The organism is Lacihabitans sp. CS3-21, assembly GCF_024343675.1.
Taxonomy (GTDB): domain Bacteria; phylum Bacteroidota; class Bacteroidia; order Cytophagales; family Spirosomataceae; genus Leadbetterella.
This window is the reverse complement of sequence record NZ_RJUD01000015.1, coordinates 1-101,383: the sequence shown is the minus strand read 5'-3', so window position 1 is coordinate 101,383 and position 101,383 is coordinate 1. Positions and strand designations below refer to the sequence as shown.

Here is a 101,383-nt window from a genome sequence, read left to right as displayed (position 1 = left end):
TAAGCTTAAATAAACTGAAAACTTGGAGGAATAATCCTTGCCTAAAAGACCGTTTCTTGTTTGTTTGTAAGTATGTATGAGTTCCTTATCCCAAATATATTCTTGAAGACGCTTTAAAGCTGCAGTTTCGCCGCCATCTAAACCCATAATATCTTTGGGATGTTTTTCAAAATGCTCATATCCCAAATCCAAGAGTTTTGGAATCAAGCTTTCCTCCAAATCATCTGGAGAATCAAGTTTTGTTATGGTTTCAAATGTTCTTCTTACTTTCCAAAAGTTTTCTACCTTTTTCCTGAAATCGGTAAAAATATCCGGAACAAAATGTATCTGAAAAGGAAGATCTCTAACATGAATGAGTGTGTTGCCCCAATACATCTCAATATCAATGTTTTTTGTCTTGAGTTTTTGAGAAAATGCTGCTTCTACACTGGTTTCTTCTTGGGTAACCTCTTTGGATGTAACCACAAACTCCACATTATACTTAACAGCGATTTCAAAAAGTTCATTTTCGGGAATCCCTACCTTCACAATAAGATCTGAGCCCAAAGATTGTAGTTGGGTTTTTAAATCTGCTAGAGACTCCAGTAAGAATTTCAAACGAAACTTGCCCGTTCGCTTAAAACCTAAAAAAGTATTTTTAAGTAATCGCGTGTCGATAACATAGACAGGAACTACTGCACCCATTTGAGCAGCTTTACAAAAAGCCTCATTGTCGTGTAGCCTCAAATCATTTCTGAACCAAAAAAGAACATTACTCATCTATGTATTTAAAAAGAAGCAAATTTCTTCAATAGGTTTGGTAAAAGAAACAAAATAGAGATTTATTTAAAAAGAACCGTTAAGCGACCAATCATAAGTGGCGTAAGAAATCTTGGCTTTTGAATCCAGTTTCGTTTTTGAATATTTGTTTAGGATATCTATAATGGAGGTAGGTTTAAAATCCATGCCGTACCAATCAAATATTTTTGAAATGCTTGCACTTGATTTTGAGATTTTATTTTTAGATGTATCGTTTATGAATTTTTCAGCTTGATTGTTCAATTGCTCGTTTAACCTCTCAGCCGTAAAAGCCTCGTTTCTTAGTGGCGGACATGATTTAGCGGCACAAACTAAAGCGAAATGAATACGAGGCTCTTTAAACTGCTTTCTTATGATACCATGCTCTATATTATTCAAATCCATTTTTTTGCCACCAATGTTTATAAACTTTACATCCCAAGGCGTATTCACAAATGGTATTTTAATTTTGTCTCCAATATCTTTTATGCTTTTGAGGTCATTCTCTGAGTTGTCAAGAATCAATTGAATCGTAAAAGCATTGTAGGCATTTATCCAATAAGCCAGCTTTTCATTTTCAGACCATGAACTGCCAGGAGCATTAGCAGATATCACATCTAAATACTTCTTTAATTCCTTTTGATCTTTCTTGAAACCACCATAATTAACCACACCTTTGTCGGATACATATTTCTTTAGCAAACTATTGAATAAATCGTGTGAAACGGGAGCGGCACTAGATGTAGGTGCTTCTACACCAAAGCAACTTTGAACAAATAGAAGAGCAAAGAATAAATTTAGAACGATTTTCATTTTCAAGAGTTATTAATTTGATAGAATTACGAAAAAAAAAGAGATTTAGTTTAAAAACCAATTAATATGTTTGTAACACTTACAGTGGCTCAGTATAAAGGCAGTAAAACGATTTTTGGTTTTTTGTCAATGGCCGTTTTTAGAATTATATTATTCCTAAATAACTACGGTATGTCATTTTATAAATTGATGGGAACTGGAAAAAATGGCACCTTCGATATAAAGCCAGATTTGAATCAGTGGGCTTATTTGTGGGTTTGGAACTCCGAAAGGGATTATCGAAAATTTTTAGAAGTTTCATATATATCAAAATATCTCAAAAAATTCGCAGATGAATTTTTCACCATCTACCTATCTCCAAAACAATCTCATGGGTTTTGGGATGGGAAACAACCTTTTGCAAGTAATACCCATACGTCTTTTGGAATTGAAGAACCTATAGTTGTACTTACAAGAGCCACCATAAAACTTAATAAAGCAAAAGATTTTTGGAAAAACGTACCTGAAATAGCTCAAAACTTCTCAAATAATGAAGGATTCATTTACTCTATTGGGATCGGAGAAGTTCCTTTTTTAAAACAAGCCACTATTTCCATCTGGAGAAACGAAGCCAGCATGAAAGCATTCGCGTACCATAAAAAGCAACATGCAGAGGTCATAAAAAAAACCAGACAAAACAAATGGTATTCCGAGGAGTTATTTGCCAGGTTTAGCTTATTGGGATATTCTGGTAAACTCCCAGATTCGTTTTCAAAATTACTTTGATGGCGATTCAAAAATTTCGAATTATTGTATTATTCAAATATTACCTAATCAAATCCACCCTTAACAATTTGATAATTTACCAATACCAATATTTTCATGTAATATTCTAAGTTTAAAGTTCTTATGAAATAGGTCATTTTTTTTCATTTGAAAAAACTATTACTTTTGCAGCGATGAATTTATTTGTACTTTTGAATCAAGAACTTTTTAAACAAATTAACCTCAAATTTTATTTTATGAATCAAAAAACTACTTTTTTAAAATTAGTTATTTGTGCATTCGCTTTGATGTTTTTCACGCTTCAATCAAATGCCCAAGTAACTACTGCCGCCATTTCCGGTGTTGTAATCGACAATGCTGGCGAAGGTCTTCCTGGTGCAACAGTTGTAGCATTACACGTTCCTTCGGGTTCAAAGTATGCGGCTGTTACCAACAATTCTGGTCGTTACACTTTGCCAGCTGTTAGGGTTGGAGGTCCATTTACAGTAACTGTTTCTTTTGTTGGTTACAAAGAAGAATCTAAAAGTGGTGTGATCACTAACTTAGGTACCTCTTCAAACGTAGACTTCAAAATGGTAGAAGAAGGTAAAATGCTAGAGGAAATCAGCGTGGTTTCATCGAGATCTGACATATTCTCTTCAGGAAGAACTGGTGCTGCGACAACTTTAGGTCGTGAGGCAGTAAATAACTTGCCTACTTTGAGCCGTACCATGAACAGCATAACTAAATACAATGCTTACAGCAACGGAAGCTCATTTGCTGGACAAGACAGCCGTTTTAACAACATTACAATTGACGGATCTGTTTTCAACAATGGATTTGGTTTAGGCAATGATGCTGCTGCTGGTGGTCGTACAGGTACTTCAGCTATTTCTTTAGATGCTATTGAGCAAATCCAAATCAACATTGCTCCTTTTGACATTCGTCAATCAGGATTTGCTGGTGCTGGTATCAACGCCGTTACAAGATCAGGAACAAACGATTTTTCAGGATCGGTTTATACTTTTATGCAAAGCGACGGATTAGTTGGAAAGAAAGCAAACGGAATTGCAATTCCCGCAGCTAACTTCAAAGAAAACTCTTTCGGTTTTAGAATTGGTGGCCCAATCTTGAAAAATAAATTATTTTTCTTTGCTAACGGTGAATTCTTGAATCGTGCTAAGCCTGCATTAGACTGGATAGCTAGCCGTCCAGGTGCAACGGGTAGTGTGTCTCGTACAACCGCTGCTGATATTGAAGACTTAGGTAAATTTATGCAAGAGAAATTTGATTACAACATCGGAGCTGTTGACCAGTTTAACAACGAAGTTAAATCAAATAAATTCTTGGCTCGTTTGGATTTCAACTTGAACGAGAAAAACAAATTCACCTTACGTTACTCTCACCATGATTCGAAATCAGATGCCTTAATATCAAACTCAAACAGTGGTAACACTGCAGGATTTGGTAACCGTAGCAACTTGGCTTTGGCTCTTTCACCTCAAAACACAGGTTACATCATCCAAGATAATACACGTTCGATAGTAGGTGAATGGAACTCTACATTTAGTGGAAAATTAGCCAATAATTTGATTGGTACATTTAACAAGCAAATTGAAGACAGAGAATATCGTACGCAATTGTTCCCTACTGTAGAGATCAGAAAAGACAATACTACTTATACTACTATTGGTTTTGATCCTTTTACCCCTGATAACAAGTTGGACTATTCAACATTCAACTTGACGGATAACCTTACTTATTTCGCTGGAAAACATACTTTGACTTTTGGTGGTGCATTTGAGTACTTCAAATCAAATAACTTGTTTTTCTATGCAAGTAATGGTGTATGGGCATTTAACTCAATAGAAGATTTCAAAACTGCAGCTAACGCGTATTTGGATAACAAAAACCTTACAACTTCGCCAGTACCAGTAGCCAAATTTGACTACAGATATTCTTTGGTAGAAGGCGGAGAGGCTCCTTGGCAGAGATTGAAAGTTTACACGACAAGTTTCTATGCTCAAGATGATTTCCAAGTAACTGAGAAATTCAAATTGGCTTATGGTCTTCGTGGAGATTATATTAGTGTAGCTCCTACTGCAGGAAACTATTACAACCCAGTAGTAGACGGCTTGACTTTCAAACTTCCTGACAATACAGATTATAAAGTCAATATGGCTAACCTTCCAAAAGGTCGTCTATACTGGTCTCCAAGAATCGGATTTAACTGGGATGTTAAAGGAAATAAAACTACTCAAATCAGAGGAGGATCTGGCTTGTTCTTATCTAGAATTCCATACGTGTTGATTTCGAACCAATTGGGTAACAATGGTGTGAATATTTCTGGTATTTCTAGAACAACAGCTAATGGAGCTAATAACTTCCCATTTACTTTGGACCCTTCGGTGTATAGACCAGCTACTACAGATATTACCAAAATCTCAGGTTACAATATCAATGCTTCAGATCCTAATTTGAAATTCCCTCAGATTTGGAAAACAAACTTTGCAGTTGACCAAAAACTTCCGTTTGGTTTAGTTGGTACAATTGAAGGTATTTTCAACAAGTATATTAATGCCTTGAAATATATCGATGCTAACTTGAAGCCAGCAGCGGCTATTTTTTCAGGATTGGACAACAGAGACAGATATCCTGCTTCTGCAGTTTCTGGAACTAGCAGATATATCAACTCTCAAATTAACGGAGCTTTGATGCTGACTAACTCTGACGAAGGATATTCTTACAGTTTGACAACCAAATTGGAGAAACCAATGGGAGCTAACGGAATTGGTGGAATGGTAGGTTATACTTACGCTAAAGCTAGAGACATTGCTACGGTATCCTCTACAGTAGACCTAAACACTCCTTCTGTTCAAGGCCTTAACTACCTTGATTTAGCTTATTCTGGCAACGACTTACGTCACAGATTTGTAGGATTTGTAAACAAGAGATTTGTTTATGGTGGTGAATTTGGTGGAGCAACTATGTTGACATTGGGTATGACTTCACAAAGTGGATTCAAAGTATCTTATGTTTCAGGTAATGATATCAATGGAGATGGTGTTACTTTGAATGACCTACTTTTTATACCTAATAATGGTAATCAAACTGCATTTTCTGCATTTACTAGTACCTATACTGATGCAGCTGGAGCAAGACAAACCATTAATTGGACACCAGCTCAACAACAGGAAGCTTGGGAGAAATTCATCGAGAACAATCCTTACTTGAAAACTAGAAGAGGTAAATATGCTGAAAGAAATGGTGGATTTTCTCCATGGTTGACAAGATTTGACTTTACTGCCGAGCAAGATGTTTATATCAACGTTGGTGGAAAGAAAAACACGCTTCGTTTCCGTGCTGATATATTGAATGTAGGTAACATGATCAATAACAAGTGGGGTGTGGGTAACCTAACCACTGGAAATGTTATGACATTGGGAAGCACTGTAAATGGTGTTCCGACTTACAGATTGGCCACACAAACTATCAATGGAGTTCCTTCTTTGATACAAGATTCGTTTGTAAAAGCAATCAATATTGACAACGTATTCCAAGTACAATTAGGTTTGAGATATATCTTTAACTAATTCTGGAAATATAATCTTTTAGAAAATCTCGCACTTAGGTGCGAGATTTTTTTTTGCTTAAATTGCAAGAAATAGACAAGTAGAGATGGACAAAGTCATAAACAAAGACTTAATACTGAGAGAAAAACTGGCATTACAAAGAACAGTATTAGCCAATCAGTCAACGCTATTGGCATTTTTAAGGACAGCTTTGTACTTTTCTATAGCTGCTTTGAGTCTGCATAATTTATTAAAAATAGAAAACTCATTATATTTGGAAATTACTCTTTATTCTTTTTCAATTTTGATTCTAATTTTCGGAGTTGCCAACTACTTTATCCATCGTAAAAAAATAATAAATAGTGAAAAACACATTGGAAATTATAAGGACGAATATATAAAATAATAAATATGGATTTAAGTTTAAAGAACAAGAACGCTTTTGTAGGTGGGAGCTCAAAAGGAATAGGCTTTGCATCTGCTGTTGAACTCGCTAACAATGAGGCTAGTGTAACGCTGGTTGGTAGAAATGAAGAATTACTCAAGCAAAAACTTTCTCAGCTGCCAGTTTTGTTAGAAACCCAAATGCACGACTATGTGGTGTTGGACTATTCAGATATTGAAAATTTAAAATCAGTAGTCAATCAATTGGCATTAAAGAAAAACTACCAAATTTTGGTCAACAACACTGGTGGTCCTGCGGGTGGTGATATCATTAACGAAAGCCAAGAAAAATTTGAGTCGGTTTTTCAACAACATTTAATAGCCAATCAAATTCTTGCTCAGGCTTTTATGCCCAGTATGAAAGAGGCAGGCTTTGGAAGAATTGTAAATGTGATTTCAGTTTCTGTAAAACAACCCTTGGTTGGCTTGGGCGTTTCTAATACTATCAGGTGGGCTGTTGCTGCTTGGGCAAAAACGCTTTCTAAAGAAATCGCTCAATTTGGAATAACCGTAAACAATGTGTTACCTGGATATACCTTAACAGGTCGCTTAGATGAGGTACTTTCACAAAAATCGGCCGCATCAAATATTGCAAGGTCTGAAATAGAAAATCAAATACTGACAAATATCCCTACAGGGAAGTTCGCAACTGCAGAAGAAGTGGCAGCGGCAGTGGCATTTTTATGTTCACCGATAGCAGCCTCAATAAACGGCATCAATCTACCAGTAGATGGCGGACTTTCAATGAGTCTCTGAAATATTGGTGTTTTTGAGAGTTCAGAAAACTAATTTGCAGTAAATTGCGTTGAATTTAAATAAACAAACCTTTAAAATTTTATGAGAAAACTTATTGTACTTGCTCTTTCGGTAATGTCATTAGGTGCATTTGCACAAGGAATTAAAACGCCAGCTCCTAGTCCAGGACAAACTATCAAACAAGATTTTGCACTTTCAAGCATTGAAGTAAACTACTCAAGACCAGCAGCCAAAGGCAGAAAAATATTTGGAGATTTAGTCCCATTTGGCAAAATGTGGAGAACTGGAGCCAACGGACAAACTTTGATTACTTTTGGTGAAGATGTAACTGTAGGTGGAAAAGCCGTAAAAGCTGGAAAATATTCATTATTGTCCGTACCAGGTAAAACTGAATGGGAAATCATTCTTGCAAAACCTGAAACAAGTGTATTCAATTACAAAGCAGAAAACGAAGTAACAAGATTTACCGCTAAAGCTTCTACTTTACCAATGAATGTTGAAAGTTTTATGATTTTGTTTGGAGCTCAAACTTCAAATAGTGTAAACATGAGCATAATCTGGGAAAATACTGAAGTTGAGTTTCCAATCGTTGCAGATATTGACACTAAAATCATGGCTGAAATAGACAAAGCCATGAATGTGGATAGCAAACCGTATTTCGCCGCTGCTTCTTACTATTTCGATAACGGCAAAGATCTAACAAAAGCATTGGCATGGGCTAACAGAGCTGTTGACGCTCAACCAGATGCTTATTGGATTGCTCATTTAAAGGCAAAAATTCAAGCGAAAGCTGGAGATAAAGCTGGTGCGATAGCTACCGCTAAAAAATCTTTAGAATTGGCTACGAAAGGAAATAATCCTGATTATGTAGCTTTGAATGAGAAATTAATAAAGTCTTTGAATTAATCTGATATAATTCAATCTGACAGAAAGGAGAAACTAAATGGTTTCTCCTTTTTTATTTTATGGGAATTACAATAATGGCCTTAGTTCCGAGAGGTTCATTATTCTTATCAAACATATCCTCAAACTCCATCACTATTTCTTTATTGATATTTTTGGCAAAATTATCAAGTCGTTCTTTGGTAAGTTTCAAACCTATTGATTTTTGTTTGGAAACCTTATTTTCTTTAATTTCTTGAGCTTTTTGGCGGCCAATTCCATTATCCACTATTTCAAAAGATATCGAACCTTTCACTTTGCTACTGATATAAATCTTCAAGAACTTATCCCCTACTTTATTGGACAAACCATGCCAAATGGCATTTTCAATAAAAGGCTGCAAAATCATAGATGGAATTTTAATTTGCTGTGTATTGATACTTTCTTCAATGATGACCTCATAATTTATTTTTTCTGAGAAACGAATACTTTCGATATTTATATAAAGTTCCATGGTTTCCAGCTCTTCCTTTAAGGTTATCTCTTTTTCTCTAGAGTTGGATAAGATAGTTCTTATGAGTTTAGAAAATTTATTCAGATAATAAACAGCATTTTCTTTTTCATTGTTGATGATATACAACTTTATTGAATTCAAAGAATTGAATAAAAAATGAGGGTTCATCTGTGACCTCATCATTTGTTGTTCCAACATCAATACCTTCTTTTCATTATTGAGTTGATACTTCCTGTACCATATTAATAATAAGCCTCCTAACAAAAGCAACAAAATACCTGCAAAAATCATTATTTTTTGGTTTTCCTGCAATTTGTATTTTACTATCTCATTCTCTTTTTCCAAAAGCGTAATTTGGCTCTCTTTTTTCTCATTATCGTATTTGACTATCAATTCAGCCGTATACCTTAGATTCTCTTCATTCAGAATTTTCTCACTAAACAATTGCTTCTTTTTTAAGTTTTCTAGAGCCTTGGGGAACTCACCTAAAGATTCATACAAAAATGCAAGATGAGAGTATGCCTCAGATGCAGATGAATTGAAATTATTAGCAACTGCCATCTGAAGCCCACTCAATAAATTTTCTTCAGCACTTGGATAGTCCTTCAAAATACTCAATGCCCACCCTGAATTGATTTTGGCCATTGTAATATAATATTTATCTCCTAGTTTTTCAGCTTCAGCTATGGTCGGAAGAATCCTTTTCAGTCCTTCTTTTGGTTTGTTTTGTTTTATGAGAATCTGACCAATCGAATTTTGACAGATAATTTTCCCAAGTTTTGAATCAATCTGATTGTTGTAATCCAAGGACAATCTATAGCTTACAAGTGCTTCATCAAGTTTATTCTGAGCTTCTTTGATAATACCCAGGTTTTGATAATTTATAGCCAGACCCAATTTATTCTCAAGTGTTTTCTCTATTTCTAAGGATTTTATAAACTGCTGCTCTGCCAGATCATATTGTTTAAGAGTCAAATAAATATTACCAATACTATTGAGTGACACAGCCGTGTTACGCAAAATACTTTCAGATTTAACTTTTACTTTTTCTGCGATACTCAAAGCCTGCTTATGAAAATCAAGTGCCAATCGAACCTCATCAAGCCTTCTGTAGGATACCCCAAGCATATTAAGACTATTGATGATAGATTCTTGGTTTTTAATTTCCTCCGATAGCCTAAGGGCTTGAAGATGAAGTCTAATAGATTCTTGGTATCTAGAGGTATTTCTTGCAAGAACGCCCAGGGCGTTTAAGCCAAAAATTCTTCCTATTGGAAAATCTTTTATCTCTGAAAGTATTTTCATGGACAAAGAATCCCTTTTGTAATCAACAAGGGCTTTATCTATCTGGATCAGATCCAAACTTTCATGCGATTTAAGTTTCGCTGCCACCTCCCGAATATTTTGCTGAGCAAAAGAGGAGATTGAAAATACAGAACTCAGGAGGCATAAAAAAAGTAAAAATTTCTTCATTTATTTATCAAGAAAAAGACCTTTTTTGGTTCGGGAAACTGGAATATGCTTACCATTGGTTAATACTAAATAGCCTTCATTTTTTTGATATTCCCTGACTTTATTGAGATTGACTACAAAAGAATTGTGAACTCTGTAAAAAATATTCTTGGGTAACTTTTCTTCAATAAGTTTTAGTATCTGAGTTAAAAAAAGTTTTTGACCATTTTCTAAAAACACATTGCAATAATTGCCATCACTTTCGCAAAAAAGTATCTCGTTGGGTTCTAAAAAGTAAATCTTCCCATCACAACTTATATTTATCTTTCGGGCATTAACAGACTGTAAAGTATTAATGTTGAGCAACATATCCTCAAGTATATCTTTGATATTTGTTGAGTTTTTATGAGCTCTAATTTTTTCAATTGATTTAATTAGATCATCTGAATCTATCGGTTTCAGTAAATAATCCAATGCTTGCATTTTCAATGCTTGGATTCCATACTGGTCATATGCTGTGGTGATAATTACTGAAAACTCACGCTGTGGGAAGAATTCAAGAAAACGAAATCCATCCATTTGTGGCATATCTATATCGAGAAAAATGCAATCGATTGAATTGTTTAGAATAAAATCTTTGGCTTCAAAAGGGTTTGTAAATGTAGCTAATACATCTACGCTAGGACAGAAACTTTTAAGCTCCCACTCCAAACTTTGGATTGCTTTTGACTCGTCGTCTAAAATTATTACTTTTAACATAATGGTGTAAATGTCCACATAAATATAATAAAATCTTATACGGAAGTATTCATTAATGTATAAACAGCGTTTATTTCGCAACAATCTGTTGGTGTATTTGTATAATTAGACAAATAGATTGTTATTTTTATGAAATTATCTGAAGGTTATGAAATATTTTGGAATAGTTGGTGGTGCATTTTTGGGAGCTTTGTTCTTGAATTTTGGATGTAATAACAACGAAGTGGATCTCGAAACCGCAAGTTCGTTTGATAACATTCAAAGTGAAATTTTAAATAAATCTTGTGCAGTTTCGGGTTGTCACTTAAGCGAGACAGATGGAACATTTCCTCAACATGGGTTAATTCTGACTGAAGGAAAGGCTTATGAAAATCTTGTAAATGCAATCACAAAAAACCCGACTGCCAAAGAGGAAAACCTAAAAAGGGTAATTCCATTTGATGCTGATAACAGTTTGCTTTATCAAAAACTACTTTTCGAAACATCTCACAAGAGCAATAAAAACTTTGGAAGCATTATGCCACTGGGCAAAGAAATGCTGTTCACAGGACAAATAGAATACATCAGAAGGTGGATAGAAGCAGGTGCTCCGAAAACAGGTAATGTTGCAGAAGTCAGCCTATTAAAAGATACTACACCAGTACTGAAAAAATTTGATGCTTTGGCAGCACCAACCGCTGGACAAGGTTTTCAAGTTAAATTGGACCCGTTTGAGATATATCCGTATTTTGAAAGAGAGATTTTTGTTCATAAACCGCTAAATAACTCTGAAAGTATCTTTGTCAATAAATTTCAGCTAAAAATGCACCCAGGAAGCCACCATTTTATTTTGTATGGCTTTAGAAATAAACAAAGTTTACCTGTCCTAAATGAAATTAGAGACTTGAGAAATAAAGACTTATCCTTTAATTACACCACTTTACAACAAATCGGCAACCATGTATTTTACTTCGGCGGAAGTGAAAGTAACTTGACATTTAATTTTCCGGAAGGAACTGCTGTGGAATTACCCGCCAACATGACTTTCGATGTTAATTCTCATTATTTCAACAAAGGTGCTAAGGCCTACAATGGCGAGGTGTATATGAATTTGTATACCGTTGCTAAAGAAAAAGTAAAAAAGACTTTGAAAGTGCTTGATTTGGGCAATTCGACTTTTGTTTTACCACCTAAAAAAACCACAGTGGCCACCAAAGATTTCAAATTTGACAAAAACGTAAGAATTGTAACCTTGTTTTCGCACACACATAAACTGGGTGAGAAATTTGAAATTCTTATAAAAGGTGGTACCCGAAATGGAGAAATAATTTACACTTCAACCAACTGGGAACACCCAGCCAAAATTGATTTTGCAAATCCAATTGCTCTCAAAGCGGGCGAAGGACTAACCTCCAGAATCACCTACAACAATTACACCGACCAAACGATTAGATTTGGATTTACTTCAGAAGATGAAATGGGGATTATTTTTGGATATTATTATGAAGAGTAGGGTTTTGGTTATTGGTTAATTGGAAATTGGTTGATTGGAAATTGGTGAATTAGTTATTTGTTAACTTGTAATTGGCACATTTAGCGAAGTCGAAGTTTAGGTTTTCGGACAATAACCGTAGCCGAAGTTTGAGTTTTCGGACACTGAGCTTTTCGGACACTGAACGTTGCCGAAGTTTGGGTTTTCGGACACTGAACGTTGCCGAAGTTTGGGTTTTCGGACACTGAACGTAGCCGAAGTTTGAGTTTTCAGACACTGAGCTTTTCGGAAACTGAGCGTAGCCGAAGTTTGGGTTTTCGAACACTGAGCGAAGTCGAAGTGTAAGGTTGACTGTGTTTTTCGGTTCAATTTTGGATAAAATAGGCATAAAAAAAGGAGCGAATCGCTCCTTTTTCTGTTTTTCTTATTTCTTCTTTCTGTGTACTTTGATCATATCGGCGTCGGCCAATATTCTTCCACAATGCTCACAAATGATGATTTTTTGCTTATCCATGATATCAGCTTGACGTTGTGGTGGTACCACGTTGAAACATCCGCCACAAGCACCTCTATCTACTGCCACTACTGCCAAACCATTCTTAGCACCGCCTCTTATTCTTATATAAGCTTTTAGAAGTCTATCTTCAACCTTTTTTGATTGCTTCTCAGATTGCTTAATCAATTTCTCCTCTTCGTCTTGGCTATCAGAAACCAATTTATCAAGCTCTTGACGCTTTTGCTCCAAAACCTCCGCTCTTTTATCTTTTGAGCCATTGGTATCCTCAATTTCTTTGTCTTTAACACTTATTTTGTATTCCGCCTCTTTGATTCTTTTCTCAGACAATTGAATTTCCAATTCCTGTAATTCCAACTCTTTAGAAATTGCATCAAACTCACGGTTGTTACGCACATTCATTTGCTGATCCTTATATTTGATTATAAGCTTCTCCGCATCTTTCTTATTTTGAACATGACGCTCGATTTCCTCTTTGAGTGCATTTATCTCCACCTGAAATTTACCAATTCTGGTTTCGATTCCAATTACCTCGTCCTCAAGGTCTTTAACCTCTTCAGGCAAATCGCCACGAAGTTTTCTCAATTGATCTAATCTTGAATCAATTTCCTGTAATTCCAAAAGTGTAACCAGCTTGTCTGCTATTGTAATCTCCATATACTTAAGAATGTAAAAAGAACACCTCTTTTAATGATAATATTTAATTGGATTCGTATCTATTTCCGATAAATAGGACGCAAAATTAGTGAATTTTTTTGAAATTATTTCTACAATTAAATCTTTTGTGTATACTTCGCTCTCAAAATGTCCAATATCTGCTATCATTATCTCATTTTCGGCATCAAAAAACTCATGATACTTATAATCTGCCGTTACAAAAGCATCAGCACCTTGTTTTTTGGCATCAGCTAAAAGAAAACTTCCAACTCCCCCACAAACTGCCACTTTCTTGATTTTTTCGGTTTTTGTTTCGGTAAAACGGATTACATTCAATTTCATACTCTTTTTCAGGTATGCTAAAAAATCAGATTTCGACATGGCCTCAGGTAAATTTCCGATGGCACCTGAACCCACACCTTGGTTATCGTTTTCTATTTTGTGTAAAAAATGAGCCACTTCTTCATAAACGTGATGGGCCCTCATGGTTTGTAAAATCTTATCTTTCAAATAAGCAGGAAAAACCACTTCCAATCGATTTTCTTCTACTTCTTCATATTGTCCCTTTTTCCCAACCACAGGATTGGCAAAAGCATTGGGTTTAAAACTCTGAATTCCATCCACTTTGAAACTACAATTGGAATAATTACCAATTTTCCCAGCTCCAGCAGCATAAAAAGCATCCTGTAGCCTAGGAGTATTTTCTTTTGGACAAAAAACAGTGAGTTTCATCAAAGTACCTGACTTCGGTTTCAGAATACTTATATTTTGAAGATTCAGTTTCTCGGCTATTTTGAAATTAACGCCATTCGTTACATTATCCAAATTGGTATGAATGGCATAAATAGCAATATCATTTTTAATAGCCTTAATTACAGACTTTTCAATATAGTTTTTGCCATTCAGTTTTTTCAAGCCTTTGAAAATCAATGGATGGTGGGCTATAATCAGATTGCATTTTTTAGCAATAGCCTCCTCGATAACTTCCAAAGTCACATCCAAGCTTACCAAAACATTGGTAATTTCTGCATTAGCTTCACCCACAATTAAACCACAATTGTCATAATCTTCCTGAAAACTCAGCGGAGCTATCTTTTCTAAATAATCTGTAAGTTCTTTTATTGTCATATTTGAAGGGTTGTAAAGAAAACAGGGCAACTCTAAGTTTTTCAACTTTTAGTTTCTTGCCCTAAATTTCTTATAATTCGACTCAAAATCCTAATTTATCTTGGTTTGACATGCCCTTTCGGAACATGTCGTAGAGCGGTTTTTCATAAAATCAATTATCGACACTTTCAGCAAAGTTACACACTATGTTAGGGTTTGTAGTTCAATATGTCTTTTTGTAATGGCATATAAAAAATCTTTTCTCTTTCTATCCATCATTGCAGTAATCTCATATTTAGGATAGAAGTTTGAATTACTTTTTGTTCTTAAGGCAGGAATACCAAAGTAAATATTCTTTTCATCTTCTAATTCTACTCGCCATTTTGCAGTAGGCACATTCTTTTCATAAACAAGCCCTACATATGCAGCAAAAGCATCCCATATTTGAATATCCACCATTAAAGTTTCATTTGTATAATTTTCAACTATATATTCTCCAATTGCTTTTAATGAATCAATTGAATAATCTAATTTTTGATATAAATCATTTGCAAGAATATTTTCTAAAACAATCAAATTATCTGGAATAGAAGTAATCCACCAATGATATTCATCTTCTAATTCTTTTTTACTTTTCATATCTCTGGGACTTATTCAATTAGCTTTAGTTTATTCTGGATTTTATTACAGCTTTTGAATAATCATAAGCCATAAGGAAACAAGTAAAGTTTATATATTCATTAGTGCATAGAGCCATTTCTTTTTCATCAGACAACCATTTATTAATTAAAATCAAATCTTGTTCAGTTAGTGTTTGGACAAAAACAAATAAATTTTCAGTGGTAGATTCTTCAATTTTTTCATCTCTATAACAATCATCATTTATTCCCCATTCTTTAACCAATTCATTTAAATGATGTAATTCTTTTGGTATATTTTGGCTTTTCATTATTTAACTGTAAATGATAGTTTATATCCAATTGTGCTTTATGTTCAGACTTAGAAAGCTTTTAGAACAATTTCTAGTTCTTTCCTTTTCTGATTAAAAGTCCTGGTCCAATATTGTTTACCAATCTCTTTTTTACAAGACATAATCTCTGTTAAAATTTCATCCATTAATTGAAGCATTGTAAAGAAATATTGTTCCGCTTTTAACGTAGATTCTTTGTTACCTTGCAAGCAAGAAATCAAAACTTTTTTTCTTGCAGCAATTTGTTTTTGATTCACGGAATGTACAATTTCTGAATCAAAATCAGATAAAATACAATCTAGACTTGAATAAAAATCCAAGTCTATTGAGTACAAATCAAAATAAAAAAAACCTTCAACTACTAATCCATAAATTTCAAAAATGTAGCATTTAGATTTCAAATATATTTTTTGATTATCGACCACCTTCAAGATTAAATTATACTTAATTACTAAGTGTTTAAATTCCACATTTTCAGATAGATAGTCCACCTCTCTTAATGTCATAGAAACCATATTATTTTAGTATCCTTAATGTGCGAAGGCTATTACCTTAGTAATTGTTTATTTCGGTCTTTGGCCGAAGTGAAACATTATGCATTTTACCATTCATTTATTTCAAATATATTTTCTGCGGATAAAAGCCGCATTTCGCACGTACGAAGTCAATAGCCTTCGTAGAGCTTTCATCACTTCAAAAGCCTATAAATCAACAAAGTACTACGCTTAATCAATTTTGGATATTCTTTGATATTCATGGTTTCGGTGGGTGTGTGTGCACCTGAGCCTGAGGCTCCTAAACCATCGAGACAGTCCAAATAATCTGCTACATAGCTAATATCTCCAGCACCTCTTGAGCCTGGGTCACCTTCTTTTACAGCTCCCATGCCAAGGTCAAGACTTACTTGGCTGAGTACTTTCATGATGTTTCTGTTGCCTTCGGTTGGAGGCATAGAGGGTATTCCGTCTTTAAATCTGATTTGAGCTGAAGTTTGCTTGAGATTTTTCTTTACAATTTCTTGCATTTTTTGTCTGGCTATTATCTTTTGGTTTTCTGTCAAAAACCTTAAATCTCCTGTCACAATCGTTCTTTTTGCTACAATATTGGTTTTGCCCAGAGAAATGCCTTTGGCTTCGGTTTCGTCATAATTTACAAACGAACCTCCTACGATCTGTCCAGGATTAAAGGTCAAATACTTTTCCTTGCTCAAAGTTTCTCTGAATTCGTTGAGAATTCTTGCGGTTTCATAAATGGAACCGTAACCCACATTATCGCTAAAAACGCCTGATGAATGGGCTTGTTTGCCGGTAACTATGAGCGTCCAACCGCTCGCTCCTCTCCTAGCCGTAGTGGCTATACCAAAACCAGCGGTAGTTTCATAGCCCAAAGCCACATCGCATGCTTTGGCTCTTTCTATAAAATCGGCTCTTGATACCGAAGTTGGTTTTCCTGACTCTTCTTCGTCACCTGTAAAATACACAGTTATCTGTCTGTCTTCTAACAAATTGAGTTTATGTAAAGCCTTCAAAGAAGCCAAAATCATCACATCTCCACCCTTCATGTCGTTTACGCCTTGTCCAGAAGCCGTGGAATCGTTCACAACTGTAAAAGGCGAAAACTCCATAGATTTCTCAAAAACCGTATCCAAATGGCCTATTAAGAATAGTTTTTTGCCTTTATTGCCTTTTCTGGTGGCCACAAAATGACCGGCTCTGTTCATGGAATCAGGCAAAGATATCCACTCAGTTTGAAAACCAATTTTGTCAAATTCTCTTTTAAAAATTTCTCCTACCTGCCTTACCCCTTCTTTGTTGAGCGTACCAGAATTGATATTGACAACTTCTTCTAATAATTTGAAGGTTTCGCTATAATTGGCTTCCACCAATTTTATTAATTCGGATTCGGTTTTATCTATTTTTTGAGAAAAACCAATATAACAGAAGTTTAAAAGAAGAAATAAGATTAAAAACCTTTTCATTTTTCAGCAGATGTTTGATTTAAAACTATAGAATCACTTTTGATTATAATCTTTTTGTCTTTGTAAAGCACACCGATGGCTTTTTTAAAGGCCTTTTTACTCATTTCCAAAACTTCTTGTATCTCAATGGGATCAGAATTGTCGCTCAAATTCAAGGTGCCGCCTGATTGTTGAAGTTTGTCTAATATTGCCTTTTGATTGGGTTCTAAGGTCTTTAAAAAGCCCAAAGGCTGTAAAGAAATGTCTATCTTACCTTCATCTCTGATTAATTTCACATAACCTTTGGTGGTATCGCCCCAGGCCAATCTGCGAAAGGTTTCGTTTTCATAAACCAAGCCTTTGTAGAGATTATTTACCACCACATTATGTCCCAATTCGGTCTTTTCAAAAACCAACAAATCTACTTCTTGGCCTTCATCCAAATCTACACCATCCAAATTTTTGAAATATTTATGCACTTTAGCAGAAGCCACCACGCGGTCGGTTTGTTCGTCGAGGTATAAATAAACTGGTACATACTGTCCCTTTTGTAGCTTATGATTTTGTTCTTTGAATGGCACAAAAAGGTCTTTCTCCAAGCCCCAGTCTAAGAAAGCACCAAACTGAGTAGCTGCTACCACTTCAAGAATAGCAAATTGATTGAGCAGAATTAATGGCTTCAAAGTTGTTGCAATAAGCCTATCTTCTGAGTCTCTATAAATAAAGACTTCGATGCTTTCGCCAATTTGGGCATTTTCAGGAATGTATTTGTGTGGCAAAAGCACATCGTTGCCTTCGTCGTCACCCAAATACATGCCCACGCTTGTACCCCTTAATATCTGTAATGTATTGTATTTTCCTACTTCCATATTATTTGTATTCGATGCTAAATTACAAAAAAAAGAGTTTGGAGCCTTAAATAAAGCTGATTTGAGGCTAAACTATTTAAATAATATCAGTAAAGCACCTAAAAATGTTATGGCCATGACAAGCTTTCTGAAATGTGCATCATTGACTTTGCCAACTAGTTTTAGGCCTATATAAAAGCCAATCATCAATGCTGGCAAAACGATAAGGTCTAGCAATAATGTTTGTGTGGTGATGTTGTTCCAAAAAATAATCTGAAAAGGCAATTTGAAAAAATTTATAACTAAAAATATCCAAGCGGCGGTTCCTATAAAAGTGTTTTTATCTAACTTTAAAGCCAAAAAATAAATGTTTGAAATAGCCCCTGCCAAATTGCCCATCATCGTTACAAAACCTGCAAGGAGGCCCATGCCTGTGCTAAACCATACTTTATTTGGGAAACTTGTATTCTTTGATCTCTCAGAATATACCATTATTACGACTGTCAGAACGATAATAACAGATATCACTCTTTTAAATAGTTGCTCGTCGATTCCTTTTCCAAACCAAACACCGCATAAAACACCGACAATCATAGCAGGTATGAGTTTCCAAAAATATTTCCATTCTACATGTCTTTTATAAATAATGACAGCCAAGATATCAGCAAAGCATAAAAGTGGCAAAATAACCCCTGTAGAAGCTTTGCCACCAAATACAACTGCCATCAGGAGTACATTGAGTACATCTAGACCTTTGATACCAGCTTTGGAGAAGCCAATAATAAAGGCCGCCAAGACCATAAAAACCCATTGTAAAATAGAGAAATCTAGATTCATAATTAAAGGTTAAAAAAATAGCCACTCAAAATTGAGTGGCTATTTGTCTTATTTTTTTCGAAAATTATTTTTTTCTAACTGAAACCGCAATTCTACGGTTTTTAGCTCTTCCTTCTTCTGTATCATTAGATGCTGCAGGATGTTGATCACCATATCCTTCAGATTCTAATCTTGTTGCATCAGTACCCAAGGCAACCAAAGCTGCTTTTACAGCTGCGGCCCTTTTAGATGATAACTCAAGGTTAGAAGCCGATGCTCCTACATTGTCTGTATATCCACCCAATTTTATGGCGACAGCTGGAAACGCTTTCAAAATTTCAGAAATATTATTTACTTCCGAAATAGAAGTGGAATCCAATTTATCGCTACCAGTTTCAAAATTCAAGTTCACAAAGTTGAACCAGTTTTCTTTACCCGCTACTGAGTCTGCGTTTTCAATAAACTTGATCAATTGGTCTTCAATACCACCTTGAGCGAAAGAAAGATTAACACCAGTTGAAAGTTCTTTTGATAAAGTTTCAGTTGCAACAACCTCAGTAGTTATCTCACTTGCAACAGCAGTGGTTTTGTGAACAGCTATGTAAGGAGCAATAACCAAAGAAACGATAGACATCAATTTGATCAAAATGTTCATAGAAGGACCAGAAGTATCTTTAAATGGATCACCTACTGTATCACCTGTAACGGCCGCCTTATGCGGCTCTGAACCTTTCTTGTAAGTTTTTCCGTCTATCAATACGCCTTTCTCAAAAGATTTTTTAGCATTGTCCCAAGCTCCACCTGCATTTGATTGGAAAATTCCCATCAAAACACCTGAAACCGTAACACCCGCCAACAAACCTCCAAGAATCTCCGCAGAACTTGTAGTTTCAAAAACTCCTTTAAAACCAAAACCAACCAAAACTGGCACCAAAAGAGCGATAGCTCCTGGTAGTATCATTTGTTTGATAGATGCTTTTGTAGAAATCTCCACACATTTTTCATATTCTGGCTGAGCTTTGTATTCCATAATTCCAGGAATTTCTCTAAACTGACGACGAACTTCGTTCACCATTTCCATGGCTGCTTTACCCACAGCAGAAATACACAATGCACTGAATATAAATGGAATCATACCACCCACAAATAAACCAGCCAAAACTGGAGCTTTGTAAATATCGATAGCAGAAATACCCGAAATACCCACAAAGGCAGCAAACAAGGCCAATGAAGTCAGAGCCGCCGAAGCAATAGCGAATCCTTTACCAGTTGCAGCTGTAGTGTTACCTACCGCATCCAAATTATCTGTTCTTTCACGAACTTCAGGTGGCAATTGAGACATTTCAGCAATACCGCCAGCGTTGTCAGCAATTGGACCAAAAGCATCAATAGCTAACTGCATAGCTGTTGTAGCCATCATACCTGCAGCTGCGATAGAAACACCATAAATACCTGCAAAAGCATAAGAGAAAATAATACCCGCAGCTAAAACCAAAATTGGCAAAACTGTTGATTCCATTCCCACTGCCAAACCACCAATGATGTTTGTAGCATGACCAGTTCCTGATTTTTGAACAATCGAATCAACTGGTCTTTTGCCCATTGCAGTATAATACTCCGTGATGATAGACATCAAAGTACCTACTATTAAACCTACAACAATGGCATAAAATACATCCATTGAAGTGAATTCAAATCCTCTCAAATTAAGCGTTTCTGGCAAAATTTCTTTAACTAAGAAATAAGAAGCTACCAATGTGATAACAATAGACAACCAGTTTCCTAGGTTCAAAGCATTCTGAACTGAATCTGTTTCGTTTTTAACTCTTACAAAAAAAGTACTTACCATTGAAGCCAACAAACCTACACCAGCAATAAGCATTGGAAGTAAAACTGGTGAAAAACCACCGTAATTATCAGTAACACTGATTTCTTGTCCCAAAACCATCGTAGCCAAAATAGTAGCCACATAAGAACCGAACAAGTCAGCTCCCATACCCGCAACGTCACCCACGTTATCCCCTACATTATCGGCAATTGTAGCTGGGTTTCTAACGTCGTCTTCAGGAATTCCTGCCTCCACTTTACCTACCAAGTCAGCACCTACGTCTGCAGCTTTTGTATAAATACCACCACCTACACGAGCAAACAAAGCGATAGACTCAGCTCCCAAAGAGAAGCCAGCCAAAACTTCGATGGCTTGTCTCATGCCTTCAGAAGTTAATCCTTGGCCTTGAGCGAAAATATTGTAAAATGCTATAAACAAACCTCCTAAACCTAAAATAGCCAAACCTGCAACACCCATACCCATAACAGCACCACCTGTGAATGACACATTAAGGGCTTTAGCCAATGAAGTACGAGCTGCGTGAGCCGTTCTAACGTTGGCTTTGGTAGCTACTTTCATACCTACATAACCTGCGAAGGCAGAAAAAATAGCTCCTATCAAAAATGCTACGGCAATTATTGGAGAAGAATGTATTGGATTTTCTGGAGTGCCTTCGTCCATACCCAACCAAGCCAAAACAATGGCAGTAGGAATAGCAAACATGGCTAATACTCTCCACTCAGCTTTTAAGAAAGCTATGGCACCATCTGCAATGTAACCAGACAATCTCTGCATGTTTTCGTCTCCAGCTTCTTGGCGAGATACCCAACTGAACTTCCAAGCTGTGTACAACAATCCAATGACCCCGAATAATGGAACCAAATAAACAATTGAATTCATATAATAACGGTTTAAATTAAGAATTTTAAATAAAAAAATTTGGCAAATTTAAGACGAGATAGATACACCAAACAAGTAAAACACAATTAAATCTAAAAAAATAAAAATTTAAGCCAATTATTTGAGGCACAGAATGCCCACAAAAGTAGAGATTAGAAGCAATTGCCAATCTGAGCCTGGAAAATATTACCTTTTTCGGCCACAAAACCTGGGCTTAAAAGGATACTTTCTGAAGCCCGATAAATCACACTGGAAACAGGCTGAATTTTCTGAACTGAAATTAAATCTTTGGCAAAAATATTTTGGTTGGAATTAGCCATAAGAACTCCATTCACAAATTTATCTTCTGTGGCCCTTATGAAGTTGAAATTTGTAGGTGAAGGTACTGGGCAATTCCAGTTTTGGTAGCAAACCGCCGTTATATTCAGGTTTGATTTCAAATTACGAATAATAATTCCAGCATTTATTTCACCTGTACTCCACAAAACCGGACCAGAGCAACCCGTGGCTATTAATACATAATCAACAGAATCACAAATACTCACAGGCGAAAGATGTGGAGCATTGGCCGAAATCTGATAAGAAAATGCTTGATTATTATCATTTTGACCGGTCACCGAAAATTGATTATGGGTGTTTTTCGAAAACTGAATGTTGGTGGAATTGGCAATTTCCGCTGATTGAGGAATGGTAATAGAAACATTCTCAAACGGAAATCCAAAAATCTCTGGTGTGCTTTTTACCAATATTTCCGCTTTTTGTCTCGGAGAAGGACATAAACCTGTACATTGAGATTGGGCATAATAATTATTTATTCCAAGCGGCAAATTACTTCTGACCAATTCTTCAGAATTTGAAAGCATATTTCCGCCTATGCTAGCGTCCCACCATGTGGTAGTTTGAACCGCCAAATGAGCATTTGTATAAACTTTAACACCAAAACCTGATACACACAAAGGGTCCAAAAGTGAATTATCTACCGGTAATAATTTCCATACACCGTTTGGAAATTCACCAGTCATGGAGGAGAACGAAGTTTGTGGAGAAAAACTTCCTGAAACTGGTGTTATGCCTACTCCAGGGGCATTGTTTTTAAAAACCATGGTAACTAAACCACTGCTGGTTAATCCTCTTGAATAAGTACCTTCTATTAATAAGTTGTACAATTGACCAGATGGAGACAGCAATTTAAAGCCTACTTCTTCATTAAAGGGTATGCCTCCACCATCGCCAGTTCCGCAAGTGGTAGCTCCTCCGCCATCCTTTTTATGCCAGGCTATGCTCACCTCCAAAGAATCTATAAGCCCGACAGCCTCGGTCATTGTTACTGAAATATCTGAACCCGACTGTTCAAATCCGTCAAAACCAACCGTTGGGCCAGTATAGGTTTTCTGATAAAAATGGGGAAAATTACATAAAGGAGAGGTTGCAACAAGCGTATTTAGTTTTCCAGAACAATAGCTATCCTCCAAATTATTGACCGAAGGACTCAGTGACTGAACAACATTATAAACCAAAGGCTTAGATTCTATGGTTTTTATGCAAAAACCTTTGCTTACGGTCAAAGTATAATTTCCATCTTGAAATGCCGTAAAACTATTGTCGGTATCGGGCAAAATGACGCCATTTCGTTTCCAAACATAATCTACCCCTGAAGCTAATGGTGTAGAGATAATGGCACTGTCACCCACACAAAAATATCTACTTGGAGAAATATTCAGGCTTATTTCCGCCAGATTTTCGTTTAAACATGAAACAGCATTCAAAAGATTTACCCTTCCAGCTCCAAGTTTACCCGAAAAACTAGGATTTGCCGTAGAAATATCATCTGCAGTAGATTTCAATACATTTTCCAACTGAGCCGTTGTAAGGCCAGGGAAACACGACCATATATAAGCCAAACAAGAAGAAATTAAAGGTGTAGCCATGGAGGTGCCATTATAGGAGGCATACAAACCAAAAGGAATGGTACTCAAAATACCTCTTCCGGGAGCCGAAATATCTACAGTACTTCCAAACGAACTAAACGAACTTCTTGCATCGCTAATATCTAAACTGGCCACCGAAATCACATGATTATAAGCCGCTGGATAGCTAAGTTCGTCGCTGTTGTCATTTCCAGCCGCGGCCACTACTATAACTCCGTTATTAAAAGCATAATCTATAACATCTTGTTCGGCTTGTGAAAAACCCGCTCCTCCCCAAGAAAGGCTTACTATTTTTGCACCATTGTCAACAGCCCAAATAATTCCTTCAAATCCATAATAAATGCTGTTTGGATCTCCTCCATCTGGAGTGGCTTTTATAGGCATTATTTTTACTTTATTGTTGCCAGCTGAAGCAATTCCAATTGAATTATTTGTAACAGCCGAAACAATCCCTGCCACGTGGGTTCCATGTGAGAAATTGGCGTTTGGCGGATTTGGATCGGTATCTAGCGTAGATGACATATCTTTTCCTGCCACCATATTGGCCGCCAAATCAGGATGATTGGTCTGAATAGCATTGTCCACAACCGCTACCACTACAGGGCTACCTCCAGGGTTTACATCCCAAGCTTGATTAGCTTTTATTTTTGTGAGTGACCATTGTGAACCAAAGTCGGTGTCGTTGGGTGTTGAAATTATTTTACGAACACCTACTCTCTCTACGTAAACATAATAACCGTCAAGTTTAAGTTGGTCGATTATATCGTCTATCTTATCAGAATCTTTCAGTTTTAGTCTAATGATATTGTTTAAATCCTTATTTTTGAAGTTTGAAAACGGTTTTTCTACTTTACTGATATTAGAAATAGCGATGGTGTTAGAAAGAAAAGGGACTTCAGTAGCTACATTTAATGTTTTGGTCGTAGATCTTATCTTTTTCCCAAATTCTGGCTTTACTTTAATATAAATTTCACCTTCGGAGAATTCAGTTATTCTCTTTTGTGAAAAACTATTAAAACAAACTAAAACTGAAAAAATTAACCCAAACAAATATTTCATTCTAACATAATTACTATTGCAAACTTATGAAAAAATTATGTCTCCTAGTTCTTCTTTTTTATTGTACGGAAATAATACAAGCACAACCCAAAGCCCTGTCGAGTAGCGAAATCTATCAACATATTCAAAAACTCAATACAGTTGGAAATGCCATGTATATCGCAGCTCACCCTGACGATGAAAATACGCTTTTGATTGCATGGCTTTCAAAAGAGAAGAAAGTTAGAACAGCCTACATGGCAATGACCAGAGGTGACGGCGGCCAAAATCTAATAGGCTCAGAACAAGGTGAATACGTAGGACTTCTGAGAACTCACGAATTATTGGAAGCCCGAAAAATAGATGGCGGAGAGCAATATTTCTCGAGAGCGGTTGATTTTGGTTTCTCGAAACAAACAGAAGAAGCCTTATCAACTTGGGGGAAAGATAAAATATTAGAGGACTTGGTGTATCAAATAAGGAAATTTCAGCCTGACGTCCTCATTAACCGTTTTCCGCCTGATGCGAGAGCTGGACATGGTCATCACTCGGCTTCAGCGGTTCTTGCAGCCGAGGCATTTGACGCTGCTGCAGACCCAACCAAGTTTCCAGAACAATTAAAAAACGTCAAAGTTTGGCAGGCGAAACGTTTGGTGTGGAACACTTTTAACAGGGGATTTACAAATGCAGAGCCTACGGATGGGCCTTTTATAAAACTTCCATTAGCCGATTACAGTCCACTTTTGGGAAAATCTTACTCAGAAATAGCCGCGGAAGCACGTAGTAAACACCGCAGCCAAGGTTTTGGCTCAGCTCCTACTAGAAACGAACGCTTTGACTTTGCCATAAATATCAAAGGAGAGCCAGCCAAAGAGGATTTATTTGATGGTATAGATTTGACTTGGAGGAGAATTCAAGGCGGAGAACCCATCGGAAAAGCACTTGATGATATTCTCTCGCAATTCGATTTTAAAAGCCCATCAAAAAGTGTTAAGAACCTGATAGAAGTTTATAAGGCAATAGAAAAAACACCTGAATCTATTTACAAAACCAATAAACTTTCGGAATGCCTAAATTTAATTTTGGCTTGCTCAGGAATTTATTGTGAAGCCAATGCGGCCACCAATATGATTTCTCCTGGACAAAGCTTAAAAGTATTTGCCACAGCCGTTAATCGCTCCAACTTGGACGTAAAAATTGAGAACTTCAAAATTTATGGAGCAGCTTCAAAAGATAGTGTTTTGGGCAAATCATTGACCTACAACAAAAGTATAGATTTTGCTGTTGACACAAAAATCCCTGCCACTGCTGGCATTACACAACCTTATTGGCTAAACGAAAAACCAGAAAAGGGTATATATAAAGTACTAGAAGACAAATTCAGAGGGCTACCCATGGCACCAGATGCACTTTGGGCTGAATTTACATTGAATATCTTGGGTGAATCCTTAAAATACACCCATCCCATCAAGTATAAATACACCGAACCGTCCATTGGTGAAATTTACAAGTATTTAGAAATCAGACCAGAAATTATGCTAAACCTTGATCAAAAGGTTTACATTTTTGCCGATAACAAACCAAAAAAAGTGGGAGTAATGGTCAAATCTAACATAGCAAACAATAGCACCAAAGTAAAGCTAAACCTAGCCGCAGGCTGGAACTATGAGCCGAAAGAAATAGAAGTGAATTTCACTGAAAAAAACCAAGAAAAGCCTGTCTTTTTTACGGTTACACCGCCCACAAGCAGTTCTGAAACTGAGATAAAGGCCTTGGCAACTACTGCAAATGGTACTTTTTCAAAATCTTTGAAAAATGTCAAGTATGAACATATTCCTGAACTCAATGTTTTCCCAGAAGCTACTGCAAAAGCCAATAGGATAAACCTCTTGAAAAAAGGTCAGAACATAGCCTACATAGCTGGGGCAGGAGATGAAGTACCTGAATCTCTTAAACAAATCGGATATGATTTGACCAACCTTAACGAAACCACCATCAAAGGAAATCTCGCAAAATATGATGCCATAATTGTAGGAGTAAGGGCTTATAATACCGAAGATTGGTTGGTAAATGCTCAAAATACGCTATTTGAATATGTAAAAAATGGAGGAAATCTCATCGTTCAATACCAAACGCAAGCGTTTTATGGAACCGTGAAAACCAAAGAATTGGGGCCATTCCCCATCTCAATAGGAAGGGGTAGAGTGACAGAAGAAAATGCAGAAATGAAAGTTTTGAGGGCCACAGACCCTATTTTAAATACACCGAACAAAATAGATTCAAAAGATTATGACGGCTGGATACAGGAAAGAGGGCTATATTTTGCAGAAAAATGGTCGGACAAATACACGAGCGTATATAGCATAAAAGACACAGGAGAAACCGAACAAGAAGGCTCATTGTTATATACCAAATATGGCAAAGGCACCTATATCTTTACTGGCCTCTCGTTTTTTCGACAACTTCCTGCTGGAGTACCGGGAGCTTTTAGATTGATGGCCAATTTGATATCATTCAACAAAAAATAGATGAATTGGAGTAGAGAATTCTCTCGAACTGAGGTATTTTTTCTGGTTAGCTTTATCCTGATTTATATAATTTATTTCGGAAGGGTTCTCTATATCTCCAAAAAACTTAAAACTTCGGCAGCTTCATCTTCGTTAAAATTCATTATTCGCAGCATCTATTTGGGACTCATGAGTTTAGCTTTATTGGGGCCCAATTTTGGTGTTACCGAGCTAGAGGCTCGTTCTTCTAGCAAAGATATTTATTTAGCTTTTGACCTTTCGTTGTCTATGAACGCCAACGACGTGGAGCCTTCAAGGTTAGACAAAATAAAAAGTGAAATAACCAACTTGATTGATCAGTTTAGTACCGATAAATTCGGAATAATGGTTTTTAACTCCGTAGCCCAAGTTTACACACCCTTAACTTTTGATCATGCCAATCTCAAAAACAATATTTCTTCATTAAAAACCACACTTTTGTCGAAAGGCTCAACAAGCTTTAATGCAATTTTCGATTTGATGATTGAAAAGTTCGGAATAAACGCTAAAAAAGAAACCCAATCAAAGGTTTGTATCATCATCACCGATGGAGAAAACTTCGGGAATATAGACAATCAGAATTTCGATTTGATAAGGAAAAACAATATCAATTTGTTTATTATTGGTGTTGGTTCGCAAATGGGTGGAAAAATACCTACACTCAATGGCTTTAAAAAAGACAAAAATGGACAAGATGTAGTAAGTGTTTTGGATATCAACCAAATTAACGAAATAGCCAAACAAACTGGAGGACAGTACTTTATTGTTAATAACCAAAGAAACCAAATCAATGATTTGATAGAAAAACTTAATCAGGTTAAAAACAGTACCGACACAATAAATCAACAGACGGTTACGTACAACAAATACATGTACTTCTTGCTTATTGCGTTGATTTTCATCATATTAGATTTTTTATTAACAGTAAATGTGCTGAAGCTATAAATGTATCAATTCATCTATCATATCATCTATTTCCTTATTAACCCTCAATTTTTTACCAATATTGAGCAAAAAAACACTTACAAAAGCGAGTTCAATCTGGCTTTCAGAAAAGGGAATTTTAAAAAATCCATTGCGGTTTTTGAGGAAATAGAAAAAGTAAACAGGCTTATAGAGCCAGAACTCCGATTGGATGCCGCACATGCTTATTTTGTTACGAATGATACATTGAACGCACGAATAAACTACGAGCATATGGAAGATTTGCCCAACGCACTTCAATCTTCACAATCTTGCAATCAATTAGGTGTTTTGGCGATCATCCGTGGTGACAGTTCCGCAGGACTTCGATATTTTAAAAAAGCGATTGAAAAAAACATTGATTTGGAGCAGGCCAGATATAATTATGAGCTGATTAGCAAACTGTACAAGCCGAAGGGTTCGCCACCACCTGAGCAACAAAAAAACAATAAAAATCAGGAAATTAAAGCCTCTGACAAGAAAGAACAAGAACTAGATCAATATACATCGAACAAAATATCCAAGGAAAAAGCACTTCAACTTCTGGAAGATTTAAAAAATTCAGAGGTTAAAATTCTTCTATCTCAAAAAAATAGTAAGCAAAATTTAGAAAAAGATTGGTAATAAAGCCGAAATTTGTAACACAATTTGTGCAAAAGACACAATACCAAGTATAACAAGGGAAATTTTAGACAAAAATGAACAGCATTAAGGAAACCAATTACAATTTTAAGAATCAAAAAGCTTTTTATCGTGGAAAGGTAAGAGACGTATACACCATTGGTAATCATATACTTATGATAGCCTCTGATAGAATATCTGCTTTCGATGTAGTTTTGCCAAGACCGATACCTTACAAAGGACAGGTTTTGAATCAAATAGCCGCCAAAAACCTCGAAGCCACTCGCGAAATTGTACCCAATTGGTTGATAGCAACTCCTGATCCGAATGCTTCATTTGGTCTTAAATGTACGACTTTCCCTGTTGAAATGGTTGTTCGAGGATATTTGGCTGGACATGCTTGGAGAGAATACAAATCAGGAAAGAGGTCTATTTGCGGGGTTACACTACCTGAAGGATTGAAAGAAAACGATAAACTACCAAACCCAATCATAACACCTACCACCAAGGCTCATGAAGGACACGATGAAGATATTTCAAGAGAAAATATTATAGCCCTCGGTCTAGTAGAAGAAGACAAATACATTGCTCTTGAAAAATATGCATTGGCTCTTTTTGCAAAAGGAACCGAAATGGCCCTCCAAAATGGATTAATTCTCGTTGATACCAAATATGAATTTGGAGAAAAAGACGGCACTATTTATTTGATAGATGAAATACATACGCCAGATTCTTCCAGATTTTTTTACAATGCCAATTATCAAGAAAATCAAGATAACAATTTACCTCAAAAGCAATTATCAAAAGAATTTGTAAGAGAATGGCTTATTGCGAATAATTTTCAAGGCAAAGAAGGACAAACTATTCCTGAAATGACCGACGAAAAAATAGAAGAAATCTCTAATCGTTACATAGAATTATATGAAAAAGTAACTGGCGAGAAATTTGTAAAGGATTTGACGGAAGATATCATTCAACGTGTGGAAAACAACGTTAGTAGTTTCTTAAAAAAGATATAATACTATGGCAAACGAGTATAAAAAAAGCGATAGGCTAAACAACCTTAGTTACGCTATCAGAGGGCCTGTTTTCGAAAAAGCTCAGCAGCTAGAGGCTATGGGTCAGAAAATAATCAATCTGAATATCGGCAATCCGGCTCCGTTTGGATTTGACGTGCCTGACGAAATTGTGCACGACATGATCCTGAACCTTCGAAATGCCCAAGGCTATTCGCATCATTTGGGTATATTCCCTGCTCGTAAGGCCATCATGCATTATACCCAACAGATTGGTATAAAAGACGTAAAGATGGAAGACATCTTTGTTGGGAACGGAGTCAGTGAGCTCATTGTGATGTGTATGCAAGCATTGCTCAACGATGGTGACGAAATTCTCATTCCTTCGCCCGACTATCCCCTTTGGACTACCGCTGTGGCACTCTCTGGTGGCAAACCAGTGCATTATATGTGCGATGAGGCTTCAGACTGGAATCCTGATGTGGAAGACATGGCTGCCAAAATAACCTCAAAAACCAAAGCCATCGTAATCATAAACCCCAACAATCCAACTGGGGCAGTATATGAAAAAGACGTCTTGAAAAAAATCGTTGCTTTGGCAGAGAAACATAATCTCATTATCTTCTCTGACGAAATATATGACAAGATTTTGTATGATGGAAATATACACATTCCAGCAGCCACGCTATCCGAAGATGTGTTTTTCATGACTTTCGGAGGACTTTCTAAAAACTACCGTGCTGCAGGATTTAGAGGTGGCTGGGTAATACCAAGTGGAGCAAAAAATAAAGCAAAATCGTTCTTAGAAGGCCTTACTTTATTGGCTTCTATGCGGCTTTGTGCCAATGTGCCTACCCAATACGCCATTCAGACAGCTCTAGGTGGGTATCAATCCATAAACGACTTGGTGGCTGAAGGGGGAAGATTAAAAAAACAAAGAGATTTAATTTATTATAAACTTACCGACATCCCAGGAATTACCTGTGTTAAGCCTAAAGGCTCTCTTTATGTTTTTCCGAAAATAGACATGAAGAAATTTGACATTCAAAACGACGAGCAGTTTGCTTTAGATCTATTGTCAGAGCAAAAAGTATTTGTGGTATCGGGCAAAGGATTCAACTACAACGATGGCCAACACTTTAGAGCAGTATTTTTGCCCGAAGTAGATACATTGGAACTCGCCACAGACAAAATTGCTGAATTTTTAGATAGCAGAAAAATAAAAACCAAAACACTTATAGAAGCCTAATGGATTACCTTTTGCTAATTTCCGGACTTGCCTGTCTTGTTATTGGTTTAGCAGGAGCCATACTTCCATTACCTGGTCCCCCATTAAGTTTTGGAGGACTATTATTGCTGCATTATTCCAAATTTGCAGAGTTTTCAGAAAATACGCTCATTGCTTTTGGTGTAATCACAGTGTTAATTACAGTCATGGATTATTACATTCCTATTTGGGGAACAAAGAAGTTTGGCGGTAGCAAATGGGGAACAATTGGTTCTGCCGTTGGTTTACTCGTCGGTATGTTCCTCGGACCATTTGGACTGTTTATCGGTGCATTTGTTGGTGCATTCATCGGAGAATATCTTTCAAACAAAAATCACAAAGTAGCATTCAAAGCAGCAGTAGGAAGTTTTCTAGGATTAATGGCTGGTATAGTCGCCAAAACCATTCTGTGTATAGTCATGTTGGTTTATTCAATAGTAGAAATTTACCAGTCATTCCAATAAAAAAAGGCCTCTTTCGAGGCCTTTTTCTTACCAAATATTATCAAAATCTTCTGGTTGATACTGATGGTCTCTCGTGTGAAAGACCGTCTTCTCTGAGTCTTTGAGCGAAAGATAATTCTTTCTAGAAAGCAATCTTTGCAAAAGTGCAAAAGGTGTTAGAAATATAAAAAACACCAAAGTCATTAGAATACGGGTATTTATAAAACCTAATACTTCGGCTATTTTCATCCAACCTTTCAGTATCAAATCAGCCACAGCATCAAACATCAGAGAGGAAACACCAATGCCAACTGCTGCATAAAGGAAATAATTCCTTTTAAACTCAAAGAAATACCAGTCATAGTTTCTTTGAAAAATAAAATAAAGAACAAGAAAACCAACAACTATAACTAAAAGTGATTGGAATCTATCTGCAATTTTCATCTATAAAAATATTTATCTCTGCGTGAGAATGAATTAAAACAAGGTGTAAATAAACGGAGCAATAGCAGAACCTCCACCAATAACTATTAGGATACCTACCAAAAGCAAAATAATAATCAAAGGAGCCAACCAAAATTTCTTTCTAGCTGCCATAAAACCCCATAAGTCTTTAATAAAGTCCATATTTTTAATCTTTTATATTAATCTAAAACAAATTCTTCTTTCCAATTGTCCGTGCCTTGCCATTCTGGTTGATCTTTCTTACTGAACAAGAAATTACCTACCACCAAATAGTCCATTTCCGTTCTCATAAAGCACCTGTAAGCATCGTTTGGCGTCATAACAATAGGTTCTCCCCTGACATTGAATGAGGTATTTACAACAACGCCCATTCCTGTTAGCTTCTTAAATTCCTCAATCATTTTGTAATATCGAGGATTGGTATCACTGTGAACAGTCTGAATTCTTGCAGAAAAGTCAATGTGGGTAATTGAAGGCAAATCTGACCTCAAATGATACAATTTATCTCTCAAGTTCATGTCGTCGTATCCTTCTGGCAAAGTTTTCTTGATGGCTTCAGCCACTGGATGTACCAATAACATATAGGGTGAAATACCATCATAATCAAAAAACTGGCTCACATCTTCCGCCAAAACCGAAGGTGCAAACGGCCTGAATGATTCTCTGTACTTGATTTTAAGGTTCAGTTTTTTCTGCATTTCAGCACTTCTTGGATCTCCCAAAATACTTCTTGCTCCCAAAGCTCTTGGACCAAACTCCATTTTGCCTTGTACCCAACCTATTACGTTTTCCTGTGAAATCAATTTAGCCGTTTCTGCTGCCAAATCATCAAAATTCTCAAAATATTGATAGTTGGCCTTGTATTTTTTAGACATCAACTCTACTTCCAAATCAGAAATGGTTGGTCCTAAATACGAACCTTTCATGGCATCCATCTTATAGTCTATCACACGTTCTTGCTTGAAATAGATATAATTCACGGCCAGTGCAGCACCCAAGGCACCGCCCGCATCTCCTGCTGCTGGCTGAATGAATACGTTTTTGAAAACACCTGATTTTTGAAGTTTACCGTTGGAAACACAATTTAGTGCAACCCCACCCGCCAAACATATATTTTCTGAACCCGTAAGTCTTTTTGCTTCTTGAGCCATCAAAACCACCACATCTTCGGTAATTTGCTGAATAGCAAGACCTAGATTACAGTGGTGTTGCTCCAGTTCATCTTCTGGTTTTCTTGTTTTAAATCCAAACAGAGCTTCCCATTTCGGCTCATTCACCATTTTTAAGCCCGTGGCGTAGTCGAAGAAATCTTGATTTAACCAAACAGAACCATCTTCTTTAATACTGATTAAATCCTTCTTGATGATATCGACATACTTTGCGATATCAGGTGAAAGCGGATTTCCATAAGGAGCCAAACCCATCAGTTTGTACTCACCAGAATTAACCCTAAAACCCAAAAAGTAGGTAAATGCCGAATATAATAGTCCTAAGGAATGCGGAAAACGCATCTCCTTTAATATCTTGATTTGGCCTTTTTGACCATGACAAATAGAAACCGTAGCCCACTCTCCTACTCCATCTACAGTAAGAATGGCTGATTCTTCATAAGGCGAAGGATAATAAGCACTCGCTGCATGTGAAAGGTGGTGCTCCGGAAAAAGAAGTTTTGTTTTCTTCTTGTCGTAAGTTCCTATCTGCTCCAATTCCTCATGAATGAGTCTTTTTAGAAACATTTTTTCTTTGATCCAAACCGGAATAGAAGTAATAAATGACCTCAAACCTTTTGGAGCAAAGGCATAGTAAGTTTCTAATAATCTTTCAAATTTCAACAAAGGCTTATCGTAGAAAACGATGGCGTCTAAGTCTTTTAACTCTAAACCACTGTATTCTAAACAAAATTTGATGGCGTTTGAAGGAAAACCAGGATCGTGTTTTTTTCTAGTAAACCTCTCCTCTTGTGCGGCGGCAATTATTTTACCATCTTGAGTTATAGTAGCTGCTGAGTCGTGGTAGAACGCCGAAATGCCAAGAATGTTCATCCTAAATTATGGTCTGTTATATAATGTTCTGCAAATTACGCCATTATTGACTAATAAAAAAAATTTGGGTGTGGTACAACCTAGATTTGATTTTACGGAAAATAGATTTCTGAATAAATTTCTATTAATTTGTCTTTTTGTTATATTTCAAATATCTCATCGTCAAAGATTATATGTCACTAAAATTCGCCTTTTCATTAAAAATTAAGGCTTTAGCCTTCATAGTTATTATTTTATTGATACTTACTCCTGGCATTTCAATTGGGCAAAATACAGAAAAATGGGTCACGAAATTGGATAAAAGTAAGCTTTTGGAAAAGCAAAAACAGACAGTAGTTTTTTCAAAAAACAACGAAAACTTACCGACCATTTTTGTAGACGATTCCAAAAGCTTTCAAACCATAGACGGTTTTGGATATACCTTAACCAGCGGAAGTGCCACTTTAATTAACCAACTTAAAGACAAAAATAAATTGCTTGACGAACTTTTCGGCAAGGCGGAAAACAGCATCGGGGTAAATTATCTTCGCGTAAGCGTGGGGGCATCTGACCTCAGTGACCATGCCTACAGTTATTCTGAAAGCAAAGATTTGAACTTAAAGAATTTTTCTCTGAAAGAAGACGAGAAGGATTTGATACCAGTTTTGAAAGAAATCATAAAAATAAACCCAAAAATTAAAATATTGGCCTCGCCATGGAGTCCGCCAACTTGGATGAAAAGCAATAATAATTCCATGGGTGGCAATCTTTTGCCTGAATTCTATCAGGTTTATGCCAACTATTTGGTGAAATACATCAAAGAAATGAAAAAGCATGGAATCGTGATAGATGCCCTAACCATTCAGAATGAGCCACTTCACCCTGGAAATAATCCGAGTCTTTTGATGTTGCCCTTCGAACAAGCGAATTTCATTAAGCATAATCTCGGGCCAACTTTCCTTAAAAATGACATTAAGACCAAAATCATCATATATGACCACAACGCCGACCGACCAGATTATCCCATTTCGATTTTGAATGACCCAGCCGCAAGAAAATTTATCGATGGCTCGGCTTTTCATTTGTATGGAGGCAATGTGGAGAGTATTGGCGAGGTTCACGAAGCTCATCCTGACAAAAACCTCTATTTCACCGAGCAGTGGATCGGTCACCCATCCAACTTTGGGGGAGATATGGCTTGGCATATAAAAAACTTGATTATTGGAGCCACTAGAAACTGGTGCAAAACGGTGTTGGAATGGAACTTGGCTATAGACCCACAGATGAACCCACATACCGAAGGTGGCTGCACAGCCTGTTTGGGAGCCATCACCATCGACAAAGACAAAATTGAACGAAACGCAGCCTATTACATCATAGGGCATGCCTCCAAGTTTGTACCCACCAACTCCAAAAGAATTGCCTCCAACACTGTTTTAAACCTCCAAAACGTAGCATTCAAAACACCCGAAGGCAAAACGGTTCTGATTGTCATCAATGATTCGGAAAAAAGCCTTGAGTTTTTGATTGGCTCAAAAGGAAAAGTAGCCAAAGAAACGATTGAGGATGGAAGTGTGGTTAGTTATGTTTGGTGAGGGGATGACTGTGTATATAAAAGAAATTAAAATATTTCAGATTCTCCCGCAAAGAAATTTTAGAAGAAATACATATTCCAATATTGGAATCCATTAAAACGTAGAGTTTCCAAATGGAGACACTGCCAGGACTAATCACGAAACCAAAATACCGTAATAATTCCTCTATTCACAGCATTTTTGCAGATACTAAGACTTGAATTCTAAAAATGAAAATTTCAATATTAAATAACTAAGCTCGATTCTAAAATTAAGCAAAAAAAAATTAGCCTCAATCAATGATCGAGGCTAATCCAGCTATCGAGTGAATCTATACTACTTATTACTTATCTTTGATAAGGTTGCCACAATGGGCTAACTCAATATTTTCTTACTATTATTTTATCTCCCACCTCTATGATATTGTTGTTGAGGTTATTGAGCTTATACAATTGATTTACAGACACTTTATAATTGACCGAAATCCGATATAAGGTTTCGCCCTTTTTTACTTCATGTACCAAATAACCCTTTTCATAATTCTTTGGAATGTCTATGGTTTCCATCAGCTCCTCTGAAAATGACTTCTCAGAGGTCACTTTTGTGGTTGGAACTTCCCTAACTACCGTCGTTTGTTCATCTGGAACCGTATTACTTTTTGGTACAATGGTAGTTTCTTCAAATGGCACAACCTGATTCTTAGTCAAAACCTCAGATTTAAATACCTCTTTCGGTTTAGTTTCTGCCAATACTTCAGCCTTTTTAGGTTCTTGAATGGGCTTTTGCTCTACCAATTCCTGTTCCTTTTTGGTTTCTACATACTGAGAAATCAACTCATCGTCAAACTTCAATCTCTCAGGTTTTTCATCCTTATTTTCCAAGGGAAACTCGATGTACTCAATCGGTTTACTTTTCGGACGAGTGGCTTGCATCCAAATCACTCTCCCTTTTTGTAACCTTGCAATTGTTTCCATTCTGTTGTATTTCAACAACTTAGAGAGTTTTACCCCATATTGTTGCGAAATATCCCAGAGCGTTTCATCATTTTTAACAATGTGATGAGGGATGGCCGCTTTGTCGTTCTTCGGTTCAATATAATACACTTGCCCAATTTGCAAAAAGTCCTTATCGGTCATTTCGTTGAACTCCAAAAACTGTTTGTTGCTGATATTGGCTTTATAGGCAAGATTCACAAAATCGTCGCACATTTCAGCTTGAATACCTTTCAGATTGTTGCTGGTGTAAAACATTCCACCAAAACCTTTGCTCAACTCAGGCGTAGGCTTGAGTACCGGAAAGCCTAAATCCATGTTTTGATTTCCGACATTCCTCGACATCTCATCCAGCATCCTTATCTCACTGTATTTGTTGCTTGGAATGTACACCAAAATATTGGCATCTCCCTCAGGCACTCGGTTGACTTTCATCCATAAATTACTCTGCAACAAGTCTTTGGGATTCATTTTGAGGTCTGCAGCTATCAGATTAAGCGATTTACCCGTTGCATTTTTGTATTCATACACAATACTTTGCACCGGATTCTTAAAACTGTTGAACTCCGCCTCCATCACCCACTTAAAGGCCAAAAACTGTATCAAAGAACTATATGAAGGTGAATCAAGGACAATATAATTACCCGACCACTTTCTGTTTGTTTCCAAGGATTTTAAAACTTCTCGACTTGCGATGTGAGCAAAAAGCGTTTTTCCCCAGTTTTCGTAAAGAACTTGATTTCGCTTTAAACACACCATGGCACCTTTTGTGGCCATCAATAAGTGTTTACGCTCATCTATTTTATCGTCAATAATCAAATCGACATCTTTTGCTTTTTCTATATCCAAACACCAGAAAACTCCTTGTTCTAAAGCTACGGTCGAACTCAGGCTTTTTTGGAACTTGTTATAAATACTCAAGTACTTAAAATCACCCGGCACATTGGCGTTTTCAACGATGCTTTCAATGGAGGGAATCACCAAGGAAAGTTTACTTAAATATTCTTTTTTGAGTTCGGAGTTTCGTGAAATAGCAGCTACTTCTTGCGACAATAAATATCGTGTGACATCATTCAACTGAAATGTTACGTCAGCAAACTTTATTTCATAAGGGACTTTACTTTCTCGTGTAGTGTTGGTTTGAGCCAAAGCCACAGAGAAAGTAAAGAACATAAAAAGAAGCAAACTTCTTTTCATTACCTTAAATGATATGTTAAAGAAGGCACGTAAGTTCATTTTTAATTGATTCACTCTTTTAAGTTTAGTATACAATTATACCTATTTTTAAAAGATGAATCAAATTTAATTTATTGAATTTATACTTCCAAATAAATAACCAAAATTTTTTAAAATTTTTATTTTTTCAGTAATAATTGAAACTATAATACAAAAAAAAATAGAGCCGAGGCCCTATTTTCTCCATTTTTTGTAGGTATTGATAAGATTATTGGTCGAAACATCGTGCGTTGACACTTCCGAATCGTCCTGCAATTCAGGATAAATCTTGTTGGCAAGCTGTTTTCCAAGCTCCACTCCCCATTGATCGAATGAGAAAATATTCCAAATAATACCCTGAACAAATATTTTATGCTCATACATAGCCACCAAACTACCCAATACTTTTGGTGTGAGTTTCTTAACAAGAATAGAATTCGTCGGCCTGTTTCCTTTGAAAACTTTAAAAGGAGTTAGAAAATCTATATCCGCTTGACTTTTACCTGCTTTTTTAAATTCAGCTTGTACCTCTTCTTTGGTTTTTCCATTCATCAAAGCCTCTGTTTGAGCAAAAAAGTTAGACATCAACATTTTATGATGCTCGCCAATTGGATTCTGGCTTACTGCTGGAGCTATAAAATCGGCCGGTATAAGCTTGGTTCCTTGGTGAATCAACTGATAGAATGCGTGTTGTCCATTGGTACCTGGCTCACCCCAGATAACTGGTCCTGTTTGATAATTAACCTCATCCCCATTTCTGTCCGTACTTTTTCCGTTGGATTCCATATCTCCTTGTTGAAAATACGCCGCAAAACGGTGCATATATTGGTCATAAGGCAAAATGGCGTGCGACTGAGCATTAAAAAAGTTATTGTACCAAATACCCAATAAGCCAAGAATAACAGGAGCGTTACGTTTCAGAGGAGTATTCTTAAAATGCAAATCCATTTGATGAGCACCATCTAGTAATGCCTCGAAATTAGAAAACCCAATATAACAAGCTATAGAAAGACCTATGGCACTCCAAAGTGAGTAACGACCGCCTACCCAATCCCAAAACTCAAACATATTTTGGGTATCAATACCAAACTCAGAAACTCCTTTGGCGTTCGTAGATATAGCCACAAAATGCTTTTTAACAAATTCAACATCCATAGCAGTTTCCAAAAACCAATTTCTTGCTGAATGTGCATTGGCCATGGTCTCTTGCGTAGTGAATGTCTTGGAGGCAATCATAAACAATGACGTTTCAGGATTCAGTCCTTTCAAAGTCTCTGCAATGTGTGTACCGTCTACATTGGAAACAAAATGTACGTTCAAACCTTTTTTTGCATAAGATTTCAGTGATTCAGTAACCATAACCGGACCCAAATCCGAACCACCAATACCAATATTTACAATGTCTGTTATTTTTTTACCTGTATAACCTTTCCATTCACCCGACCTTACGCTTTCTGAAAAAGCCTTCATTTGAGCTAAAACTCTATTTACATCAGGCATAACGTCTTTTCCATCAACAATTACTGGCGTATTACTTCTGTTTCTAAGAGCAGTGTGCAGCACAGCACGTCCTTCGGTAGCATTTATCGCCTCACCATCAAACATTTTTTGAATAGCATCTCCAAGGTTACACTCCTCAGCAAGTTCATTCAAATACACCATCGTGCGGCCATTGATATTGTTTTTAGAATAATCTAAAAGTATATCCTGAAACTTTAAGGAGAATTTCGTGAAACGTTTTGCATCTTCAGAAAAAAAATCTTTGATGGTAGCTTTAGAAATGGTTTTGTGGTGGTTTTTTAGTTTTTTGAATGACTTGGTCTGATCAAATTTTACGGATGTTAACATAAATTATTTTCTTTGGTAATATTTTAAAATTAAAGTAAAAACTTTTGGAATTTATGGGGTGTACCCATAAATACATTAAAGTCTACATCGGCTTTGATTCCTGGCACCTTACCTGTAGCGGAATGCTGCCAAAGTATAAGATTTTTACAATCGAAATTATTAAGATTTTCGGAAGAATAGTCTGAAATCCAAATGGGATATTCATCGAGCTTTCCTTTTATATATTCTCTAAAAATGGGTTTATTGGTATAAATTATTGGTTTTACACCTAAATATTTTTCTACTGTTTCTAGCCAAATCTTTACATTGTTACTTAGTGCTTTTCTTTCTGCCCTCGTTTTCCCATTTTTTTCAAAGTCCAAAACAGGCACAAAATCACCTTTCTCGTGTTTGGCATTAATAATAAAATTGAGTGCTTGTAATTTAGGGTCGGTGTAGGTGGTGTAAAAATGATATGCTCCTCTAACAAAACCAGCATTTTTTGCAGAAGCCCAATTGGTCTCAAAATTGGCATCTACCAAGTCTGTTCCTTCTGTGGCTTTGATAATTATAAATTTGATGAGATTGTTTTCTACTCTGTCATCATTGATTTTTTTCCAATCTATTAGACCATTGTGCCTTGAAATATCTATTCCATGAATCTGGTATTTAACAGGAATTTCAACACCATACTCCTTGTCAAACTCCCAGCCTTGGCCATCACTCACAAAGTTTGGATACATAACAATCAAACCAATGATTGTACATATATACCAATATCGCCAAGTATGTTTAAAGGTTTTTAACATGTATAGAAAGGCTCGTTTCAAAACAAAGTTACAAAAAGAATATGTAATTGAACATAAAAAAAGCCAGCAAGCTGGCTTTTTTTTACATATAATTTAAGTCATTATTGGGCTTCAGCTTTATAAGCTTCAGCTTATCTAATATTTTAATTATCGGATAAGTCGGGTCAAATTCGTGCCATTTCACCCCAAAATTGGCTCTACCGCCAAACTTATGGTGATTGTTGTGATAGGATTCTCCCATCATCAATACATCCACTGGCAAAAGGTTTTTAGCAGTATCGTCTACCTCGTAATTCCTGTAACCATATTTGTGAGCAAACCAGTTGATGATTACTCCGTGAACTGGTCCCATCAAAAAATGAATAGGTAATAACAAAAACACCCAATAGCTCTCGGCAAAGTAGAAATAGAATAAAGTATATGCTACACCCCAACCAATTCTTGAAACCCAAGTATCTGCTAGTTTTTCCATAAACTCCCAATGAGGAACATTCTTTTTAAATTTCGCCTCTATCGTATCTACCTTGTGAACAATTTCTTGATAATAGTTTTTTGTTTTCCACATCATATCAAACAAGTTTTTCGAAAAACTTGGAGAGTGTGGATCCTGCTCAGTATCTGCAAATGCATGGTGAAGCCTGTGCATAACTCCATAAGCATAAGGACTTAAGAAAGAAGAGCCTTGGAAAATAAATGTCAACCAATAGAAGAGTTTTTCCATTCGTGGACTCATCGTGAACATTTTATGTGCCGCATACCTATGCAAGAAAAAGGTTTGGGCAAAAAGAGATAGGTACCAATGAGAAATAAAGAAAATTAAAATAGCCATCAACAATTATATTAAATTAAAACACAAAAATACTTCTACTCAAATAAGCTAAAAAATGACAAAAGTCACATCAAATTAAGAATTGGCAACTTTAAATTCCGATGTAGTATGAAATTCAATCTCGGGGTTATTTTCCTTGTTCATTCTTAAAATCCAGTCTGTTTCTGCCAAGAAAACTGGGTTATCATCTTTATCCAAAGCTATATAGTTGGATTTCAAACGCATAAATTCATTCAACTTCTCATTGTCGTCACTCGTAATCCAACAGGCCTTTGAATAAGGCTTACCCTCAAAACGACAAGATGCACCATATTCGTGCAATAATCTGTGTTGAATAACTTCAAACTGAAGCTCGCCCACAGTTCCGATGATTTTCCTATTACCCGGCTGCATAGTAAACAACTGTGCAACGCCTTCTTCTGCCAATTGGGAAACGCCTTTCTCCAACTGCTTAGATTTCATCGGATCGGTATTGATTACCTCTCTGAACAACTCTGGGGAGAAGCTAGGAATACCAGTAAAATACAACGCTTCACCTTCTGTAAGCGTATCCCCTATCTTAAAGTTCCCGGTATCGTAAAGTCCGACGACGTCGCCAGGAAATCCCTCGTCCACAACGTTCTTTGAGTCTGCCATAAACATGTAAGGATTTGAAAATCTCATATCTTTACCCAATCTCACGTGTTTATAAAATTTCCCACGCTCAAATTTTCCAGAGCAAATCCTCAAAAAAGCAATCCTGTCTCTGTGCCTCGGATCAATATTGGCATGTATTTTAAACACAAAACCCGTGAATTTGTTTTCAGTTGGCTCCACCAATCTTAGGTTGGTATTTCTTGAAATAGGCTCTGGGCTTATTTTGCAGAATGAATCTAGAAGCTCCTTTATCCCAAAACTATTAACAGCACTCCCAAAAAACACGGGAGCAATTCTTCCCGCCAAATAGTCTGCTTCATTGAAATCATCATAAATGGTTTCTATCATTTCCACATCCTCTCTAAGCTGAGCAGCGTCTTTTTGACCAACACTTGCATCAAGTTCAGGTGAATCGAGTGCTATTTCTTTTACTTCATCTTCAAGTTTGGTCTTGTTTATTTTGAAGTAATTCATTTGATTTTCCAGCAAATGATACACTCCTTTAAAATCAGAGCCCATGTTTACGGGCCAAGTGATTGGTCGTACCTTTATAGAAAGTTTTTGTTCCAATTCATCCAAAAGATCGAATGGGTCTTTGCCTTCACGGTCCATTTTGTTTACAAAAACGATTACAGGCGTATCTCTCATTCGGCAAACTTCCATCAATCTTTCGGTTTGTTCCTCAACACCTTTTACACAGTCAATCACCAAAATGACGCTATCCACGGCCGTTAGTGTCCGGTAAGTATCTTCGGCAAAATCCTTGTGACCGGGAGTATCCAAAATATTGATTTTACGACCGCCATATTCAAAGGTCATCACCGATGTAGCCACCGAGATACCTCTTTGTTTTTCGATTTCCATGAAATCGGAAGTTGCAGTTTTCTTGATTTTATTAGATTTTACAGCACCGGCCGTCTGTATGGCTCCACCAAACAACAAAAGTTTCTCTGTGAGCGTGGTTTTTCCGGCATCGGGGTGAGAAATTATAGCGAAAGTCCTCCTCTTTTTTAACTCTGAAATAAATGACACTTATTATCTATTTTGTAAATTCTCTGCAATTTACGAAGATAATATTTTGAAAAAACACAATTTAAGTAATTTAGTCCGCCAAAGGAAATTTAACAATTTCGAAAGGCTCTAAGTAAATTATTATTAAATGGATATTTTTGTAGCCCATTTGGCCTATCAAATAACCATAATTCTGAATTTGCTTGCGATGCTGAAAGGTCTTTTCGCCAGTTTTATAATCCAGTATATAAACTTTGTCCGCCACAAAAACAATCCTATCAGGCCGTTGCACATTTTGACCTTTCGACAATATCTCTATCTCGTTTTTCACCAACGCTTTTTCTGAGAAAAGCTGGGATACTTCGTCATTTTCTATTACTTGGAGAATTTTATGTTCCAATAAAGCATGGTGCATTTCATCCAAATAACCCTCTGCCGAAAGCTTTTGAAGTGCTGTTTCAATATCACTTTTGGTTTTTATCAATTCAAAAGCAGCATGAATCAAATTACCCAAAGTTATCTTTTGCTCTCTTTCCAAAGATCTGAAGTTTGATTCCGTCTTAAGTTTTAGAGGAAATTCCTTCTCAAATATTTTATTAAAATCAACATTATAAACATCTTCGATATTTTCCGAATCAGTCTTTTGAATTTTTAGGCTAGTTTGACCAAAACCATATTGAAGTTGACCAATATTTAAAAGCCCTTTCTGAAGTAAAAAATCCTGAAACATACTTCCTAAGCCATCCACTGACATTCCTTTTGCCCCAACTTTGAAATGACACCAAATGTACAACCGCTCCACAGGTCTTGTCAGAGCCACATAGAGCATATTGAGATTTTCTATAAAAATAAGTTCTTCGTGAGTTTCTAAAATATCTCGTCCAAAAGTTATGTTTTTCTTTAGACTTACTTTTAAAGGAGTAGCCTGAAGAGTTTTTTCCCCAGAAGCCAACTCACTGTAATTCAGCATACTAATATCTACCCACAATTCCGATCCGACTCTCGGGCTGGTGTTCCAATTGAGATACGGCAAGATAACAATGGGGTATTCCAAGCCTTTGGATTTGTGAATACTTGTGACAGTGATGGCATTTTCCGACTTATTATTTATGGAGAACTTCTCCTTTTTTAATTCCCAATGTGCTAACAAGTCAACCAAATTCTTGCTTTTTTTATGATAAAATTGAAGCAAAACATCTAGAAAAGTAAAGATGTAATTAACTGAACTGCTGTTACTTAAAAGCTCAAATTTCTCGATCAAGTACTCCGTTGCGGAGTAAAAATCTTTTTCAAAAACTTTGGCTATATCAATTCCTAAGGTCGACAAAAAATCATCCAGTGGTAATTTGCAGAGTTCCTTCAAGTCAAGGTTTTGCAAAGCTTGTGGTTGTAATAATTTAAAAAACTGAAGAAATTCAAACCTCGAAAATACGGCATCAGGCTGCTGAATAAACTTTAAAGTAGATACTAGGAAACTCACCTCTAAGTTTTTCCATATTTTGAGCGAATCCACAGAATTAATCTCAAAACCGTTCTTTTGAAGAAAATCAGCTATCTCAAAACCTTCCGAATTACGCCTACACAATATGGCAATATCGCCAGGTTTAAAACCATCATCCAATATTTGATTTACCTGAGAAAGCACTTTTTCTAAAATAGACGATGTTTGCTTTTCTATAAACTCCACACTTACATAACCGCCTTCTTTGGCAATTGGAGGAACATTTTGAAAATAATCTGAAAAAACACTTTCCACCAGCGGAAACTCTGAAGAATTACATTGAACAACCGTGTCAAAAAACGAATTATTAAAGTTGATGATTTCGGTTTTGCTCCTATAATTAACGTTTAGACTTTCAACTGAGCCTGAAAAAGTCACGTTTTCCAACTGAAAAGCCTGATTTTCTCCACTTTCAATATTGGCCAATAATCCAGAAACATTCTTTTGAATAAGATCAATCATCAGTTGAATATTCCCACCACGCCATTTATATATGGCTTGCTTGGGATCACCCACAATCAAGTTTGCCTTGTTTTTAGAAATGGCGTTATCAATCAAAGGTAAAAGATTAAAAAACTGCATGTTAGAAGTATCTTGAAACTCATCTATCAACAAATGGTCGTATTTTTCACCTATACGCTCGTAAATAAACGGCACTGGCTCTTTCACCACTATATCCAGAATTTTCTTATTAAATTCTGACAGAAACACCTCATTCCTGTCTGATTTTATGATGTCCATTTCCTCTTTTATCATGGCCAAAAGAGGAATTTTAAGTAAGTTTTTATTTACTTCGTTAAGTATATAGTATTTATCCGTCTTTAGTTCTAATATTTTTTTCGCAACATCAACCAGCTCGCTTTTTATGCCATCTATAATGCCACCGTTTGGTGAAGCTTTACCATACCATTTTCCATTTTCAAAAGCATCAATATGTCTTGATTTGGGATAGGGCGTATCTGAGAAAAACAAATCTTCCGGTGTAGAGGCCAATTTTTCATAAAAACCAAAAACACCAGATTTTTTGTAGGAAAAATCCTCTTCCGTCAGACCACTCCTAAAAATCAAATCCAAGCCGCTTTGTGCAGATTCCTTAATTCTAATGAGAACACTTTTCTGAAAAGCTATGATTTGCCCTTTAATTTTCTTGATATCGGCCAAGCTCAAATCCAGATTTTTCTCAATCAAATAAGAACCTTCATTTTCAAATATATTGGTTCCAAACTGTTTGATTTCATCAATCAAAGTATTCCAGCTTTTGTCTTCTTCTATTTTATTCAAAGCAAAATCCAAAAGCAATTGACTCAAATCATGATTTTTCCCTATTTTTTCAAGCAGATTATCCACTGCTTCGCTCAAAATCTGGGACTGATCCAGATTGATTTCGTAGTTAAAAGGCAAATCTAAATCAAATGTAAATGAGCTAACTATTTGATTTACAAAGCTATCGATAGTCTTAACAGCAAAATCGTTGTACTCATGGAGAATCTCATAATAAATAGCCACCGCCCTACTCTTTAAAGTTTCAGCTGAAACTGTGGGAAGTTCTTCAGCTATTATTCTAAAAATCAAAGAATCGGAAACTTCATTTTCTGATATTTCTTTCAATGCCTTCAAAATTCGCACTTTCATCTCGTTAGCGGCATCGTTGGTAAACGTTATGGCCAAGATTCGCTGAAAATATCTCGGATCTTCTTCATTCAAAACCAATTTCAAATACTCCTTGGTCAGCGTAAAAGTTTTGCCTGAACCAGCAGAAGAACCATAAATTTTGAATAGTGACATAAATGCGTTTTTAGAGAAAGAATCAAAGGTACAAAATAAACCAAAAATGGAGTTTAATTCTGAATTTGAACCAAAACAAAATGAAAATACTAGGAAGAAAATCATGTCAGACAAGCTAATTCTTAAGCTATTCAAACCTTTTTAGTTATTTTGAATCTATATTTGTGACTAAAAAATTCATCCGTAATATGAAATATTTATACTTGGTACTCACGCTCATTTCAGTATCAACTTTTGCACAAAAAGTCCAAAATGTAAGAATAAACTTAAAAGATCAAAACACCAAAGCTCCAATTTCAGGTGCTACAGTTTTTATAAAAAATACGCAATTGGCTGGTATTGCAGATGAAAAAGGCCATGCAATAATAGAAAACGTTCCACTTGGTCGTCATGAAATAGAAATAACCTCAGTGGGTTTTACAAAACTGATATTAAAGGAGTTGATACTTGAAAATGCAAAAGAAATCATATTGGACTTGGAAATGCAAGCGAGCAGCAAAACGCTTGAGCAAGTGGTTATTACTGCTGCCACTCCCAATATGTCCAACGCTATTACGAGTATAAATACCATTACTTTTGAGCAAATCATGCGATTCCCAGTTACTTTTTTTGACCCTGCTAGGTTGGTGTTTTCGTTTGCTGGAGTTGCCAATACCAACGACCAAGCCAACGGAATGGCTATTAGGGGCAATACGCCAGAAAGTATGCAATGGAAACTCGAGGGCGTAGAAATTGTAAATCCCAACCATTTGAGCAATGCGGGTACGTTCTCAGACCAACCAACTCAGACAGGGGGCGGAACAAACATTTTATCTGCCCAAATGCTCGGACACATGAATTTTCTAACTGGAGCTTTCCCTTCCGAATATGGCAATACACTGGCAGGAGTGATGGACATGACCTACAGAGTGGGCAATAATAAGAAGTTTCAACATACAGCTCAAATCGGACTTATCGGCGTGGATTTATCCTCTGAAGGGCCACTAAATAAGGCCAAGGGAAGTAGCTATTTGTTTAACTATAGATATTCTTTCACAGGTTTATTGGGCTTGATGGGTATTGATTTTGGCGGAGAAAGTATCAAATTTCAAGATTTGGCATTCAATTTCAACTTTCCAACTCGACGTATGGGTACATTTATGATTTTTGGTATGGGCGGCAACTCCTCCAATGAATATGTTCCCAACTCAGATGAAAAGTTCTGGGAGTCTGAGAAAGACTTTAACAACATAGATTTCTACAGCAGAATGGGCGTAGTTGGCCTTAAACACAATATCAAATTTTCAGAAAAATGGAACCTCAAAACTGTATTGGCCAATTCCGGACTAGAAAACCTAAGAGACGCATACAAAACGGACCCGGCTTTTAACATCAGTTATACCTATCAAGCAAGGAATATTGTGGGTTTCTCCAGCATCGTAAGTGGTAATTTGAACAAACTATTTGCTCTAAAAACAGGAGTTAATATTAATCATTATTTCAATGAGTTTAATTTCCAAAACAGTGGCGATTCGTTCTACAGTTTTGATGGATTAATGGTGCAGCCTTTTGTACGGATTACGAACAACGAAAGGAGAAGATTCAGTTACAATGTAGGTTTGGTTTTGCCACATTACACTTTGAGCGAGAAAACATATTTAGAACCTAGGTTAGGCTTGGCTTATGCCCTAACTAGCAAATTTGAATTAAAGGCATCTTATGGTCTACATAGCTATGAATCTTCTAATCAAAATGCCTTTGCATTGCCTTACAGACCTGTTAGAGCACATCATTTCAACTTAGGATATCAATATCAACTATCTGAGAATCAAGAACTTTATGGAGAAGTTTTTTATCAGAATTTATTCAATACGCCAGTTTCAAATAACCAATATTTGTCGGTTTTGAATGGTTATGAAAACACGGTGGTAGAACTTTCGACGGATGCTAGCAACCTCAACAATCAAGGCAGAAACTATGGTATAGAACTGAACTACAGAAAATATTTGAGTAAAGGTCTTTTTGCATTGATAAATACCACCATTTACAAAGCCGAATTCCTGGCCTTTGACAAGAAGTATTACCAAACTAGATTTAGTGGAAACCACATTGTGAACTTGACCATTGGAAAAGAGTGGACAAAATCTCCAGGGAAATTCATAGGTCTTAATACAAGAATTGCTTGGTTGGGCGGATTTAGAAATTATGAAATTCTTGAAGCAGCATCTATTGTATCTAAAAGTACTATCTACAATTATGCAAAACCACTGATAGAAAAAAATCCGGACTATTTCAGACCGGATTTGAGGGTATATTTCAAAAAATCGAAAGATAAATTCTCTAGAACAATATCAATAGATATCCAGAATTTTACTGGACAGAAAAATCTAGCTTACCAATACTATGATGCATTTTTGGAGAAAATTACACCTAAATATCAATTGGGCATGATTCCGATGCTGAATTACAGAATCGAATTTTAAAAAATGGAGAGAGCTTATTGTTTCTCTCCATTCATAACCATATCCTGTACTTTCAAGATTACTTTTGATATTTTCCCAGCAGTATCTCTAATAAATTCAGCAGAACCATCATAGCCAACCACACTAAAAACATCCTTTTTAGCAGTAGGCTTAAGAACTGCTGAGCCTTGATCTGTTTCGCCAAAAAGTTCTCCCTCCTTAAGTGAAACCGTCATTGAAGGCACCGCACTGTCTGCTGCAAATTTGTATTTGCCCAAATATTCAGACTTAGCATCGCCTTCTTTTGCACCTTTCAACTCTGTACCTTGAACTTTTACGATTAACGAAATTACTTGACCATTCGAATCTCGATTAAACATCAAAACTGCATTGTTGTTCGGCTCAGTAAATTCATCTTTGTTTTTTGAAGAAAAAATTTCGCCCTTTCCTACACCCTCAGCTTCTGCCAAAAGCGTTGCACCTTCCATGCTGACAATTATTTTTTCAAAAGGTGCCCCTTCAAACTTATAGCTTCCAACATAGTCTGTTAAGTTGGCAGTTTGAGCAGTAATAAATAATGGAAGAGTTAAAATAAACACAAATACAAACAGTTTTTTCATCTTTTTGAAGTATTAAAATTTAAGGTTTTTAGATAATTTATCCAAAATTAGATTTTTGGTTTATTTAAATGTCTATTTCTGTAGAAAAATTTATAAAAAGCATAATTTTGTATGTAAATCAATTAATTTTAAGAATGCCAAAGGTTGTAGAACACTTAGCCAAAGTAAATGACAAACCAGTATTTTCTATTGAAATAATTCCTCCTGCCAAAGGTGGAAAAATAGATGAATTGCTCAACGACATATCACCTATGATGGAAATAAAACCCCCATTTATAGATGTTACCTACCATAGAGAAGAGTATATTTCGGTAAAATCTGAAGATGGCTCCACAAAAGAAATAAAAACTCGGAAAAGACCCGGGACTGTAGGAATTTGCTCAGCCATTATGCACAAATTCGATGTTGATGCAGTTCCTCACGTTCTTTGTGGCGGATTTACTAAAGATGACACTGAGGATTTGTTGATTGACTTAAACTATTTGGGTATTGAAAACGTGATGGCCCTTCGAGGTGATCATGCAAAGCCTTTCAGTACTTTTAAGCCCAAAACTGACGGCCATGCTTTTGCCGCTGAATTAATTACCCAAATAAAAGACATGAATCATGGAAAATATCTCCATGAAGATTCGGAATATCTATCAAAGAGCAATTTTTGTATCGGAGCTGCTGCTTATCCCGAAAAACACTTTGAGGCCGAATCCCACGAGATAGATTTTAACCATTTAAGGGCAAAGGTGGATGCAGGTGCCGAATATCTGGTTACGCAGATGTTTTTTGACAATCAAAAGTATTTTGATTTTGTAAACAAATGCCGTGAAAATAATATTCATATACCAATTATTCCAGGTTTAAAAATCCTTTCAACCAAAAAGCAATTGGATATTCTTCCAAAATTGTTCTACTTGGAAATGCCTTCGGAGTTTGATAAAGCGGTTAGGCAGGCTAAAGACGATAAAGATGCGAGAAAAATTGGTATAGAATGGTGCATCACTCAATGCAGAGAATTGATAAAATTTGGAGTTCCTGCCCTACATTTCTACACGATGAGTAAGTCTACTACTACGATGGCTGTTGCGAAAGAAATATTTTAAAAAAATACAAAACTTAAAAACAAAAAAAAGGAGTCACATGACTCCTTTTTTTATGGATATATGCCAAATACTATTTGATATCTTCAAATTCTACCTCAAGGTTGTTTCCATCTTTGATTGAAACCAACTCCAAAGCAAAATTAAGCTCTTGACCAGCCAAAGGATGATTAGCATCCATCAATACATAGTCTTCCCCTATTTCTCTGATAACCACAGGAATAGCTTGTTGTCCATCGTGCATATTTAAAGTTCCACCAAGCTCCAAAGGCACATCACCTGGAATACCAGCTTTGTCAAACTTGAAGATCATTTCCTCATTTGCAGGTCCATAAGCCTCTTCAACTCCAATATGAATGTCTTTTTTCTCTCCGATGGCCATCCCCATTACACCGTCATCAAATCCTTTGATCACCATTCCACTTCCAACTTCAAACTCCAACGGCTCTCTTCCTTCCGATGAATCAAATATAGTTCCGTCATTTAAAGTCCCTTTATAATGAAGTGAAACGATATCCCCTACTTTTACCATTTTTATATTTATTTACTTGTTAATATGCTCTTGCAAAAATCACTCTTCTTTCTGAGGGTTTGCCAGTTAAAACACAAACGCCATTCTCCTCCTTACTGTTGAGTGGAATACACCTAATCGTTGCTTTAGTCAATTCTTTGATTTTCTCCTCTGTTTCAGATGTTCCGTCCCAATGAGCCATAAGGAATCCACCCTCTTCAATTTTGGCAGTAAATTCGTCCCAAGTATTTACTTCGAAAGTATTTTCAGTTCTAAAATCAAATGCCTTTTTATAAATATTTTCCTGAATATCGTTTAGTAAATTCTCAAGATATTGGGCTATGCCATCAATCGATACCGTTTCTTTTGATAGATTATCTCTTCTTGCTACTTCTACTGTACCACTTTCTAAGTCTCTCATGCCTACTGCTACTCTTACTGGTACACCTTTGAGTTCATATTCGGCAAATTTCCAACCTGGTCTAGTTTTGTCATCTTTGTCAAATTTCACAGAAATACCTTTGGCTTTCAATTCTTTCAAGATTGGATCTATTTTCTCAGAAATCTGCTCCAATTGCTCATCACCTTTGAAAATAGGAACGACAACGACCTGAATAGGAGCCAATTTAGGAGGTAACACCAAGCCCAAATCATCAGAGTGAGCCATTATTAAAGCTCCCATCAAACGGGTACTTACGCCCCAAGAAGTTCCCCAAACATACTCCAAAGCACCAGATTTATCCTGAAATTTTACGTCAAAAGCCTTTGCAAAATTTTGACCAAGAAAATGTGAGGTACCAGCTTGAAGTGCCTTTCCATCCTGCATCATGGCTTCTATACAAAGTGTATCCTCTGCCCCAGCAAAACGCTCATTCGCTGTTTTTTGACCTTTAACAACCGGCAATGCCATCCATTCTTCCGCAAATGTGGCATAAACGTCTAGCATTCTGGAAGTTTCTTCCTCCGCCTCAACTTTAGTAGCATGTGCAGTATGGCCTTCTTGCCATAAAAACTCAGCTGTTCTTAAAAATATACGCGTACGCATTTCCCAACGTACCACATTTGCCCATTGGTTAATTAATAAAGGAAGATCTCTGTAGGACTGTATCCAACTTTTATAGGTATTCCAAATAACTGTTTCCGAAGTAGGCCTAACAATCAATTCTTCTTCCAGTTTTGCATCGGGGTCGACTATTACACCATTGCCATTGGGGTCGTTTATCAACCTATAATGCGTAACCACCGCACATTCTTTCGCGAAACCTTCCACATGCGAAGCTTCTTTAGATAAGAAAGACTTAGGAATAAATAAGGGAAAATAGGCATTGCTATGGCCAGTTTCTTTAAACATATCATCAAGTGCCCTTTGCATTTTTTCCCAAATAGAAAACCCATAGGGTTTGATAACCATACACCCTCTTACTGCCGAGTTTTCGGCCAAATCAGCTTTTTTTACGAGTTCGTTGTACCACTCTGAGTAATTCTCACTACGTTTCGGAAGTCCTTTAGACATTTTTCTATAATAATTTTAATATAAGAAGTAAAAATTGCATTTTACTTATAAAATCTTTTGTTAATTATTTTGTTAACAACAGCCATTAAGGTTGCAAAGATAAGTTTTAATATTATTTTTGTAATGAAATATTTCACTTAGAATGTTTAAGAAAATATTTAAGTCTAAAACACAACCTTTTGATGCTTTTTAGCGTCTAAGAATATAAGATTAGGGACACCTTTTTATCTAAAAAAATTATGAAACTTAAAAGTTCAGTTTTGTTATTGGGAGCAAGCATTTTTATTGCTTCTTGTACTAACAAGTCTATTCCCACAAATGGAGAAAGTGATGACATGTATGCTTCATCAGCAGACGCTGCTCAAGCTCCAATAGTTGCTACCGCCAATACACCATTCAACAAAAACAATGGTGTAAATACCCAGCAATTGCCTTATGAAGACGAGTACGATAGGTTAGACAATGGAGACGTACTTGAAAGCACTGATGAATATTATTCCGAAGATTATATCACAACACGTGATTATAAAAGAAAGTTAAGTTCAAAACCAGGATATTCAGACGGTTATTCAGATGGATATAGCCAAGGCTGGACGGACTATTCTTGGAGTCAACCAATAGCAATGGGCTGGAATTCACCTTTTAACAGATTTGGTTTTAATTCATTCTCTCCGTTCAATTCGGGCATTTATATGTCTTATGGATTTGGTGGTGGCTGGGGCATGAATTCATGGAACAGATTCTCTCCTTGGGGTTATAATTCATGGAACAACCCATGGATGATGGACTCTTGGGCATATAGCCCTTGGGGATTCAACTCATGGGGTTACAACAGTTTCTATTCTCCTTGGGGATATAATAGCTTTTACAGCCCTTATGACTATTATGGCGGCGGTTACTACAATAACTACAGACCATACTATAACAATCAATCAGTTGTTGCTCAAAATGCATATAGAAATGGTAGCAGAACATTTGGTGCTAGAGAAGCTGGCAGAAATTCTTCTAACTACAATGATAGATTTGTTAACACCAACAAGCCATCAGCTAATGTCTCTAGCGGTAGATCCTCAAGCTCCGTTAGAAACGCTAACGCTCCGACTAATGGAGAAAGAGTTTTAGCTGATAGAAAAAATGGAACTTGGGTAGGTAATAGCTCTTCAAACAATGCTAATAATAGCAGCACTAGAACAACTTACTCAAACTCTAGATCAAGCAATAGCTCGACAGATTCTTACAATCCGAGTACAAGAAGGCCTGCGAGTTATGACTCTTACAACAGATCATCAAACTCAGGATCGAGTAATTATAGCTCAAGAAGTGCAAGCACAAACAATGCTGCTCAAGGCAATACTTACACGCGTCCATCTGCAAGCAGATCATCGGGCAACACTTACAGCTCACCTAGCTATGATAGAGGATCGTCAACCTATTCTAGTCCGAGTAGAAGTTCTAGCTCGAGTTCAAGTAGTTCTAGTTCGAGTAGTTCAGGATCTAGCTCAAGAGGAAGCAGTGGTGGATCTAGTTCAGGTGGATCATCTAGAGGACCAAGATAATTTTTAATACAAATTCAAATTTTATACCCCGCTAATAAACCAATTGTTGTTGGCGGGGATTTTTTTATCCTTTTTTAATTAAAACAATATGAAAAAGTTAATTTTTGGAGCAATAGCATTCACTTTAGGCATATCTTCTTCTTTTGCACAATTATCGCTTAATGGTCATTTTTATGGAGAAGAAGCTCTTAAGTTCTATTCTTATGGCAACTACGGCTCAGCAAGGTCACAAGGAATGGGCGGGGCATTTACAGCTTTAGGCGGTGACCTGAGCAGTTCATATATAAATCCAGCGGGTCTGGGATTTTATAATAAATCAGAATTTACCATAAGTCCGATTTTTACGACTACAAATACCACTTCGAATTACATTGATAATTCGACAAAATTAAGTGCTTCCAATATGAACATTGGTCAAATTGGAGTGGTTTTTAGCAATAGAGGTGTTGGAACCCGCAAAAAGAGAACGGCTTGGAGTATCTCATACAATACGCTGGCGAATTTCAACAACGACTATTCTTATAGTGGTTCTAACAAACGAAGCTCCATCTCTGATTACTTTGCCGAAAGAGCTACGCAAAGAGGTATAAGCTCAGAAAATCTAAACGAAGAATTTAATACAACGACAAGATTGGCAAGCAATACCACCGCATTGGCGTATCAAGCTTATTTGATTGACCCAATTCAAGGAGGTGGTTATTTAGCTTCAGAACTTTCAACTCCAGTTGATCAAAAAGGCAATGTTTCAGAAGCAGGTAACTTAGGTCAAATAAATGTGGGTTATGGAATCAATTACGATGACAAAACCTATATTGGAGCCTCATTAGGAATCCAGAATTTAAACTATAGTCAATTAACTGACTTGACTGAAAAATTCCCTAATGGTGTTATTTTCAATGGTTTTACATTCGGAGATGAACTTCTTGTTAAAGGAACTGGCTTGAACTTGACTGTCGGTGCTATTATGAAATTAAGCGACAACATAAGGGTTGGAGCAAATATTACTAGCCCAACTTCTATGCGGGTTAATGAAACATATACTTCTTATGTAGCTTACGACCAAAAACCAAATACTTTTGAATCTGACGAGCAAGAGTTATTTACTGTTCCTAATGATTTTAAATATCGAATTTCTTCCCCTTTAAAAGCTAACTTGGGTACTTCAATTTTTTTACCCAAAAAACTAGGTGTAGTAAGTATAGAAGCAGAGTATGTTGGCTATAACATGATGAATATCAAAGACAAAGAAGATAACAGATGGTCCACTGACCAAAAAAGAGGTATTCAAAGCGAGTTTAAAGACGTGATTAATTTTAAGGCTGGCGGCGAATTAAGATTTGGAGTGGCGAGAGTTAGAGCCGGACTAAATTATTTGGGTGATCCTAGAAAAAATAGTAATGCTTATAACACGAGTTCGTCTTTAATTGGAACACTTGGTGCAGGCGTAAGAAACAACAGATTCTTTGCAGATATATCTTATTCAAGAACTTCAAGAGACTTTGCATTTACGCCTTATAACCTTAGCAATGAAACCGACTATGAATCAGCCACATTGAAGCAAACCAAAGGAACGGTAGGAATCAGTTTCGGAACGTTTTTCTGATATGTAAAAAATAACATTAAAAAAGGCGATTTTGTAAATTCAAAATCGCCTTTTTGTCTATAATATTTACCATTTCTTCTCGAAATCTCCTCGAGAAAAATATTTCTCTATAAAACAATACATCAATATAAAGAAGTACCTACTTCCCATCTCTCTGATTTTCAGTTTCGATTCTCCATATTTTCTATTTGTCCATGAATTAGGAACAACCGCAAAATTAAAGCCCCTAATGATTGCCTTCAGTGGAAGTTCAATCGTAAGATTAAAATGTGGTGACAAAAAAGGCTTTAAACCTTCTATTGTATGCCTTTTATAGAGTTTAAACGCATTAGTAGTATCGTTGTATTTAATATTCATTACCATTCTTATAATGGCATTCGCAACTCTGTTTATTACTTTTTTCACGGCAGGATAATCGATGGTTTTACCACCTTTCATAAACCGACTACCGAAAACACAGTCATAGTCACCTGCTAACATGGTGTCGTAGAACTTCACAAGATCGTGTGGTGAGTCTGATAAATCTGCCATCATAACAGCCACACAGTCACCAGAGAAACGCTCCAGTCCAAATCTTACCGCATAGCCAAAACCATTCGGTCCTGCATTGGTAACATAATTTAGCGAAGGATATTTTAATTTCAGAGCCTCCAAAACCTCAAGTGTATTATCCTTCGAATTGTCATTCACCACTAAAATCTCGTAGGCTAACTGTTTTTGAGAAAGAACAGATACCAATTCTTCAATGGTTTCACCAATAGACTCTGCTTCATTGTAAGCAGGAATAACAATACTTAGCTTCACTTATGTTTGGGTTAATTGAAAAAAAACAATTATTTCAGTTTTACTTGCTGAGAAAAAATCTGTTCGAGAATATCGTTCAGGTTGTATTTATAATTCCATTCAGGGTAGTGATTTTTGAACTTAGATACATCGGATATATACCAAATGTGATCCCCAATTCTATTATCTTCTGCATAACTATAATTCATTTTATTACCAGTTATGGATTCACAAATCTCGATTGCCTCTGTCATAGAACAATTTGAATGTCTACCACCACCTGCGTTATAAACCTCTCCATGCCTAGGGTTCATATAAAAATGGTAGAACATATTTACAAGGTCATAGGAATGTATATTGTCTCTTACTTGCTTACCTTTATATCCAAAAACCGTATAGTGATTACCAGTAACGGCACATTTCATCAAATAAGAGAGAAATCCGTGTAGTTGTGTACCCGAGTGATTTGGACCTGTTAAACATCCTCCTCTAAACACGGCCACATTCATACCAAAGTACTTACCATATTCCTGAGCCAACACATCAGCGGCTACCTTGGAAGCCCCAAAAAGTGAATGCTTGGAATTGTCAATGCTCATGTTTTCATCTATTCCGTGCTCAAAATAAGCATGATCTTCAGAAATCTCCCATCGCTTATCTTGTTCAATTAAAGGCAAATAATTTGGCGTATCCCCGTAAACCTTATTAGTAGATGTAAAAATAAAAACCGCTTTCGGACAAAATAAGCGTGTAAGTTCCAGCATATGGAGTGTCCCGTTTGCATTTATAGTAAAGTCTGTCAACGGTTCTTTGGCAGCCCAATCATGACTTGGCTGTGCAGCAGTATGAATTATCAGCTTTAGGTCAGCACCATATTGCTCAAAAACAACTTTTAAAGCTTCATAATTTCTGATATCAATAGAATAATGCTTGTAATTTTGAATAGTTTCTTCCAATTCATTCTTACTTCTTTCAGTAGAAGCATCTTTCCCAAAAAAATAGGCTCTTTGATCGTTATCTATTCCAATAACCAAATCCATTTTATCAGAAAAAAACCTTACAGATTCGCTTCCAATTAATCCAGCAGAACCGGTAACTATAGCTATATTCATAATTTACTTTAAAATATTTTCTAATTGCTTTTCATTTGTATTTATCCATTGATGGATATCAGAGAATATCTGCGATGCAGTTTTTTGGGGACTCCAACCGATTTCACGTTCAATTTTAGAATTATCTGTAATATAAATTCTTAAATCAGCAGGTCTGTTATCTATTTCGGAACCTATTGGGATTTTGTTTCCTGAAATTTCCTCACAAATGCTGGTCATTTCTAAAAGTGATACACTGGATCCTTTACCTCCTCCGGCATTAAAAACTTTTCCAGTGAATTTTGAAATATTATGGATTTGAATATCAATCAAGTCTACTAAATCGTCAACATGTAGGATATCCCTAACTTGTTTTCCAAGGCCACCGTAACCTATATATTTCAATGATTGCTTCCAATAGTGTTTTGCCATCCAAAGTGTAACTACCCCTTGATCGGTTTTGCCCATTTGTCTCGGACCAGCAATTACGCCAAACCTAGTAATAGCTGCTTCGAGGTTATAAAAAGAAGAATATTCTTGAATAAAAAGTTCTGAAGACAATTTGGTAGTCCCATAAAATGACCGAGCACCAAAAAGTGTAAAATCCTCTGATATACCTTCGCTAGATATGCCTTTTTCTTTTTGATTATCTAAAAATGAGAATCTCGTTTCTTCTTCAATAAACGCTGCTTCTTCAATATTGGCTATGGGATATACTCTACTTGTGGAAAGAAATATAAGCTTGGCCTTGTGTTTCAAACATAAATTAAAACAGTTTATTGAGCCATAAAGATTATTATTTATAACGTAGCTTGGGTCAGAATTTAGACCTGACATTACGGATGGTTCGGCTGAGGCCTCTATCAAAACATCAAAACCTGATAATGCACTTAAATCCTCAGAATTTCTAATGTCGCCATGTACAAACTCAATTCCTTTTTCTTTAAAATCTATCAGGTTTAACTCAGAACCCCTTCTTTTTAAATTATCAAATGCTATGATTTTGTAACTTGGGTATTTCTCTTTGAGTTTAATACAAAGTGTAGAACCAATAAACCCAGCACCTCCCGTAACTACAATTATCATTTAATTAAATTTGCGATATATAAAATCAACCAGTTATTTAAAAATTTGTGCGGATGCTTCTAAAATAGGACGCAAATTTATCAATACTCCCTCATAAAACAAATAAAATGGATGAGGGAAATCCATTCTCTTCATCAAAATACATGGCTTTGAATAAAATTTTGGTTAATTAACCTTATCTTTTGAATAGAAATAGTAAACAGATTCTAAATGCGATACATACATTTGGTCATTAGTATTAACTAATAAATCAAGTTTAAAAACAGAATTACGCTTTTTGAGATATTCTTTTACTTGTTCAAACTCAAATTTAGTATAAAAAACATTCTTGTTTTTCTCTGTCTTGTAGGGATTTAAAACGCTTAAAAAACTACTTCCATCCTCACCATGAAATATGAGGAAGTACTTAGTTGATTTATTGGTATGCTTTAGATTAGCAAGATTCAATACAATCTCATGAAAATTATCCAAATTAAAAGCTTCCTCCAAAATCGGTCTTGAGACCGTATCTTCCTTAAATCTAGCCCCTTCTGTTAACAAATTAACTTTTGACTTCGTCATATTTCCGTTATTAACAAAGTCGTTATCTAATAACAGCCATTTTCCACAAATCTTTATTGCATTATCCTCTAGTCTGAAAATAGAAATCTTAACATCTAAATTTCGCAAATATTCCTTTGGCAATAAGAAATCAAAACCAACGGTTTGGGCTTTAGCTACCTGAAAAAAACTGAGGTGAGAATTTAATGCTGGAATTAGGAAATAAGATTTATTCCCTTTGGATTCAATAACAATTCCCAATTTCAGGCTTTTGGCTTGAAAAACTCCACTATAAATACCCTTTATTCTAATATAAGGATTCTCCTTTATTGCTAAACCTTCAATTTTCTTTATTTCAAATCCAAATCCATCTGAAACCATACGTATTTCCCTATTGGTCGGATCAAAAACTTGAGAAACTACACTTTCTTTGATTTTATTTAAATCAAAATATCCCTTTTCCACTAAATTTTCAATCCTATGATTTGAAACCAAAGGAATATTATAAATGGTTTTTCTAGCTTTGTATAAATCTAATGTATTTCCCAAATACATCATTTCATCATTCCGAGTTAATACTTCATCATATTTGAGTGTTTCTATCCAAGTTCTGTAATTTTTTATTTGGTAGGCAAAACCTACCAAGATAATAGATGAAAAAAATAAGGAAACTTTTGTAAAACTATTTTCGAGTTTCCAGGGCCTCAAAAACTCCTTAAAAAAAAGTAGATAAAGCAGGACAAAAATCATAATACTGTTTATCAAATAAGCCCCTCTTTGCAAAAATTCAGTACCATATTCGTTTCTTTTTATGGATATTATCAAAAAAGTTAACAAATAGAAAACAATCATTAAAGTTAGGCTTAATTCCTTTTTATATACTTTTCTAAAAATCACAAAATATACGATTAGGGCAAGAGCCACAATACCAAGAACCATGTTTGTTTTCAAAGAGCCAAAACCGCCAATTCCACCAATATAAATTGGATAAACTTTAAATAAATAAGGAATTATTTCTAACTTCAGTACACTTTTACCGCTTTCATAATCGTGAAAATAAATATAAGAAATCAACAGTGAAAATAAGGTCCAGATTAACAACCTCTTGAATTCTTTTTGGAAAGCCAAACCTATAAAAACTATGGGCATTAACAATATTCCGTTCCCATTGGAAAATACACCAAAGAACAAAAACAAAAGCGGCAAAAAAATAAATTTCTTACTTATGGCTGTGTAAATAGTTGCAACCGTAAAAAATATCATTGGAAAATGACTAAGAGATTCCATAGCCAAATAATAAATTTCGGCATAGGCAAAACTTAGCATCAAAATTGGAATAGGCAGAAAAAAATAGAACCGTTTAACACTAAACTCTGACTCTAGGTACAAGAAGACCATAGAGAAAACATAAAAAACGAGACCTATAATTCTAAAAACGGCAAGATCAATCTTTCCAAAAAAATAAAAATACGTAAGGTTAATTATTCTTAGCGTAGCTATGCGGTGTTCATTATGTTGCGAGAATACCAAGCCTATTCTTTCCCAAAAACCATTAAGTGCAAAAAACTTATTATTGAAGTCAAAGAAGGCCTCGTAGTCGTCAGCTATAGGAAAGTTCTGAAAATTAAGCGAGACATCATAACAATATGCTGCCAAAAAAATCAGAAAAATAAATACTGAAAGTATATTTAATATCCTCATCAACAATAATTTTAAAGATTCAGGACACTAAAACCTTGAAGTGAAAAAATTCCAATGTAATGAAATATGTGTAAGGCAACACCAAAAAATTACCAAAGTAAGCCTTATTTCACTTAAGTGTTCTAAAGTGAGCATCCAAAATCCACATAATTGTGTTGGCATCTGTATCACCTTCAATAACAATATCTGCTTGTTTGTATATGTCTATTCGAGACTCGTAAGTTTTCAACAAAGTATCAATGAGTGAATCGCTTTCTAAGCTAAACATTGGTCTGTTGTTTTTCTTAGAGTTTCGCATTCTTTCTTCTAATTTGTAGGGCTTTACGTCTAGAAACACGCTTATTCCACCTCCTTTTATGATGGCCATGTTATTGTTAAAGCAAGGTGTACCTCCGCCTGTAGCCACTACTAATTTAGTGTCTGGTTCGATTTTTTTGAGTTGATCTGTTTCCAGTTTTCTGAAATACTCCTCACCTTCTAAATTAAAAATCTCATTAATTTTCTTTCCTTCGGAGATTTCAATTTTTTTATCTAAATCAATAAAATCATAATTTAATTCTTTTGCTAATTGTCTTCCAAGGGTACTTTTTCCTGAGGATGGCATCCCCAACATAAAAATATTTGTCGTCATTCTTAAAACTTAGTACTAATTATCAATTCATTTACTTGATCGGCGGTAGGAATATTGTTATAACTCCATTTCTTTACCACAACGCCGTCATTTAATAATACAAAAACTGGATTATTTCTTGCCATGGTTTTCAAGACTTTTTCATCGCAAGTATAATAATCAAAAGATATTCCTTTTTCTTTCTTCAAACCTAAATATTCCTCCGTCGGTATTGAGGTGATTATCATTGGTTTAATTTTCCTTCTGGCTAATTTATTCGCCAATTTGTTTATTGGGACAAAGTCTAAATCCTCAAGTCCCTCTTTCTTTTTCAAAACAATAAAAAACACTTTTCCTTCAAAAGTTTGCTGTGTAAAATCATTCCCCGAACTATCAGCAATACTATAATCCGTAATTTTTGCTTTCAATAGGTCTTCATTCAAAACAACCGATGAAACATATTTGTATCTATTGGTATCTGCCAAATATTCTTTACTGTCAATCTCCTTATTCTCTTTTTTATCAAGAAAAACATACTTCAAATCGGGTTTTATGTCTGGTCTCTCCATTTGTTTAGGAATACTTTTACCAGTTGCATAAGGCAAAAAATCAAGAATAGGCAGATATCTGATAGCATAAACTCCAATACCTATAGAAATAATAGTCGCAATCAGAACCATTGGAGTACCAAATTCAGATTTTCCAAATTTGTTACGATGAGAAAAGATAATCAAAATGAAAACCATACTGATGATATCTTTTGTAAAAGAATCCCAAGGTTTTAATTTCAGAAAGTCACCAAAACAACCGCAGTCTGTCACTTTGTTAAAATATGCCGAATAGAAAGTCAAAAAGGTAAAAAAGACCATGAGCCCTAGTACCATCCAGGAGGTCAATTTCATTCGAAAGCTAAAAAGCAAAGCAACTCCCAATACCAATTCTAAGCAACAAAAAACCAAAGACAAGCCTAATGCATTGTGTGCCAAACCATTAAAAAAAGAAGCAAACATGGGTAGATCTCCACCAAAAACTTCAAAATACTCTTGAAGCTTCAAACCTGTCCCATAGGGATCTACTACTTTTACAAAACCAGAAAATATAAATTCTAAGCCAACAAGAATTCTTGATAAATTTGCTAATAACTTCATTTTTACTGCTGAATTTGTTGTAATTGTACGTATTTTAACTTGATAAGGCAAAATACTGAATAATTTATTATGTCTTGATAGCCAGCCTTAATACCTTCCGAAATTATGGTTTTCCCATTATTATCTTCAATTTGCTTTATCCTAAGCAATTTCATTAGTATAATATCTGTCATGGAACTGACCCGCATTTCTCTCCAAGCTTCACCATAATCATGATTTTTGTTAAATAGGAGTTCTCTAACTTCAGAAATTTGCACATTATAAGCAAGTTGCAAATCGCTTAAATCATCACTGGTATTGTCTTCTGATATAAGTATCAGAGCCATCACACAATAATTGATGATTCCAATAAACTCAGGTATTTGCCCCTCCTCCACTCTCGAGAAACCATTCTCTTGAATGGTACGGATTCTTTGGGCTTTAATAAAAATTTGGTCTGTAATAGACGGCAATCTCAAAATTTTCCAAGAAGTACCATAGTCAGAATTCTTCTTCGAGAAAATCTCAAAACAGTTACTTATTATTTCTGAATATTCAATTTCTGTGTTAGACATTGATATTTTCCAATATTTTTAGTTTTTTTTGCAAACTATGAAAAACACGATAAATGTAGGAGGCGAATTACTGGGTTTTCAAAAACCAATAATCATGGGAATAATGAATATTACCCCTGATTCCTTCCACAAAGATAGTAGATTTAATCCTTTTGATGAAGATTTTTTGAAAAAAGCTAATGAAATGATTGAGAATGGAGCTTCAATTATTGATATTGGCGGATACTCCACCAGACCTGGAGCAAAAAATATTTCTGAAAATGAAGAAATTGACCGCGTTTTACCGGCCATAGAATCGCTTTTGAAAAATTTCAAAAATCTCACCATTTCTATAGATACCTTCAGGAAAAATGTAGCCGAAAATGCAGTGCAAGCTGGAGCAAAAATTGTCAATGATATTTCTGGTGGAGACCTAGACAGTCATATGTTTCCTTATATTATCAAGACCAATCTACCCTACATCTTAATGCATACAAGAGGAACTCCAGAAAATATGCAAAATCAAACAACCTACAAAGATTTACACACAGATATCCTATTTGAATGCTATTCTAAAGCAAATTATTTAAGAAAAAATGGCGTTAAGGATATAATAATTGACCCTGGCTTTGGGTTTGCCAAAGACCTCATTCAGAACTATGATCTTTTGAAGAATCTTTCCATTTTTCAAAATGAAAATTACCCCATACTTGTCGGACTTTCGAGAAAATCAATGGTATACAAATATCTACAAATTGACGTAAATGAATCGTTAGAAGCCACTGCACAACTCCATATTTATGCCTTAGCAGCCGGTGCCTCAATTATTCGGGTGCATGACCCAAAATCGGCAAAAAACACAATAGAGTTATATGAAATGTTAAAAAAGTCATAAATTAAAAACCGTAAAATAATTTTCTAGAGAATATTTTTGGTCGTAAATTGAAAATACTCGAATCATTATTATATTTACGATAATTAAATCTTAACGTACATAAATATTTGAATCATGAGAAACATCTTCCTTTTATTTTCATTGATATTTTCAGGATTTGCAGTCTTTGCTCAACCCTTAGTGGCTCCGACACTGACAGATTTCCCTTCCTCAATCACCACGAGCTCGTTTCTCATCGGAATTACCGATACAAATCCCACTGAAATTGCATTGGAAGTAGAAATTGAAGGCGGTGGCATGACAAGACTAACCATTCTTGCTCCAGGCACATACCAACAACACAGCGTGGTTGGTCTTCTTCCAAAGACTTTTTATAGAGTAAGAGCTAGAGCATTGAATTGTGCAACCTCTGTAGCATGCGGAGATATCGGACCATGGTCACTACCATTTTACATCACCACCAAAGTAGCTGCACCTGTTGCCCCAATTGTAAAATTAGACAACAACTGTGCTCGATTTGTTTCGATATCTTGGGAAATACCAGCAAGAGCAGAAGATATTACAAATTTTGTAATTCATAGGGCTTTCGACGGTGTAACTTTTCATAACATTGGGACACTTCCTGGATACCAAAGGAATCTTTTCGATTTAGGAATTGCACCAGGCGTTCCAGCAACGTATATCGTTTTTGCTGAAAACAGCACCGGTATTACTTCTTCTAACAGAATAACTGTACCTGTAAAAGCTTTTGTAGCCCCTTTGCCTCCGATAAATGTAAAGTCAAGTACTGTTAACAAAACAGATACGCAGTTGAATATTACATGGGAAAACCCTCCTCAAGATTTTGATTGTGGAACCAATATCAGAAGTTCATATTATGTTATGATTAAAAGAGAAGGAGATGCCGATTATAAACTTTATGAAATCATCTATCCAACGGCAAGCGGAATCATTATTAAAGGCCTAAAGCCAAATGAAAGAGTAGAATATGATATCTTTTCTTTAAGTGATAAAGGAATATTTTCTGAACACAGAAGAGGTGTTGACAATACTTTCGGCCCTGCGAGCAAACCAACCAATCTTATCGGTGTAGCATTTAAGGATGCTGTGAATAACTCTTCAATAGGTTTGAGTTGGGATCATGCACCACAAGATGAAGATTATTTTATAATAGAAGCAAGCAAAGATGGCATCAACTTTAATGTTTTAGGAAAAATAAAAGATGGTAACAATACTTTCAAACACGAGCCTATCGAAGAAGGTGTTGATTATATCTATAGAGTTAAAGCTGGCAATTATAGATACGGAGAGTCTGATTATGTAATAACTCAACCTATAAAATTTGCATATTCAGCTAAACCTAATGCACCTTATGGCCTCAAAGCCGTGGCTTCTGGAAGTAAAGTTGACCTTAAATGGTATGACGATTCCAACAAAGAAGAAAATTATATAATCGAAAGGTCTGTAGATAACAAAACCTCCTTTGTAGAATTAAAAAAACTTGACAGAAACGCTACCTCATATACAGACAATACTGTAACCAGTGGTAAAACATATTTCTATCAAGTAAAAGCCGCCAACACCTTAGGTAGTTCTTCAGCTTCAAATATTGTTGAAGTGAAAATAACCGCTGGTACTGGAGTTTTATCTAACTCAGAAGTAAGTATTTTCCCAAATCCAACATTAAATTTCATTACAGTTAATCTTCCGACTGATTTAAGTTTCGAAACACTTAATATTTCTATCTTAGACCAAAGCAACTTGGAGGTTTATAACAAAAACTATAATAGTAAAGTTGTGAAAATTAATTTAGAAGAACTTAAAAGTGGCGTTTATACATTGTTGATCAAAACTGAAAGTGAATCATCATCAAGAAAAATAGTTAAATATTAAAATTTAGATTTGAATATTTTAGAGAGTGACCCAAGGTCACTCTCTTTTTTTTGTTTTATATTTTCAGGCGTTGAAAAGGACTTTTAAATATCAAAAAAGACACATTTTTTTTAAAATATTACTATTTTTGCATAATTTTACTCTATTACAAAATGCAATTCCTTAATTAATAAAGAAAATGAAAAAATTTCTAATTCTTTTTACGTGTTTTTTAGCTTATCTAAACTCCTTCGGACAACTTCCACCAGCACCACCTTCCGCCTTAGCTGGTTCTCAAGTAGCTTTGACGAATTCAATAAACTTGACTTGGACTGCACCTATTGGGGCATTCGATGGTTACAAGGTCTACTTTTCTAGTCCAAGTGATCCGTTGGATTCAGCGAAAATTGCTTCATCAGCTACTAGTTTAAATATTTCAGGTTTGATATTAAATCAAATTTATACTGTTTACATGAAGAGCTATAAATTGAAGGCTCCCTCAGATACTTTACGATCTATAGCAACTTCAAGTGTAAATATCTTGGTAATTGGGTTGGTGGCTCCAAGCCCTTCTGTAGATCTCAATTTAGTTACACACAATACTATTGGCTTAAGAATAGACGATACCAACCCATATGAATCAGGCTTCGACATTGAGCTAAATGAAAATGGCAATACAACCATTTTGACTGAAAATGCTGGTACATCCATATATAGACCACTTACTGGCCTAAAAGCGAAAACGAGTTATTCGATCAGAGTACGTGCAAAGGGTAATTCAACTCCTGGTCCATGGTCAAGCCTAATATTTGTTTCTACAAAAATTGGGTTTCCACCTGCTCCAGTACTTACTTCAGATTTAAATTGTCCTACTTTGATTCATTTAAAATGGACGATACCATCTAATTCAGAGGATATACAAGAATATATCCTAAAAAAATCATACGACAACTCAACGTTCTTTGATTTGGATAAACCTGCACTTGCAGCGACTGATTATTATGACCAAACTGCAACCCCTGGACAAACTCAATACTATGCGTTATTTACTAGAAACTCAACAGGCTCAACGCCTTCAAATAGTGTTGCAGTAACAGCACAAGCTTACGTAAATCCAAATCCACCTACTAATCCAATATCTGACCAATCTAATAAATCAAATAGTCATCTCACAATCAGATGGACAAATGGATCGGAAGACTTAAATTGCAGAACCAACATAAGAACCAATACCTACGTTTTGATAAAGATAAATAATGTGGGTAATTATGTGGAGTATGCAAATCTTCCTGCTTTTGCAAGTTCAGTGAAAATCTCGAATTTAAAGCCAAAAGATATCGTTGACGTTACTATTTTTTCAGTAAGCGACAAAGGTAAATTTTCAACCTCTGTATTTATAAGAGATACCACTGCTGGACCTCCATATCCACCAAGCAATCCTATTGCGGTTTTGTATTACGATGCTTTAGGCAATCCTGCTTTTGACATAAGCTGGAAAGACAACTCAAAAGATGAAGACTATTTCATCGTTGAAAGAAGTATTGATAATAAAAATTTCGTTGAATTGGGAAAAATAAAAATGGACATTGTTTCATTTAAAGATTTGACACCCGAAGAAGCCACTATATATTACTACAGAGTTAAAGCCGGTAGCAACACCGAAGGAGAATCTGCCTATTCGCCAGTGATTGGACCATTCATTATCAATCCAAGTAAAGCTCCAAATGCAGCTTATGGACTTAAAGCAAAAGTAAACTCAGGTAAAGTAAATTTAACTTGGTATGATGACTCGAAAAGAGAAGAGAATTACATCGTTGAAAAATCATTGGATGCCGGTGTAAGTTATAACTTGGTAGCAACACTGGGAAAAAATGTAACTAATTATACGGACGAAAACGTTTCAGCAGGCAAAACTTACCTCTACAGAGTTATTGCAAAAAATGCAATTGGTTCGTCTCCAAATTCAAATATTGCGAGCGTAACAATGACCGGTGTTGGTGCAGTTCCTAGTTTAGTAAGTCTTAGTATATTCCCTAACCCAGCGTTTGAGGTTATCAGTATAAAGGCAGAGGAACTAAAATTTGAGTCAACTTACACACTCAAAGTATTTGATAGAAACAACAGACTGGCACTTAATAAATCAATTAAGTTGAATAGCAACGAAACTTTGGAGATACCGATTAATAACCTTGGTCAAGGCCTCTACAATGTGGTATTGAGCAATGGAGAAACCAGTATTACAAAAAAAATATTCAAATATTAATAAATAAATTTTTCGTATTATGTCTTCTTTTCTTTCAGAAACTATTGAATAATAGTACAATACAAAGAAGACATTTTAAGATTTCAATAATTTAGAATAAGTGTAATTAAACTTCGATTAAATGGTAATCGAAGTTTTTTTTTTGTTAAAAAATTATTATGTTTGCATAACAAATTTTTTTTATAACCTAAACTTAACAATGCATGAGAAAGAATTTACTTCTTGCCCTTGTGCTATTTTGCTCATCAATTGCGGCATTTGCCCAGGGTAAAATAAGCGGAAAGGTAACTTCAGCAGACGACGGATCAGGTATCCCTGGGGTGACTGTTCAAATCAAAGGTACCTCAAAAGGTACACAAACTGACCTAAATGGTGGCTATGAAATCGAGGCAGCCGCCGGTCAAACGCTCGTTTACAGCTTTGTAGGTATGTTGTCACAGGAAGTGGCGATAGGCACAAAGTCTATTATCAATGTTGTTCTTGCTAGCGATGCAAAAGCTCTATCAGAAGTGGTAGTAACAGCTCAAGGTATCGTAAGAGAGAAAAAAGCAATCGGTTATGCAGTTACTACGGTAGCCAGTGACCTAATCAACAATCGTCCTGAGGCTGACGTTAGCCGTATCCTTCAAGGAAAAGCTCCAGGAGTAAACATCACTTCTACGGGAGGTATGTCGGGTTCAGGAACTAACATTACTATCAGAGGTTATTCTTCTGCAACTGGTTCAAACCAGCCTTTGTTCGTTGTTGACGGTGTTCCTTTTAACTCAGGAACTAACTCACAAGCAGGATTTACTACTGGAGGTCAAACCACTTCTAGCCGTATGTTGGACATTGACCCTAACAACATCGAAAGTGTTTCGGTATTGAAAGGTCTTTCTGCAACTGTATTGTATGGTGACCAAGGACGTAACGGTGTTATTTTGATTACTACCAAATCTGGTGGTGGCAAAAGAAAAAATGCTGAAGTAAGCTTGAACCAATCGTATTTCCAAAATACCATTGCTTCCTTACCAGACTATCAAAACAATTATGGTGGTGGATTCCAACAATTAACTCCTCCATCGTGGTTCTTCTCAAACTGGGGTGCGAATTTTGCTGATCAACCTACTACAAAACATCCTATTGGTTTGTCAGGTGTTGCGAAAATCAGAAATGCCTTCCCTGAGTATGCAGTAGATCCTACAAAACCATGGGGTAATGGTGCTGCTGACGTTTTGAACAACGTTGTGGATATTCCAAACATCGCTCAGGACAATATAGGAAAGTCATTCTTCAGAAAAGGTAACGTATTCAATACTTCTGTAGCTATCTCAGGTTCTTCTGACAAGTCTGGTTACAATGCAAGTGTGGGTTATCAAAATGAAGAAGGTTTTACACCAGGTAACACTTTGAAAAAATTAAACTTAGCATTAGGTTTGAATTCTCAAATTACCAAGAAACTTTCTGTACGTTCTTCATTTACTTATGCCAATACAGACATGGCTTCTCCTCCTTTAAACGCTGGATATGGTTCTGGTCCAGATGGTGGTATTCAGTCTATTTTTGCTAACGTAATGTACACGCCTCGTAATGTGGACTTAGCTGGATGGCCTTATGAAAACCCTGTAGATAGAAGCTCAGTTTATTACAGAGGCGGTAATGATATCACTAACCCACTTTGGTTAGCAAAATACCATACTGATAAAAGTTTTGTAGATAGATTCTTTACTTCTAGTTCATTGAACTATGATTTCAATAATGATTTCTCAATGACTTATCGTTTAGGTTTTGACACTTATACTGAGACGCAAGAGAGACAGTATAACAAAGGAGCAACCGGTGGAAACGTAAACATCATTAACGGATTTTACCAAAGTGTTGCTATCAAAAATTCAATTTGGAACCATGATTTAATCTTGAATTACAACAAACAATTGACAGACAAAATAAACTTGACTGCTTTGCTTGGTGCTAATAATAGATTTGACCAATACAGCCAATTTGGTATGGCTAGTACTGGCCAATTAACATTTGGTTTGTTCAACCACTCTAACTTTACTGCTACTTCAAACAGATCTCTTGATGGAGGTGGATTGAACTACATAGAGCAAGAAAGAAGAATTGGCGTTTACTCAAACGTGGTATTGGATTACAGTGACTACTTATTCTTGAACCTATCAGCAAGAAACGACTGGACTTCAACTGTAGAATCAGAAAATAGAAGAATTTTATATCCAGGTGCCAGTGTTTCTTTTGTTCCTACTTCAGCATTTGATATGAGTTCTAAAATATTGAATGACTTGAAAATAAGAGCAAGTTATGGTACTTCAGCGGGTTTCCCATCGCCTTATAACACAAGAAATACACTTGCACAAAATGCAAGAGGATGGTCAAATGCATCAGGTGCACTTACTTCTACTCAATCTATTTCAAATGCTTTGGGTAATCCAAACTTGAAACCTGAATTGCACAAAGAATTGGAATTTGGAGTTGAATCGGTAATGTTCAGCAATAGATTGAAATTTGACGTATCAGTTTATGAGAAAAACACGCAAGATTTGATTACCAATGCACCTATTGACCCATCAACAGGTTATACTTCTACATTTATCAACATTGGTAAAATCAGAACAAGAGGAGCTGAAATTGCTGCCACTGTAACGCCTGTTAAAACCGCTTCAGGTCTTACTTGGGATATAACAGCTAACTACGGAAAGTATGCTACTACAGTGATGGAACTTGGTGGTGGATTAGAGCAAGTAGTAATCGCTGGATTTACCAATTTGGGTAACTTTGCGATACCTGGTGAGCCTTTTAACTTAATTAAAGGTTTAGGTATTGCTAGAAATGCAAACGGCGAGAAAATTGTGTTGCCAAACGGTCAATACAAAGCTACTGCTGACCTTGCTACTTTGGGTGATCCAAACCCTGCTTTTACATCTTCATTGATCAACAACTTGAGCTACAAAGGTTTTAACCTTTCATTCATGTTTGAGTATCGTCACAAAGGTGTTATATTATCTAATACAGTTAAAGGTGTATTGGCTAGAGGTCTTTCTAAAGATACTGACCAATTGGATAGAGATTTAACTTTGATTCTTCCTGGTGTTCAAGAAGATGGTAGCAAAAATACAGTTCAAGTAACTGCTGCAAACTACTTCTTTGATAACTACTTCTTTACTGACGAAGCAGTAACTTTTGACGGCAGTACAGCTAGATTAAGAGAAGCTTCTTTGAGCTATTCAATACCTACTAAAGTTATTGGAAAGACTCCATTCAAAAAAGCGTCAATCACCTTTACAGGATCAAACCTTTGGTTCAGAGCATTGAACATGCCTAAATATGTAAACTTTGACACAGATGTATTGAGCTTAGGAGTTGGTAACGGACTTGGATTTGACTATTTGACTGGACCAAGTGCTAGAAGATTAGGTGGTACTTTGAGCTTAACATTCTAATTATTTTAAAGAAGATTAATGATGAAAAGAAAAATAAATACTTTACTATTGGCACTTGGAGTGTTTTTAGTAAGTTCTTGCGAATTGGATTATCTTGAGAACCCCAATGCCGTAACAGAAAGCAGCACAGATGCAGACTTTCTATTGAACAATATACAGTTGAACTTTAGAAATATTTTTAGAGGTGTGAGCGATAGCGGTCAAAGATTGACCAGAATGATTAACCAGGGAGCAAACACTTATGAAACTGCTTATACACCTACCAGCTATGATGGTTTGTGGAGTAACAGTTATGCAGGAATCTTGGCTGACATCAAAGTTTTGAAAAAAATTGCAGCTGAGAAGAATTTCAAGAGACATGCAGGTATTGCAAAAACGCTTGAAGCATTCACTTTAATGACTTTGGTAGATGCATTTGGTAGTGTTCCTTATTCTGAGGCACTAGACGCAAGTAATTTCAATCCTAAGGCTGATGATGGTGCTGCTGTTTATGCAGCTGCTTTAGAATTGTTGAAGTCTGCTAAGACTGACTTTTCTGGAACTGCTACAGGTACACCTAATGATTATTACTATGCCAATAATTACACCAGATGGACTAAATTGGTGAACACATTGATGTTGAAATACCATTTGAACAGACGTTTGATTGACAAAGCTGGTTCCACAGCTGCTATTGCTGCTCTTATTACTGAGAACAATATGCTAGGCGTTGGTGATGAGTTTACATTCAAATATGGTATTTCAGGAAACGACCCTGATAGCCGTCATCCTGATTTTGCTGGACAAGCACAAGCTGGTGGTGGTGACTACCAGTCAACGTATTTCATGTGGCACCTGACAGAGGCAAAAGGTTTTGATGATCCTCGTGCTAAATATTATTTCTATCGTCAAGTAGGTGCTAACACTACATCACCATCTGAGATGGAATGTATCACGCAGTTTAAGCCTTCTCATTACCCTGAAGATATGGTTTTCTGTTTACCTGGAGAAAGAGGATTCTGGGGTAGAGACCATTTGGACAACGACGGTATTCCACCAGACGGTTTGAAGAGAACGCTTTATGGTGTTTATCCAGCTGGTTATAGATTTGATAACAATACCCCTGCTGCTGCTGGTTCTGCTGATGTGGCAACTAGCGGTGCTGGTATATTGCCTATCTTGTTGCCATCATTTGTAGATTTCATGTTAGCGGAGTCTGCTCTTACATTGGGTACTGCTGGAGATGCTAAAGCTCTTATCGCTTCTGGTATTACAAAAAGCATGAACTTTGTAAGAACTTGGTCTTTGACAACCAACCAAGCCCCTAAAATTACAGCATTTGAATCAACTACTACATTTGATGCCAATAGAACCAAATATTTGGCTGCAATTGCGACTGAATATGATGCAGCTACCACTGCAACAGCTAAAATGAAAGTTTTGGGTAGAGAATATTGGATTTCTCTTTATGGAAATGGTGTTGAGGCTTACAATCTTTACAGAAGAACAGGTCAACCAAGCGGAATGCAGCCAGGTTTACAACCAGCGGTTGGTAACTTCCCTAGATCGTTTATTTATCCTTCTGTATATGTAAACACCAACTCAAATGCGAAGCAAAAAGCCGATTTTAAAGTAAAAGTATTCTGGGATAACAATGCTGACGGCTTTATTAACTAATTCTAAATTGAGAATAAAATGAAAAAAATAAAATTAATATACACAATGATGGTAGCTATTTTCATAGCGACATCATGTACAGATTTTGTTGAGCCTGCAATTCCTTACAATGGTTTTGAGACGGGTACATATCTGAAAACTATCAAAACGCCTGCAGCAATCAACTTCTTTGATTTAGACAATTCTCCATTTAACATTCTTTTAGAGTGTCATGCGGCAGATAAAATCAATAACGTTAAGAATGTTGATGTATATGTGAACCACAGAAGAGGCAATACAGTAACCAAAGAAGTGTTGTTAGGAAATGTAGATGGTTCTACTTTTACAACTACTGCAGACTCTAAATGGCCAAGAAGTACAGTAAACTTTCCTATGGCTACCGTATTGTCTAAGTTAGGTTTTTCAAAAACCAATCTTAGAGGTGGAGACTTCATAGAGTATCGTTTGGTTTTGACTACTTTGGATGGGAAAACATTCTCAAACAATAACATGAGTCCTACCCTAACTGAGCAATATTACACCTCTCCATTTTTCTATAGAGTAGCTGTAGTATGTCCTTCTGCTTTGGCTGGAACTTATGATTATACGACTACCAACATCACTGGATCAGTAGCTGATGGAGCTAATCCTGCTGCTTGTGGAACTGGTGTATCGGGTAAAGTTACACTTACTGCAACTACAACTGCTGGTGAATATACAGTTTCTGATGGTACATTTGGACAATACGCATGTGCTTGGAATGACAATCCAGCTACAGGTTCTATCAGATTTACTGATGCTTGTGGTAAAATTGGAATGAAAGGTACTGACCAATATGGTTTGGCTTACAGCCTTAGCTATATCAGTAATACTGCAACTGAGTTGAAGTTTAAATGGCAAAACAACTTTGGAGATTCAGGTATCACTACCTTGAAAAGATCTTCAGGTTCATGGCCAACTGGTTTGAACTAATATTAATTTAGTTTGATATTAAAAAAGCAAGACTTCGGTCTTGCTTTTTTGTTTTATGGTTAGTCATTTATTTAAAATCCTATTTGACAAATCTAACTATTTTTCAATTCGATGAATCCAACCATTAACTAATTTTGTGTAATTTGAAAAATCGCTCTTCGCGGTTCTCTATGTATTCTGTAATTAAAAGCGTAATTTTGCATTTTTATAATTACCAGAGAAAAACTTCATGTTAACGATTAATAATCTTTCTTTCTACTTCGGCGGTAGAGCCATTTTTGAGGATGCCAACTTACAGATTAAACCCAAAGATAAAATTGGACTCATTGGCTTAAATGGTAAAGGAAAGTCAACTCTGCTAAAAATAATTGTGGGAGAATATCAACCCGACGCTGGAAATATTTCAAAATCTGGAGATTGTACCATCGGGTTTCTAAACCAAGACCTACTCTCCTATCAAACCGACGACAGCATTTTGAATGTCGCCATGCAGGGCTTTGAACGCCAACTAGAACTGCATCATCAAATAGAAGAGGTGCTTCATCAAATGGAAACCGACTACAAAGATGAACTCGTTGAAAAACTGGGTGAATTACAGCATGAGTTTGACATTCTAGATGGATATTCAATCGAATCGAAAGCAGAAGAAATTCTTGAAGGTTTAGGATTTAAAACTTGGGAACTTCACAAACCACTGAGACAGTTTTCGGGAGGATGGAGAATGAGAGTAATGTTGGCAAAACTACTTTTAGCCAAACCTGCAATTTTACTACTCGATGAACCCACCAACCACCTTGACTTACCCTCTATTCAATGGGTGGAGAAATATATTGCCAACTATGAAAATGCGGTTGTGGTGGTTTCGCACGATAGGCAATTTCTTGATAATGTGTGTAATACTACTGTAGAAGTAGCCAACACAAAACTTAACTATTACCCAGGCAACTATTCGTTTTTCGTAGAAGAAAAAGCACTGAGGAACGAGATTCAGAAAGGAGCATACGAAAACCAACAAGCTCAAATTCGTCAAACTGAAAGGTTTATTGAGCGTTTTAAAGCCAAAGCTACAAAAGCACGCCAAGTACAATCAAGAGTGAAAGCCTTGAACAGAATGGATGTAATAGATGATGTTATAGACGATGCGGCCAAAGTTCACTTCAAGTTCAGGTTTGGCACACAACCCGGCCGCCATGTTATGGCTTTGGAAAATATCACCAAAGAATACCCAAACAATCCTATTTTAAAAAACACCACTGCAACCATTGAAAGAGGAGATAAAATCGTTTTGATTGGTGCAAACGGAAAAGGCAAATCTACTTTATTGAGGATTATAGCTGGTACAGAGGAAGCCAAAGGCGAGCGTAAATTGGGACATAATGTAAACTTCTCTTTCTATGCCCAGCATCAATTGGAATCCTTGCATTTAGAAGAAACCTTATTGGAAGAACTTAAATATGCCGACGCTTCCAAGTCAGAAACAGAATTAAGATCCGTGTTGGGTTGCTTTCTTTTTGGGGGAGAAGATGTTTTCAAAAAAATAAAAGTATTATCTGGCGGCGAGAAATCTAGAGTGGCTTTGGCCAAGATATTGATTTCAGAAGCCAACTTTTTGCTACTCGATGAGCCTACCAATCACTTAGACATGCAGTCAGTGAATATATTGGTACAGGCATTGGATCAATATGAAGGCACTTATGTAGTGGTATCCCACGACAGACACTTTATTAGCCGAGTATCCAACAAAGTTTGGTACATAGAAGACCAAGAGATAAAACAATTTCCTGGTGGATATGATGAATTTGTGATATGGATGGAAGATAATGGCAAAACTTTAGACGAACCCATCAAAAAAGCCGTTAAAGAACCAGAGGAAAAAGTTCAAAAAGCACCTGAACCTAAACCTGCAAAAAAGGAAAACAAAAAACTGGAAAGAGAAATAGGCGAGTTGGAAGAAAAAATAATGGCCACCGAGGAAAAAATTGGTTTGACGGAAAATCATCTGGCTGACCCTGAAGTTTTTTCTAATCCGGATTCCCTTAAAAAAGCCAACGCAGAATATGCAAGCCTAAAAAAAGAATTGATTGCTTTTAATGAACTTTGGGAAGAAAAAATGATGCAGCTAGAATCATAAAATGAAAAAAAAGCATTTTCTTTTTCTACTTTTTTTGTGTTTTTCATTTTTAAGGAATGAAGCCAAAGAACTTGAAAACTTATATTCAAGGACTTTGGATCCTTTAAATGATTATCTAAAGTCGATTATTTTGTACTCATATACTCCTTCGGATAATTTCAATGAGCGGTATAACAATCCAGCGGTATTAAACAAAAATAGCCCCAACTCTTTTTTAATCCTTGAATTTGATGATTTAAGAGCAAAATACGCTTCTTTCAGTGCCAAAATAATCCATTGTGACTACGATTGGAAAAAGTCAAATTTGGCAGAGATGGAATATCTAGAAGGCTTTAATGAATTCTACATCAACAATTATGACGTTTCTCAAAACACCAAAACGCCTTATTATCACTATAGTTTTAAATTACCCAAAACCAAAATCAGTGGCAATTATATCCTTCAAGTTTTCGAAAATCAGTCCGAAGGAACTCCTGTTTTTGAAAGAAAATTCTGTATTTTTGACCAATCAGTGGGTGTTAATGGCAGCATAATTCCTGCTCAAGACCCGCAATATTGGCGGACCCACCAACAACTAAATATGAATATTGATCTAAGTAATTATAATATTTCATTTCCACAAAAAGAGCTAAAAATTATCATTCGACAAAATCAGCGTGATCAAAAACTTACTGAAATAAAAAATATCAATTTTGTTAATGCTGGCAGAAATACTTATTCTCTAAAATATTTTGATAGTGAAAATCTCTTTAAAGCTGGAAACGAATTTAGACATGTTGACCTTTCTAGTTCATTTAAAAAAGGTCAGAATATTTCTGAAATTAAACTAGGCACACCAGACGATATCACGCTTGTCACTCAACAAAAAAGGTCAAATAAAAATTATTTGAATGCTTATGACAACGACGGAGGATATTTGGTAACGAACTTAGAAAATGGAGAAATTGACCTCAATTCTGATTATGTGGATTTAAAATTTGTTTTGAACCTTCCTTACCAAGAATCACCGAAAAAACCTGTCTTAACGGGTAAACTTACAGATTGGCAATTTGCAGAAATGGATTTTAATCCGAATACACAACTTTATGAAAGGACAATATTGTTGAAACAAGGAATTTATGACTTTGCTTTTGCCAATAAAAACATGGATTCTGGAAGTATTGATGAGGATATATACGAAGGAAACTTTTCGGATACGGGCAATACCTATGAGATTTTCGTTTATCACAGGCCACCTGGCAAAAGATCAGAACTATTGATTGCGTATCAGATACTAAAAAATAACAAATAAGGGCCGAGCTAATCCCGACCCTTACTAAAATCATTTATTCGGTTGAGGAGTATATCTCAAATAAGGTTTAACCTCTCTTACTCCTTTTGGAAACTTATTGATAGCATCGGCGGTCGAAATTGATGGAACTACAATTGCATCATCTCCGTCTTTCCAATCGGCAGGCGTAGCAACTGAATACTCCGCTGTGAGTTTCAGAGAATCTATTACCCTCAATAATTCTTGGAAATTCCTTCCTGTTGAAGCAGGATACGTCAGCATTAATTTAATTTTTTTATCAGGCCCAATTATAAATACGGAACGTACAGTGGCTTTTTCAGAAGCATTAGGATGAATCATATCATACATTTCCGCAACAGTTTTATCAGGATCAGCAATAATTGGAAAGTTCATTTTTACGCCGTTGATTTCTTCAATGTCTGGTACCCATCTATTGTGCGATTCTAGGCTATCCACCGAAATAGCAATTACCTTAACGCCTTTCTTTTCAAAATCTCCTTTCAACAAAGCTGTTTTACCCAACTCCGTAGTACAAACTGGTGTGAAATCAGCAGGATGTGAAAACAACATACCCCAAGAATCTCCCAACCATTCATGAAAGTTGATGTGTCCTTGTGTAGTCTCTGCCGAAAAATCTGGTGCGATATCGCCTAATCTGAGTGACATATATTTAAGTATTTAATTGTGATAACCTCTGTAATTACAACAAAACTATACGCATAATAATTGCATAAAGACTTATTTTTCAAATAAAAACAGAAACCATTTTAGAATACTGATAAACTCAATTATTTTTGAATAAATAATCAAGATCGATGCTCCAAACAGACACTTTGAAATTTTCCTATCAAAATAAACAAGTATTTAGATTTCCTGATATCCATTGCAAAAGTGAAGAAACCTTGCTGATTCTGGGCAATTCTGGAACGGGAAAAACTACCTTCTTAAATTTGCTTGCTTTGTTATTAAATCCATCAGATGGTGTTCTTAATATCAACAACACCGATACGGCAAGGCTGAATGAAAAATCAAAAACTGACTTTAGAGCAAAAAATGTGGGAATAGTCTTTCAAAAACCCTACTTTGTAAATGCCTTGAATGTTTCTGAAAATCTTGTTTTAGCGAATTATCTAGGAAAATATCCAATGGATAAATTAAAAGCTGAAGACTTAGCCAAAAAACTAGGATTCGACCATCTTATGTCTAAAAAAGTACAAGAGCTTAGTGGAGGTGAACAACAAAGGGTATGTATAGCTAGAGCACTGATGAATAACCCAAAAGTTATTTTGGCTGACGAACCGACCTCTGCACTGGACGATGAAAACTGCCAGAAAGTTGCCGATTTACTTGAAAAACAATCAAAAAGCATTGGTGCGGCATTAATCATCGTAACCCATGACCACCGATTAAAATCAAGATTTTCTAACCAAATAACCTTATAAGATGCTACTAAAAATAGTTTGGAAAAATATTTGGGCAAAAAAACTCAATAGTTTCCTTTGCATATTGTTGATGATGTTTGGCATCAGTATTATTTCGCTTTTAATTAATATTGGAAACCAGCTACAAGATAAATTTTCCAAAAATATTTCGGGCATCGACATGGTAGTAGGTGCAAAAGGCAGTCCGCTACAATTGATTCTTTCTGGTGTTTACCAGATTGATGCCCCTACAGGCAATATTCCTATGTCAGAGCTTCAGTCTCTTCAGATGAATCCACTGGTAAAACAGGTATTGCCTTTATCTATGGGCGATAATTATCAAGGATTTAGAATTGTGGGAACCATCCATCCATATCTCAAACATTTTGAGGCCGATTATGCCGAAGGCGTAGGTTTCAAAACCAATATGGAAGTTGTAATAGGGTCAACAGTAGCAAAAAAGCTCAAATTAAAACTTAATGACAGTTTTGCTTCGTCACATGGATTAGAAAAAGAAGGAGAAGCACATGGTGATAAAAAATACAAAGTTGTGGGTATTTTGAAGTCGAATAATTCGGTAATAGACAATTTGATACTGTGCAATCTGAATAGCATTTGGGAGATTCATGACCACGAAAATGCTGAAATGCATGAAGGTGAAGTACATCAAGAGAAACAGGATATTACTTGTGCGTTGGTTAAGTTTAGGTCGCCGATGGGTCTAATGACCATCCCTCGATTAATCAATCAAAATACACAAATGCAGGCAGCATTGCCAGCTATTGAAATCAATAGACTTTTTGAGCTCATGGGGATTGGTATAGACGCATTCAAAGCCCTTGCAATAGCCATAATGCTTATAAGCGGTATAAGTGTGTTTGTAACGCTCTATAACGCTCTGAAAGAACGTAAATACGAAATGGCTTTGATGCTGTCTATGGGTGGCAAAAGACTTGTTCTTTTCCTCATGCTTATGCTGGAAGGTTTAATATTGAGTATTTCGGGTTTTGTTTTAGGTATTATTTTAAGTAGATTCGGATTGTGGTTGGCCTCCAGAATGCTCGACCAAAACTTTAACTTTGACCTGCAGCAGAATATGCTACAAAAAGAAGAAATATATTTATTGATTGCAGCGTTATTAGTTGGTATTTTTGCAGCATTGATACCCTCTTTGGGCATCTATAAAATTAACATTTCAAAAACATTGGCAAACGACTAAAATGAAAAAAAATCTTACGTTCTTGTTCTTATTGCTCTCAATTCCTGTTTTAGTAATGGCTTTTGCCCCTATAAAAATTACTTGGGAAAACCTGAGAGACGTTACTTTTAAGAAAAAATGGAATGCCACAGAGAATATGTTTGTGTTGGAACCGCAGTTTGGAGCCAAGGTAAATGCCTTAAAAGGCAAAGAAGTAGCCTTAACTGGATACATGATACCTGTAGATGTGGATGCAAATTACTATGTATTATCAGCAAATCCATTTGCTTCGTGCTTTTTCTGTGGTCAAGCCGGTCCTGAATCGGTGGTGTCGGTAAAATTCAAGAAGGTCACAAAAAGGTTTAATACTGATGATAGACTCACTATAACAGGTATTTTTACACTAAACACAGACGACATAAACGAACTAAATTACATTATAGATAAAGCAGAAGTAGAATTATGAAAAACAAAATTGCCCTAACCCTCATCTTTACCATCATTAGTCTAAGTAGCGTATTTTCTCAATATGAAAACAATTGGGCCGTTGGGCTAAAAATTGGAGAACCACTTGGACTGAACATTAGAAAATATTTCTCCTACGGAGACAGAGTTTTCGATGTCAATATTGGTAGTTATGGTTTTTTGTATGGTAGAGAAAGAAACTATGGAAAAGACCAAATCTATAATGAAGCAGGGGTAATGGTTCAAGGAATTTACCAATTCCACAGAAGTCTTGGAAAAAACGAAAGATTACATGCTTATTATGGCTTTGGAGGACAAATAAACTCTAGAAACAGAGCACCTAAATTAGGGGAAAGGGATGCTTTTAGAGTAATCTCATTAGGCCCAGCTGTAAACTCAGGTATAGAATTTAGTATACCAGAGAACGACTTGGCGGTTTTCATTGATGCTGGAGGATATCTAGAAATCGCACCTAAACCTTTCTTTATGGCTCCCAATGTCAACTTGGGTCTAAGAATCAACATCATAAAATAATTTTTTTGGCCTTCCAACCTTTCTGCGTCTTTTTGAGTCCTTTAAAAAACAACCTGTTTTTTATGAATTCACAAATACGTTTAGTAGGTAAAACCAACGTAACACCTAACAATATTATATTCCTCAAAGCAGAAGCCAATTATTCGGAAGTTTACATGACGAATGGCCAGAGGATAATCCTTTCTAAGACGCTTAAACAAATGGAAGTTTTATTTGCTCCATTTGGTTTTTACCGTCCCCACAAATCATTCTTAATCAATTTAAGTCACGTTATTTCTTGTTCTGTTCATACAGACAGGCAAATTGAGCTGACCAATAACTTCAAGGCTGAACTCAGTAGAAGGAAAAAGAATAGTTTTTTGGAAATGCGGAACAACAAAAAAGTCTCTCATTTCTGAGAGACTTAAATATCCAATCTATAATTTATTATCTTTTAGACTTTTCCACAAACGTTTTGTTGGTTGGACCTGTATAAATCTGACGTGGTCTACCTATCGCTTGTTTTTGATCACGAAGTTCTAGCCACTGTGCTATCCAACCTGGTAAACGACCAATTGCAAACATTACTGTAAACATGTTGGTAGGAATTCCTAAGGCCCGATAGATTATACCCGAGTAAAAGTCTACATTCGGATAAAGCTTTCTAGAAACGAAGTATTCATCTTTCAACGCCGCTTCTTCTAATCCTTTGGCAATCTCTAAAACTGGATCGTTAACACCCAAAAGTGACAAAACATCATCGGCAGCCTTTTTGATAATTTTAGCTCTTGGGTCAAAGTTTTTATATACGCGGTGTCCAAATCCAAATAATCTAAATCCTGAGTTCTTATCTTTTGCTTTGTCGATATATTTCTGTACATCTCCACCATCGTTTCTGATTTCTTCCAACATCTCTATAACCTCTTGGTTGGCACCTCCATGCAATGGTCCCCAAAGAGCTGATATACCGGCAGAAATACTTGAATAAATATTGGCTTTTGAAGAACCTACCAATCTTACTGTAGAAGTTGAACAGTTTTGTTCGTGATCGGCATGCAGTATCAACAATTTATTCAATGCTGAAGAGACTTTAGGGTCTACTTTATAATTCTCTACTGGCAAGGCAAACATCATGTGAAGGAAATTAGAACAATAGTCTAATTCGTTCTTAGGATAGTTGATAGGATGCCCCTGCGACTTCTTGTAACACCAAGTGGCCAAGGTAGGGAATTTGGCTAACAGACGAATGATATGAAGCTCTGTGCTGTCTGGTTTCTTGTCGTCAAATGAATCAGGATAAAAACCGGACATTGCACTTGCCAATGCAGACATGATACCCATTGGATGAGCGTTAACTGGGAAACCATCAAAGATTTTCCTCATGTCTTCGTTGACCATGGTGTGTTTTGTAATTTTATTTACAAAATCATCATATTGAGTAGTGGTTGGAAGCTCTCCATAAATCAACAAATATGCTACCTCTAGAAAATCAGCTTTATCGGCTAGGTCTTCTATAGAATATCCTCTGTATCTTAGAATACCTTCTTCTCCGTCAAGGAATGTAATATCACTTTTGGTAGAGCCAGTATTTTTAAAACCTTCATCTATGGTAATATATCCTGTTTTAGCCCTTAAATTAGAGATATCTATCGCTTTTTCGTTTTCAGAACCCTCTATTACAGGAAACTCAAACTCTTGCCCATCTATTATTATTTTTACTGACTCCGCCATAAATTTTATTTAAATTAGTATTAACCCCTATATTATCGTGCTAATTTACTAAAAATAGTACAAATGGCAAAAAAAATAAAAAATAAAACTTTCGATTAAAAATTTCAGCAATTATGAATCATTATTCAACGAAAAAAGCACAGTTTTTTACCTTAAAAGCCTTGTTCTATGATTTTTCTTGCCTAATGACAATTAATTATTATTGGCTTTATGAATAGTTTAACAAAAAAATAACCGAAGAGTAATCTTCGGTTATCTTGGTAAAGTTCAATATTTATTCTTTTCGAATTCTCCTATCTAAAATTTACTTGGCGTATGCCACACTTCTCATTTCTCTGATAACACATACTTTTATCTGACCAGGATACTGCATTTCTTTCTCTATCCTCTGTGATATATTGAAAGACATCATATTGGCTTCATCATCGGTAATGTGTTCTGCATCAACAATTACTCTGAGCTCTCTACCAGCCTGAATCGCATAACATTTTTCAACACCCTTAAATGATAGAGCCAAATCTTCCAAATCTCTCAATCTTCTAGCATAAGACTCCATCATTTCGCGTCTTGCCCCAGGTCTTGAACCTGAAATAGCATCACAAACTTGAATGATAGGAGCGATGATACACGTCATCTCGATTTCATCGTGGTGAGCACCTATGGCGTTGATAACATCTGGATGTTCTTTGTATTTTTTCGCCATTTCCATACCGAGTATAGCGTGCGGTAGATCAGACTCTTCTTGGTTTACTTTACCAATATCATGCAACAACCCAGCTCTTTTGGCCAATTTGACATTTAAGCCCATTTCAGCCGCCATGGTAGCACAAAGTTTAGCAACTTCTCTTGAGTGCTGTAAAAGATTCTGGCCATAAGACGACCTAAATCTCATTCGACCTACCATCTTAATTAACTCAGGGTGTAAGCCATGAATACCCAAATCTATCACCGTCCTCTCTCCTATTTCTATCACTTCGTTATCAATGTCCTTTCGGGTCTTGTTAACAATCTCTTCAATACGAGCTGGATGAATACGTCCATCTTGTACCAAACGGTGCATTGAAAGTCTTGCTACTTCTCTTCTTACTGGGTCAAAGCTAGAAATCACGATAGCTTCCGGGGTATCATCTACTATAATTTCGACGCCAGTAGCAGCCTCCAAAGCACGGATGTTTCTACCTTCCCTACCAATTATTTTTCCTTTGATTTCGTCACTCTCAATATTGAATACAGAAACACAGTTTTCTATGGCCTGCTCAGCAGCTGTCCTTTGAATGGTCTCAATAATAATTTTCTTCGCTTCTTTCGTAGCGGAAAGCTTAGCTTCCTCAATAGACTGTTTTATATAGCTAGAAGCTTTTGTTTCGGCTTCTTGCTTAAGTGCATCCACCAATTGCTGTTTAGCTTGCTCAGCAGTAAGGTTTGCGATTTTCTCAAGCTGAGATAATTGTTGCTGATGCAATTTTTCGGCTTCCTCTCTTTTCTTATTGGCTAACTCTATTTGCTCTTCGAGCTTTGCAGTTTTGTTGGTAAGTTCATTTTGTAGGCGGTTATTTTGTTCAACTTGCTGGGTAGCTTGTTGTTGTTGTTGTCTAATTTTTTGTTCGTTTTGATTTAATGTATTTTTTCTTGCATTAACATCTTCGTCAAACTCTGATTTCAACTTCAAAAAGTGTTCTTTGGCTTCCAACATCTTGTCTTTTTTGATGTTTTCGGCATTGTTTTTGGCATTTCTAATAATTTCTTGAGCCGACTTGTTGGCTTCCTCTTCTTGATTTGCGAGGTTTTTCTTCATCAGGTTCTGCCCGATGAAATAACCAATTGCAAGGCCTACTACGAGTCCTACAATTATAAAAAGATATACTGACATGTTTTAAAATTTAAAATTTTTATAATATCGAAACTTCCGTTTCATGGGTGATATTAAAAAATAAGCAGAATAGAATTATGCGGAATCAATTATCAAACTTAGTTTGAATACTCTCTAACCTCGAGTTTACCTCAACTTTTAACTTCTGATAGCGTTCGTTAACCATTAGAGCATCTACCAATGCCTCAACAGCTAATACAGATACCAGCGTTTGAGAGCTGGCGAAAGCCGAATATTCAGTTCTAAGTGCGGCTAAACGGTCATTTAATATTTCTTTGGCTTCTCTAAAATACCTTTCGTTGGATTCAGGAACCATAAAACGTATTTGTTCTCCATTTAAATCGAAAACAACTGGTGCGTCAAAGGATTCCATTTTTTGAACGAAAATATTATTTAGCCAATTGATTTATACAAAAATCTATTTCTTCTATCAATAAGTCTAACAATTCTTTTAGATTTTGTTGACCCATTGACTCTTTATCTTCAATATCGGATACAATCTTAACAATTTTATTTCTTATTTTAAAGTTTTGAGGGATTAATCTGGTCTCATCATCCAATTTTTCTCTCAATCCTCTAATTTCTTCGCGTAGTTGGCTGTTATTTTTCTTGGTTGCCTTGATTTCAACCTCGAGTTTTTCATTTTGATGATTTAAACCAAGTATTTGATTTTTTTGACTTTTATTTTGAGATTTCAACCGCTCAATTAGCCCATTCACTTCCTCAAACTTGGAAAGCAAAAAAGCATTGTCTTTTTCAAAGTCTTGGTCTAAAGCCATACTTATTTTCTAATTATAGCACCAACTTCATTTTCAAAAGCCCCCATTAGTTTTTGCATAGTTTTATCGATTTGTTGATCGTTCAGTGTTTTTTCTTCGTCTTGCAAAATAAAACTTACCGAGTATGATTTCTGGTCATCTGGGAGTTTTTCGCCCTGATAAACGTCAAACACATTCACGCTTTTCAAAAGCTTTTTCTCTACATTAAAGGCCACTTTCTTAATTTGATCAAACTTTACACTTTTATTCAAAACCAACGATAAGTCTCGTCTGACCTCAGGATATTTGGGTATTTCTACAAATTTGTTTTCCGAAGAATACAGTTTACACAACAAATCCCAATCAAACTCTGCATAATAAGCCACTTGCTTTAAATCTGCTTTGGCTGTAAGACTTGGATTTACCAAACCAAACTTAACCAATACTTTATTTCTTACAATGTGTTCAAGTCCATAAGCAAAAGCTTGATTTGAAGTCTCATTGGTATCTAACTTCTTGATTTTCATCAGAGCCAAAATTTGACTCACTGTTTGAAATAAATTATGGTAACTAACTGCAGAGCTATTTTGCATCCATGACTCTGAAGAAATATTACCCGACATCCAAACACCCAAAACCCTATTTTCCTTAATTTTGGTTTGTCCATCCACTATATTTTTAATGTAGGTTCTACCAAACTCAAAGAATTTCAAGTCCTTGTTTCTTCTGTTAATGTTATAAACCAAAGCATTAAGTCCAGAGAATAACAAAGACTGACGCATCTCTGAAAGCTCTTCGCTCAACGGATTCAATAATTTTACTACAGAATCTGCTTGATTGAGCCAACTGTTATCGGATGGCTTTACAATCGAAAGACTTTGAATTTCATTGAAACCCATAGCCGCCAAAGCATCTGAAAGCTTATTTTTGAGCGTTTCAGGGTCTTTTTCTGGAAATTCGGCGATGAAATCTGAACTAAGGCTGTCTGAAAGTTCAATGTTTTCAAACCCGTAAATCCTCAATATTTCTTCCACCACATCGGCTTCTCGTGTCACATCCACTCTATAGGGTGGCACCGAAACTTTTAATTGCCCTTCTGACTTGGTAATCAACTGGATATCTAATTTTTCAAGAATATTCAAAATCAGTTCTTCCCCTAGTTTTTTACCTAAAAGTCTATCTATGTTTTTGATTTTGAGGTCAATCTCAAAGTTGGAGATAGGTGTCGGATAAATATCAAACATTTTGTCGGTCACCTGCCCCCCAGCCAAATCCAAAATAAGCTTGGTAGCAAATTTTATAGCAAAAGGTGGCATATTGGGATCGGTACCTCTTTCATATCTAAATGAGGCATCTGTTTTAAGTCCATGTTTGGAGGCGGTTTTTCTGATAAAAACCGGATTAAAATATGCTACTTCCAGAAAAATATTCTTTGTAGTAGCTTTTACTCCTGAATTCAAACCTCCAAAAACTCCAGCAATTGCCATAGGACCATCTGCATTACAGATAGCCAAATCTGTACCGTTCAGTTTCCTTGTTGTACCATCTAAAGTGATAAGTTCCGTCCCTGCCTCAGGACATTTTACAATGACTTTTTGGCCTGCGATAGCATCTGCATCAAATATATGCATGGGCTGTCCTAGGTAATGGCAAACGTAATTTGTAATATCTACAATATTGTTGATAGAATTCACGCCAATGGTATTGAGGAACCTTTTCAACCATTCTGGTGATTCTTTTACTTCAACATTATGGATTTCTAGACCACAAAATCTTGGGCAAGCAATGACGTCTTCTACAACTAAATCAATGGTAGCTGCTGAATTGCCCATTGAAAAACCAGAAACCTCTGGCATTTTAACGGACGAATCACTGACTGCTTTTATATCTCTGGCAACTCCTAAGTGAGAAGCGGCGTCGGCTCTGTTGGGTGTCAAGCCAATTTCAATCACATAGTCTGGCTCAAGGTTAAAATACTTAGCAATGGGACTTCCCAAAGGCAAATCTGTATCCAAAACCAAAATGCCAGCATGTGACTGACCAAGACCTATTTCGTCTTCAGCACACAACATACCTTCGGAAATGGCACCCCTAATTTTAGATTTTTTTATGGTAAAAGCTTCGCCAGAAGTAGGATACAAAGTTGCACCAACCAAAGCAACAATTACTTTTTGGCCAACTGCTACATTTGGAGCACCACATACTATCTCTAATAGAGCTTCTCCACCTACATCAACTTTGGTCAAGTTTAGTTTGTCAGCATCAGGATGTTTTTCGCATGAAACCACATGACCCACCACCAAACCTTCTAAGCCTCCTTTTACGGCATCAACTTTTTCAATTGCCTCTACTTCAAGACCCGTATCAGTAAGAATTTCACCTAGTTTCTGTGGATTGTGATCAAAATCTATAAGGGTTTTTAATTGATTATACGAAATCTTCATTTGTTCTAAAAAAAATTTTACAAAGATAATTAAATATAAATAAAGGGTTTTGAAAAGATGAGCTTAAAAACAAAATGAATCTTTATTCAAACAATTTTCTAATCCAGAAACACCTTAATCAAATTTCTACAATCACATGATTTTGCAGTAAAAACAAATGTATCCGTTGGATAAGTTTAAGAATAATTGGGCTTTTTTGGCACAACTTTGGTAAAAGGAATATCAACGTGATTTCCAAATTAAAAAAAATAAAACGAACCAAGAACATGAAAAACGATTGATGAAATCAGTCGTTTTTTTTTCAAAAAAAATATTTCTCAACGGAATAGCCAAATGAAAAATAAACGCCATGCATAAAAGATAATATCAGGGATCAGAAGTATTGATTTTATGGTTAGTTATAGGAATAATCATGTAAAAAGGCAGAATATATCTGCCTTTTTCATTTTAAAAATATCCAATTTTGCACACTATCATTCTGATAATCATATAGCTTCGTCTATCAGATACAAAATTGATTCGTAGTTGACACCAACAGCCTCACTCATGGCCATCTCACAGGTTTTTGTAGAAGAATAATACGCTTCTGCAGAGCATTGTTTGACTTCATTGGCTTCCTCAAAAGTAGCCGAAGCTGTCAGGTCAGGCACCAAGAAACCTCTGTCACCTGCCATTCCACAACAACCGGCACTGATTGGCACATTTACTTTTTCAGCATATGCCTGAGCTATCTCCACAAACTTATCGTTGGTTTTGAGTTTTTGTAAAGAACAAACCGGATGTAGAACAATTTCACTTTTACGATTTACTACTCTTTGGTAGGGCATCACATATTCATGAATGAAATCTATGCTATCCAAGATTTTTAGTTTATGAAACTTGACTTTATTGTCAGGGGTTAAAACCGACGAAATACTTTTCAGTGTATACTGGCATGAACTTACGTCTATTACAATGGGCAGTAGGCCTTCATTAGAACTTTGCCACATTTTTTCTAAAATATCGTTGGCTGTATATTCAAAGGCATTTGAAAATCCCTTGGAGGAGAAAATCTGACCACAGCAGGCGTTTTGTATTTCGCTCAATATCACTAAATTGATGTCGGCCTTTTTACAAATGCTATAAAAAGTTTCCATCAGATTTTTCTGCTTGTTGGGGTAGGATCCCATCATGCGGGTTATGCAGGAAGGAAAATACACCACCGTAGTTCCTTTGAGAGAAGTCCCTTGATTTGAAAGGTTAAAATCTGGTGCTTCTGAAATCTGATTAGACCAGACTGGTACAGACGAATTTATTTTATGTAGCCTTGAAGTGATGGAGATCATGGTATTTTTTCCAAAAATTCGATTCAATCCATGACTAAATTTTATACCAAATCTAAGAAGGTCAACTACAAAACCAAAATTCTTTGCGGCAGCTAAAGCCATCCATTCCTCCATTTGAGAATGATTGTTTACCCTTAATTTTTTCACTAAATCTCCTGTATTGATATCTACAGGGCAATTTACAGCACAAAGGCCATCTACTGCACAGGTTTCTAGTCCATCAAACTGAAACTGATTGGCCAGCAAATTATATTCTTCGATTTTGTTTTCTGCTTTAAGGTTTTCTAAAACCCTACGGGTAACGATACGCCTGCGGGGAGATGATGTATAATTTTTACTTGGGCAGTTGGGCTCACAAAATCCACATTCTATACACCTATCTACTTCATCCTCCACTTTCGGCATTTTCTTGAGGTGATGAATATGTGCATCGGTTTTATCATTGATGATTACACCAGGATTGAGTAAGTTTTTTGGATCTACGGCCTTTTTCAGCCTTTTCATGATTTCATAAGCCTCCTCTCCCCATTCCGTAGCTACAAAAGGAGCCATATTACGACCCGTTCCATGCTCTGCTTTTAGGCTGCCGTTGTATTTATTGACCACCAAATCCACCACGTCTCTGATAAAGAGGTCATATCTCCTTATTTCTTCGGGCGAATCAAAAGCCTGAGTGACCACAAAATGAATATTTCCGTCTTTGGCGTGTCCAAATATTATTCCGTTGAGGTAATTAAACTTCTGAAATAAGCCTTGAATGTCAATAATGGCCTGCCCCAAATGAGCAACTGGAAAAGCTACATCTTCTAGAATGACGGTAGTGCCGCTGGCTCTAACCGCTCCAACCGCCGGAAAAAGCCCCTTTCTTACTTTCCAATAAAATGCTTGTTGTTTCGCATCTTTTGTAAATTGGGCCTCCTCTATCAGGTAAAATCCTGACAATTGCTGGCTGAATCTGGCTACAGTTTGGTCTAAATTTTCTTCTGAGTTTTCTTGGAACTCTACCAGTAAAGCCGCCGCTTCAGTTGGAAGTGTTTTGACGATATCGGGCATGCCATCCATATCTTGAACAGACCTCAAAGAAGCTCTATCCATCAATTCAACCATCATGGCACCACAAGCTATCAAAGGCTCTATGGCTTGGCAAGCACTAAAAATATCTTTGAAGTATAATAAACCTGTCGATTTATGTGGAAAATCTATCACCGTATTCATTACGGCTTCAGCAATAAAGGCCAATGTACCTTCACCGCCAATCAACAAATGGGCAAAAATATCCATTGGATTTTCATAATCTACAAAAGCATTCAATGCATACCCAACCGTATTTTTGGTTTTGTACTTATCTCTTATTTTTAACTTTAAAACTTCATTTCTTAAGATTTGCTGTCTTAAGTCATTTATTTCTTGATATAAATGCTCGTTTTCTTCATTAAATCTTGGGTAATCGTCTGGATTTTCAGTAGAATATACTTTCCCATTTGGAAGAATAAACCTGATGTATTTTATGGTATGATAGGAATTCTGAGCTACACCACAACACATGCCACTGGCATTGTTAGAAAGTATTCCACCCATCATGGCGGCATTTATACTGGATGGATCAGGGCCAATTTTCCTACTAAATCTCCTTAAATGTGCATTCACCATAGCCCCAGTGATGCCCGGCTGTACTCTGACAGTTTCGGCTTGGTCTTCTACTTTTACTTTGTTCCAATACTTACCCAAATCTACCAAAATTCCATCGGTAATGGATTGACCTGAAAGACTGGTCCCTCCTCCCCTAAAAACTAATGGCACATTGTTCTTTTGGGCATATGCGAGCAGGTTCATAATCTCGGTTTCGGAGCTGGGCTGCACAACGGCTTTTGGCACCAAATAGTAAAATCCAGCATCGGAAGCATAGGAAACCAAATCAATGTATTTATCCTTAACTTTTTCGGGAGAAAGAATAAGACGGAGGTCAGTACTTAAGGACATATTATTTATAGGTATAGGGCTATTTTCTATATATTGTGGTGGGTGCCGCTTGGGCTTTGGCGAAAATGGTCATGTCAGCTATGGTGACATGGTCGGGTGCCATAACGCAATAGTTGATGGCATCGGCAATATCCTTAGCAGTTAGGGGTGAAAAACCTTCATACACTTTGGCCGCTCGCTCTAGGTCTCCTTTAAACCTTACCACCGAAAACTCTGTTTCCACAGCACCTGGAGCTATATTCGTTACTTTTATACCATGCTTGGTCAAATCCAAACGCATGCCTTCACTGATGGCCTCCACACTTTTTTTGGTGGCACAATATACCGCACCATTTTCGTAGGTTTGTTTACCTGCTACCGAACTCAAATTAACTACATGGCCTGTTTTTCTTTCAACCATACCAGGTAACACCATTTTAGAAACATAGAGCAAACCGTTTACATTGCTGCCTATCATCATTTGCCAATCTGCCACCTCACCCTCATGAATTGGTGATGCCCCATGGGCATTCCCAGCATTGTTGACCAAAATGTCTATATTTTTCCATTCCGCAGGTAGAGATTCGATGGCATTTTTTACGGATTCAAAATCACTCACGTCAAAAGTTAATAAATGAGTTTTTACTTTTGATGCTAGTTTGGAACTTAGTTCATTGAGTTTTTCGATTCTCCGTCCACACAAAATGAGGTCGATGCCGCTTGCTGCAAATGCTTCTGCTGTGGCTGCTCCTATGCCTGAAGATGCTCCGGTTATTAATGCTATTTTGTCCATTATTTTTGTTGTTTTGTTTTACCACAGAGTTTTCTCTGATTTACTATGTGTTTTTAATATACATGGAATTTTCGCTTTGCTCATGATTACTAGGCTTTTGAATAGTTTAACTATATGACCTCTGTGCCTATGTGTTTTTAAATAAAATAGGACAACCTTACTTCATCAATTTCCTGTAGGCCTCGGTTTTGTCGGGGTCTAGGGCAGACATGATATTGAAGGCTTCTTGTTTTTCTTGTTTTGTGCCTTCAGAAAAAATATTAATTAACTCCAGAGATTTTGCATCAAAAAAAGCGTTGATAATGATAGAGTTTGCTTTGAGATTGGCGATGATTTTGATTGTATTCAAAAACTCCAAAGCTATTTTTCTACTGTTCGCCGGATTATTGGCAAAGTCGTCTAAGGCCAATCGGTGGTATTCATAAAAACCATCTCTGTAAGCATTAAATTGCTGATTTCTCAAGTTTTCCATCACCCAATATCTACTTCTCACATCCGAATCATAAGACCATGCTCCTTTGCCTTGGGATGCTCCTGCCAGTGTAACCACATTAAATAACCGCTCCAAATAGGGATTTCCACCTAATTTTGAAAACGAATCGTAGTCTATCGTAAGTGCTGTCAAAGAATAAAATGCGAGTGTTGAAGTCAGAAGATTGGAATAATTCTGCTCATTGAAAATCATGGTGCGGTCTTCAGGGGCAAACGAAACCGTGAAATTTTGGTCGATGTATTGAAAAATAACACTTTCGTAGGTCGTACCATAAACGGGCCTGATTACTTGGAACTGAGCATTGCCCGAATATCGATATTGACCACTGGTGTTGATTAAGTTGATGATGAGCGAACACTTTATCTTTTCTCTTTCCGAAAAAACATCGTTGGTCCACCGTTGGTTGTTCATAAAACCCGCAATGGCCTGTTCTATTTCGGTAAATATCTGTTTGTCGCCTGAGGTCGTTGCTTTGAGTTGCGACGAATTCACGACTACTTTGCAAGACAGTTCTTGTGCAGAAATTTCAGAAAAAACGCCTAAAAACAACAGTATGAAAATCTTTTTTATCATTTTGTAGAATGGTTTATATACGCCAAAACCGATTTTTTGATATCTTCGGCCACCATTTCTTTTGACTTTAGGTCAAAAATACTTTCGTTACCTCGTTTGTCCAAAATCGTGATTTTGTTGGTATCATAACGAAAGCCCGCCCCTTTATCTTGTAAAGAGTTCAATACTATCATGTCAAAATTTTTCCTTTCCAGTTTGCGTTTGGCGTTTTGGAGTTCGTCGTTGGTTTCGAGGGCAAAGCCCACGTGTATCTGATGGCCGCTCTTTTTGCCTCCCAGAAAACCCGCAATGTCTTGGGTTCTTTCTAGTTCTACGAACATTTCGGCATCGTTTTTCTTGAGTTTTTTCTCGGCTATGGTCTTCGGTTTGTAGTCGGCTACGGCGGCAGAAAATATCACAATGTCGGCATCGGCATGATATTCAGCCATGGCGGCAAACATTTCCGCTGCAGAGCGAACACCGATGTTATTCACTTTGGCGAGCGTTTTCAGGCTATTGGGGCCTGCCACCAAAGTTACGTCCGCACCTGCCAGTGAAAATGCCTTGGCTATTTCAAATCCCATCTTACCCGAAGAATGGTTGCTGATATATCGTACCGGGTCGATGTCTTCTTGCGTAGGTCCGGCTGAAATCAATACTTTTTTGCCTATCAAGGCAGGATTTTGAGCAAAATGTGCTTCCAAAACCTCCACCATTTCCTCTGGTTCAGCCATGCGGCCCTTGCCTTCAAGTCCAGAGGCCAACTCGCCTTCATTGGGTTCTATGACATAGTTGGCGTTGTCGGTCAGGAGTTTGAGGTTGTTTTTGGTGGAAAAATGGGCGTACATGTCCAAGTCCATGGCTGGGGCGAAGTACACCGCACAACGTGCGGAAAGGTAGCTGGCCACTAGCAGATTGTCACAGATTCCATGTGCACATTTGGCCAAGGTGTTTGCACTGGCGGGTGCTATCAACATCACATCGGCCCACAAGCCCAGTTCCACATGGTTGTTCCACTGGCCGGTTTCATCAGCTGCAAAGGCCGACAAAATGGGGTTTTTAGACAAAGTGGCGAGTGTTAGGGGCGTGATGAAAGTCTTGGCGGCATCGGTCATGATGACTTTTACGTTGGCCTCTTCCTTCACCAAAAGCCGCACCAAAGAAGCGATTTTGTAAGCCGCTATGCTCCCCGACACGCCTATCAATATGTTTTTGTTTTTGAGAATCATTCTCTATTGTTTTGTCCCCCGCAATGTCACTAGAACGCAAAGGTAATTTTTTACTTGGATTCTATTTAAAACCGTTTTATCAAATGACCAAGTATCGCACTCGTTATAAAACTTGTTTTTGACAAAAATAGTAAATTAGGGCAAAATAATGGTGGGTAGGGTTTTAAAAATGTGGACTGATGTTGAAAACGAATATAAGAAAATTTTTAAAATTGCGTCAAGAAAACAAATTTTCGATTTTTAGGAAGACTACGTTTAGCTTCTAAATTTTAGGATTTTTTGAAATTATTAGAAGAAATCTTACATTTGTAAAGGTTCTAATATGAAATAAATAAACTAACCCAAACGCACGATAATCTTTACTAAATCTTATTTTTTAAACAATCATATAAATACTAAGGCAAAAAAATAAAAAGGCCTATGAAATTTAAAAGACTTAGGAAGGGAGTTTGAGTAATATATTCTTTTGAAGAAACATTAAGATAAAATATGGAAAATGAATTAATTAGTAAATCAATACCCGTCGTTCTGCTTCTAATTTTAGGCATTATTGAAGCAATGGGAGGATTATACCTTGAAGATAGAAGAACTAAAAATGATTGGACAATTGAATTGGTTAGTCTATTCACTTTACCAACGCTAGTGCAACCAGCGATTTTTGTTCTAACCATTTGGGTAGGCAAAAACTGGCTTCCTCAATACGAAGACTACTTTACAAATTCTGCAATTGGATGGCAAGTTTTGGCCTTTTTAATTTTAGATGATATGACACAATATTGGTGGCATAGGCTGTCTCATTCTAATCGGATGATGTGGAAATTGCACAGACCGCACCATGTTGTAGAAGAAATGGGCGTACTTGTAACTTACAGAAACGCCATACTTTATTATGCACTAATGCCTGGTATTTGGCTATCAGCTTGCTTAATATTTTTAGGAATGGGATATGTTTATTTATTCTATCTACCAATCAAACTGGTCATTATTTTACTCGCACATAGCGAAACCAAATGGGATAGGTTTCTATATAAATATAAATTTCTAAATCCTATTGCTTGGATCGTTGAAAGAATAATTTCTACACCCTCTACACATTTTGCCCACCATGGACTTACAGCCGAAGATGGTGTTTCACACCCAAATGGGAATTATGGAAATTTACTTTTTATTTGGGATATGATTTTTGGAACAGCTAAGATAACCAGAAAATATCCCACAAAATTTGGAGCATGGAATCAAATAAAAGAGCCATGGTATGTTCAATTGATGTTTCCTTTCATTCGGTCAGAAAGACCAGAAAGTGAATTACATTCTTTAAGAACAAAAAACGATTATGACCCTTCAATTGACTATAAAGAATTTGATAGTTAAATGATTTAAAAATTGTTTTCCGTTAAAATTTAGGGCTTTGTTCGGAATGCACTACCTGAAAAGCTGTCGAAGTTCAACCTTAGGTCGTATTTCTCCTTTTTCCAGACTTTTCTTATTCTGCATGTTATGCAGAAGGGTATTTTGGACTTAAACTAATATTGAAATATTAAGTCGTATTTTATAAGTATAGCAATCCCAAAGTCAAAAATAAACAATTTAATTGTCTCCAATCCCAACAAGTCATCCTCCCAAAACAAATACCCACACTTTCAAAACAAAATTCGGGCTTATCAAATCAGGGTTTTAGTTTTTGATGGAGATTCTGTTAATTTCGCTGATAAATAAAAAAATTAGTGAATATATGGCCGCAAACAGCAAGTCCAATCAACTAACCTTCAGCCTATTTTTTATTTATTTGGTCGTTTTGTTTTGGATCATCGTCCTAAAAATGAGCGTGCGGTTTACCTATATGGGTCAGCAAAGAAGTATGAATCTCATTCCATACAACCAGCCTTTGATGCTCGATGGCAAGGCAGATCTGGGCGAAATTATATTGAATGCCCTCGTTTTTTTACCAATGGGCGTTTATGTAGCTATTTTGTTTAAAAAATGGTCGGTCATAAAAAGCATTTTATTCTTCAGTTTGAGTAGTTTGGTGTTGGAAAGTATCCAATACATTACAGCACTCGGAGCTTTTGATATTACGGATATTATCAACAATTCGCTTGGTGGGACATTTGGCCTATTTCTATTCAAAATACTTGAAAAACTAATTGGAAATAACCAAAAAGCACAAAAAATCGTGAACATCGTTGCTCTTTTGGCCACGACGGCCTTCATTTCACTTTTTCTTTACCTCAAAGTAAACAAGCTTTTGATGTTTAGGCAATGAGAAATGTAATATGGCTTCTTAAATCTATAATTCCCAAATTAATACAATAGATGATAAGCCATTCCACTACTTCACCATCCAAATCTGCTTCAAAGCTTCCATGAGTTCACTGTGATAATTGGCGGCTATGGGTACAAATTCTTTTTCGGCTACCGAAACTTGGTGGCGTTCTATTTTCTGGATATGGTTGAGATTGACCACGTAAGATTTGTTGACACGCATGAAGCTTTTATTTGGCAATAGTTCCAAAGCCTCCGTCATGGTCATACGGGTGACGGTTTTTTTGTCTTTTTCTTTGAATGTCAGGTAGTTGCCTTCTGACTGCACATACAACAAATCTGCCAACACAATCCGCACCAAGTCGTAAGAATCTTTGACAAAAAGATAGGGCGTTTCGGCTTCCTCTTTGCTAAGGGTGTCCATGGCTTTCTGGCAGGCCTTCATAAACCGCACAAAATCAAAGGGTTTTACGAGATAGTCTATAGCACTGAGATTAAAAGCATCGGCGGCATATTGGCTGTAAGCAGTGGTGAATATCACACCACAGCTTTTGGGCAAAAGTTGAGAGAAATCTAAACCAGTAATGTCAGGCATATTGATGTCTAGAAAAACCAAGTCCACTGGATAGGTTTTGATATATTCTAAGGCCTCCATGGCACTCACAAAAGTTTCTTTGAGTTGAACAAAAGTAACTTTATTGGCGTGTGCTTTGATGACCTCCAAGGCCATGGGTTCGTCGTCTATCGCTATGGCTTTTAGCATGAATTTGATTTTATAATTTTACTTGCATTTTAACTTCGAAAACCTCGTTTTCTGAAGTTGTGATTAATGAATAACGGCCTGGATAGTATAAATCTAAGCGTCGACGTGTATTTTCAAGACCAGTTCCTGTTCCTATTTCAAGCTTATCGGCTTTCTTGACGATGCTGTTTCTAGATTCAAAAAGCAAAATTTTATTTTCTACCCGCAGTCTCATGTCAAAAAAGGATTCATTGTTGACACTGATGCCATATTTAAAGGCGTTTTCTATAAAAGGGATGACCAATAATGGAGCAATATTGGCCGGTTCGCCGTCCCAAAATATTTCTGTACTCAACTTAATATTCGGCCGGTCAGGAATTCGCATTTTTTGAAGTTCTATGAAGTCCTCTACAAACTTGAGTTCTTTTTCTATGGGTGAACGCTCAGTTTTGGTTTCTTCCACCACATGTCGCATGATTCTAGAAAGCCTTTCAATGCCTGAGGCGGTCTTAGGGCTGTCTTCAACAATCGCCTGTCCATAAAGGTTATTGAGTACGTTAAACAAAAAGTGGGGATTGATTTGGGCTTTCAAAGCCACCAGCTCTGCCTTAGTTTTCTGAAATGCCAGTTCTCTAATTTTTTTGTAGGATTCTGAAGCATAAGCAAAGTAAGAATACACCACCATAGAAATGAGCCAAAGGTTGGTAAAAAACTTTGGAAGCCCCATAACCTCTAGTCTTTTGGGAGTTACGGCACTTAAAAACAAATAAATGAATCCATAGAAAAATACCAAAATGACCAAATAGAAGAATTTACCCTTGCGGCCTTCTTCTACAAAAAGGTTTTTGAAAAGCAATTGGTAGTTGAATTCACAAAGCAATAAAGTAATTCCCAAAATTGTAAAAAAACCTGAGCCCGATTTGAACAAAAGTACACCCCAGAAACCGAATACTTTCCCTATGGCATAGGACTCCTTATAAACTTGGGAATTTGGTATTGAACTTTTCGTTAGTAAAGAATTGTGTTTCGACAAAAGCTTATCAACGCCTAGCTCTATTTGGAAATACCAATAAGAATGAATTAGGGAAAGAATAGTTAGGCCCAAAACCATCCAAATCCAGTTTTCTTTTACAAAAAAACTAACTTTCGAAAACTGTATTTTTAGACTTTCTTTATTCACTTTATCGAAACCTTTGATGGCTTGGCTGTTATTTTTCGGTAAATCTAAGGCGTTTTTCATAAATTTAGAAAGTTTTAGTGGATTCTATTGGGTTTATTCTTGAAATAGATATTGGCATTTACATAAGTTATGAACCCAAAAAGTAGCAGAAAAGGCAGATTGTTATTAAAATTCTCCATATCATTTGGTGGCTTTTTTGGATCCCTGATAAAGGTTTAAAAAAATGTAAAACACAATGCTAAAAATGATTCTTGTTCGGGTAAAAACATCGGATAAGTTTTTATCTAAATCATAGCCACTGAGGTAATTCATCAGCAGTCCAAAACCAAAGAAAGCAGGAAAAAAAACTAAACTATAAACCAGAAAACGCTTGTTGAAAATTTCCATAATTATGCTCATTTTGAAGTAGTTAAATCAATATTTCTATCAAAATTTGTTGCGTTACTTGAACTTAATAATATAGGCAAAAGAGCAAACGGGATGGCCAAAGAAGCGTCGTTTCGAAGTGTAAGAAGCATGGCGGCTATCCAAATAAGAATTGCTACTGACTTAACCCATTTACTGGCATGAAAGCCTTTATCTGATTCATTCCCATCATTCAGTAGCCCTACACCATCACGGGTAATCAAGTAGCTTATATGAAAATCAAAGCCCATTTTTATATTTACCTTGTATGTCACCATTTTGTCTTCTTCTAAAGACTCAAAATGGTGCTCTGACCCCCAAAATGACGTTTTCTCCGAAACCACAACTCCATTCAGCTTCACTGTTTCTTTCCCCCAAATGGTGTTGTCAAGGGTTAGTTCAGTGCTTGGGTTGATTTTTAGTGTCAAATATCTCATTGTCTTGCATTTTAAATATTTATTCAAAATTATGTAATGGCTTTTTTTATAAAAGTAAATGTTACGAAGTCCCATAAAGTCGGGATGAAGTCTGATTTGTTTGTAATTATGATGGCATTAATTGTGAGCCGAAACAGCCCCTTTTTCTATGTCAATAACTGGGGTGAGATCATTCAACTTTGGTAAGGATTCTTTTCTTGCTTGATTTTCAACTTGTTTTTCTCTTTCTAAAATCAGCGTTCGACTTGGCTCAGGAGCTTCGGCATATTCGCCAGGAATGATTTCTTGTTGCTCACAAGATGCAAAAAATAGGGTGGTAAATACTAACCCAGCGATGATGCTAAACTTTTTCATTTTTGTTTATTTTGATATTGTTTTTAAATACTTCAAAAGGTGTTTCCTTTTGTTTGATGATTCAAAAATATACTACCAACACTGCCCTAAAAAACAGATGTGATGAAGTGGAGAAACCTTGGGATAAAAGTGTCGAATCCTGTGAAAACAAAAAAAAACGACCAGAAAGTCGTTTTGATTTTTAAATTATCAAATAGAATAAATTTGTGTATTCTACACAAGGCCAAATAGATGAAAACAACCATAAACAAAGAAAAATCACCAATAACAAGGTTGAAATTGAGTTGACTAGCCCAATATCTTAAACACTTGGACATTCACTTACAAAATTGTAAAGAGTTGATTTACAGAAAAAAGAATCGAGATAAAGGTAAACTTGGAGGCTAAAACATAAAAGACTGACTATCAAAACAATGGCTCGTCATCTCTTTCCCATTTAATAACCTGGGTATTTTGTTTGAGATACCACAAAGCGGTTATCAAACCCAAGACTGCAAAAGCCCAAACGGTGTAATAGACACTAGTTGAAGGCATAATGACATTTTTATAGTAATTATAGTTGAGTTTGGGCATGGTATATATTTCTCTGAAAATATACTCAGGCACATACATCAAAGTGGAAGTCAGCAAAACCACCCAAAAAGAAGCAGTACGATAATAAATGTAAAGCAAAATCATAGATTGTATAACCATAGAACTCACTGCAGCTGGCATATAAAACACAATGCAAATAAAAGAAATGGCTATCATGGATTTTTTGAGGGTATAGTTTCTTATAAGCCCATGTCCCAAAACACCAATCTGGAAAATAATCATAGATGCGTTTAGAATCGTAGCAAACCACCATGATTTACTAAAACCTGTCATCTTATCCATTTCTTCACTCATCATGAAGTAATCTAAAAAAATACTGGATATCACGCTCCAACAAATCGCCACCACGAACAAAATCATCATGACTTTTGAAGAAACTTTAGAGAAATAGGGTAGTTCTTTTTTGTTTACATAAAAACCAATCGTGGCAAAAACCAAAAAACTCAAAACCATAAAAATCATTATCATGTCGGTGGATTCAGTCATTGTAATGGTCTTCTTGGACTGAGAAAGCATAATTCCGTAAATAAAACCCGACAAAAACAACAATGCCACAGAAGAAAACATCAAAACCCAAGCGGTGCCAATGGTCATGCCCGTTTTCTTTTTTAGTAAATCCAAATCATTCATTTGTTTTTAGGTTTTTATCGAGATTTTGCAAAATTAGAAACTAAAAAGAGAAATCATAAATAATATTAATATACGGATAAAATCTAGATACAAATTCCTTTCTCTATTTGAAGCAAATGAATTATCATTTTTGACGAGATTCTAAATGGATTCTCGAACTGAGTTATCACACAAAGTTTCGCAAATAATTTAGTTGAATTTTATTGCTCAAGTTTATTATCTACTACCGATATTACTTCTTTTGCAGCTGGAATTATGGTAGTTTCCTGAGCCTTTCCATTTGGCCTTTTTTGTGTTGCAAATTCTGGTTCCATAAAATCTTTGATTTGTGAAGCACTAGTAGAATAAGTGTTTTGAGGCATAACTTCATTGCTTTCACATGATGTAAAAAATACTGTTGTCAATACGAATCCAGCGATGATGCTTAATTTTTTCAT

At 36.2% G+C, this 101,383-nt stretch carries 83 protein-coding genes; 32 read left to right on the top strand and 51 right to left on the bottom strand.

Going from position 1 to position 101,383, the window contains the following annotated elements; genetic code table 11:
* A partial coding sequence (locus tag EGI24_RS10725) for a deoxyribodipyrimidine photo-lyase (protein ID WP_255048390.1) occupies window positions 1-759 on the bottom strand: 759 nt, incomplete at its 3' end.
* A gap of 66 nt (window positions 760-825) precedes the next feature.
* Window positions 826-1,590 carry a DUF547 domain-containing protein gene (locus EGI24_RS10720; RefSeq protein ID WP_255048388.1) on the bottom strand — a complete coding sequence of 255 codons (765 nt, stop codon included), beginning with the start codon at window positions 1,588-1,590 and terminating at the stop codon, window positions 826-828.
* A gap of 66 nt (window positions 1,591-1,656) precedes the next feature.
* Between EGI24_RS10720 and EGI24_RS10715 the strand changes: the two genes are divergently transcribed.
* The 5 genes from EGI24_RS10715 (at window position 1,657) to EGI24_RS10695 (ending at window position 8,012) form a co-directional block, all read left to right on the top strand.
* Window positions 1,657-2,355: a DUF3291 domain-containing protein gene (locus EGI24_RS10715; protein ID WP_255048387.1), complete on the top strand. Its 699-nt coding sequence runs from the start codon at window positions 1,657-1,659 to the stop codon at window positions 2,353-2,355.
* 236 nt (window positions 2,356-2,591) lie between these two features.
* Window positions 2,592-5,927 carry a carboxypeptidase regulatory-like domain-containing protein gene (locus EGI24_RS10710; protein ID WP_255048386.1) on the top strand — a complete coding sequence of 1,112 codons (3,336 nt, stop codon included), beginning with the start codon at window positions 2,592-2,594 and terminating at the stop codon, window positions 5,925-5,927.
* An 85-nt stretch (window positions 5,928-6,012) separates the two neighbouring features.
* Window positions 6,013-6,312, top strand: coding sequence for a DUF202 domain-containing protein (locus EGI24_RS10705; protein ID WP_255048385.1), 300 nt, complete (start codon window positions 6,013-6,015; stop codon window positions 6,310-6,312).
* Between the two features lie 5 nt (window positions 6,313-6,317).
* A complete protein-coding gene (locus tag EGI24_RS10700; protein ID WP_255048384.1) occupies window positions 6,318-7,106 on the top strand; it encodes an SDR family oxidoreductase in 789 nt (262 codons plus the stop codon).
* 81 nt (window positions 7,107-7,187) lie between these two features.
* The gene (locus EGI24_RS10695; protein ID WP_255048383.1) at window positions 7,188-8,012 is read left to right on the top strand and encodes a DUF2911 domain-containing protein; all 825 of its coding nucleotides are present in this window, start codon (window positions 7,188-7,190) and stop codon (window positions 8,010-8,012) included.
* A gap of 52 nt (window positions 8,013-8,064) precedes the next feature.
* Here EGI24_RS10695 and EGI24_RS10690 read toward each other — a convergent pair whose 3' ends face one another.
* Entirely contained in the window at window positions 8,065-9,975 is a 1,911-nt protein-coding gene (locus EGI24_RS10690; protein ID WP_255048382.1) for a tetratricopeptide repeat protein, read from the bottom strand.
* The gene (locus EGI24_RS10685) at window positions 9,976-10,713 is read right to left on the bottom strand and encodes a LytTR family DNA-binding domain-containing protein (RefSeq protein ID WP_255048381.1); all 738 of its coding nucleotides are present in this window, start codon (window positions 10,711-10,713) and stop codon (window positions 9,976-9,978) included. It lies immediately after the preceding gene.
* Window positions 10,714-10,861: 148 nt separating this feature from the next.
* Here EGI24_RS10685 and EGI24_RS10680 point away from each other — a divergent pair, with 148 nt between their 5' ends.
* The gene (locus EGI24_RS10680) at window positions 10,862-12,205 is read left to right on the top strand and encodes a hypothetical protein (RefSeq protein ID WP_255048380.1); all 1,344 of its coding nucleotides are present in this window, start codon (window positions 10,862-10,864) and stop codon (window positions 12,203-12,205) included.
* Between the two features lie 96 nt (window positions 12,206-12,301).
* On the opposite strand, the gene EGI24_RS10675 is transcribed toward EGI24_RS10680, so the two are convergent.
* The 11 genes from EGI24_RS10675 to EGI24_RS10625 form a co-directional block, all read right to left on the bottom strand.
* Window positions 12,302-12,553, bottom strand: coding sequence for a hypothetical protein (locus EGI24_RS10675; protein WP_255048379.1), 252 nt, complete (start codon window positions 12,551-12,553; stop codon window positions 12,302-12,304).
* A gap of 55 nt (window positions 12,554-12,608) precedes the next feature.
* Window positions 12,609-13,355 carry a zinc ribbon domain-containing protein gene (locus EGI24_RS10670; protein ID WP_255048378.1) on the bottom strand — a complete coding sequence of 249 codons (747 nt, stop codon included), beginning with the start codon at window positions 13,353-13,355 and terminating at the stop codon, window positions 12,609-12,611.
* A 30-nt stretch (window positions 13,356-13,385) separates the two neighbouring features.
* Entirely contained in the window at window positions 13,386-14,483 is a 1,098-nt protein-coding gene (locus EGI24_RS10665; RefSeq protein ID WP_255048377.1) for a Nif3-like dinuclear metal center hexameric protein, read from the bottom strand.
* A 183-nt stretch (window positions 14,484-14,666) separates the two neighbouring features.
* Window positions 14,667-15,101 (bottom strand): hypothetical protein, encoded by a 435-nt coding sequence (locus tag EGI24_RS10660; protein WP_255048376.1) that lies wholly within the window; start codon window positions 15,099-15,101, stop codon window positions 14,667-14,669.
* 25 nt (window positions 15,102-15,126) lie between these two features.
* Complete coding sequence (locus tag EGI24_RS10655) at window positions 15,127-15,411, bottom strand: hypothetical protein (RefSeq protein ID WP_255048375.1); 285 nt, start codon at window positions 15,409-15,411, stop codon at window positions 15,127-15,129.
* Window positions 15,412-15,461: 50 nt separating this feature from the next.
* Window positions 15,462-15,938 (bottom strand): hypothetical protein, encoded by a 477-nt coding sequence (locus EGI24_RS10650; protein WP_255048374.1) that lies wholly within the window; start codon window positions 15,936-15,938, stop codon window positions 15,462-15,464.
* Window positions 15,939-16,120: 182 nt separating this feature from the next.
* Entirely contained in the window at window positions 16,121-17,410 is a 1,290-nt protein-coding gene (locus tag EGI24_RS10645) for a M20/M25/M40 family metallo-hydrolase (RefSeq protein WP_255048373.1), read from the bottom strand.
* Window positions 17,407-18,258: a S1 RNA-binding domain-containing protein gene (locus EGI24_RS10640; RefSeq protein ID WP_255048372.1), complete on the bottom strand. Its 852-nt coding sequence runs from the start codon at window positions 18,256-18,258 to the stop codon at window positions 17,407-17,409. The genes EGI24_RS10645 and EGI24_RS10640 overlap by 4 nt, the downstream gene beginning before the upstream one ends.
* A 72-nt stretch (window positions 18,259-18,330) precedes the next feature.
* Entirely contained in the window at window positions 18,331-19,074 is a 744-nt protein-coding gene (locus tag EGI24_RS10635; protein ID WP_255048371.1) for a sulfite exporter TauE/SafE family protein, read from the bottom strand.
* A 64-nt stretch (window positions 19,075-19,138) separates the two neighbouring features.
* The gene (locus EGI24_RS10630; protein WP_255048370.1) at window positions 19,139-21,781 is read right to left on the bottom strand and encodes a sodium-translocating pyrophosphatase; all 2,643 of its coding nucleotides are present in this window, start codon (window positions 21,779-21,781) and stop codon (window positions 19,139-19,141) included.
* A 152-nt stretch (window positions 21,782-21,933) separates the two neighbouring features.
* Window positions 21,934-24,768, bottom strand: a complete 2,835-nt coding sequence (locus EGI24_RS10625) for a S8 family serine peptidase (RefSeq protein WP_255048369.1) — start codon at window positions 24,766-24,768, stop codon at window positions 21,934-21,936.
* A 26-nt stretch (window positions 24,769-24,794) separates the two neighbouring features.
* Here EGI24_RS10625 and EGI24_RS10620 point away from each other — a divergent pair, with 26 nt between their 5' ends.
* The 6 genes from EGI24_RS10620 to EGI24_RS10595 all read left to right on the top strand — a co-directional run bounded on the left by EGI24_RS10620 (window position 24,795) and on the right by EGI24_RS10595 (window position 31,624).
* Entirely contained in the window at window positions 24,795-27,275 is a 2,481-nt protein-coding gene (locus EGI24_RS10620) for a PIG-L family deacetylase (protein WP_255048368.1), read from the top strand.
* Window positions 27,276-28,238 (top strand): VWA domain-containing protein, encoded by a 963-nt coding sequence (locus EGI24_RS10615; RefSeq protein ID WP_255048367.1) that lies wholly within the window; start codon window positions 27,276-27,278, stop codon window positions 28,236-28,238.
* Window positions 28,239-28,880, top strand: coding sequence for a hypothetical protein (locus tag EGI24_RS10610; RefSeq protein ID WP_255048366.1), 642 nt, complete (start codon window positions 28,239-28,241; stop codon window positions 28,878-28,880).
* 74 nt (window positions 28,881-28,954) lie between these two features.
* Window positions 28,955-29,896 carry a phosphoribosylaminoimidazolesuccinocarboxamide synthase gene (locus tag EGI24_RS10605; protein ID WP_255048365.1) on the top strand — a complete coding sequence of 314 codons (942 nt, stop codon included), beginning with the start codon at window positions 28,955-28,957 and terminating at the stop codon, window positions 29,894-29,896.
* Window positions 29,897-29,900: 4 nt separating this feature from the next.
* Window positions 29,901-31,142, top strand: coding sequence for a pyridoxal phosphate-dependent aminotransferase (locus tag EGI24_RS10600; protein WP_255048364.1), 1,242 nt, complete (start codon window positions 29,901-29,903; stop codon window positions 31,140-31,142).
* Window positions 31,142-31,624: a DUF456 domain-containing protein gene (locus tag EGI24_RS10595; RefSeq protein ID WP_255048363.1), complete on the top strand. Its 483-nt coding sequence runs from the start codon at window positions 31,142-31,144 to the stop codon at window positions 31,622-31,624. Before EGI24_RS10600 ends, EGI24_RS10595 begins: the two co-directional genes overlap by 1 nt.
* 27 nt (window positions 31,625-31,651) lie before the next feature.
* Here EGI24_RS10595 and EGI24_RS10590 read toward each other — a convergent pair whose 3' ends face one another.
* From EGI24_RS10590 to EGI24_RS10580, 3 genes are read right to left on the bottom strand one after another with little or no spacing between them, the layout of a single operon-like run.
* Complete coding sequence (locus EGI24_RS10590) at window positions 31,652-32,047, bottom strand: SxtJ family membrane protein (RefSeq protein ID WP_255048362.1); 396 nt, start codon at window positions 32,045-32,047, stop codon at window positions 31,652-31,654.
* Between the two features lie 33 nt (window positions 32,048-32,080).
* A complete protein-coding gene (locus EGI24_RS10585; RefSeq protein WP_255036488.1) occupies window positions 32,081-32,230 on the bottom strand; it encodes a DUF5989 family protein in 150 nt (49 codons plus the stop codon).
* 17 nt (window positions 32,231-32,247) lie between these two features.
* Window positions 32,248-34,110 (bottom strand): carbamoyltransferase, encoded by a 1,863-nt coding sequence (locus tag EGI24_RS10580; protein WP_255048361.1) that lies wholly within the window; start codon window positions 34,108-34,110, stop codon window positions 32,248-32,250.
* 173 nt (window positions 34,111-34,283) lie between these two features.
* Between EGI24_RS10580 and EGI24_RS10575 the strand changes: the two genes are divergently transcribed.
* On the top strand, window positions 34,284-35,684 hold the full coding sequence (locus EGI24_RS10575; RefSeq protein WP_255048360.1) for a glycoside hydrolase family 30 beta sandwich domain-containing protein: 1,401 nt from the start codon (window positions 34,284-34,286) through the stop codon (window positions 35,682-35,684).
* 359 nt (window positions 35,685-36,043) lie between these two features.
* Here the strand turns inward: EGI24_RS10575 and EGI24_RS10570 are convergent, their stop codons facing one another.
* From EGI24_RS10570 to EGI24_RS10545, 6 genes are all read right to left on the bottom strand, one after another.
* A complete protein-coding gene (locus tag EGI24_RS10570; RefSeq protein ID WP_255048358.1) occupies window positions 36,044-37,852 on the bottom strand; it encodes a LysM peptidoglycan-binding domain-containing protein in 1,809 nt (602 codons plus the stop codon).
* Window positions 37,853-38,065: 213 nt separating this feature from the next.
* Window positions 38,066-39,718 carry a glucose-6-phosphate isomerase gene (pgi, locus tag EGI24_RS10565; RefSeq protein ID WP_255048357.1) on the bottom strand — a complete coding sequence of 551 codons (1,653 nt, stop codon included), beginning with the start codon at window positions 39,716-39,718 and terminating at the stop codon, window positions 38,066-38,068.
* 29 nt (window positions 39,719-39,747) lie between these two features.
* Window positions 39,748-40,506, bottom strand: a complete 759-nt coding sequence (locus EGI24_RS10560; protein WP_255048355.1) for a glycoside hydrolase family 25 protein — start codon at window positions 40,504-40,506, stop codon at window positions 39,748-39,750.
* A gap of 82 nt (window positions 40,507-40,588) precedes the next feature.
* Complete coding sequence (locus EGI24_RS10555; protein WP_255048354.1) at window positions 40,589-41,335, bottom strand: acyl-CoA desaturase; 747 nt, start codon at window positions 41,333-41,335, stop codon at window positions 40,589-40,591.
* 75 nt (window positions 41,336-41,410) lie between these two features.
* Window positions 41,411-43,003 (bottom strand): peptide chain release factor 3, encoded by a 1,593-nt coding sequence (locus EGI24_RS10550; protein ID WP_255048353.1) that lies wholly within the window; start codon window positions 43,001-43,003, stop codon window positions 41,411-41,413.
* A 70-nt stretch (window positions 43,004-43,073) separates the two neighbouring features.
* Window positions 43,074-46,268: an exodeoxyribonuclease V subunit beta gene (locus EGI24_RS10545; protein ID WP_255048352.1), complete on the bottom strand. Its 3,195-nt coding sequence runs from the start codon at window positions 46,266-46,268 to the stop codon at window positions 43,074-43,076.
* Window positions 46,269-46,456: 188 nt separating this feature from the next.
* Between EGI24_RS10545 and EGI24_RS10540 the strand changes: the two genes are divergently transcribed.
* Window positions 46,457-48,730 carry a TonB-dependent receptor gene (locus tag EGI24_RS10540; RefSeq protein ID WP_255048351.1) on the top strand — a complete coding sequence of 758 codons (2,274 nt, stop codon included), beginning with the start codon at window positions 46,457-46,459 and terminating at the stop codon, window positions 48,728-48,730.
* Window positions 48,731-48,744: 14 nt separating this feature from the next.
* Here EGI24_RS10540 and EGI24_RS10535 read toward each other — a convergent pair whose 3' ends face one another.
* Window positions 48,745-49,329, bottom strand: a complete 585-nt coding sequence (locus tag EGI24_RS10535) for a DUF3471 domain-containing protein (RefSeq protein WP_255048350.1) — start codon at window positions 49,327-49,329, stop codon at window positions 48,745-48,747.
* Between the two features lie 134 nt (window positions 49,330-49,463).
* Here EGI24_RS10535 and EGI24_RS10530 point away from each other — a divergent pair, with 134 nt between their 5' ends.
* The gene (locus EGI24_RS10530; RefSeq protein ID WP_255048349.1) at window positions 49,464-50,423 is read left to right on the top strand and encodes a methylenetetrahydrofolate reductase; all 960 of its coding nucleotides are present in this window, start codon (window positions 49,464-49,466) and stop codon (window positions 50,421-50,423) included.
* Between the two features lie 70 nt (window positions 50,424-50,493).
* On the opposite strand, the gene EGI24_RS10525 is transcribed toward EGI24_RS10530, so the two are convergent.
* Together EGI24_RS10525 and proS are read right to left on the bottom strand one after the other, a co-directional pair.
* Window positions 50,494-50,952, bottom strand: coding sequence for a peptidylprolyl isomerase (locus EGI24_RS10525; protein ID WP_255048348.1), 459 nt, complete (start codon window positions 50,950-50,952; stop codon window positions 50,494-50,496).
* 19 nt (window positions 50,953-50,971) lie between these two features.
* Window positions 50,972-52,444: a proline--tRNA ligase gene (proS, locus tag EGI24_RS10520; RefSeq protein WP_255048347.1), complete on the bottom strand. Its 1,473-nt coding sequence runs from the start codon at window positions 52,442-52,444 to the stop codon at window positions 50,972-50,974.
* Window positions 52,445-52,683: 239 nt separating this feature from the next.
* On the opposite strand from proS, the gene EGI24_RS10515 reads away from it, so the two are divergent.
* Both EGI24_RS10515 and EGI24_RS10510 read left to right on the top strand, forming a co-directional pair.
* Complete coding sequence (locus EGI24_RS10515; RefSeq protein ID WP_255048346.1) at window positions 52,684-54,000, top strand: hypothetical protein; 1,317 nt, start codon at window positions 52,684-52,686, stop codon at window positions 53,998-54,000.
* 88 nt (window positions 54,001-54,088) lie between these two features.
* On the top strand, window positions 54,089-55,603 hold the full coding sequence (locus EGI24_RS10510) for a hypothetical protein (protein WP_255048345.1): 1,515 nt from the start codon (window positions 54,089-54,091) through the stop codon (window positions 55,601-55,603).
* Window positions 55,604-55,669: 66 nt separating this feature from the next.
* On the opposite strand, the gene EGI24_RS10505 is transcribed toward EGI24_RS10510, so the two are convergent.
* The 7 genes from EGI24_RS10505 to EGI24_RS10475 all read right to left on the bottom strand — a co-directional run bounded on the left by EGI24_RS10505 (window position 55,670) and on the right by EGI24_RS10475 (window position 63,116).
* On the bottom strand, window positions 55,670-56,407 hold the full coding sequence (locus EGI24_RS10505; RefSeq protein ID WP_255048344.1) for a glycosyltransferase family 2 protein: 738 nt from the start codon (window positions 56,405-56,407) through the stop codon (window positions 55,670-55,672).
* Window positions 56,408-56,436: 29 nt separating this feature from the next.
* Window positions 56,437-57,498, bottom strand: coding sequence for an NAD-dependent epimerase/dehydratase family protein (locus tag EGI24_RS10500; protein WP_255048343.1), 1,062 nt, complete (start codon window positions 57,496-57,498; stop codon window positions 56,437-56,439).
* Window positions 57,499-57,501: 3 nt separating this feature from the next.
* On the bottom strand, window positions 57,502-58,563 hold the full coding sequence (locus tag EGI24_RS10495) for an NAD-dependent epimerase/dehydratase family protein (RefSeq protein WP_255048342.1): 1,062 nt from the start codon (window positions 58,561-58,563) through the stop codon (window positions 57,502-57,504).
* A 165-nt stretch (window positions 58,564-58,728) separates the two neighbouring features.
* Window positions 58,729-60,804: a hypothetical protein gene (locus EGI24_RS10490; RefSeq protein WP_255048341.1), complete on the bottom strand. Its 2,076-nt coding sequence runs from the start codon at window positions 60,802-60,804 to the stop codon at window positions 58,729-58,731.
* Between the two features lie 109 nt (window positions 60,805-60,913).
* Window positions 60,914-61,435, bottom strand: coding sequence for a shikimate kinase (locus EGI24_RS10485; RefSeq protein ID WP_255048340.1), 522 nt, complete (start codon window positions 61,433-61,435; stop codon window positions 60,914-60,916).
* 2 nt (window positions 61,436-61,437) lie between these two features.
* On the bottom strand, window positions 61,438-62,562 hold the full coding sequence (locus EGI24_RS10480) for a BT_3928 family protein (protein ID WP_255048339.1): 1,125 nt from the start codon (window positions 62,560-62,562) through the stop codon (window positions 61,438-61,440).
* Between the two features lie 2 nt (window positions 62,563-62,564).
* A complete protein-coding gene (locus tag EGI24_RS10475) occupies window positions 62,565-63,116 on the bottom strand; it encodes a DUF1599 domain-containing protein (RefSeq protein ID WP_255048338.1) in 552 nt (183 codons plus the stop codon).
* Window positions 63,117-63,153: 37 nt separating this feature from the next.
* On the opposite strand from EGI24_RS10475, the gene folP reads away from it, so the two are divergent.
* From folP to EGI24_RS10435, 8 genes are all read left to right on the top strand, one after another.
* Window positions 63,154-63,990 carry a dihydropteroate synthase gene (gene folP, locus EGI24_RS10470; RefSeq protein WP_255048337.1) on the top strand — a complete coding sequence of 279 codons (837 nt, stop codon included), beginning with the start codon at window positions 63,154-63,156 and terminating at the stop codon, window positions 63,988-63,990.
* Window positions 63,991-64,104: 114 nt separating this feature from the next.
* Window positions 64,105-65,883 (top strand): fibronectin type III domain-containing protein, encoded by a 1,779-nt coding sequence (locus EGI24_RS10465; protein ID WP_255048336.1) that lies wholly within the window; start codon window positions 64,105-64,107, stop codon window positions 65,881-65,883.
* Between the two features lie 178 nt (window positions 65,884-66,061).
* Entirely contained in the window at window positions 66,062-68,125 is a 2,064-nt protein-coding gene (locus tag EGI24_RS10460; RefSeq protein ID WP_255048335.1) for a fibronectin type III domain-containing protein, read from the top strand.
* Between the two features lie 203 nt (window positions 68,126-68,328).
* Window positions 68,329-71,562: a SusC/RagA family TonB-linked outer membrane protein gene (locus tag EGI24_RS10455; RefSeq protein WP_255048334.1), complete on the top strand. Its 3,234-nt coding sequence runs from the start codon at window positions 68,329-68,331 to the stop codon at window positions 71,560-71,562.
* 21 nt (window positions 71,563-71,583) lie between these two features.
* Complete coding sequence (locus EGI24_RS10450; protein ID WP_255048333.1) at window positions 71,584-73,218, top strand: SusD/RagB family nutrient-binding outer membrane lipoprotein; 1,635 nt, start codon at window positions 71,584-71,586, stop codon at window positions 73,216-73,218.
* Between the two features lie 18 nt (window positions 73,219-73,236).
* A complete protein-coding gene (locus tag EGI24_RS10445; RefSeq protein ID WP_255048332.1) occupies window positions 73,237-74,169 on the top strand; it encodes a hypothetical protein in 933 nt (310 codons plus the stop codon).
* 229 nt (window positions 74,170-74,398) lie between these two features.
* Window positions 74,399-76,300, top strand: a complete 1,902-nt coding sequence (locus EGI24_RS10440) for an ABC-F family ATP-binding cassette domain-containing protein (protein WP_255048331.1) — start codon at window positions 74,399-74,401, stop codon at window positions 76,298-76,300.
* Between the two features lies 1 nt (window position 76,301).
* The gene (locus EGI24_RS10435; protein ID WP_255048330.1) at window positions 76,302-77,591 is read left to right on the top strand and encodes a type IX secretion system plug protein domain-containing protein; all 1,290 of its coding nucleotides are present in this window, start codon (window positions 76,302-76,304) and stop codon (window positions 77,589-77,591) included.
* A gap of 30 nt (window positions 77,592-77,621) precedes the next feature.
* Here EGI24_RS10435 and EGI24_RS10430 read toward each other — a convergent pair whose 3' ends face one another.
* Complete coding sequence (locus tag EGI24_RS10430) at window positions 77,622-78,257, bottom strand: peroxiredoxin (RefSeq protein ID WP_255048329.1); 636 nt, start codon at window positions 78,255-78,257, stop codon at window positions 77,622-77,624.
* Window positions 78,258-78,406: 149 nt separating this feature from the next.
* On the opposite strand from EGI24_RS10430, the gene EGI24_RS10425 reads away from it, so the two are divergent.
* The 5 genes from EGI24_RS10425 (at window position 78,407) to EGI24_RS10405 (ending at window position 81,607) form a co-directional block, all read left to right on the top strand.
* Window positions 78,407-79,033 carry an ABC transporter ATP-binding protein gene (locus EGI24_RS10425; RefSeq protein WP_255048328.1) on the top strand — a complete coding sequence of 209 codons (627 nt, stop codon included), beginning with the start codon at window positions 78,407-78,409 and terminating at the stop codon, window positions 79,031-79,033.
* 1 nt (window position 79,034) lies between these two features.
* Window positions 79,035-80,231 (top strand): ABC transporter permease, encoded by a 1,197-nt coding sequence (locus tag EGI24_RS10420; RefSeq protein ID WP_255048327.1) that lies wholly within the window; start codon window positions 79,035-79,037, stop codon window positions 80,229-80,231.
* 1 nt (window position 80,232) lies between these two features.
* Window positions 80,233-80,676 (top strand): DUF3299 domain-containing protein, encoded by a 444-nt coding sequence (locus EGI24_RS10415; RefSeq protein ID WP_255048326.1) that lies wholly within the window; start codon window positions 80,233-80,235, stop codon window positions 80,674-80,676.
* Entirely contained in the window at window positions 80,673-81,209 is a 537-nt protein-coding gene (locus EGI24_RS10410; RefSeq protein WP_255048325.1) for a hypothetical protein, read from the top strand. Before EGI24_RS10415 ends, EGI24_RS10410 begins: the two co-directional genes overlap by 4 nt.
* A gap of 62 nt (window positions 81,210-81,271) precedes the next feature.
* A complete protein-coding gene (locus EGI24_RS10405; RefSeq protein WP_255048324.1) occupies window positions 81,272-81,607 on the top strand; it encodes a LytTR family DNA-binding domain-containing protein in 336 nt (111 codons plus the stop codon).
* A gap of 28 nt (window positions 81,608-81,635) precedes the next feature.
* Here EGI24_RS10405 and EGI24_RS10400 read toward each other — a convergent pair whose 3' ends face one another.
* From EGI24_RS10400 to coaBC, 9 genes are all read right to left on the bottom strand, one after another.
* Window positions 81,636-82,919 (bottom strand): citrate synthase, encoded by a 1,284-nt coding sequence (locus tag EGI24_RS10400; RefSeq protein WP_255048323.1) that lies wholly within the window; start codon window positions 82,917-82,919, stop codon window positions 81,636-81,638.
* Window positions 82,920-83,223: 304 nt separating this feature from the next.
* Window positions 83,224-84,789: a ribonuclease Y gene (gene rny / locus EGI24_RS10395; RefSeq protein ID WP_255048322.1), complete on the bottom strand. Its 1,566-nt coding sequence runs from the start codon at window positions 84,787-84,789 to the stop codon at window positions 83,224-83,226.
* An 85-nt stretch (window positions 84,790-84,874) separates the two neighbouring features.
* Window positions 84,875-85,162, bottom strand: a complete 288-nt coding sequence (locus EGI24_RS10390; protein ID WP_255048321.1) for a cell division protein ZapA — start codon at window positions 85,160-85,162, stop codon at window positions 84,875-84,877.
* A 16-nt stretch (window positions 85,163-85,178) separates the two neighbouring features.
* Window positions 85,179-85,568, bottom strand: coding sequence for a hypothetical protein (locus EGI24_RS10385; protein WP_255048319.1), 390 nt, complete (start codon window positions 85,566-85,568; stop codon window positions 85,179-85,181).
* A gap of 2 nt (window positions 85,569-85,570) precedes the next feature.
* Window positions 85,571-87,991 (bottom strand): phenylalanine--tRNA ligase subunit beta, encoded by a 2,421-nt coding sequence (gene pheT, locus EGI24_RS10380; protein ID WP_255048318.1) that lies wholly within the window; start codon window positions 87,989-87,991, stop codon window positions 85,571-85,573.
* Between the two features lie 485 nt (window positions 87,992-88,476).
* Window positions 88,477-91,296, bottom strand: coding sequence for an FAD-binding and (Fe-S)-binding domain-containing protein (locus EGI24_RS10375; RefSeq protein WP_255048316.1), 2,820 nt, complete (start codon window positions 91,294-91,296; stop codon window positions 88,477-88,479).
* Between the two features lie 19 nt (window positions 91,297-91,315).
* The gene (locus EGI24_RS10370; RefSeq protein WP_255048315.1) at window positions 91,316-92,068 is read right to left on the bottom strand and encodes an SDR family NAD(P)-dependent oxidoreductase; all 753 of its coding nucleotides are present in this window, start codon (window positions 92,066-92,068) and stop codon (window positions 91,316-91,318) included.
* A 157-nt stretch (window positions 92,069-92,225) separates the two neighbouring features.
* A complete protein-coding gene (locus EGI24_RS10365; RefSeq protein WP_255048313.1) occupies window positions 92,226-93,134 on the bottom strand; it encodes a DUF4835 family protein in 909 nt (302 codons plus the stop codon).
* A complete protein-coding gene (coaBC, locus tag EGI24_RS10360; protein ID WP_255048312.1) occupies window positions 93,131-94,342 on the bottom strand; it encodes a bifunctional phosphopantothenoylcysteine decarboxylase/phosphopantothenate--cysteine ligase CoaBC in 1,212 nt (403 codons plus the stop codon). Before coaBC ends, EGI24_RS10365 begins: the two co-directional genes overlap by 4 nt.
* A gap of 489 nt (window positions 94,343-94,831) precedes the next feature.
* Here coaBC and EGI24_RS10355 point away from each other — a divergent pair, with 489 nt between their 5' ends.
* On the top strand, window positions 94,832-95,713 hold the full coding sequence (locus EGI24_RS10355) for a sterol desaturase family protein (protein ID WP_255048311.1): 882 nt from the start codon (window positions 94,832-94,834) through the stop codon (window positions 95,711-95,713).
* A gap of 361 nt (window positions 95,714-96,074) precedes the next feature.
* Window positions 96,075-96,605: a VanZ family protein gene (locus tag EGI24_RS10350; protein WP_255048309.1), complete on the top strand. Its 531-nt coding sequence runs from the start codon at window positions 96,075-96,077 to the stop codon at window positions 96,603-96,605.
* Window positions 96,606-96,671: 66 nt separating this feature from the next.
* Here EGI24_RS10350 and EGI24_RS10345 read toward each other — a convergent pair whose 3' ends face one another.
* From EGI24_RS10345 to EGI24_RS10315, 7 genes are all read right to left on the bottom strand, one after another.
* Window positions 96,672-97,367 (bottom strand): LytTR family DNA-binding domain-containing protein, encoded by a 696-nt coding sequence (locus EGI24_RS10345; protein ID WP_255048308.1) that lies wholly within the window; start codon window positions 97,365-97,367, stop codon window positions 96,672-96,674.
* 10 nt (window positions 97,368-97,377) lie between these two features.
* Complete coding sequence (locus EGI24_RS10340) at window positions 97,378-98,586, bottom strand: sensor histidine kinase (protein ID WP_255048307.1); 1,209 nt, start codon at window positions 98,584-98,586, stop codon at window positions 97,378-97,380.
* A 120-nt stretch (window positions 98,587-98,706) separates the two neighbouring features.
* Window positions 98,707-98,913: a hypothetical protein gene (locus EGI24_RS10335; RefSeq protein ID WP_255048306.1), complete on the bottom strand. Its 207-nt coding sequence runs from the start codon at window positions 98,911-98,913 to the stop codon at window positions 98,707-98,709.
* Window positions 98,914-98,921: 8 nt separating this feature from the next.
* The gene (locus EGI24_RS10330) at window positions 98,922-99,368 is read right to left on the bottom strand and encodes a hypothetical protein (RefSeq protein WP_255048305.1); all 447 of its coding nucleotides are present in this window, start codon (window positions 99,366-99,368) and stop codon (window positions 98,922-98,924) included.
* A 117-nt stretch (window positions 99,369-99,485) separates the two neighbouring features.
* Window positions 99,486-99,722, bottom strand: coding sequence for a hypothetical protein (locus EGI24_RS10325; RefSeq protein WP_255048304.1), 237 nt, complete (start codon window positions 99,720-99,722; stop codon window positions 99,486-99,488).
* Between the two features lie 405 nt (window positions 99,723-100,127).
* On the bottom strand, window positions 100,128-100,946 hold the full coding sequence (locus EGI24_RS10320; RefSeq protein WP_255048303.1) for a hypothetical protein: 819 nt from the start codon (window positions 100,944-100,946) through the stop codon (window positions 100,128-100,130).
* 200 nt (window positions 100,947-101,146) lie between these two features.
* The coding region (locus tag EGI24_RS10315; RefSeq protein WP_255048302.1) for a hypothetical protein at window positions 101,147-101,383 on the bottom strand (237 nt) is incomplete at its 5' end.

Excerpts from the sequence above, each read along its gene's own strand:
- EGI24_RS10720 (WP_255048388.1), bottom strand. The coding sequence starts at position 1,590 with ATGAAAATCGTTCTAAATTTATTCTTTGCTCTTCTATTTGTTCAAAGT.
- EGI24_RS10715 (WP_255048387.1), top strand. The coding sequence starts at position 1,657 with ATGTTTGTAACACTTACAGTGGCTCAGTATAAAGGCAGTAAAACGATT.
- EGI24_RS10710 (WP_255048386.1), top strand. The coding sequence starts at position 2,592 with ATGAATCAAAAAACTACTTTTTTAAAATTAGTTATTTGTGCATTCGCT.
- EGI24_RS10705 (WP_255048385.1), top strand. The coding sequence starts at position 6,013 with ATGGACAAAGTCATAAACAAAGACTTAATACTGAGAGAAAAACTGGCA.
- EGI24_RS10700 (WP_255048384.1), top strand. The coding sequence starts at position 6,318 with ATGGATTTAAGTTTAAAGAACAAGAACGCTTTTGTAGGTGGGAGCTCA.
- EGI24_RS10695 (WP_255048383.1), top strand. The coding sequence starts at position 7,188 with ATGAGAAAACTTATTGTACTTGCTCTTTCGGTAATGTCATTAGGTGCA.
- EGI24_RS10690 (WP_255048382.1), bottom strand. The coding sequence starts at position 9,975 with ATGAAGAAATTTTTACTTTTTTTATGCCTCCTGAGTTCTGTATTTTCA.
- EGI24_RS10685 (WP_255048381.1), bottom strand. The coding sequence starts at position 10,713 with ATGTTAAAAGTAATAATTTTAGACGACGAGTCAAAAGCAATCCAAAGT.
- EGI24_RS10680 (WP_255048380.1), top strand. The coding sequence starts at position 10,862 with ATGAAATATTTTGGAATAGTTGGTGGTGCATTTTTGGGAGCTTTGTTC.
- EGI24_RS10670 (WP_255048378.1), bottom strand. The coding sequence starts at position 13,355 with ATGGAGATTACAATAGCAGACAAGCTGGTTACACTTTTGGAATTACAG.
- EGI24_RS10665 (WP_255048377.1), bottom strand. The coding sequence starts at position 14,483 with ATGACAATAAAAGAACTTACAGATTATTTAGAAAAGATAGCTCCGCTG.
- EGI24_RS10660 (WP_255048376.1), bottom strand. The coding sequence starts at position 15,101 with ATGAAAAGTAAAAAAGAATTAGAAGATGAATATCATTGGTGGATTACT.
- EGI24_RS10655 (WP_255048375.1), bottom strand. The coding sequence starts at position 15,411 with ATGAAAAGCCAAAATATACCAAAAGAATTACATCATTTAAATGAATTG.
- EGI24_RS10650 (WP_255048374.1), bottom strand. The coding sequence starts at position 15,938 with ATGACATTAAGAGAGGTGGACTATCTATCTGAAAATGTGGAATTTAAA.
- EGI24_RS10645 (WP_255048373.1), bottom strand. The coding sequence starts at position 17,410 with ATGAAAAGGTTTTTAATCTTATTTCTTCTTTTAAACTTCTGTTATATT.
- EGI24_RS10640 (WP_255048372.1), bottom strand. The coding sequence starts at position 18,258 with ATGGAAGTAGGAAAATACAATACATTACAGATATTAAGGGGTACAAGC.
- EGI24_RS10635 (WP_255048371.1), bottom strand. The coding sequence starts at position 19,074 with ATGAATCTAGATTTCTCTATTTTACAATGGGTTTTTATGGTCTTGGCG.
- EGI24_RS10630 (WP_255048370.1), bottom strand. The coding sequence starts at position 21,781 with ATGAATTCAATTGTTTATTTGGTTCCATTATTCGGGGTCATTGGATTG.
- EGI24_RS10625 (WP_255048369.1), bottom strand. The coding sequence starts at position 24,768 with ATGAAATATTTGTTTGGGTTAATTTTTTCAGTTTTAGTTTGTTTTAAT.
- EGI24_RS10620 (WP_255048368.1), top strand. The coding sequence starts at position 24,795 with ATGAAAAAATTATGTCTCCTAGTTCTTCTTTTTTATTGTACGGAAATA.
- EGI24_RS10615 (WP_255048367.1), top strand. The coding sequence starts at position 27,276 with ATGAATTGGAGTAGAGAATTCTCTCGAACTGAGGTATTTTTTCTGGTT.
- EGI24_RS10610 (WP_255048366.1), top strand. The coding sequence starts at position 28,239 with ATGTATCAATTCATCTATCATATCATCTATTTCCTTATTAACCCTCAA.
- EGI24_RS10605 (WP_255048365.1), top strand. The coding sequence starts at position 28,955 with ATGAACAGCATTAAGGAAACCAATTACAATTTTAAGAATCAAAAAGCT.
- EGI24_RS10600 (WP_255048364.1), top strand. The coding sequence starts at position 29,901 with ATGGCAAACGAGTATAAAAAAAGCGATAGGCTAAACAACCTTAGTTAC.
- EGI24_RS10595 (WP_255048363.1), top strand. The coding sequence starts at position 31,142 with ATGGATTACCTTTTGCTAATTTCCGGACTTGCCTGTCTTGTTATTGGT.
- EGI24_RS10590 (WP_255048362.1), bottom strand. The coding sequence starts at position 32,047 with ATGAAAATTGCAGATAGATTCCAATCACTTTTAGTTATAGTTGTTGGT.
- EGI24_RS10585 (WP_255036488.1), bottom strand. The coding sequence starts at position 32,230 with ATGGACTTTATTAAAGACTTATGGGGTTTTATGGCAGCTAGAAAGAAA.
- EGI24_RS10580 (WP_255048361.1), bottom strand. The coding sequence starts at position 34,110 with ATGAACATTCTTGGCATTTCGGCGTTCTACCACGACTCAGCAGCTACT.
- EGI24_RS10575 (WP_255048360.1), top strand. The coding sequence starts at position 34,284 with ATGTCACTAAAATTCGCCTTTTCATTAAAAATTAAGGCTTTAGCCTTC.
- EGI24_RS10570 (WP_255048358.1), bottom strand. The coding sequence starts at position 37,852 with ATGAAAAGAAGTTTGCTTCTTTTTATGTTCTTTACTTTCTCTGTGGCT.
- pgi (WP_255048357.1), bottom strand. The coding sequence starts at position 39,718 with ATGTTAACATCCGTAAAATTTGATCAGACCAAGTCATTCAAAAAACTA.
- EGI24_RS10560 (WP_255048355.1), bottom strand. The coding sequence starts at position 40,506 with ATGTTAAAAACCTTTAAACATACTTGGCGATATTGGTATATATGTACA.
- EGI24_RS10555 (WP_255048354.1), bottom strand. The coding sequence starts at position 41,335 with ATGGCTATTTTAATTTTCTTTATTTCTCATTGGTACCTATCTCTTTTT.
- EGI24_RS10545 (WP_255048352.1), bottom strand. The coding sequence starts at position 46,268 with ATGTCACTATTCAAAATTTATGGTTCTTCTGCTGGTTCAGGCAAAACT.
- EGI24_RS10540 (WP_255048351.1), top strand. The coding sequence starts at position 46,457 with ATGAAATATTTATACTTGGTACTCACGCTCATTTCAGTATCAACTTTT.
- EGI24_RS10535 (WP_255048350.1), bottom strand. The coding sequence starts at position 49,329 with ATGAAAAAACTGTTTGTATTTGTGTTTATTTTAACTCTTCCATTATTT.
- EGI24_RS10530 (WP_255048349.1), top strand. The coding sequence starts at position 49,464 with ATGCCAAAGGTTGTAGAACACTTAGCCAAAGTAAATGACAAACCAGTA.
- EGI24_RS10525 (WP_255048348.1), bottom strand. The coding sequence starts at position 50,952 with ATGGTAAAAGTAGGGGATATCGTTTCACTTCATTATAAAGGGACTTTA.
- proS (WP_255048347.1), bottom strand. The coding sequence starts at position 52,444 with ATGTCTAAAGGACTTCCGAAACGTAGTGAGAATTACTCAGAGTGGTAC.
- EGI24_RS10515 (WP_255048346.1), top strand. The coding sequence starts at position 52,684 with ATGAAACTTAAAAGTTCAGTTTTGTTATTGGGAGCAAGCATTTTTATT.
- EGI24_RS10510 (WP_255048345.1), top strand. The coding sequence starts at position 54,089 with ATGAAAAAGTTAATTTTTGGAGCAATAGCATTCACTTTAGGCATATCT.
- EGI24_RS10500 (WP_255048343.1), bottom strand. The coding sequence starts at position 57,498 with ATGAATATAGCTATAGTTACCGGTTCTGCTGGATTAATTGGAAGCGAA.
- EGI24_RS10495 (WP_255048342.1), bottom strand. The coding sequence starts at position 58,563 with ATGATAATTGTAGTTACGGGAGGTGCTGGGTTTATTGGTTCTACACTT.
- EGI24_RS10490 (WP_255048341.1), bottom strand. The coding sequence starts at position 60,804 with ATGAGGATATTAAATATACTTTCAGTATTTATTTTTCTGATTTTTTTG.
- EGI24_RS10485 (WP_255048340.1), bottom strand. The coding sequence starts at position 61,435 with ATGACGACAAATATTTTTATGTTGGGGATGCCATCCTCAGGAAAAAGT.
- EGI24_RS10480 (WP_255048339.1), bottom strand. The coding sequence starts at position 62,562 with ATGAAGTTATTAGCAAATTTATCAAGAATTCTTGTTGGCTTAGAATTT.
- EGI24_RS10475 (WP_255048338.1), bottom strand. The coding sequence starts at position 63,116 with ATGTCTAACACAGAAATTGAATATTCAGAAATAATAAGTAACTGTTTT.
- folP (WP_255048337.1), top strand. The coding sequence starts at position 63,154 with ATGAAAAACACGATAAATGTAGGAGGCGAATTACTGGGTTTTCAAAAA.
- EGI24_RS10465 (WP_255048336.1), top strand. The coding sequence starts at position 64,105 with ATGAGAAACATCTTCCTTTTATTTTCATTGATATTTTCAGGATTTGCA.
- EGI24_RS10460 (WP_255048335.1), top strand. The coding sequence starts at position 66,062 with ATGAAAAAATTTCTAATTCTTTTTACGTGTTTTTTAGCTTATCTAAAC.
- EGI24_RS10455 (WP_255048334.1), top strand. The coding sequence starts at position 68,329 with ATGAGAAAGAATTTACTTCTTGCCCTTGTGCTATTTTGCTCATCAATT.
- EGI24_RS10450 (WP_255048333.1), top strand. The coding sequence starts at position 71,584 with ATGAAAAGAAAAATAAATACTTTACTATTGGCACTTGGAGTGTTTTTA.
- EGI24_RS10445 (WP_255048332.1), top strand. The coding sequence starts at position 73,237 with ATGAAAAAAATAAAATTAATATACACAATGATGGTAGCTATTTTCATA.
- EGI24_RS10440 (WP_255048331.1), top strand. The coding sequence starts at position 74,399 with ATGTTAACGATTAATAATCTTTCTTTCTACTTCGGCGGTAGAGCCATT.
- EGI24_RS10435 (WP_255048330.1), top strand. The coding sequence starts at position 76,302 with ATGAAAAAAAAGCATTTTCTTTTTCTACTTTTTTTGTGTTTTTCATTT.
- EGI24_RS10430 (WP_255048329.1), bottom strand. The coding sequence starts at position 78,257 with ATGTCACTCAGATTAGGCGATATCGCACCAGATTTTTCGGCAGAGACT.
- EGI24_RS10425 (WP_255048328.1), top strand. The coding sequence starts at position 78,407 with ATGCTCCAAACAGACACTTTGAAATTTTCCTATCAAAATAAACAAGTA.
- EGI24_RS10420 (WP_255048327.1), top strand. The coding sequence starts at position 79,035 with ATGCTACTAAAAATAGTTTGGAAAAATATTTGGGCAAAAAAACTCAAT.
- EGI24_RS10415 (WP_255048326.1), top strand. The coding sequence starts at position 80,233 with ATGAAAAAAAATCTTACGTTCTTGTTCTTATTGCTCTCAATTCCTGTT.
- EGI24_RS10410 (WP_255048325.1), top strand. The coding sequence starts at position 80,673 with ATGAAAAACAAAATTGCCCTAACCCTCATCTTTACCATCATTAGTCTA.
- EGI24_RS10405 (WP_255048324.1), top strand. The coding sequence starts at position 81,272 with ATGAATTCACAAATACGTTTAGTAGGTAAAACCAACGTAACACCTAAC.
- EGI24_RS10400 (WP_255048323.1), bottom strand. The coding sequence starts at position 82,919 with ATGGCGGAGTCAGTAAAAATAATAATAGATGGGCAAGAGTTTGAGTTT.
- rny (WP_255048322.1), bottom strand. The coding sequence starts at position 84,789 with ATGTCAGTATATCTTTTTATAATTGTAGGACTCGTAGTAGGCCTTGCA.
- EGI24_RS10390 (WP_255048321.1), bottom strand. The coding sequence starts at position 85,162 with ATGGAATCCTTTGACGCACCAGTTGTTTTCGATTTAAATGGAGAACAA.
- EGI24_RS10385 (WP_255048319.1), bottom strand. The coding sequence starts at position 85,568 with ATGGCTTTAGACCAAGACTTTGAAAAAGACAATGCTTTTTTGCTTTCC.
- pheT (WP_255048318.1), bottom strand. The coding sequence starts at position 87,991 with ATGAAGATTTCGTATAATCAATTAAAAACCCTTATAGATTTTGATCAC.
- EGI24_RS10375 (WP_255048316.1), bottom strand. The coding sequence starts at position 91,296 with ATGTCCTTAAGTACTGACCTCCGTCTTATTCTTTCTCCCGAAAAAGTT.
- EGI24_RS10370 (WP_255048315.1), bottom strand. The coding sequence starts at position 92,068 with ATGGACAAAATAGCATTAATAACCGGAGCATCTTCAGGCATAGGAGCA.
- EGI24_RS10365 (WP_255048313.1), bottom strand. The coding sequence starts at position 93,134 with ATGATAAAAAAGATTTTCATACTGTTGTTTTTAGGCGTTTTTTCTGAA.
- coaBC (WP_255048312.1), bottom strand. The coding sequence starts at position 94,342 with ATGATTCTCAAAAACAAAAACATATTGATAGGCGTGTCGGGGAGCATA.
- EGI24_RS10355 (WP_255048311.1), top strand. The coding sequence starts at position 94,832 with ATGGAAAATGAATTAATTAGTAAATCAATACCCGTCGTTCTGCTTCTA.
- EGI24_RS10350 (WP_255048309.1), top strand. The coding sequence starts at position 96,075 with ATGGCCGCAAACAGCAAGTCCAATCAACTAACCTTCAGCCTATTTTTT.
- EGI24_RS10345 (WP_255048308.1), bottom strand. The coding sequence starts at position 97,367 with ATGCTAAAAGCCATAGCGATAGACGACGAACCCATGGCCTTGGAGGTC.
- EGI24_RS10340 (WP_255048307.1), bottom strand. The coding sequence starts at position 98,586 with ATGAAAAACGCCTTAGATTTACCGAAAAATAACAGCCAAGCCATCAAA.
- EGI24_RS10335 (WP_255048306.1), bottom strand. The coding sequence starts at position 98,913 with ATGGAAATTTTCAACAAGCGTTTTCTGGTTTATAGTTTAGTTTTTTTT.
- EGI24_RS10330 (WP_255048305.1), bottom strand. The coding sequence starts at position 99,368 with ATGAGATATTTGACACTAAAAATCAACCCAAGCACTGAACTAACCCTT.
- EGI24_RS10325 (WP_255048304.1), bottom strand. The coding sequence starts at position 99,722 with ATGAAAAAGTTTAGCATCATCGCTGGGTTAGTATTTACCACCCTATTT.
- EGI24_RS10320 (WP_255048303.1), bottom strand. The coding sequence starts at position 100,946 with ATGAATGATTTGGATTTACTAAAAAAGAAAACGGGCATGACCATTGGC.